The organism is Paludibacterium purpuratum (assembly GCF_004363805.1).
In the GTDB taxonomy this organism is placed as follows: Bacteria; Pseudomonadota; Gammaproteobacteria; order Burkholderiales; family Chromobacteriaceae; genus Paludibacterium; species Paludibacterium purpuratum.
On sequence record NZ_SNZP01000007.1, the window covers coordinates 56,239 to 171,581 of the forward strand.

Annotated in this window: 98 protein-coding genes, 2 tRNA genes and 1 pseudogene (2 of these 101 only partly in view); 53 read left to right on the plus strand and 48 right to left on the minus strand. The window is 60.7% G+C overall.

The genetic code is table 11. The features are described from left to right. The 3 genes from DFP86_RS09705 to DFP86_RS09715 all read left to right on the plus strand — a co-directional run. A protein-coding gene (locus DFP86_RS09705) for a type IV pili methyl-accepting chemotaxis transducer N-terminal domain-containing protein (protein WP_133680626.1) crosses the window boundary here: on the plus strand, positions 1-1,226 show its 3' portion. Its footprint begins 730 nt before the window's first position; only the last 1,226 of its 1,956 coding nucleotides appear in the window; the start codon falls outside the window, past its left edge; it ends in the stop codon at positions 1,224-1,226. Beyond that, positions 1,219-1,869: a response regulator gene (locus DFP86_RS09710; RefSeq protein WP_208108293.1), complete on the plus strand. Its 651-nt coding sequence runs from the start codon at positions 1,219-1,221 to the stop codon at positions 1,867-1,869. Before DFP86_RS09705 ends, DFP86_RS09710 begins: the two co-directional genes overlap by 8 nt. A 125-nt stretch (positions 1,870-1,994) precedes the next feature. Continuing rightward, positions 1,995-2,624 (plus strand): LuxR C-terminal-related transcriptional regulator, encoded by a 630-nt coding sequence (locus tag DFP86_RS09715; protein ID WP_133680628.1) that lies wholly within the window; start codon positions 1,995-1,997, stop codon positions 2,622-2,624. A 3-nt stretch (positions 2,625-2,627) separates the two neighbouring features. Here the strand turns inward: DFP86_RS09715 and DFP86_RS09720 are convergent, their stop codons facing one another. Genes DFP86_RS09720 through DFP86_RS09730 form a run of 3 tightly spaced genes read right to left on the minus strand, consistent with a single transcriptional unit; the run spans position 2,628 to position 9,939 of the window. Beyond that, complete coding sequence (locus tag DFP86_RS09720) at positions 2,628-7,610, minus strand: RHS repeat-associated core domain-containing protein (protein WP_133680630.1); 4,983 nt, start codon at positions 7,608-7,610, stop codon at positions 2,628-2,630. 30 nt (positions 7,611-7,640) lie between these two features. Continuing rightward, the gene (locus DFP86_RS09725; RefSeq protein ID WP_133680632.1) at positions 7,641-8,801 is read right to left on the minus strand and encodes a hypothetical protein; all 1,161 of its coding nucleotides are present in this window, start codon (positions 8,799-8,801) and stop codon (positions 7,641-7,643) included. Positions 8,802-8,841: 40 nt separating this feature from the next. Then, positions 8,842-9,939, minus strand: coding sequence for a hypothetical protein (locus tag DFP86_RS09730; RefSeq protein WP_133680634.1), 1,098 nt, complete (start codon positions 9,937-9,939; stop codon positions 8,842-8,844). Positions 9,940-10,252: 313 nt separating this feature from the next. Between DFP86_RS09730 and DFP86_RS09735 the strand changes: the two genes are divergently transcribed. From DFP86_RS09735 to narI, 7 genes are all read left to right on the plus strand, one after another. Continuing rightward, a complete protein-coding gene (locus DFP86_RS09735) occupies positions 10,253-11,641 on the plus strand; it encodes a NarK family nitrate/nitrite MFS transporter (RefSeq protein ID WP_133680636.1) in 1,389 nt (462 codons plus the stop codon). Between the two features lie 160 nt (positions 11,642-11,801). Next, positions 11,802-14,336, plus strand: coding sequence for a nitrite reductase large subunit NirB (gene nirB / locus DFP86_RS09740; RefSeq protein WP_133680638.1), 2,535 nt, complete (start codon positions 11,802-11,804; stop codon positions 14,334-14,336). Positions 14,337-14,338: 2 nt separating this feature from the next. Further along, entirely contained in the window at positions 14,339-14,671 is a 333-nt protein-coding gene (gene nirD, locus DFP86_RS09745; protein ID WP_133680640.1) for a nitrite reductase small subunit NirD, read from the plus strand. Positions 14,672-14,779: 108 nt separating this feature from the next. Next, positions 14,780-18,469, plus strand: coding sequence for a nitrate reductase subunit alpha (locus DFP86_RS09750; RefSeq protein WP_133680642.1), 3,690 nt, complete (start codon positions 14,780-14,782; stop codon positions 18,467-18,469). A gap of 10 nt (positions 18,470-18,479) precedes the next feature. Beyond that, on the plus strand, positions 18,480-20,027 hold the full coding sequence (gene narH / locus DFP86_RS09755) for a nitrate reductase subunit beta (protein ID WP_133680644.1): 1,548 nt from the start codon (positions 18,480-18,482) through the stop codon (positions 20,025-20,027). Between the two features lie 9 nt (positions 20,028-20,036). Then, positions 20,037-20,684, plus strand: a complete 648-nt coding sequence (gene narJ / locus DFP86_RS09760) for a nitrate reductase molybdenum cofactor assembly chaperone (protein WP_133680646.1) — start codon at positions 20,037-20,039, stop codon at positions 20,682-20,684. A gap of 2 nt (positions 20,685-20,686) precedes the next feature. Further along, positions 20,687-21,370, plus strand: coding sequence for a respiratory nitrate reductase subunit gamma (gene narI / locus DFP86_RS09765; RefSeq protein WP_133680648.1), 684 nt, complete (start codon positions 20,687-20,689; stop codon positions 21,368-21,370). Positions 21,371-21,539: 169 nt separating this feature from the next. On the opposite strand, the gene DFP86_RS09770 is transcribed toward narI, so the two are convergent. Then, positions 21,540-22,721 carry a questin oxidase family protein gene (locus DFP86_RS09770; protein ID WP_166642222.1) on the minus strand — a complete coding sequence of 394 codons (1,182 nt, stop codon included), beginning with the start codon at positions 22,719-22,721 and terminating at the stop codon, positions 21,540-21,542. A gap of 85 nt (positions 22,722-22,806) precedes the next feature. Between DFP86_RS09770 and soxR the strand changes: the two genes are divergently transcribed. After that, the gene (soxR, locus tag DFP86_RS09775) at positions 22,807-23,259 is read left to right on the plus strand and encodes a redox-sensitive transcriptional activator SoxR (RefSeq protein WP_243729359.1); all 453 of its coding nucleotides are present in this window, start codon (positions 22,807-22,809) and stop codon (positions 23,257-23,259) included. 172 nt (positions 23,260-23,431) lie between these two features. Next, positions 23,432-24,340, plus strand: coding sequence for a KilA-N domain-containing protein (locus DFP86_RS09780; RefSeq protein WP_133680654.1), 909 nt, complete (start codon positions 23,432-23,434; stop codon positions 24,338-24,340). Positions 24,341-24,373: 33 nt separating this feature from the next. Here DFP86_RS09780 and DFP86_RS09785 read toward each other — a convergent pair whose 3' ends face one another. After that, the gene (locus DFP86_RS09785; RefSeq protein WP_133680656.1) at positions 24,374-25,753 is read right to left on the minus strand and encodes a sensor histidine kinase; all 1,380 of its coding nucleotides are present in this window, start codon (positions 25,751-25,753) and stop codon (positions 24,374-24,376) included. Beyond that, the gene (locus DFP86_RS09790; RefSeq protein WP_133680658.1) at positions 25,750-26,406 is read right to left on the minus strand and encodes a response regulator; all 657 of its coding nucleotides are present in this window, start codon (positions 26,404-26,406) and stop codon (positions 25,750-25,752) included. The genes DFP86_RS09785 and DFP86_RS09790 overlap by 4 nt, the downstream gene beginning before the upstream one ends. Positions 26,407-26,607: 201 nt before the next feature. Here DFP86_RS09790 and DFP86_RS09795 point away from each other — a divergent pair, with 201 nt between their 5' ends. Continuing rightward, entirely contained in the window at positions 26,608-27,438 is an 831-nt protein-coding gene (locus DFP86_RS09795; RefSeq protein ID WP_133680660.1) for a MipA/OmpV family protein, read from the plus strand. A gap of 227 nt (positions 27,439-27,665) precedes the next feature. On the opposite strand, the gene DFP86_RS09800 is transcribed toward DFP86_RS09795, so the two are convergent. The 4 genes from DFP86_RS09800 to DFP86_RS09815 form a co-directional block, all read right to left on the minus strand. Continuing rightward, positions 27,666-28,277: a LysE family translocator gene (locus DFP86_RS09800; protein WP_133680662.1), complete on the minus strand. Its 612-nt coding sequence runs from the start codon at positions 28,275-28,277 to the stop codon at positions 27,666-27,668. A 75-nt stretch (positions 28,278-28,352) separates the two neighbouring features. After that, positions 28,353-29,597: a phospholipase D-like domain-containing protein gene (locus DFP86_RS09805; protein WP_133680664.1), complete on the minus strand. Its 1,245-nt coding sequence runs from the start codon at positions 29,595-29,597 to the stop codon at positions 28,353-28,355. Positions 29,598-29,654: 57 nt separating this feature from the next. Next, a complete protein-coding gene (locus DFP86_RS09810) occupies positions 29,655-30,473 on the minus strand; it encodes a substrate-binding periplasmic protein (RefSeq protein ID WP_133680666.1) in 819 nt (272 codons plus the stop codon). Between the two features lie 296 nt (positions 30,474-30,769). Beyond that, on the minus strand, positions 30,770-31,642 hold the full coding sequence (locus tag DFP86_RS09815) for a tetratricopeptide repeat protein (protein ID WP_133680668.1): 873 nt from the start codon (positions 31,640-31,642) through the stop codon (positions 30,770-30,772). A gap of 345 nt (positions 31,643-31,987) precedes the next feature. On the opposite strand from DFP86_RS09815, the gene DFP86_RS09820 reads away from it, so the two are divergent. The 3 genes from DFP86_RS09820 to DFP86_RS09830 all read left to right on the plus strand — a co-directional run bounded on the left by DFP86_RS09820 (position 31,988) and on the right by DFP86_RS09830 (position 36,236). Then, complete coding sequence (locus DFP86_RS09820) at positions 31,988-33,130, plus strand: FIST N-terminal domain-containing protein (protein WP_133680670.1); 1,143 nt, start codon at positions 31,988-31,990, stop codon at positions 33,128-33,130. Beyond that, entirely contained in the window at positions 33,127-34,533 is a 1,407-nt protein-coding gene (locus tag DFP86_RS09825) for a sensor histidine kinase (protein WP_133680672.1), read from the plus strand. The genes DFP86_RS09820 and DFP86_RS09825 overlap by 4 nt, the downstream gene beginning before the upstream one ends. A gap of 86 nt (positions 34,534-34,619) precedes the next feature. Continuing rightward, complete coding sequence (locus DFP86_RS09830) at positions 34,620-36,236, plus strand: methyl-accepting chemotaxis protein (protein ID WP_133680674.1); 1,617 nt, start codon at positions 34,620-34,622, stop codon at positions 36,234-36,236. A 45-nt stretch (positions 36,237-36,281) separates the two neighbouring features. On the opposite strand, the gene DFP86_RS09835 is transcribed toward DFP86_RS09830, so the two are convergent. Next, entirely contained in the window at positions 36,282-36,539 is a 258-nt protein-coding gene (locus DFP86_RS09835; RefSeq protein WP_133680676.1) for a hypothetical protein, read from the minus strand. 415 nt (positions 36,540-36,954) lie between these two features. On the opposite strand from DFP86_RS09835, the gene DFP86_RS09840 reads away from it, so the two are divergent. Further along, positions 36,955-37,401 (plus strand): helix-turn-helix domain-containing protein, encoded by a 447-nt coding sequence (locus tag DFP86_RS09840; RefSeq protein ID WP_133680678.1) that lies wholly within the window; start codon positions 36,955-36,957, stop codon positions 37,399-37,401. 323 nt (positions 37,402-37,724) lie between these two features. Here the strand turns inward: DFP86_RS09840 and DFP86_RS09850 are convergent, their stop codons facing one another. The 3 genes from DFP86_RS09850 to DFP86_RS09860 form a co-directional block, all read right to left on the minus strand. Beyond that, positions 37,725-37,973 (minus strand): DUF1272 domain-containing protein, encoded by a 249-nt coding sequence (locus DFP86_RS09850; RefSeq protein WP_133680680.1) that lies wholly within the window; start codon positions 37,971-37,973, stop codon positions 37,725-37,727. A gap of 133 nt (positions 37,974-38,106) precedes the next feature. Then, entirely contained in the window at positions 38,107-38,841 is a 735-nt protein-coding gene (locus DFP86_RS09855; protein ID WP_133680682.1) for a peptidylprolyl isomerase, read from the minus strand. 162 nt (positions 38,842-39,003) lie between these two features. Further along, the gene (locus tag DFP86_RS09860; protein ID WP_133680684.1) at positions 39,004-39,360 is read right to left on the minus strand and encodes a helix-turn-helix domain-containing protein; all 357 of its coding nucleotides are present in this window, start codon (positions 39,358-39,360) and stop codon (positions 39,004-39,006) included. Positions 39,361-39,646: 286 nt separating this feature from the next. On the opposite strand from DFP86_RS09860, the gene DFP86_RS09865 reads away from it, so the two are divergent. The 9 genes from DFP86_RS09865 to DFP86_RS09910 all read left to right on the plus strand — a co-directional run bounded on the left by DFP86_RS09865 (position 39,647) and on the right by DFP86_RS09910 (position 49,704). Continuing rightward, the gene (locus tag DFP86_RS09865) at positions 39,647-40,042 is read left to right on the plus strand and encodes a DUF3224 domain-containing protein (RefSeq protein ID WP_133680686.1); all 396 of its coding nucleotides are present in this window, start codon (positions 39,647-39,649) and stop codon (positions 40,040-40,042) included. A 242-nt stretch (positions 40,043-40,284) separates the two neighbouring features. Continuing rightward, positions 40,285-40,881 carry a TetR/AcrR family transcriptional regulator gene (locus tag DFP86_RS09870; RefSeq protein ID WP_133680688.1) on the plus strand — a complete coding sequence of 199 codons (597 nt, stop codon included), beginning with the start codon at positions 40,285-40,287 and terminating at the stop codon, positions 40,879-40,881. Continuing rightward, positions 40,878-43,388 (plus strand): PEP/pyruvate-binding domain-containing protein, encoded by a 2,511-nt coding sequence (locus DFP86_RS09875; protein ID WP_133680690.1) that lies wholly within the window; start codon positions 40,878-40,880, stop codon positions 43,386-43,388. Before DFP86_RS09870 ends, DFP86_RS09875 begins: the two co-directional genes overlap by 4 nt. Positions 43,389-43,463: 75 nt before the next feature. Then, positions 43,464-43,979: a DUF2867 domain-containing protein gene (locus DFP86_RS09880; RefSeq protein WP_133680930.1), complete on the plus strand. Its 516-nt coding sequence runs from the start codon at positions 43,464-43,466 to the stop codon at positions 43,977-43,979. Positions 43,980-44,327: 348 nt separating this feature from the next. After that, entirely contained in the window at positions 44,328-46,508 is a 2,181-nt protein-coding gene (gene katG / locus DFP86_RS09890; protein WP_133680694.1) for a catalase/peroxidase HPI, read from the plus strand. A 387-nt stretch (positions 46,509-46,895) separates the two neighbouring features. After that, positions 46,896-47,132: a hypothetical protein gene (locus tag DFP86_RS09895; RefSeq protein WP_133680696.1), complete on the plus strand. Its 237-nt coding sequence runs from the start codon at positions 46,896-46,898 to the stop codon at positions 47,130-47,132. Between the two features lie 54 nt (positions 47,133-47,186). Continuing rightward, positions 47,187-47,981, plus strand: a complete 795-nt coding sequence (locus DFP86_RS09900) for an SAM-dependent methyltransferase (protein WP_166642223.1) — start codon at positions 47,187-47,189, stop codon at positions 47,979-47,981. A gap of 34 nt (positions 47,982-48,015) precedes the next feature. Further along, positions 48,016-48,975: a hypothetical protein gene (locus tag DFP86_RS09905; protein ID WP_133680700.1), complete on the plus strand. Its 960-nt coding sequence runs from the start codon at positions 48,016-48,018 to the stop codon at positions 48,973-48,975. Continuing rightward, entirely contained in the window at positions 48,976-49,704 is a 729-nt protein-coding gene (locus DFP86_RS09910) for a 2OG-Fe(II) oxygenase (protein WP_133680702.1), read from the plus strand. It abuts the gene before it with no gap. 66 nt (positions 49,705-49,770) lie between these two features. Here DFP86_RS09910 and DFP86_RS09915 read toward each other — a convergent pair whose 3' ends face one another. Both DFP86_RS09915 and DFP86_RS09920 read right to left on the minus strand, forming a co-directional pair. After that, the gene (locus tag DFP86_RS09915) at positions 49,771-50,961 is read right to left on the minus strand and encodes an MFS transporter (RefSeq protein WP_133680704.1); all 1,191 of its coding nucleotides are present in this window, start codon (positions 50,959-50,961) and stop codon (positions 49,771-49,773) included. Positions 50,962-51,231: 270 nt separating this feature from the next. Beyond that, positions 51,232-52,011, minus strand: coding sequence for an alpha/beta fold hydrolase (locus DFP86_RS09920; protein WP_133680706.1), 780 nt, complete (start codon positions 52,009-52,011; stop codon positions 51,232-51,234). A 521-nt stretch (positions 52,012-52,532) separates the two neighbouring features. Between DFP86_RS09920 and DFP86_RS09930 the strand changes: the two genes are divergently transcribed. Beyond that, positions 52,533-52,928, plus strand: coding sequence for a hypothetical protein (locus tag DFP86_RS09930; protein WP_133680710.1), 396 nt, complete (start codon positions 52,533-52,535; stop codon positions 52,926-52,928). A gap of 383 nt (positions 52,929-53,311) precedes the next feature. Here the strand turns inward: DFP86_RS09930 and DFP86_RS09935 are convergent, their stop codons facing one another. Then, positions 53,312-53,602, minus strand: a complete 291-nt coding sequence (locus DFP86_RS09935; RefSeq protein WP_133680712.1) for a hypothetical protein — start codon at positions 53,600-53,602, stop codon at positions 53,312-53,314. 68 nt (positions 53,603-53,670) lie between these two features. After that, the gene (locus tag DFP86_RS09940; RefSeq protein WP_133680714.1) at positions 53,671-53,946 is read right to left on the minus strand and encodes a barstar family protein; all 276 of its coding nucleotides are present in this window, start codon (positions 53,944-53,946) and stop codon (positions 53,671-53,673) included. A gap of 315 nt (positions 53,947-54,261) precedes the next feature. Between DFP86_RS09940 and DFP86_RS19840 the strand changes: the two genes are divergently transcribed. Then, entirely contained in the window at positions 54,262-54,537 is a 276-nt protein-coding gene (locus tag DFP86_RS19840) for a barstar family protein (RefSeq protein WP_133680716.1), read from the plus strand. Between the two features lie 126 nt (positions 54,538-54,663). Here the strand turns inward: DFP86_RS19840 and DFP86_RS09950 are convergent, their stop codons facing one another. Together DFP86_RS09950 and DFP86_RS09955 are read right to left on the minus strand one after the other, a co-directional pair. After that, positions 54,664-56,376 carry a sialidase family protein gene (locus tag DFP86_RS09950; RefSeq protein ID WP_133680718.1) on the minus strand — a complete coding sequence of 571 codons (1,713 nt, stop codon included), beginning with the start codon at positions 56,374-56,376 and terminating at the stop codon, positions 54,664-54,666. Between the two features lie 114 nt (positions 56,377-56,490). After that, complete coding sequence (locus DFP86_RS09955; protein WP_133680720.1) at positions 56,491-57,036, minus strand: DUF2628 domain-containing protein; 546 nt, start codon at positions 57,034-57,036, stop codon at positions 56,491-56,493. A 129-nt stretch (positions 57,037-57,165) separates the two neighbouring features. On the opposite strand from DFP86_RS09955, the gene DFP86_RS09960 reads away from it, so the two are divergent. The 5 genes from DFP86_RS09960 to DFP86_RS09985 all read left to right on the plus strand — a co-directional run bounded on the left by DFP86_RS09960 (position 57,166) and on the right by DFP86_RS09985 (position 61,454). Continuing rightward, the gene (locus DFP86_RS09960) at positions 57,166-58,035 is read left to right on the plus strand and encodes a hypothetical protein (RefSeq protein ID WP_208108295.1); all 870 of its coding nucleotides are present in this window, start codon (positions 57,166-57,168) and stop codon (positions 58,033-58,035) included. An 845-nt stretch (positions 58,036-58,880) separates the two neighbouring features. Continuing rightward, positions 58,881-59,675, plus strand: coding sequence for a hypothetical protein (locus DFP86_RS09970; RefSeq protein ID WP_133680726.1), 795 nt, complete (start codon positions 58,881-58,883; stop codon positions 59,673-59,675). Positions 59,676-59,964: 289 nt separating this feature from the next. Beyond that, positions 59,965-60,351 carry a DMP19 family protein gene (locus DFP86_RS09975; RefSeq protein WP_133680728.1) on the plus strand — a complete coding sequence of 129 codons (387 nt, stop codon included), beginning with the start codon at positions 59,965-59,967 and terminating at the stop codon, positions 60,349-60,351. Between the two features lie 122 nt (positions 60,352-60,473). Continuing rightward, positions 60,474-60,794, plus strand: coding sequence for a hypothetical protein (locus DFP86_RS09980; protein ID WP_208108296.1), 321 nt, complete (start codon positions 60,474-60,476; stop codon positions 60,792-60,794). A 90-nt stretch (positions 60,795-60,884) separates the two neighbouring features. Beyond that, the gene (locus DFP86_RS09985; RefSeq protein ID WP_133680730.1) at positions 60,885-61,454 is read left to right on the plus strand and encodes a hypothetical protein; all 570 of its coding nucleotides are present in this window, start codon (positions 60,885-60,887) and stop codon (positions 61,452-61,454) included. Positions 61,455-61,703: 249 nt separating this feature from the next. Here DFP86_RS09985 and DFP86_RS09990 read toward each other — a convergent pair whose 3' ends face one another. The 5 genes and pseudogenes from DFP86_RS09990 to DFP86_RS19850 all read right to left on the minus strand — a co-directional run. Further along, positions 61,704-62,765: a ribonucleotide-diphosphate reductase subunit beta gene (locus DFP86_RS09990; protein ID WP_133680732.1), complete on the minus strand. Its 1,062-nt coding sequence runs from the start codon at positions 62,763-62,765 to the stop codon at positions 61,704-61,706. Positions 62,766-62,868: 103 nt separating this feature from the next. Then, positions 62,869-63,066, minus strand: a complete 198-nt coding sequence (locus DFP86_RS09995) for a hypothetical protein (protein WP_133680734.1) — start codon at positions 63,064-63,066, stop codon at positions 62,869-62,871. A gap of 146 nt (positions 63,067-63,212) precedes the next feature. After that, positions 63,213-66,050 carry a ribonucleoside-diphosphate reductase subunit alpha gene (locus DFP86_RS10000; protein ID WP_133680736.1) on the minus strand — a complete coding sequence of 946 codons (2,838 nt, stop codon included), beginning with the start codon at positions 66,048-66,050 and terminating at the stop codon, positions 63,213-63,215. A gap of 279 nt (positions 66,051-66,329) precedes the next feature. Further along, positions 66,330-66,710 (minus strand): CZB domain-containing protein, encoded by a 381-nt coding sequence (locus DFP86_RS19845; protein ID WP_424991627.1) that lies wholly within the window; start codon positions 66,708-66,710, stop codon positions 66,330-66,332. Between the two features lie 33 nt (positions 66,711-66,743). Next, positions 66,744-67,025: pseudogene (locus DFP86_RS19850) on the minus strand (methyl-accepting chemotaxis protein); the annotation flags it as partial. A gap of 558 nt (positions 67,026-67,583) precedes the next feature. Here DFP86_RS19850 and DFP86_RS10010 point away from each other — a divergent pair. After that, on the plus strand, positions 67,584-68,162 hold the full coding sequence (locus DFP86_RS10010; protein WP_133680740.1) for an HD domain-containing protein: 579 nt from the start codon (positions 67,584-67,586) through the stop codon (positions 68,160-68,162). A 13-nt stretch (positions 68,163-68,175) separates the two neighbouring features. Here the strand turns inward: DFP86_RS10010 and DFP86_RS10015 are convergent, their stop codons facing one another. Continuing rightward, positions 68,176-69,735 (minus strand): GGDEF domain-containing protein, encoded by a 1,560-nt coding sequence (locus tag DFP86_RS10015; RefSeq protein WP_133680742.1) that lies wholly within the window; start codon positions 69,733-69,735, stop codon positions 68,176-68,178. A 190-nt stretch (positions 69,736-69,925) separates the two neighbouring features. Between DFP86_RS10015 and DFP86_RS10020 the strand changes: the two genes are divergently transcribed. Genes DFP86_RS10020 through DFP86_RS10045 form a run of 6 tightly spaced genes read left to right on the plus strand, consistent with a single transcriptional unit; the run spans position 69,926 to position 76,966 of the window. After that, a complete protein-coding gene (locus DFP86_RS10020; protein WP_208108297.1) occupies positions 69,926-70,546 on the plus strand; it encodes a TetR/AcrR family transcriptional regulator in 621 nt (206 codons plus the stop codon). A gap of 14 nt (positions 70,547-70,560) precedes the next feature. Continuing rightward, positions 70,561-71,550 (plus strand): secretion protein HlyD, encoded by a 990-nt coding sequence (gene hlyD / locus DFP86_RS10025; protein ID WP_133680746.1) that lies wholly within the window; start codon positions 70,561-70,563, stop codon positions 71,548-71,550. Between the two features lies 1 nt (position 71,551). Then, on the plus strand, positions 71,552-73,297 hold the full coding sequence (locus DFP86_RS10030) for an ATP-binding cassette domain-containing protein (RefSeq protein ID WP_133680748.1): 1,746 nt from the start codon (positions 71,552-71,554) through the stop codon (positions 73,295-73,297). Continuing rightward, on the plus strand, positions 73,294-74,421 hold the full coding sequence (locus tag DFP86_RS10035) for an ABC transporter permease (RefSeq protein WP_133680750.1): 1,128 nt from the start codon (positions 73,294-73,296) through the stop codon (positions 74,419-74,421). Before DFP86_RS10030 ends, DFP86_RS10035 begins: the two co-directional genes overlap by 4 nt. An 8-nt stretch (positions 74,422-74,429) precedes the next feature. After that, positions 74,430-75,536 carry an ABC transporter permease gene (locus DFP86_RS10040; RefSeq protein ID WP_133680752.1) on the plus strand — a complete coding sequence of 369 codons (1,107 nt, stop codon included), beginning with the start codon at positions 74,430-74,432 and terminating at the stop codon, positions 75,534-75,536. A 23-nt stretch (positions 75,537-75,559) separates the two neighbouring features. Beyond that, positions 75,560-76,966 (plus strand): efflux transporter outer membrane subunit, encoded by a 1,407-nt coding sequence (locus DFP86_RS10045; RefSeq protein WP_133680754.1) that lies wholly within the window; start codon positions 75,560-75,562, stop codon positions 76,964-76,966. On the opposite strand, the gene DFP86_RS10050 is transcribed toward DFP86_RS10045, so the two are convergent. The 3 genes from DFP86_RS10050 to DFP86_RS10060 all read right to left on the minus strand — a co-directional run bounded on the left by DFP86_RS10050 (position 76,949) and on the right by DFP86_RS10060 (position 79,726). Next, positions 76,949-78,058, minus strand: coding sequence for an alpha/beta hydrolase (locus tag DFP86_RS10050; protein ID WP_133680756.1), 1,110 nt, complete (start codon positions 78,056-78,058; stop codon positions 76,949-76,951). The two genes, DFP86_RS10045 and DFP86_RS10050, sit on opposite strands and share 18 nt — an antisense overlap. 107 nt (positions 78,059-78,165) lie before the next feature. Further along, positions 78,166-78,975 (minus strand): aldolase, encoded by an 810-nt coding sequence (locus DFP86_RS10055; RefSeq protein WP_133680758.1) that lies wholly within the window; start codon positions 78,973-78,975, stop codon positions 78,166-78,168. A gap of 46 nt (positions 78,976-79,021) precedes the next feature. Beyond that, complete coding sequence (locus tag DFP86_RS10060) at positions 79,022-79,726, minus strand: iron-containing redox enzyme family protein (RefSeq protein WP_133680760.1); 705 nt, start codon at positions 79,724-79,726, stop codon at positions 79,022-79,024. 354 nt (positions 79,727-80,080) lie between these two features. Between DFP86_RS10060 and DFP86_RS19460 the strand changes: the two genes are divergently transcribed. After that, positions 80,081-80,800, plus strand: coding sequence for an autoinducer binding domain-containing protein (locus DFP86_RS19460; protein ID WP_133680762.1), 720 nt, complete (start codon positions 80,081-80,083; stop codon positions 80,798-80,800). Position 80,801: 1 nt separating this feature from the next. Here the strand turns inward: DFP86_RS19460 and DFP86_RS10070 are convergent, their stop codons facing one another. From DFP86_RS10070 to DFP86_RS10130, 13 genes are all read right to left on the minus strand, one after another. Further along, the gene (locus DFP86_RS10070) at positions 80,802-82,346 is read right to left on the minus strand and encodes an AMP-binding protein (protein ID WP_133680764.1); all 1,545 of its coding nucleotides are present in this window, start codon (positions 82,344-82,346) and stop codon (positions 80,802-80,804) included. Positions 82,347-82,387: 41 nt separating this feature from the next. After that, complete coding sequence (locus DFP86_RS10075) at positions 82,388-83,200, minus strand: class I fructose-bisphosphate aldolase (RefSeq protein ID WP_133680766.1); 813 nt, start codon at positions 83,198-83,200, stop codon at positions 82,388-82,390. A 38-nt stretch (positions 83,201-83,238) separates the two neighbouring features. Beyond that, positions 83,239-84,558: an ABC transporter permease gene (locus DFP86_RS10080; RefSeq protein ID WP_208108299.1), complete on the minus strand. Its 1,320-nt coding sequence runs from the start codon at positions 84,556-84,558 to the stop codon at positions 83,239-83,241. Positions 84,559-84,574: 16 nt separating this feature from the next. After that, positions 84,575-86,557, minus strand: a complete 1,983-nt coding sequence (locus tag DFP86_RS10085) for an outer membrane lipoprotein-sorting protein (protein ID WP_166642224.1) — start codon at positions 86,555-86,557, stop codon at positions 84,575-84,577. An 8-nt stretch (positions 86,558-86,565) separates the two neighbouring features. Then, the gene (locus DFP86_RS10090; RefSeq protein WP_133680770.1) at positions 86,566-87,306 is read right to left on the minus strand and encodes an ABC transporter ATP-binding protein; all 741 of its coding nucleotides are present in this window, start codon (positions 87,304-87,306) and stop codon (positions 86,566-86,568) included. A gap of 30 nt (positions 87,307-87,336) precedes the next feature. After that, on the minus strand, positions 87,337-88,578 hold the full coding sequence (locus DFP86_RS10095; protein ID WP_133680772.1) for a hypothetical protein: 1,242 nt from the start codon (positions 88,576-88,578) through the stop codon (positions 87,337-87,339). Then, positions 88,551-90,308, minus strand: a complete 1,758-nt coding sequence (locus DFP86_RS10100; RefSeq protein WP_133680774.1) for a class I adenylate-forming enzyme family protein — start codon at positions 90,306-90,308, stop codon at positions 88,551-88,553. Before DFP86_RS10100 ends, DFP86_RS10095 begins: the two co-directional genes overlap by 28 nt. 18 nt (positions 90,309-90,326) lie before the next feature. Further along, positions 90,327-91,739 carry a hypothetical protein gene (locus DFP86_RS10105; RefSeq protein ID WP_133680776.1) on the minus strand — a complete coding sequence of 471 codons (1,413 nt, stop codon included), beginning with the start codon at positions 91,737-91,739 and terminating at the stop codon, positions 90,327-90,329. An 11-nt stretch (positions 91,740-91,750) separates the two neighbouring features. Further along, positions 91,751-92,842, minus strand: coding sequence for an SDR family oxidoreductase (locus DFP86_RS10110; protein WP_133680778.1), 1,092 nt, complete (start codon positions 92,840-92,842; stop codon positions 91,751-91,753). Between the two features lie 60 nt (positions 92,843-92,902). Next, the gene (locus tag DFP86_RS10115) at positions 92,903-94,234 is read right to left on the minus strand and encodes a 3-dehydroquinate synthase II domain-containing protein (RefSeq protein WP_133680780.1); all 1,332 of its coding nucleotides are present in this window, start codon (positions 94,232-94,234) and stop codon (positions 92,903-92,905) included. Positions 94,235-94,273: 39 nt separating this feature from the next. Then, positions 94,274-94,909 carry an acyl-homoserine-lactone synthase gene (locus DFP86_RS10120; protein ID WP_133680782.1) on the minus strand — a complete coding sequence of 212 codons (636 nt, stop codon included), beginning with the start codon at positions 94,907-94,909 and terminating at the stop codon, positions 94,274-94,276. Between the two features lie 239 nt (positions 94,910-95,148). Continuing rightward, complete coding sequence (locus DFP86_RS10125) at positions 95,149-96,450, minus strand: Y-family DNA polymerase (RefSeq protein WP_133680784.1); 1,302 nt, start codon at positions 96,448-96,450, stop codon at positions 95,149-95,151. Then, complete coding sequence (locus DFP86_RS10130) at positions 96,432-97,013, minus strand: LexA family protein (protein ID WP_133680786.1); 582 nt, start codon at positions 97,011-97,013, stop codon at positions 96,432-96,434. Before DFP86_RS10130 ends, DFP86_RS10125 begins: the two co-directional genes overlap by 19 nt. Positions 97,014-97,302: 289 nt before the next feature. Here DFP86_RS10130 and tig point away from each other — a divergent pair, with 289 nt between their 5' ends. The 9 genes from tig (at position 97,303) to DFP86_RS10175 (ending at position 107,573) form a co-directional block, all read left to right on the plus strand. Further along, a complete protein-coding gene (tig, locus tag DFP86_RS10135; protein WP_133680788.1) occupies positions 97,303-98,610 on the plus strand; it encodes a trigger factor in 1,308 nt (435 codons plus the stop codon). A 23-nt stretch (positions 98,611-98,633) separates the two neighbouring features. After that, the gene (clpP, locus tag DFP86_RS10140) at positions 98,634-99,263 is read left to right on the plus strand and encodes an ATP-dependent Clp endopeptidase proteolytic subunit ClpP (protein WP_133680790.1); all 630 of its coding nucleotides are present in this window, start codon (positions 98,634-98,636) and stop codon (positions 99,261-99,263) included. Positions 99,264-99,282: 19 nt separating this feature from the next. After that, positions 99,283-100,560 carry an ATP-dependent Clp protease ATP-binding subunit ClpX gene (gene clpX, locus DFP86_RS10145; protein ID WP_133680792.1) on the plus strand — a complete coding sequence of 426 codons (1,278 nt, stop codon included), beginning with the start codon at positions 99,283-99,285 and terminating at the stop codon, positions 100,558-100,560. Between the two features lie 241 nt (positions 100,561-100,801). Continuing rightward, entirely contained in the window at positions 100,802-103,213 is a 2,412-nt protein-coding gene (gene lon / locus DFP86_RS10150; RefSeq protein ID WP_133680794.1) for an endopeptidase La, read from the plus strand. 177 nt (positions 103,214-103,390) lie between these two features. Further along, positions 103,391-103,660 (plus strand): HU family DNA-binding protein, encoded by a 270-nt coding sequence (locus DFP86_RS10155; protein ID WP_133680796.1) that lies wholly within the window; start codon positions 103,391-103,393, stop codon positions 103,658-103,660. A 51-nt stretch (positions 103,661-103,711) separates the two neighbouring features. Continuing rightward, a tRNA-Val gene (locus DFP86_RS10160) sits at positions 103,712-103,787 on the plus strand. A gap of 6 nt (positions 103,788-103,793) precedes the next feature. Further along, positions 103,794-103,870: transfer RNA gene (locus DFP86_RS10165), tRNA-Asp, on the plus strand. A 71-nt stretch (positions 103,871-103,941) separates the two neighbouring features. Beyond that, positions 103,942-105,783: a peptidyl-prolyl cis-trans isomerase gene (locus DFP86_RS10170; protein ID WP_133680799.1), complete on the plus strand. Its 1,842-nt coding sequence runs from the start codon at positions 103,942-103,944 to the stop codon at positions 105,781-105,783. A 215-nt stretch (positions 105,784-105,998) separates the two neighbouring features. Continuing rightward, complete coding sequence (locus tag DFP86_RS10175; RefSeq protein WP_133680801.1) at positions 105,999-107,573, plus strand: glycosyl hydrolase family 18 protein; 1,575 nt, start codon at positions 105,999-106,001, stop codon at positions 107,571-107,573. Between the two features lie 61 nt (positions 107,574-107,634). Here DFP86_RS10175 and sodB read toward each other — a convergent pair whose 3' ends face one another. Beyond that, positions 107,635-108,216, minus strand: coding sequence for a superoxide dismutase [Fe] (sodB, locus tag DFP86_RS10180; RefSeq protein ID WP_133680804.1), 582 nt, complete (start codon positions 108,214-108,216; stop codon positions 107,635-107,637). A gap of 205 nt (positions 108,217-108,421) precedes the next feature. On the opposite strand from sodB, the gene dnaB reads away from it, so the two are divergent. From dnaB to DFP86_RS10195, 3 genes are read left to right on the plus strand one after another with little or no spacing between them, the layout of a single operon-like run. Then, entirely contained in the window at positions 108,422-109,831 is a 1,410-nt protein-coding gene (gene dnaB / locus DFP86_RS10185) for a replicative DNA helicase (protein ID WP_133680936.1), read from the plus strand. Between the two features lie 9 nt (positions 109,832-109,840). Next, positions 109,841-110,149, plus strand: coding sequence for a (2Fe-2S) ferredoxin domain-containing protein (locus tag DFP86_RS10190; protein ID WP_133680806.1), 309 nt, complete (start codon positions 109,841-109,843; stop codon positions 110,147-110,149). Continuing rightward, entirely contained in the window at positions 110,149-110,757 is a 609-nt protein-coding gene (locus DFP86_RS10195) for an alpha/beta hydrolase (protein ID WP_133680807.1), read from the plus strand. The genes DFP86_RS10190 and DFP86_RS10195 overlap by 1 nt, the downstream gene beginning before the upstream one ends. A gap of 89 nt (positions 110,758-110,846) precedes the next feature. On the opposite strand, the gene DFP86_RS10200 is transcribed toward DFP86_RS10195, so the two are convergent. From DFP86_RS10200 to map, 5 genes are all read right to left on the minus strand, one after another. Beyond that, positions 110,847-111,704 carry a flagellin N-terminal helical domain-containing protein gene (locus DFP86_RS10200; RefSeq protein ID WP_133680809.1) on the minus strand — a complete coding sequence of 286 codons (858 nt, stop codon included), beginning with the start codon at positions 111,702-111,704 and terminating at the stop codon, positions 110,847-110,849. 109 nt (positions 111,705-111,813) lie between these two features. Next, positions 111,814-113,091, minus strand: a complete 1,278-nt coding sequence (locus DFP86_RS10205; RefSeq protein ID WP_133680811.1) for a HAMP domain-containing sensor histidine kinase — start codon at positions 113,089-113,091, stop codon at positions 111,814-111,816. A 1-nt stretch (position 113,092) separates the two neighbouring features. Then, positions 113,093-113,779 (minus strand): response regulator transcription factor, encoded by a 687-nt coding sequence (locus tag DFP86_RS10210; RefSeq protein ID WP_133680813.1) that lies wholly within the window; start codon positions 113,777-113,779, stop codon positions 113,093-113,095. Between the two features lie 101 nt (positions 113,780-113,880). Further along, positions 113,881-114,501, minus strand: coding sequence for a hypothetical protein (locus DFP86_RS19465; RefSeq protein WP_208108300.1), 621 nt, complete (start codon positions 114,499-114,501; stop codon positions 113,881-113,883). Between the two features lie 299 nt (positions 114,502-114,800). Next, positions 114,801-115,343, minus strand: partial view of a type I methionyl aminopeptidase gene (gene map / locus DFP86_RS10220; protein ID WP_133680815.1) — the 3' portion only. 252 nt of this gene lie beyond the right edge of the window; 543 of the gene's 795 nt are visible here — the last part of the coding sequence; the start codon falls outside the window, past its right edge; its stop codon occupies positions 114,801-114,803.

Here is a 115,343-nt window from a genome sequence, read left to right on the forward strand (position 1 = left end):
TGGCCGACCGTCTGTCGGACTCCTACGCCACGTTGGAGGCACGCGTTCAGGATAAAACCGCCATCCTCAACGAGCAAAATCGCGAGTTGTCGTTGTTATATGGCATTACGGCTTGGCTAAACGAGAATTTCGATGCCCAGGAATTATGCCAAGGCTTCGTCGAGCATCTGCGCACTTGGTTCGGCGCCGCGGCGGCGAGCGTGCGGGTGACCGATCCCGCCGGGCAGCAGGCGCATCTGCTGGCCGCCGATCGATTGCCGGACGTGTTGATCGATGCACCCGAGTGCCGCCAGATCGACGATTGCCTGTGCGGGCAGGTGGTGCGTAGCAATGGCGCGGTCATCAAGGATTTTCGCATGGGCGTGCCGGAAGGATTTCCGGCCTCCTGTACCCGGCTCGGTTTCGCCCAGGTCTCGGCGTTTCCTGTGCGGGCCCGTCAGCAGCAGACCGGCTTCTTTACCCTCCATTTCCAAACGCCGCACGCCTTCAGTCCGCGCGAAATGCAATTGCTCGACAGCCTGGGCAATCACTTGGGCAATGCGCTGGAAAGCTTGCGGCTTGCCGCCAGCGAACGCGAGCTGGCGGTGACCCAAGAGCGCAATTTGCTGGCGCAGGGATTGCACGACAGCATTGCCCAGGGCTTGTCCTTCCTCAACCTGCAGGTGCAGATGTTGGACGATGCCCTCAAGCGCTCGGCGCTCGACGAGGCACGAACCATCGTTCCGCTTTTGCATACCGGCGTGCAGGAAAGTTATGACGATGTCCGCGATTTACTGCACAATTTCAGGGCTCGGCTGGACGAGAACGATTTGCGTAGCGCGCTGGAAGCCGCCGTCGGCAAGTTCCGCCGCCAGACCGGGTTGCATGTCGACTTTACCGCGACCGGTCACGGACTGCCGCTGCCGACCGATCTGCAGATCCAAGTGCTGTTCATCTTGCAAGAGGCGTTGTCCAATGTGCGTAAACATGCGCAGGGCGCGGATCGGGTCGAAGTGCATTATGCCGAGGGGCCGATGCTGTCGCTCGTCATCCGCGACAATGGCCCGGGGCTGGATCCCGCACGCATGGCCGAACGCAGCGAGCGCCACGTCGGTCTGCGCATCATGCACGAGCGCGCGGCCCGGCTCGGTGCGACGCTGACGATTGAATCCGGGCCGGGTGTCACCGTGAGCCTGTCCCGACCCGAACCTAGCCGTGGCGCGATGCCAAGGAATGATCATGACTGAACCGATTCGCGTGTTGCTGATCGACGACCACACCCTGTTTCGTAGTGGCATCAGCCTGCTGTTGTCCAAACAGCCGGATATCCGAGTGGTCGGCGAGGCCGCCGATGGCGCCGAGGGCATCAAACAAGTGCATGCGCTGACGCCGGATGTGGTGCTGCTCGATTTGAACATGCCCGGCTTGTCCGGTTTGGAAGCGTTGCAATTGATTATGCAGGACGCGCCGGATATGGCGGTGCTGATGCTGACTGTGTCCGAGGATGCCGAGGATCTGGGTGCGGCGTTGAAGAACGGTGCTCGCGGCTATCTGCTGAAAAACATCGATGCCGACTTCCTGGTCGGCGCCATTCGCCGCGCTCACGACGGCGAGGCCGTGATTGCCGACGGCATGACCGCCAAGCTCGTCCAACAGTTTCGCGCCGCAGGCAGCGCGCCGGCGCCTGGTGCCGACAAAGTGCGGCTCACCCCGCGCGAATGCGAGATACTCAGCTGTCTGGCCCGCGGCGACAGCAACAAGGTCATCGCGCGCAAGCTGGATGTGGCCGAGAGCACGGTCAAAATTCATGTGCAGAACATTCTGAAGAAACTGGGCTTATCGAGCCGAGTGCAGGCGGCGGTCTATGCCGTCGAGCACGGCTTGGGTTAATCGCTCGCCCCTCGCGACATTTCTTAACGCTTCTCCCTCCGGCTTCAATGGGCCTGGGCTTGTCAATTGCGAGAGATCGTACTATGACGGACAAATAACCAATCGGTTTGGTTGAGGGTGAGGGCATGATCCGTGTCGTCATTGCCGAAAAGCATGAGATTGTGCGCGAAGGCATCAAACAACTCTTGTTGCTGGCCGGCGATATTGCCATCGCGGGCGATGCCAGCGGGAGCGGGCAGCTTATCGAACTCGCGCGCACGACGTCGCCCGACGTGGTGTTGCTGAACATTGCCCACGCCAATGTGGAGGGTGTGGATGCCATTGCCCGCATCCGATCGCTCGCGCCGGCGCCTGCCATCCTGGTTCTGTCATGCAACGAAGAGCTGCAGCTTGCCGCGCGCGTATTGAAAGCCGGGGTTGCCGGCGTCTGCAGCTTGGACGGCAGCCCGACAGAGTTGCTCGCCGCGATCCGTAAAGTGGCGCGAGGAGGGCGCTATATCGATCCGGCGCTGAGCGACCGCTTGCTGTTCGATGTGGCGTTGAACGACACGCGTTTTCCGCATGCCAGATTATCCGAACGAGAGTTCCAGGTGTTCGAGCGGCTGGTGCGCGGCATCAATGCCAACCAGATCGGGACACAGCTGAACATCAGCGTCAAGACCGTCAGCGCGCATAAACTGCGGCTGATGAAGAAGCTGAGCGCCGCTTCGGTGGCCGACATGGTGCGCTATGCGATCGAACATCGGTTGATCTGAACACTATCCTTGAGGATAAAACGGCCGGGCGGACTGCGTGGCGGCCCATGGGAACGTGTATGGCGAAACTCGGCAATGTACAGCGTCGATCTGCCGGTAATGGAGATTATTTTGTTTTAGCGTTTTTAGCAGTTGGTTGGTATCGACGGGTTTGATGACCGAGCTGACGACGCCTCTGTCACGCACGGCGATGATGTGATAGTCCTTGTCGAAGCTATTGTGAAGCGCCCGGGTGATTTCCAAGGGTGTGTCTGAGTGGTACGGGTAGAGGTTGTAGTTGCCGATTTCGCGCGGACCTGTAATGGTTTCGCGTGGCGTGTATCTCCGTTGGCCGATCCTTTCAAGTCCGGGGTCGAGCAAGTAAGCACCATCATCGGCAGCATATCTAATCGTCGTGCCTCGCGGCAGATGGGTTGTCGAAGGGCGCAGGGGCTTCATGCCATGTGCAGTGAGCACCGCTCTATTCGGCGCGGCGTAGCCTTTATTGGAATAAATCTCAAAGTTTCCATATGTCACTCGTTCCACCGAGGAACTCATCGCCACCGGCTCGCTGCTTGCCGCGCGGGAGCCACCTAGGGTCCTGCGACCGGGGGCTTTGCTCTCCTCGGCGATATCATCCACCAACCCATAAGCCTTCCTAGCGCCTTTAAGTGCCTTATGCTCTGCGCGTGCGCCCTGTACCATACCGCCCGCGGCCGAGGCGAGGCCGCTGCCGAGCGAGATCCAGCCCAGAATGCTGGAGGCTTCCGGATTGCTCTCCTTGGTGGCGATGCTGGCGATGCCGGTGGCGCCCGAGATCAAGCCGGCGGCGATGGTCACGGTCGCCATCACCGGCCCAAGCGCACCGGCGCTCGCCACGGTCAGGGCCATGCCCGCCACGGCCAGGCCGATGCCGGCCCAGCCCTTCCAGCTCAGATGCCCGCTCGGGTCGCTGCGGTTGATTGGGTCGCCGGCGCAGTAGGCGTAGGGGTTGAGGCCGCCGGCGCCGAAGGGGCTGTAGCCGTAGCCGTCCGGGGTGTTGAAGCGCATCAAGATCGGGTTGTAGGCACGGGTGCCGTTGCCCAGGTGGTAGCTGCCGCTGACCGGGTCGAGCAGTTCGCCGTTGAAGCCCAGCACCGTCAGGTCCTGGGTGTCGGACGGGCGGTAGCCGTATGGCGCGTAGCTGTAAGATGCCTGTTGCATCGCGCTCTGGCGCGCCAGTCGCACGCTGCCTTGCGCATCGCTGCCGGTGAGCGCGGTCGTGCCGGCGCGCCGCTCGGCGACGCAGTGGCCGCCGGCGTGGATCAGGCGCGTGTTGGCGCCGCTTTCGCGCGTTACCAGGTTGACCAGCGTGTCGCCATCGTAATAGAGCTCGCGCGTGTCGCCGTTTTGCACCGCCTGGGCGACGAGCCGGTCGGTGCCGTCGTACAGGTAGCGGCCGCCGCCGGCGATCTGGGCGAGCCGCCCCAATGCGTCGTAGCCTAGCGTGCGGCCGGCTTCGTCCCGCACCAGGCGACCGCAGCCGTCGTAGCGCAGTTCGATGCGCGCCGGGTAGGCCTCATGGCTGTGCGTGACGGCGGAGAGCTGGTTCTTGTCGGCGTTGTCGTAATGGAAGGTCGCGGTATCATCGCCGCCCAGGAAGGTGGTGGCGACCTGGGTCACATTGTCCAGCGCGTCGTACTCGAAGGTCTGCGATACGATGGACTGGCCGTAGGCGTCGTGCGGCCGGCCGACGAGGTTGCCGTCCACGCTGTAACGCTGCAGCCGGTTACGCCGGTCGTATTCGAAGGTCTCGCTACACCACTGCGCATTGTTACGGCGCACCTCGCGCCGGCTGACTTGGCCGTTGAGGGCGTAGCTTTGCGAGAAGATCCAGTTGTCGTCGCCGCAGACTAGTGTGCGCTGGTTCTCGCGGTTGAAGTCGTCGTAGCCCAGGGTGGTGGTCATGGCCTGTCCGCTCTGGACGTCGGTGGCGGTCCAATGATCGAGGCGGCCGATGTCGTCATAGACGATGTCGACCGCGACGTCGCCGTCGGCGATGCGCACCACCTGGCCGCGGTCGTTGTACTGGGTGGTTTGCGTCACCCCGGCGATGTCGGTGTAGTCGAGCGGCAAGCCATTGGGTGTGTAGCCGTAGCGGGCTTGGCGGGAGGTGCCGCCCGTCGGTTGGAAGGTCTCGTCTTGCATGAGTCCGAGCGGCGAATAGCTTAGCCGGCGTTGGTGACTGCCGGTTTCCTCGGCACTGAGCAAGGCGCCGGTCTGCTTGTCGTAGTCGAAGGCCTGCGCCACCGTGCCGGCGGCGACGCCGGCCAGCGCATTGTCCAGCTCCTTGACGTATCGATAGCGGATTTCGCTGCCGTCGGGCTGGGTGAGCTTACTCGGTACCGGTGAGGCGGCGTCGGCATATTCGAGGCGGGTGGTGCGGCCGCCGTTGCTGCTGGCGGTCAGGCGTCCCAGGCCGTCGAAGGTTTGCGTGCCTTGCGAGACGCCATTGACCAGGATCTCCGTCACCCAATCCGCACCGCCCGAGTCGGGGGCGTAACGGCGGGTGACGACGGTGCCGTCCGGCAGGGTCTGGGTCGCCACGCGGCCCCAGGCATCGTAATCGTAGCGGGTTTCGCGTCCCAACTCGTCGGTGACGGCAAGCTGCCGGCCGAGACCATCGTAGCGCTGCTGTATTTGGCCTTGTTCGGTGCCATCGTGGGTGTAGCGCGTCACGGTGTCGGGCAGGCGCTGCAGCGTGTAGTGGGTAACCTCCCGACCTTGTCGGCTGCCGGTGAGCTGGGTGGCGACGGTCATCGCCACGGCGTCGGTGGCGGTGTTGAGCTGGTCGCCGACGCTGCCGGTGAGCTGATCGACCTGATCCCAGCCGTCGTAGCGTTGCGTGGTGCGGCTGGTCAGTGGGAGGGGGGCGCCGCGCCGGTTGGGGTTGGGTACGATGTCGAACACGTCGCTACGCAAGGCGCGGCCGCGGGCATCGAAGGTGTTGGTGGCGCTGTCGTGCCAGTCCGCGTCGTCCTGCGCTTTGACCGCCTGGCGCACCGCGCGCCCGAGCCCGTCATACCAGGTGCGGCTTTGATTGCCCTTCGGGTCGGTGACGACGGTTAGCGGCCGATTGCCCTGCGCGGTGTCGATGCTGTAGGCATACTGTACCGTCGCTTGGTAGGCGCCGCCGCGCTGGGCGGTGGCGGTCAGCACGCGCCCCAGCGTGTCGTAGGTATAGTCGACGGTGTTGCCCTGGGCATCGACCGTCGCCAGTTGGCGTCCGCTCAAGCGCGAGAGGGTCATCGCGGAGGTGATGGTCAGCCGATCATGGGTGGTGTCGGTCTCGGTCTGGGTCCACTGGTCGCCGTTGCGGGCGAAGGTGTAGCTGCGGGTATAGCGGAAGCTTTGGGCTTCTTCCGAGGTCGCGCCCTCGGGGTAGCGGTCTTCTTCGATGCGCGTGACTCGGCCGAACTCGGGGTTGGCGGTATCGGTCTGGTAGATCGTGCGGCGGCGGGTGAGCCATTGCGTGCCCGACAGCGTGTCCTCTTGGATCGGCAACGCCGCGTTGGCCGGCATGTGCGCTTGGCTGGTCGACAGGGTGGCCAGCGTGTCGTAGCGGTAGCGGGTGAGCTGCGTCGGCGCGGCCGGCAGGTTGGCGGGCGGGGTGACGGTCTGCGACTTCACCAGGCGCTGGAAACCGTTGGGCTCGGCGGGCGCCGCGCCGGACTCGCCTTCGGGCGGGTAATAGACCCACTCGGTCACGGTGCCGTCCGGCGCGGTCTGCCGGATCAGGTTGCCCCAGTCGTCGTATGCGGCCGAGGAGTCCTCCGATCGCGGGGGAAGGGTCGTCTGGCTGCGATCGTCGTAGACGATGGTGGTGCGGGTCGGCGACTGAAACCACGCCGGCAAGGTGTCGAAGGCGCCCGGGCGGATGCCGTCGTAGCGCATCGAGGTAGTGCGCACGCGTCGTTGGTCGGTGATGCTTTCCTCGATCTGCAGGTGGTAGCAGTTGTAGGTGCGCTGGGTGACGGCGCCGTCGCAGGTCGCGCGGGTCCAGTAGGTGTACGAGGTCGGCCGGCTGTAGAGATAGTCCTCGTTGGCGTTCCAGCTGCCGCTGCCGCTCCCTTCGTAGCCGAGATAGTTGTTACTGTCGTAGCTGTAGGTGGTGACGATGTTCGGTTGGTCGGCGCCCGGTGTCAGGGTGTGGCGAAACACCGCCGGCAGGGCGGGCAGGTTGGACGCCGGGGGAAATTTATGCACGTTCTCCTGATATTCGGCGCGCTCCACCAGCCCGGTGGGGGCGGTCACGGTGGTCAGCCGGTGCGAGGTGTCGTAGCCGAAGCGCCAGAGGAGACCGGCGGCCAGGTGCTGCACGGTGTCCAAATAGCTGCTCTTGAAGGCCAATTGGATCGTATAGCCTTCGTCCGGGCTGTCCGGCCAGACCTGGACGGTGGTGTAGATGGTGGTGGGGTCGGGGTAATGGATCGTCAGCAGGGTTCGACCTGTCATGTCGCGCACCGCGGTGAGGCGCGGCGGTGTCTTGCCGCGATCCCATTCCAGCGTCAGGTAATGCCCTAGCGGGGAAATGAGCTGGATCGGCACGTGGATGGCGTTGGTGGTATCCGGTCCGGCTAGCCACTCGATATGGCCGGACTTGTAGGTGACCTGATAGCCGTTGGCGAACTTCTCGAAGCGGATGCCGCGCACCACGTTCTGCCGCAGCGTGACGGTCGAGCCGCTCTCCTGCACCTTGTAGCGTTCGCCGGAAGCCAGGCTGAGCAGGCGGCTGCCGCGGTCGTACTGGGTCAGGCCGAGCACGCAGCCGATGCCGAAGCCGGCGTTGACCGGACTGAGCGGGGAGTAGTTGAGTGCCAGCGGCAGCTCGGGCCCGAGGGCGTCGTTGCCGGTGAGTTCGGCGAGCGGGAAATTGAGGGTGAAGAGCCCGGTGCGCGGATCGACGTGGCCCTGGGTAGCGCTGGCGAAGTTGTAGGCCTGGCTATAGAAGTCGGACTGGTTCGGCATAACGGGCTCCAGTGTGGGGTATGGGCTGCGTTACCAGTCCTCTGTGACAAGGTTCGAACTTACCTGCGGTTCGCCATCCAGATTGACGGAGGCGAGGGGGGCGTTCGGCAGCCAGGTAAAGCTGAAATACAGGCGATATCGGGTGCCGGCGGTGTCGACGATATGCAGGTAAGCGGGTTGACGCATTTCGGGCGAGATAGCGTCGCCTGTGTGCGCGAAATGCTTGCCGAAGGTTTTGCAGACGGCGACTTGATTGGCCTCGACATGGACTTGATACGGCTGCTTGGTCTCGTATTTGTCGCCGAGAAAGCCCACGTAGGCGCCGCCCGCGCCTTCGCCGACATAGCGGTCATAGGTGCGCGACTGCAGTAAACCAGCGCCATTCTGTTGCGGGGGCAGGACGCAGGCGAAGAATATCCACCGTTTGTTTGCGTTATCGTCCGTGTGCGATTCCATGAAATACGAATTGGTGATCGTCCGGCTGCCGGCCTCCCAAATCCAGTGATGCGCGTTCATGCGCGATGGCACGGTCCAGGTGTACACGTCCACATAATCGGAAACCTGGCCGATTTTGGGGGGGGAGTAGTTGTCGATCGGGCGGGTATGCGCGAGTTGCAGCTCGTTGCCTTCGATGTTGCGCGGCGTTTGCGCCACCAAGGTGACGACGCTTTGTTCGATACCCGGGGAGGTGCCGGTACTGTCGAAATCCGTCGTGCCGCTGTTTATGGCGCTCGGCACGTTGCGTACTTGAACGGCCAAGCCGATGCTACGGCGGGTTTCCGTATAGGGGCACATGACGTAGTAGGTGTAAGTGATCGTGCCGTCGGCGCCGGTTTGGGCGCGCTCAGGCGGCGTTGCTGTGCTGCGCGTGCCGGAGGGGCTGGTGACGTATTCGTTGCGCGTAGCCATGAGGAACCATTCGCGCGGCTGTGTGCCACTGGTGAAGCGAGGGAGTCGATTGGCCAGGTTTCCCCGATCCGCCAGGTACAGGTTGCCGTCTATCGCGTTCACCTCGTTCGGAGTCGGGTTGAACACGATATTGCCCGTCTCGTTCAGCGCTTGCACATGGACATGGAGGGCAATCTGGTTTTTGCCGTTGCCATAAATCGTGCCGGATGCGTTGTGCGGGCTGTCGGCAAACTCGATACCGAGCGTTTTGATGCCTTTGATCCTGCCCCAGTCATAGCTCATGGTGCTCTCCTCGTTCTTGCTGCTCATCGAATGGTTGATGCTAGCTTCGCCCCGGCAGGACTTTGAACGGCTCGTCCAGCAAGGTCGTCGTGGCGGGGTGAAAATCGGCGCCATTGCCGTATTGGTCCCAGGCAGTGAAATACACAGAGGGTTGGTTGGGCGTTTGCATGTCGTTGACCGGCGTGCCGGGATAACCGAAGCCGGGAAGCTCGGTTTGAAATTCGACCACGGTGAAGTATTGTTTTTGCCGGTCTTGATTGATGTCGTCGAGCGGCCACCAATCGGGCGGGTCGTTCGGGCCGGGGCGCAAGCCGAAGACGCGTTGGTTTGCCTCGGCGCCCGCGTCCCATGTGTAGGCGATGCGGAAGTTTCGGTAATAAACGATGCCGCCGTTGTTGTAAGCGGCGTCGGCGTCGAAGATGCGGAAATATTCGCCACCGCCAAAGCCGGTTTTAAGCGCGAATTTGACGAACTCGAAGCCCTCGTCGTCGCAGCCGAACAGGTAGTTGCGCGCCAGGGCGGTGATCCGGGGTGGGTTGTTGAGGGGGTGATGCGCCGCCACATAGGAGGTTAGCGTGGTGTTGTTATCGGTGTAGCGCTTTTTGGGGAGCGAGCTGATGCGGATGCTTTCGTAGGCCGCGTTATCCGTGTTTTCGCCGCCAGAGGTGTCGATGGAGCCATCGGGCATATCGATTTTGGCGAGCAGCGAGATCGCCTGACGGCTTTCTCGTTCCGGGCACATGACATAGAAGACGCAGGAGATGCGAGGGTCCCCCGGGTTGGCGCGTGCTAGGCCTCCCGTTGCGAACGCGTTGCGGTTTGCCGTATAGCACCATACATCCCCCGTACAGGCATCCGTGCCCGGGGGCAACTCTTGGCGCGGCAAGTCGGCGTGCCCGCTGTCGTTGATCAGGTACAAATGCCGGTACAGTTGTTCGGTTAAGCCGGGGGTGTTGGATTCGGTGAGCGGGGTGCCATCGGCAGAGACTTCTGCCGTGATGATCACCCCCACCTGATGCATGCCGTTGCGATAAATCCGGCTTTCTGTTTGGTTTTGGCCGCTGTCTTCGAGTTTGATATGTAGCGCGTCGACGTTGTCCCAGAATAACGATTCGTCCCGTGTCATTTGCTGCGTCATGGCATGCCTTCCTTTTGTCGTCATCCCCGGGGGGAGAGGTGTTGGGCTAAGTACATTATTTGTATATGTGTAATGACGTGGTAATAAGAATTGGCGTCTTTTCGGTTAAATAATGGCTTAGCGCATATAGAAAGCGCTTAACCCGCCTAAGTGAAATGCCTACTCGCCGGTTAGGTCTTTTGGACTAGCTCGCCTGCCGCTCGCTTCTTCCCCAATCGATGAATGGTGCGCCGACGCGCCGCTTTCTATGCTTGCCAGCGATAACCCCGAAACCGTGGATGAACGGCGCGGGGCGTAACCTGGGAGAGCGACGATGGCTTCTGACTCGACAGTATTACCTCGCTGGGAACCCGAAAACCGGGCCTTCTGGCAAAGCACGGGACGCGGCGTGGCGCTGCGCAACCTGTGGATTTCCATTCCCTGCCTGATGCTGGGGTTCATTGTGTCGGTGCTGTGGTCGATGGTGACCTTGAACCTGCCCAATGCCGGTTTTACTTTCAGCAAGGAGCAGTTGTTTCTGTTGACCGCGCTGCCGCAATTGTCCGGCGCCACCTTGCGCATCTTCTATGCCTTCATGCCCGGCCTGTTCGGCGGTCGCCGCTGGACCACCTTTTCCACCTCGCTGTTGTTGATTCCGGCCTTGTGGCTCGGCTTCGCGGTGCAGGATCCGACGACCTCGTATCCGGTCATGCTCTCCATCGCTTTGTTGTGCGGCCTGGGTAGCGGCAACTTCGCCAGCTCCATGGCCAACATCGCCCACTTCTTTCCCGCGCAGGAAAAAGGCAAGGCCAACGGACTCAACGCCGGCTTCGGCAATCTCGGCGTGTCGCTGGCGCAGCTGCTGATTCCGCTGGCGGTGACCATGCCGATGTTCGGCGCGTTCGGCGGCGAGGCGCAGCACTACGTCAAGCTGGGGGTGGAGAAGAGCCTGTGGCTGCAAAACGCCGGCTTCATGTGGGTGCCCTTGATCGCGGCGGCGACGGTGGCGGCCTGGTTCGGCATGAGCGATATGGCCGATGCCAAGTCGTCGTTCTCCGAGCAGGCGGTGATTTTCAAACGCCGCCACAACTGGCTGATGTGCTATCTGTACCTAGGCACCTTCGGCAGCTTCATCGGCTTTGCCGGCGCCTTCGCCCTGTTGACCAAGACGCTGTTCCCGCTGGTGCCGATCACCAAGATCGCCTTCCTGGGGCCGCTGGTCGGCGCGTTGATCCGACCGGTGGGCGGCATGATCGCCGATAAGGTCGGTGGCGCGCGCGTGACGATGTTGGTGTTCTGCTGCATGGTCATCGGTGTGCTGGGCGTTTTGTCCGCCTTGCCGGTGGCGGGCGGCGCCGGCAACTGGCCGTTGTTCTTCGGTAGTTTCATCGCGCTGTTTCTGTTCGCCGGCCTCGGCAACGGCTCGACCTACAAGATGATTCCGACGCTGTTCGTCAATCACTCTCTCAAATGCGCGGCGCCGGACGAGGCTTCGCAACGCCAGGCACGCCAGGACGGCGTCAAGGAGTCGGCCGCGGCGGCCGGTTTCATCAGCGCCATCGGTGCCTACGGCGGCTATTTCATTCCGCAGAGCTTCGGCCTGTCGGTCAAGATGAGCGGCGGCCCGCAATACGCGCTCTACTGCTTCATGGCGTTCTACGTCAGTTGCATCCTGGTGACCTGGTGGTGCTTCGCGCGCCGCAAGGCCGCGCAGCCTTGCTAAGCTCGCCCGCCGACCAAGCCCGCCGAATGGCGGGCTTGGTCGTTCGAAAGGACTAGTTCCGTCGCAGGGGGTGGGCGCGAGGTTTGGGCTGGATCAAACGCATCGGAGTGGCGGGCCGCGACAATCGCGGCAAAACATCGATCCTTTGTGAGAGCAAATCATGACTGCCACACGCCTCATCGTCATCGGCAACGGCATGGTCGGCCAGCGCTTTTTGGAAGAGCTGGTCGAACGCACCTGGCCGGGGGAATACGCCATCACCGTGTTTGGCGCCGAGCCGCGCCCGGCTTACGACCGGGTGCACCTGTCTTCGTACTTCGCGCATCACACCGACGAAGACCTGGCGCTGGCCAAGCCGGATTTCTACGCCCGGCACGGCATTCGCCTGTGCTTGGGCGAGGCGGTCAAACGCATCGACCGCGAGCAACGTTTGGTCGAGACCAATCTCGGCACTGTCCTAGCCTACGACAAACTGGTGCTGGCGACCGGCGCCACCCCGTGGGTGCCGCCGATTGCCGGTAGCGCCCATCCTGCCTGTTTCGTCTACCGCACCATCGACGATCTGAAAGCGATCGAAGCGCGCGCCCGCCTGGCGAAAAGCGGCGCGGTGATCGGCGGCGGCCTCTTGGGGCTGGAAGCCGCCGGCGCGCTCAAGGCGCTCGGTCTGGCCACGCATGTGGTCGAGTACGCGCCGGTGTTGATGGCCGAGCAGCTCGACCGCATGGGCGGCGAGATGCTCAGGCGCAAAATCGACGCGCTCGGGGTGCAGGTGCATACCGCCAAGGATACGCGCGAGATCGTCAGCCACGGCCAGGGTCACCGGCTGCGTTTCGCCGACGGCAGCGAGCTGACCGTCGATCTGTTGGTCTTTTCCACCGGCATTCGGCCGCAAGACACTTTGGCGCGCTACGGCGGCTTGCCGGTGGCCGAGCGCGGCGGCATCGTCATCGACGACCACTGTCAGACCGCCGATCCGGATATCTATGCCATCGGCGAGTGCGCCGCCTGGCACGGTCAGTTCTTCGGCCTGGTGGCGCCGGGCTACAAGATGGCCCAGGTGGCGGCCGATCATCTGATGGGCTGCGACAATGCCTTCGTCGGTGCGGATATGAGCGCCAAGCTCAAATTGCTTGGCGTGTCGGTCGGCAGCATCGGCGATGCGCATGGACGGACCCCGGGCGCGCATAGCTACGTCTATCAAGACGATCACGCCGGCGTGTACAAGAAACTGGTGGTGTCCGCCGACGGCGGCACGCTGTTGGGCGCCGTGCTGGTCGGCGACGTCGAGGACTACGGCAACCTGCTGCAGATGAAGCTCAACGCGCTGCCGATGCCCGAGCATCCCGATACCTTGATCCTGCCCGCCTATGCAGGAGAGCGGCCGGCCTCGGGCATTGCGGCCTTGCCGGGCAGCGCGGTGATCTGCTCCTGTTTCGACGTCAGTCGCGACCGCATCGCCGCCGCGGTGGCCGACGGCTGCCGCAGCGTGGAGGAAATCAAGGCCGCGACCCATGCCGGTACCGGTTGCGGGGGCTGCGTGCCCTTGATCGCCCAGGTGTTGAACCTCGAATTGTCGCGCCAGGGGATCGAAGTCAGCCACCGGCTGTGCGAACACTTTACCCATAGCCGCCAGGCCTTGTTCCACCTGATCAAGGTCAATCGGGTGACCACCTTCGACGAGGCCATCCGCCGTTTTGGCCAAGGTTATGGCTGCGAGGTCTGCAAGCCGACGGTGGCCTCGATTCTCGCCAGCGCCTGGAACGACTATGCGCTGCGCCCCGATCTGGCGGTGCTGCAAGACAGTAACGATGCCTACCTCGGCAATCTGCAGAAGGATGGCTCCTACTCGGTGATCCCGCGGATGTCCGGTGGCGAGGTCACACCGCAAGGGCTGATGGCGCTGGCGCAAGTGGCGAGCGACTTCCAGCTCTACACCAAGGTGACCGGCGCGCAGCGCATCGGCTTGTTCGGCGCGCACAAAGGTGACCTGCCGCGTATTTGGGCGCGGCTGATCGACGCCGGTTTCGAAAGCGGCCAGGCCTACGCCAAGGCGCTACGGATGGTCAAAACCTGCGTCGGCAGCACCTGGTGCCGTTATGGCGTGCAAGACAGCGTCGGCTTCGGCGTCGAATTGGAGCACCGCTACAAGGGCCTGCGCACGCCGCACAAGCTGAAGTTCGGCATCTCCGGCTGTACGCGAGAATGCGCCGAGGCCCAGGGCAAGGATGTCGGCATCATCGCCACCGACGCCGGCTGGAATCTGTACGTCGGCGGCAACGGCGGCATGAAGCCACGGCACGCCGAACTGTTGGCCGCCGATCTGGACCGCGACACATTGCTGCGCTATCTCGACCGTTTCATCATGCTGTACGCCCAAAGCGCCGACAAACTGCAGCGCACGGCGAGCTGGGTGGAAAGCCTGGACGGTGGCATCGGCTACTTGCGTTCGACCATCGTCGACGATGCGCTCGGCCTGGGCGCGCAATTGGAAGCCGATTTGGCGCAATGCTCCGCGGCCTATCGTTGCGAGTGGCAGCGCACGCTGGAAGACCCGGCGCATCCGGCGCGCTTCGCCGATTTCATCAACAGCTCCGCCGCCGACCCCGGTCTGCAGTACGTCGCCGTGCGCGGGCAGCATCGTCCGGCAACGCCCGCGGAACGTCGGACGATCGTCATTCATCCGCTGGAGGATTGAACATGGATTGGATCCGCATTTGCCCGCTCGACGCCATCCTGCCTGGCGGCGGGGCGTGCGCCCTGATCGGCGCGCGCCAAGTGGCGTTGTTTCGGCCCCATGACGACGAGCGTGTTTACGCGCTCGACAACGTCGACCCGTTTGCTCAAGTCAGCGTGCTGTCGCGCGGCCTGCTGGTCGAGCATCAGGGCGAATTGTGGGTGGCGAGCCCGCTGAAGAAGCAGCGTTTCCGCCTGCGTGACGGTCAGTGTTTGGAAGACCCGGATTATTCGGTGTTGTCGTTGCCGGTCGAGGTGCGCGACGGGGTGATCTATCTACCTGTCCAAAAGAACTAGTCGGACTAGTTCTTCCATCCGTCATGGTTGCTGCCTTTGGTGAATGGGGGCGCGGGTGGCGCAGGCGTAGGCTGAGAGCGGTAAACCAATGCCGCTCTCGGAGACGCCATGAGTCACTTTCTCGATCGCTTGAAATTTCTTTCGCGAACCACCGATACCTTTGCCGACGGTCATGGCGCGGTGGTGAGCGAAGACCGCCAGTGGGAGAACGCCTATCGCGCCCGCTGGCAGCAGGACAAGGTGGTGCGCTCCACCCATGGTGTCAATTGCACCGGTTCGTGCAGTTGGCGCGTCTTCGTCAAGAACGGCCTGATCACCTGGGAGCTGCAGCAGACCGACTACCCGCGCACCCGGCCGGATCTGCCCAATCACGAGCCGCGCGGCTGCCCGCGCGGCGCATCGTATTCCTGGTATGTCTACTCGGCGCAGCGGGTCAAGTATCCGATGATCCGCAGCGAACTGATGACCCTGTGGCGCGAGGCGCGCCAGACCATGGCGCCGGTCGAAGCCTGGGCCTCGATCACCGCCGATCCGGCAAAAGCCGCCCGCTATAAGGCCGCGCGCGGCCTGGGCGGCTTTGTGCGCGCCGACTGGGACACCGCCAGCGAAATCATCGCCGCCGCCAATACCCATACCATAGAGGCCTACGGGCCGGACCGCATCATCGGTTTCTCGCCGATTCCCGCCATGTCCATGGTGTCCTACGCCGCCGGTAGCCGTTATCTGAGCCTGATCGGCGGGGTATGCATGTCGTTTTACGACTGGTACTGCGATCTGCCGCCGGCCTCGCCGCAGGTGTGGGGCGAGCAGACTGACGTGCCGGAGTCGGCCGACTGGTACAACTCGACTTACCTGATGGTGTGGGGCTCGAACGTGCCGATGACCCGCACGCCGGATGCGCATTTCTATACCGAGGTGCGCTACAAGGGCACCAAGACCGTGGCGGTGTCGAGCGACTTTGGCGAAATGGCCAAGTTCGGCGACATCTGGCTTGCGCCCAAGCAGGGCACCGATGCCGCGCTGGCGCTGGCCATGGGGCATGTGGTGCTGACCGAGTTCCATCAAACCGGCAAGAGCGCGTACTTCACCGAGTACGGCAAGCAGTACACCGACTTCCCGATGCTGGTGATGCTGGCGGAAGGCGAGCACGGGCTCACCGCCGATCACTACCTGCGCGCCTCGCATCTGTCGGGTCTCGACGAGGCGAATAACCCGGATTGGAAAACGCTGCTGATCGATGCGAAGAGCGGCGACATCGTGGTGCCCAACGGTACCATCGGCCTGCGCTGGGGCGAGCAGGGCGATATGGTCGGCAAGTGGAACCTGGAGATGAAGTCGGACGACGGCCGCGAGGTCGACCCGGTCTTGTCGTTGCGCGACTGCTGCGATGAAGTGGCGCGCGTCAATTTCCCGTATTTCGGCGCCGAGCACCAAGCGGTGCTGACGCGCAACGTACCGGTGCGCCGCCTGACGCTCAAGGACGGCACCAGCGTGCTGGTCGCCACGGTTTACGACCTGATGTTGGCCAATTACGGCGTCGACAACGGCTTGGGCGGCGAGCATGTCGCTCGCAGCTTCGACGACGACGTGCCCTACACGCCGAAATGGCAGGAAAAGCACACCGGCGTGCCGGCGGCCGACGTGGTTACCGTGGCGCGCGAGTTCGCGACGAACGCCGATCAGACGCGCGGCAAGAGCATGGTCATTGTCGGGGCCGCGCTCAATCATTGGTATCACATGGACATGACCTACCGCGGCATCATCAATCTGCTGATGATGTGCGGTTGTATCGGCCAAAGCGGCGGTGGCTGGGCGCACTATGTCGGCCAGGAGAAACTGCGGCCGCAACAGGGCTGGGCGCCGCTGGCCTTCGCCACCGACTGGCAGCGTCCGCCGCGGCAAATGAACGGCACCAGCTTCTTCTACGCCCATACCAGTCAATGGCGTCACGAAAAGCTGGGCGTCAACGAAATTCTCAGCCCGACGGCACCCAAGGGCCGCTACGCCGGCCTGAGCCTGCTCGACTTCAACGTGCGCGCCGAGCGCATGGGCTGGCTGCCGTCGGCGCCGCAATTGGAAACCAACCCGCTCGACCTGACGCGCGATGCGGCGCTGGCCGGCAAGGACCCGGTGGCGTACACGGTGGAAGGGCTGCAATCGGGCAGTCTGAAGATGTCGTGCGACGACCCGGATAATCCGAAGAACTTCCCGCGCAATATGTTCGTCTGGCGTTCGAATATTCTCGGCTCCAGCGGTAAGGGCCACGAGTACTTCCTCAAGTATCTGCTGGGCACGCAAAACGCGTTGTTCGACGATGAAAAGGACTGCATCAAGCCCTCCGAAGTCACGGTGCGCCCGGCGGCCGAGGGCAAGCTCGACCTGCTGACGGTGCTGGACTTCCGGATGAGCACCACCTGTCTGTACGCCGACATCGTGCTGCCGACCGCCACCTGGTACGAGAAGGACGACCTGAACACCTCGGACATGCACCCGTTCATCCACCCGCTGTCCGAAGCGGTGCAGCCGCTGTGGCAGGCCAAGAGCGATTGGGAAATCTACAAGCTGCTGGCGCAGAAGCTATCGGAAATCGGCGGGCCGGTGCTCGGCACGCGGCAAGACCTGGTGCTCACGCCGCTGATGCACGACACCCCGGGAGAATTGGGGCAGCCGCTGACGCCGAAGGATTGGAAGAAGGGCGAGTGCGCGCTGGTGCCGGGCAAGACCGCGCCGCAGATGACCTTGGTCGAACGCGACTACAGCCGCATTCACGAGAAATTCACCACCATCGGCCCCTTGCTTGCCACGGCGGGCAATGGCGGCAAGGGGATCGGCTGGCAGACCGCGCACGAAGTGAAGGAATTGGCGACGCTCAACGGCCGTGCCGCCAACGGCCAGCCGAAACTGGAAACCGCCATCGACGCCGCCGAGATGATTCTGACGCTGGCGCCGGAAACCAACGGCCACGTGGCGGTCAAGGCTTGGGCGGCGTTGTCGAAAATCACCGGTCGCGACCATACCCATCTGGCCGTCGGCCGCGAACACGACAAGATCCGTTTCCGCGACATCCAGGCGCAGCCGAGGAAGATCATCTCCAGCCCGACCTGGTCCGGCCTGGAGAGCGAAGAGGTCAGCTACAACGCCGGCTACACCAACGTGCACGAGCTGATTCCTTGGCGCACGCTCACCGGTCGCCAGCAGTTCTACCAGGATCACCGCTGGATGCTGGACTTCGGCGAGGGACTGACGGTGTACAAGCCGGCGGTCGACCTCAAGACCACCGGCGCCATGCTCGGTCGCGCGCCCAATGGCGAAAAAGAGATCGTGCTCAACTTCATCACGCCGCACCAGAAGTGGGGGATTCACTCGACCTATTCGGACAACATCCGCATGTTGACGTTGAGTCGCGGCGGGCCGCACGTGTGGCTCTCGGAAGAGGATGCGAAAAAAGCCGGCATCGTCGACAACGACTGGGTCGAGGTGTTCAACCTCAACGGTACCTTGACCGCCCGCGTCGTGGTCAGCCAGCGCGTACCGGCCGGCATGACGCTGATGTATCACGCTCAGGAGAAGATCGTGAACGTGCCCGGCGCCGAAACCAGCGGCAAGCGCGGCGGTATCCACAACTCGGTGACGCGCACCGTGACCAAGCCGACCCATATGATCGGCGGCTACGCGCAGCAAGCTTACGGCTTCAACTATTACGGCACGGTCGGCAGCAACCGCGACGAGTTCGTCATCGTGCGCAAGATGAACCGGGTGGACTGGCTCGACGAGCCTAAGAACGGCCAGGACGCCTGAGGAGACAACCATGAAAATTCGTGCGCAAGTGGCGATGGTGCTGAACCTCGACAAATGCATCGGCTGCCATACCTGTTCGGTGACCTGCAAGAACGTCTGGACCAGCCGCGACGGGGTGGAATACGCCTGGTTCAACAACGTGGAGACCAAGCCGGGTGTGGGCTTCCCCAGCGAATGGGAAAACCAGGAAAAGTGGCAGGGCGGCTGGCGCCGCACCGCCGACGGCAAGCTCGAACCGCGCCAGGGCAGCCGGATGAAGATCCTGGCCAATATTTTCGCCAACCCCAATCTGCCGCAGATCGACGACTACTACGAGCCGTTCACCTACGACTACGAGCATCTGCAGAACGCGCCGGCCATGCGTACCCCGCCCACGGCGCGGCCGGTGTCGGTATTGACCGGCAAGAAGATGGACAAGATCGTGGGCGGCCCCAACTGGGAAGACGATCTGGGCGGCGAATTCGCCAAACGCAGCCGCGACCAGCTGTTCAAGGAAGTGGAAAAGGAGATGTATTCCACTTTCGAGAACACCTTCATGATGTATCTGCCGCGGCTGTGCGAACACTGCCTGAACCCGGCCTGCGTCGCTTCCTGCCCGTCGGGCTCGGTGTACAAGCGCGAAGACGACGGCATCGTGCTGGTCGACCAGGACAAGTGCCGCGGCTGGCGCATGTGTATCTCCGGTTGTCCGTACAAGAAGATCTATTTCAACTGGGAGTCGGGCAAGGCCGAGAAATGCACCTTCTGCTACCCGCGCCTGGAGGCCGGTCAGCCGACGGTGTGCTCCGAGTCGTGCGTGGGGCGTATCCGCTACCTGGGCGTGATGCTGTATGACGCCGATCGCATCGCCGACGCGGCGAGCGTGGCCGACGAGCAGGATCTGTATCAGTCGCAACTGGACGTGTTCCTCGACCCGAACGATCCGGCGGTCATCGAAGAGGCGCGTCGCCAGGGTATCGCCGACAGTTGGCTCGACGCGGCCAAGCGTTCACCGGTGTACCGCATGGCGGTCGAATGGCGCGTGGCTTTCCCGCTGCACCCGGAATACCGCACCTTGCCGATGGTCTGGTATATCCCGCCCCTGTCACCGATCCAAAAGGCGGTGCAAAGCGGTGTCATGGGCAAGAACGGCATTCTGCCCGACGTCAGCGAAATGCGTATTCCGCTGCGCTATCTGGCCAATCTGTTGACGGCCGGCGACGAGGCGCCGGTGCGCTCGGCGCTGGATCGTATGTTGGCGATGCGCGCCTATATGCGCGCCCGCCACGTCGAAGCGCGCGAGGCCGACGAAGTGCTCGACCAGGTCGGACTGACGTCCGCTCAGGTGGAGGATATGTACCGCACCATGGCCATCGCCAATTACGAAGATCGCTTCGTGATCCCGTCCAGTCACAAGGAAATGGTGGAAGACAGCTTCAACGAGAAGGGCAGTTGCGGCTTCACCTTCGGCAACGGCTGTTCGGGCGGCGTGTCGGAGGGCACCTTGTTCGGCAAGAAGAAAGAGGGCTCGGTGTTCTTCGCCGACATGCCGAAGTCGCGCAAGAAACTCGGCCAATAGGAGCGCGCCATGAACGCTTTTTCGCTTGTCTCCGTCTTGTTGCAATACCCCGAGGCGGATCTGCTGGCGGCGCTGCCGGAAATCCGCGCCGCGCTCGCGGCCGAGCCCGAGAACCTCGGTGCGCGCTTGGCGCCGCTGCTGGAGTACCTGCAAGAAAACGGGCTGATCGAACTGCAGACGCGTTATGTCGACCAGTTCGACCGCAATCGCAGCCTGAGCCTGCACCTGTTCGAGCATGTCTACGGCGAGAGCCGCGAACGCGGCGAGGCCATGGTCAGCCTGATGGGCACCTACCATGAGCACGGCTTTTTCATCAATGCCGACGAGCTGCCGGATTTCCTGCCGCTCATGTTGGAATTTCTCGGCCAATTGCCGGCCGCCGAGGCTTCGGCGCTGCTAGGTGAGGCGGTACACGTCATCGCCGCCATCGGCGAGCGCCTCGCGGCCGCCCAAAGCCCTTATGCCGTGGCCTTCGCCGCGCTGGTGGCGTTGAGCCCGGTCGAACCGCTGCCGGTCGGCCAGCCGCCGGTGCGCGACATGGACGAGGCGATGGAGCGCTTCGGCAGCGGTCTGGACGGCATGGAGCCGCTGCTCACGCCGCAGGCCACCACCCAGACCATCCGCTTTCACCCGCGCCCGGCGCGGCAAGGAGCCTGATCATGAGTTATCCGCATCTGTTTTTATTCGGTATCTATCCGTATATCGCCCTGGTCGTGTTCCTGTTCGGCAGCCTGGTGCGCTTCGAGCGCGAACAATACACCTGGCGCGCAGAGTCGACGCAGTTTCTGCATCGCGGGCCGTTGCGCCTGGGGTCGAACCTGTTTCATATCGGCGTGATCGGGGTGTTTCTCGGTCACCTGGGCGGCTTGCTGACGCCGATTGCGGTGTGGGAGTGGCTCGGCGTGCCGCTGACCGCCAAGCAACTGCTCGCCATGGGGGCGGGCGGGGTACTCGGCGGCACTGGGCTTGTGGGGCTGCTGATTCTGCTGTGGCGCCGCTTCAGCAACGACCGACTGGCGGCGCGCACGCCGCTGCGCGATAAGATCCTGCTGCCGTGGCTGCTTTTGACGCTGTGCCTGGGGTTGGCAACCATTCCCGAGTCGGCGCAGCATCTGGACGGCCGAGCCATGCTGACTTTCATGTTGTGGGCTCAGCACATCCTGACCCTGCGCGGCGATGCCGCCAGCCTGGTGGTCGATGCGCCGCTGGTATTCAGGTTGCACATCTTCTGCGGGCTGACCTTCTTCATGATCTTCCCGTTCACGCGCATGGTTCATAGCTGGAGCGGCTTCGCCAGCGTCGGCTACCTGACGCGCGCCTGGCAGCTGGTACGTCCGCGCTAAGCACGCGGGATGACGGAAAAAAGCGGCGCCGGATCTGGCGCCGCTTTGTTTTGCCGTGTTGGCGGAGGGGATCGACTAGGATTGATCTGATTTAGCCGAAGCGGGAAATTGGCAATGCTTGCGCCTCAAAATTAGCTTATGTGAAATGACCGATGTGCAAGGCTCTGCTTCATGTTTTGTGCGGACTGGGTGCGCTGTCGCTGGTGGGGATGCCTGCCAGTGCGATGTCCGGCGAATGCAAACCCTCGTCCGACCGACGCGTCATCGCCGGCGCCGGCGTCAATTGGCAACCCGCAGTAATGGTCGGCGATGTTGACGTTGCCGATCGACCGTCATCGGCGCGCGGTGGCGAGGCGCTGAGCGCGTGTCCCGCCAACGCCCGCAGCACCGCTTGCGCGTATAACCCTTGCGTGTCGCGCGCGGCCATTTGTCGGCAGACATAGGTCAACTTGACGACATGATCGTCGGCCGTTTGGATGGCCGCGCTGGTGAGTGTGTGCCAGTCGATCGGCGGCGTTTCCGGGGGCTCGACGGGCGGCAGCGGTGTGCCGGCCGCTACCCAGCCCGCGCAGGCGGCACGCCACATGGCGTCGTCCAACCGGGCTTGCTGTGCCGACGGCAATAGCGGTCGCAGTATCGAGGCGGCATAGCTGCCGGTCATCAAGTGCAAAATCGTGAAATTGCCGCTGGCCGCGTAAGCGGCGGCGGCTGCCCGCATCAACGCCAACGGCAGATCGCCGGTCAACGGCACGGGTGGCAGGGTCCGCGCGAAAGTCGGTTCGGCCGCGACGGTGCGCAGCCGCTGGCTGATCCAATGGCCCTGCGGTCGCGGTACCGACGATAGTCGCGCGAAACCCGCGAAAACATCGATGGGAGGCGACGTATTTTGCATCGGGACGTCGATCGGCGTGTAGCCGCAGACATAGGCGGCCAAGCCGGCGGCAATCTCGGCGTTATGTTGGTACGCCACACCGTAGGCGGTACGGATGAATGCATGGAAAGCGCCGCTGGCCGGCGCCGGCGTCCAGGCATCGAGCACCGTACCGATGAGCTGCCGGCTGCCATGCAGGGCGAGCTCGGCGGCAAAGTAGCGCCGCAGCTGGCCGAAACGCTCGTTTTGGCCGCGCGCCGCTTGCCAATCGCCCCCTGGCAAGTCCCCGTCGGCGCTCTCGTCCGGCAGCGCGTGCCGTTGTGTCCATGTCTCGAAGAAGTGTCGTAGTTGCATGTCGCTGGCACCGAGTTTTGCCAACGCGATCAGCGCCATCGGGCAGTGGTTGCTGGTATCGCGGCAGTGCAGCGCGTAATCGCCGCTCGCGGCGAGCAGGGCAGAGAGGGTGTCGGTGTGCTTCATGGCGGCCATCCGGGATGTTGTCGAGACACCACGATAAAAGTTAAAGTTAACTTTAAGTCAAGGGGGTGGAATGGAAGCGTGTTTCATGAGCATCGGCCAACTGGCCGCGCGTGCCGGTGTCAATGCCAGCGCGCTGCGCTTTTACGAGAAAGAGGGGCTGATCGTCAGTGTGCGTGCGCCGAGCGGCCAACGGCGCTTCCGGCGCGATGCGCTGCGCCGGGTGGCCTTCATTCGTGCCGCCCAGCAGGTCGGATTGAGTCTGGATGAAGTACGGGCTGCCTTGGCATCGCTGCCGGACGGTCGCACGCCTAACGCCGAGGATTGGGCGCGCCTGTCCGCGGCCTGGCGTCCGCAGTTGCAGGCGCGCATCGACGCGCTGTGTGCATTGCGCGACCGCCTGACCTCGTGCATCGGTTGCGGCTGTCTTTCCTTGAGTCAATGCCATCTATACAACCCGCAGGATCAAGCGGCAGCGCATGGTGCCGGTGCGCGCTATCTGCTGGGCGATCGGCCGCTTGGCTCGGGCGACGGTCGCTAGGCTTGCTATCGCGACGCCCGGCGAACACAAACTCTCGCCCGCCCGGCGTGTGATCGCCGGCGCAAGCATCAATTGGTAACCCGGCTTGCAGAAGGGCGATGACCTCTCCAGATGGACAATGTGATAGGTGTTGCCGAGAATCGGTGTTTTCCGACTGTCCTGGAACCGATCCATGAAGAATCGCAGCATCACCGTGCAAGGCACTAGCGTCGGCATCGTCTCGCGGAATGAACAGGACTACATTTCGTTGACCGATATGGTGAGGCATTTTGAGGGCGGCGGTGCATTAATCGAGCAATGGCTGAAGAACAAGGATACGGTGCTGTTCTTGGGTGTGTGGGAACAGCTAAGCAATCCCGACTTCAATTCCCTCGAATTCGAGGGAATTGGCCGCGAGTCCGGGCGCAATAGCTTCTACCTGTCAGTCAAGAAATGGATAGAGGCCACCGGTGCCATCGGTTTGCATGCCAAGGTCGGACGCTATGGCGGCACGTATGCTCACCGCGATATTGCCTTTGAATTTGGCTCCTGGCTCAGTCCGGAATTCAAGCTGTATCTGATCAAGGAATTCCAGCGTCTCAAGGATGAAGAGGCGAGGGCAGCCTCGCTGGAGTGGAGCTTTCAACGCACGTTGGCCAAAGTCAACTACCGTATCCACACTGACGCCATTCAGGAGCAGCTTATTCCTCGGCAGCTTACCCCAGCGCAAACGGCACAGGTTTATGCCAGCGAAGCGGACTTGCTCAATGTCGCGCTATTTGGGTTGACTGCCGCGCAATGGCGGCAGGCCCATCCCGAGCAGACCGGCAACATGCGTGACAGTGCCGCGCTAGAGCAACTGGTTGTGTTGTCCAATTTGGAAAGCCTCAATGCGGTGCTGATTCATCAAGGGCTACCGCCACCATCCCGCCTAATGCAGCTAAATGGTGTTGCTATCAAGCAAATGTGCTCCCTGGTTGAGCTATCGACGATCAAGCAGTTGAACCTACCCACGGAACTCTCTCTTTCTCAAGCGAAGTCACGAGCCGATCTGGCGTGCCCAAGTGATGATGGGCCGCATGATGGCATTTCCCCTGTTTGAGGGGCGCCCCCTATGCGCGGGTTTTCGGGTGGCTTACACCGCACCTTCGGTCGGCGGCAGCGGGAAGCGCACATGAAAGCAACAGCCGCGTCCGTCCAGCCCATCGCCGAGCGCGACCGTGCCGCGCAGCCGATGCGCGGCCTGGCGCACGATGGCCAGCCCCAGGCCGGAGCCCGGGCTGTCGTGGCCCGCGCCGCGATGAAAGCGCTCGAATACCCGCGTGCGGTCGGCGGGCGCGATGCCGGGGCCGTCGTCCCAGACTTCCAGTTCCACCCATTGACGCAGCACGCCAAGGCGCACCTCGATGCGGCCGCCCGCCGGCACATAGGCCAAGGCGTTATGCAGCAGGTTTTGTACGATGGAATGGAAGGCCGCCGGCTCGATGTTCAGCGGAAACTGTTCCGGGCCGTCGAACGACACCTCCTGGTGTTTTGCCAGCGCTTGCGGCAGGGCGCTGGCCATTTCGTCGCGCACCATGGTGGCCAGGTCGCAGCGCTGCGGCCGTATCGGCCGCTGGTCGTCCAGTCGCGCCATTTCCAATAGTTTGTCGATCAACGCCGTGGCGCGCGCCACCGCATGGCGCATGCGCGCGCCCGCGTCGCCGTTGTCGCGGGCGCTGTTGCTGCTTAGTACATGCGCTTCGGCGGCAATGACCGCGATCGGCGTGCGCAGCTCGTGCGCCGCATCTTGAACGAAGGCCCGTTCACGCTCGATTTTTAATTTGAGCTGTGCCAATAGCCGGTCGAGCGCCTCGGTCAGCGGGATCAATTCGGCGTGGCGGGCATTGAACGCCAGTGGGGACAGGTCGTCCGGCTGCCGGGCGGCGATCAGGCGCGACAGGCGTTGCAAGGGCTGCAGGCCGCCCCATACCGCCAGGTAGAGCGCCAGCAGAATGATGGCGCAGGCCAGTAGCACTTGCTGCCAGATATCCTTGCTGGTTTGGACGAATACCCAAAGTGCGCGAAACGTGGGGCTGGCCAAAATCATGACCCAGCCGGGGCCGCGGGTTTGCAGGACGTGATAGTCGAGTTCGCCGAGGCGCACCTTCTCGATGACGTTATCGCGCGGTCGGAGCGGCAACTGTCCGGTCTTGTGCGAGCGAAACAGCAGTGTGCCGTCAGCGGCGTACAGTAATACCAGGTAGGGGTCGGTCACATTGCTGGCGCGGTATTGCTCGTTGATGATGTCGGACACCGCCCGGGTTTCGGCGATCTGATGCGCGCGATCGTCGATGGGGCGCAGCATCATGGCAATGTGCCGGGAGGTGTCGCGCAGATCCTTGTCTGTCTCTAGGTTGAGCTGGATGTATTCCCAGACCACCAGCGCCAGCCAAACCAACATGAAACCGGAGAAGACCGCCAGCACCACGCGGCGCAGCAGGCTGGGTTGTAGCAGGTGTTGTAGTTCTTTCATGATATGAGCATGTAACCGACGCCGCGTACCGTGCGGATGCGCTCGGCGCCGATCTTGCGCCGCAGGTTGGACATATGCACCTCCAGCGCGCCGAAGTCGACTGGCTCTCCCAGCGGTTCCAGACGCTGCGCCAGCGCCGACTTGGCAACGATGCAGCCGGCTTCACGCGCCAGTTCCAACAGTAGATTGAATTCCCTTGGCGACAGGTCGAGCTCGTCGCCGCGCAGCAGCACTTGGTGGCTGCGCGGTTTGATTTGCAGCTCGCCCAGCGCCCAGATCTCGCTGGCCTGCTGCGCGTAGCGGCGCAACACGGCGCGGATGCGCGAAATCAGTTCCGGCATGGCGAAGGGTTTGAGGATGAAATCGTCGGCGCCGCCATCGAGCCCGGCTAGGCGGTCTTCTAGTGCCGAGCGCGCGGTGATGACGATCACCGGGGTAGCGATACCGGCCTTGCGCCAGCGGGCGAGCAGTGTCAGCCCGTCGCCATCGGGTAACGTCAAATCGAGCAGCACGCAGTCGTGCTCGATCTCGGCCGGCACCTGCGGCGCATCTTGCGCGCTGCGTCGCCATTCGCTGCTGATGCCTTCCACTTTCAATGCCTGTTGCAAGGCGAAGCCGAGATCCAGATCGTCCTCGATGAGCAAAATATGCATGACTAGCCGTCCTTCATGACGTGTCGTTATTTGGCCGGATGGTTTATGCGCCAATGAACCGTTAGCCGAATGGTAGCGCAAAGCCGGCGCCACGCCATCGGGGGCGAGGGCGGTGTTAAGCCGATGAAAAGGTTGCCATACCGATAATCGCTGTCAGACCGGAGGGCGTGTGCCCGTCCGGTACCGACAGGAGAAAAATAGATGCATTACCCCCTTGCGCTCATCTTGAGCGGTCTGAGTACGATCGCGTTGGCCGCGGCGCCGGCCGGTCTGGTGGCTGTGCCGAGTAGTGGCGAGCAACGCCCCGACGCAAAGTCGCCCGATGCCGTCCAACCTGACTGGACCGTCTCGGCCGGCGCCGGCGTGGGTTGGCTGCCGGAAGTGATGGGTGGGCGCTACTACCGCGCGCAATGGCAGGGTCAGTTAAGCGTGGTACACCGCAGCGGTTGGTTCTTGGATAGCGAAGAAGGGCTCGGGAAACGCTGGCAGCTCACCCCTGCCTGGTCGGTGGCGCTGTTGCTGGCCGCCAGCGATAAGCGCGCCCAGAGTAGCCGAATCGACCGTAATACCACGCTGGATGGCATGGGCGATATCGGGCAGGCGGCCCAGGCGGGGGTGGCGCTGGGCTTCGAGCAAGGTAACTGGCATGTCAAAGCCAAATACTTGAGCAGCCTGAAGCACGATCAGAAGGGGCAGCAACTGTCGCTGGGCGTCGACTATACGGTGTGGCGCCGGTCCGCGGCGGTGTTGACGCTCAATAGCGGTCTGTCGGCCGGCGATGGCGACACCATGCAGCGTTGGTTTGGCGTGTCGGCCGAGCAGGCGGCACGCACCAGCTTCGCCGCATATCGGGCGAGCGGTGGCTTGAGTCAAGGGCTGCTGGGCGCCACGCTGACGGTGCCGCTCGACAAGCACTGGCAGTTCGAAGGTCGCGCCGCCTATGTGCGCATGCTGGGAGACAGTGCCAACAGTCCGTTGGTCAAGCAGCGCGGCTACGGCGTATTGGGCGGCGCGATGCAGTACAGCTGGTGATCGGAGGTTCAAAAAGAAGAGGCCCCGCACGTGGCGGGGCCTTTCTCTTTTCTTGACTGCTGTCCTGGTAAAGTCGGATGAGACTTTGATGTAGTATTGCTACGTGCAATGACGGCGTCAATACGTGTTTTGCTTTAAATTAATTGGATCGTAAGGACTTTTGATCCATATCAGCTTTTTGGTGTGTGTTGATATTCATGTAGCAAAACTACGTATTGGCAGTTCATTCAACGCTTGGCCGAAGCCATGGCGGCACCGAAAAAGATGAAGGTGGCCGCCGCGCCTTTGTTGAGCAATCTGCCGCCGCGCTCGGAGGTCAACCAGTCGCGGGCGCGCTTGGCGCACAGGGCGTAGCCGCAATGAATAACGATCACCAGCGAGCTGTAAGTCAGCACCAGGGCGGCGAACTGCGGCACATAGGCGCGCTCGGTACTGATGAATTGCGGGAAGACCGACAGGAAGAAAAAAATCGCCTTGGGGTTGGTCAACTGCAATGAAAGCCCTTCGACAAAGCGCTGGCGCAGCCCGGCCTCGTGGGTCGGTTTTGCATCGAAGCGATGCGGCGCTGCGCGCCAAAGTCGGATGCCGAGATAAAACAGGTAGGCGGCGCCAATCCACTTCATGATACTGAATGCCAGCGCCGAAGCCGCCAGCAGGACCCCAAGACTAGTGGCCGAAATGGCGGCGACCGCCAACGCGCCAGCCGAAATGCCGAGAATGCCGCCGAAGGTGCCGCGCAGACCGTAGCGCAAGGCATTGCTCAACGTCATCACTACGCCCGGGCCGGGACTGAATACTGTCGCGGTGGCCATGAGCAAAAACAGTAGGTACAGCTTCATCGTCTTCTCCCGGGAGCGATTGTGTTTTCATGAATATTCTATTTTTTTACCTTTATATCATAAAGTGGCTGTGACTCACTTAGGCGTGGCTTCAGATTTGCCGCCGCAGTCCTTGATTGGCGGCGTGTAATGTTTGTCGATCACGACCGGCGCCGCGTAGGCCGAGTCCCATGTCTGGGCGTGCAGCCGGGCGATGCGTGCCGCCATGATGGGGCTCCTTAGAACGACTTCGATATTGCGCGAGTCGTCCAGATAGCCGCCGCGCCAGTTGCTGGTGCCGACCCAGGCGATCTGGCCGTCGATGGCCATGGTTTTGCTGTGAATGACGCGCGCGAAGGGGATGCAGCCCGACGACGCCGGCGGCAGCGTGACTATCCGTACTTCCATGCCGGGCAACAGCGCCAGGCTTTTCAGATAATCGATGCCTGGCGCCTCGGCGTTCCAGTCCGACACCATCAGCTTGACCTTGACGCCGCGCGCCAGCGCCGCGCGGATGGCATTGTCGAATAGCGGGTAGTACCGGGGCGGCTTGTCGTAGGTCAGCGGCACATAATCCAACAGCTGAATGCGGATCTCCTGTTTTGCCTCGGCCATCAAGGCTGTCAGGCTGGACTCCGAATCGGCGACGCCGGGCGGATCCCAGGCATTGGGGCTCGCCAGCAAGCGTGCCGGTTGTTGCAAATCGACAGGCGGTACGGTCGTGCGCAGCGGGGGGACGGGCTGACCGGCGGCGATCCGTTGCTCGGCACGCCAGTCCTGTTCGAAGATCGCCTGTAATTGCGCGGTCATTGTCGGTTCGTCGATCTTGAGGCCGGTTTCGTGTATGTGCTCCAGCGAGCGCCAGTCGAAATTCTGGCTGCCGACATAGGCGGTGCGGCCATCCACCACGAAATACTTGGCGTGGATGATGCCGTTGCCGCTGACCTTGGCCCAATCCAGGGTGCGGTAATCGAGATTGGGGATTTGCCGCAATCGTGCGACGGTGGTGGGGTCGGTGGCGAAACGGCCTTTGGCCTCCATCAGAAAGCGGATTTTGACGCCGCGCCGACCGGCGGCATCCAAGCGGTCGATCACCGTGTCGAGCCGACTGCCCGCTTTGCTCGCCACGTAGAATTCGTTCAACACGATTTCACGCTGGGCGCTGTCGATCATCTCGCGCCATACCGTCGCCGGGTCGCGCAAGTCCGGGGTGTCGAGTCCCGCGCCGGCCGGCGCGGTATGGACCAGCTCGAAGCCGGGAATGGCGAAATCGGCATGGGCAAAGGGCGCCGCCAGGGCGAGCAACAGGCGCAACGCCGCGCGGCATAGCTGTCGGGACATCGTGGACTCCGGCGAAAAACCTAGAGCGTAGCAGCGATTTATGACACCTGGGAGTGCTCAGGGGTTCAGCATGCCGGTGGCTTCGTCCGGGGCGACATATTTCTCGACGATGCGTCGCAATGTGCCGTCGGCACGCATGGCTTGCAAAGCGGCGGCCACGCGGGTCGCCAGCGCTTCGTTCACCGTGGCGCGCGCCAGCATGACGTTGAGCGACGGGTAGGGGGCGTTGCCGTTCCAGTCCTCGATGCGGTATTGCGCCAGCTCTTCGCGGCTGAGCTGCCGGCGGTAGACTTCGGCGGACGTGATGATGACCTGAACCCGGTTGGCGCGCAGCAAGGTATACAACTGGTCCGTGTCGGCCGCCTCCATGACCCGCCCTTGGCCTCGCATGCGCGTCACCAGATCGTCATAGAGCGCCGTGCCCAAATGCCAACTGGTGCCCGCGCCCAACAACCATTTGGGGTTGTCGACAAAAGCGGCCATGCCGGGAGGCGGGCCGCCTTTGCGCACCAGGGCGACATTGTGTTCGCGCAGATAGGGGGTCAACCAGGCGATGCGGGCGCGATCTTCGGTGACGAACTTGTGCATCGCCATGTCGATTTCACCCAACGCCACCAAGCGCATGATGCGTACCACGGATTCGACCCGGATCTGCGGCCGGCAGTGTAGCCGTCGCGCCAGTTCGTTGGCGATCTCCAGATCGATGCCGGTCATTTGATGGCGCGCGTCGATGAAAAAATAACTGCCGTACTCGTCGAGCGCGATACGCAACACCGGCTGGCATGCCGGTTGCGCGGCTGCTTGCCCGGTCCCTGCCAGCAGTCCAGCGGCCAGCAGGGTGGCGATTAGGTACGACAAGCGACGACTGATCGACATGGCGGCACCGTTCGGGAAGCGTCTGTTTCGATATTAGACGGTTACGCGGGGGATTTTGGGTCGTGGGCGGAGAAATCTGTCATGCGCGCAGGCGGCGGCTTCAGCGCCGAGTGCGCCGCTGATGTGCGATGGCGAGCGGTGAGGGGGCTTCGAGGGGGCGTTCGTCGTGTTGCCGCAGCCGGCCTGAAGTTCTGCCGATGCCGAACGGTCTCGGTCGATAAAAAGCGGACGTTGGCGCGCTATCGCTCAACGTCCGCTCGATGGAAGCGCGGCGCCGAAAACGCGCCGCTCGGGTCTTACCAGCTATTGTTGCTGTCGTCGCTGCCGCCCGCCGAGCTATCGTCCCAGCTGTCGCCGCCGCCGGCAGCCGAGCCGTCGTCCCAGCTGTTGTCGTCATTGCCCATATCGATGGGCTGCTGTTCCAGTTGCTGCTCGGCGTAGTTCGATTCGCTGTCGTCGACCGGCTGCTGATAGGCCGCTTGTTCGTGCAGCGGCGCTTCGCGGTACCCCTCGCCCTCGCGCCGCTCGTCGAGCGCGCGCTCCAGCATCATGCCGGCGGCCACGCCACCCAATCCTGCCGCCACCGTGGAGCCGACACCCGAGCCATAACCGCCGCCCGTGGTGTTGTTGATGATGGTGGTGCCGCCATTGCCGCCGCCGTAGCCCGGGCCGTTGCCGTAAGTCGGACCGTTGGCATAGCCTTGCGCACCGCCGGCCGGATAGCCCGGCGCGGTCGTGATCACAGTGGGACGACGCGCGAACATGCGGCTGATGAAGTAGGCGATCATCACCAGGATCAACACGCCGACCAAAATGGACATCATGCCGATGCCGTGTTGTGCCGGCGCCGGTTGTGCCGGTACCACGACCGTGGATTGCGTCTGGCTGGTTTTTTGAGCGGGGTGGTGAACGGCGACGTCCAGGTAGGCTTCGAACTTGCCGAATTTTTCCGGCGCGGTGAAGGTGATCTTCGGATCCAGCTGCTTGGCCGCGGCGACTTCCTGCTGCGCTTGCTTGAACTGGTTCTGGTGCGCGAGCACCTCGGCGTGGATGTAATGGGCCTTGGCACTGTTCGGGTGCTTCTGGAGAACCTGCTGGATGAGGTTTTCCGCGCGGGCGTAATCGCCTTGTTGCACGGCGGTCTGAATCTGTTGTTGTTCTGCGTTCATGAATACTCTTCTCGCTATAGGTGCCGCTCTGCGGCTTGTACTTTAGTCGGGCGAAGGCGGTGGACGTGCGAATCATCGATTCGCCGAGCGGAAACCGGGCTCGCACGCTCGCCTTCGGCACGCCACGGCGGATATTAATACGACAAAAGTATAATGTCTCGAATTTCATAATTTATTAATGTGAATCGACCCTCGAAGCGTTCGGGACGAGGACGGTCAGGCCACGAGATCCCTGTTCGGAATATTTGTGTTGTTATAAGTAACCGAATATTTATACTGCATACAGTAATGAGTTAGTCGTATCGCAGCACCAACCTCTGACAGCCGGGCAACTTGGAGACCGATATGATCCGGACTGCGCAATCTTGCGCTGCGGAAGCAGGCGCCGCCATCGAAGCGTTCCACCGCGATATCGCGCACCCCGATTTGGCACTAGTGGTTTTTTTCTGCTCCAGCGACTATGCGCTGGATGTCTTGGCGGCCGAGCTGGCCCGGCGCTTTGGCGATACGCCTGTGATCGGCTGCACTACCGCCGGCGCGTTCGGTCCGGAGGGCTTTCACCAGCACACGATCAGCGGCATTGGGTTTTGCTCGCCCGAGTGTCAGGCGGTGGTCGGCCATTTGCCGCTACAGCCGGTGTTCGATACCGAGGGTTGCCAGCAGGTGGTGCAAACCCTGCGCCAGACCCTGACCGCCAAGGGCGACTGGGTGCAGTCGACCAATACTTTCGCCATCCAGTTGATCGACGGACTCTCCATCATGGAGGAGGCCGTGTCCCGCGCCGTGCAGAACGCATTGGGTGCGACTTTCATGGTCGGCGGCTCGGCCGGCGACGGCCTGGCTTTTCGGCAGACTCACGTCTATTACGATGGCGCGTTCCATAGCGGGGAAATGGTGCTGGCGCTGATCGCGACCCAGTTGCCGTTCCATCTATTCATGACCCAGCATTTCGACGTTCTGTCCGAGCGTATGGTGGTCACGCGTGCCGACGAGGCGCAGCGCATCGTCTACGAAATCAATGGCTTGCCGGCTGCGCGAGAATATGCGCGCTGCGCGGGCGTGGCGGAAGCGGCGGTGGATGCCGCGTTGTTTTCCAGAATGCCGGTGGTGGTCAAAGTCGGCGATCATTATTACGTACGCGCGATTCAACAAGCGTTGCCCGATGGCGCATTGAAGTTCTATTGCGCCATTGAAAAAGGCATGGTGCTGCACCTGGCTCAGGGGGGGGATATGGTGCGCAATCTCAATCAGGCTTTCGAGGAAGTCGAAAGCGCGCTGGGCGGTCCGCCGCAGGCGATTTTCGGCTCCGACTGCATTTTACGCCGGCTCGAAATTCAACAGTGCCAGCTCGACGAGCAGATGGACGCGTTATATACCGAGCACAATATGGTGGGCTTCGCCACTTATGGCGAGCAACTGCGCGGGGTGCACATCAATCAAACGTTGACGGGCGTGGCGTTCGGGCGGCAATCGGGGGCATCGTCATGACGCCCGCCGAGGGTTCCTTGCTATCGATCGAGGCCTTGCACGCCGAACTGGCACGCAAGGATGGCATCATTCAAGTACTGATGGATCGTGTGGAGAATAGTGTCAGCCTCGCCGACTCCGACTTCGGCATGTTCCAGTCCACCTTGATGCTCGAAGCGCAGGTCAAGGCGCGCACCGAGGCGCTGAACCAGGCGCTGGCCGCCAACGAAAAAGTCACCCGCCAGTTGCAGCAATCGCAGAGCGATTTGCTGCGGCACCAAGCGCATCTGACCGAGTTGGTGGAGGAGCGCACGCGCGAATTGAATCAGGCCAAGGATCGCGCCGAGGCGGCCAACCGCGCCAAGAGCGAGTTTCTCGCTTCGATCAGCCACGAGCTCAGAACGCCGCTCAATGGCGTCATGGGGATGCTCGATCTGGTGCTGGATACGGCGCTTGATGAAGCACAGCGCGGCCTGTTGGCCGACGTGCAGTATTCGGCTTCCGGGCTATTGAAGATCATCGACGCCATTTTGAGCTTCATCTCGATCGAGGCCGACGATGTGGAGAGCCAACAAAGCCGTATCGACTTGCCGGCGGTCGTGACCGCCACCGTGTCGCAACTGACCTCGAACGCCATGGCCAAAGGGCTGCAATTGGTGCTGACCGTCGATCCGACCTTTCCGCCGTGGATCATCGGCGAGGCGCATCGATGGAAGCAGATTGCCGATATCCTGCTCGACAATGCCATCAAGTTTACCTCGCACGGCGCGGTGCACGTCAGTCTGCAATCCGCGGGCGTGGCCGGCGCGCGCGAAACGATATTGCGCGTCAGCGATACCGGCATCGGCATTGCCCCCGTGCATCATGAGCGAATTTTCGAGCCTTTCTCTCAAGTGGACGCTTCCTCGACGCGCAGCATCGGCGGTGTCGGCATCGGTTTGCCGCTGGCGCGCCGACTGGTGCGGCTGATGAAAGGCGACATCCTGCTGGAAAGCGGCCTAGGGGCGGGCAGTTCGTTCACTGTGCGTGTGCCGCAATACCGCGCCGAAGTCGAACTCGACGGTAGTGCGTCTGCACCGGCGGCCGAGGAGTTCGACTATGTTCGTGCGCTGCAGGAGTTGGAGTATCCGGTGACGCTCGAGCAGATTCATGCGTTCCTGGCCGAAGCGCCACAGTGGCTTGCCGAGCTGCATCAGGTGCTGAGCCGCGACGAGGTGGAGGATGCCCTGGCGCTATCGCGGCAAATCCGCCAGGCGCTATTGGCGTTCAAGGCGACGCCTGCGCTGCAGCAATGCATGATGATCGCCGCCATGGCGCGGGCCGGCTGCCCGGACAAAGCCATCGATCATCTAGCGAAGCTGAATGCCGAATGCGGGGTCCTGTGTCGTGCCTTGCGCGGCATCGGCGAGACGCTGGTCGTTTGAGTTGAATTTAAGGGTGAATAACTAGGAATGGTCATATAAGCTCTTATTTAGTGGTTGATCCAATAATAAAATACCGGGGAGCTTGTATGAAGATCACTAAAAGACTTGCATTGACCCTTGCCGTTTCGCTGGGCGCGTTGCTGCTGATCGGTGGCTATGGCATCTGGCAATTGAATCAGGCGCAGAAGCGCTTCGATTACATCGCAGTGAATACCTTACCCAGCCTGAAGGCCCTGGCTTTAGCGACCCAGGCCGTGAGCGATATCCGCGTGTCGGCGCTGAAAGCCATCGTCGCGCCAAGCGACAGTTTGCGTAGCGGTGCGCGCGAAACGCTTGCGAATGCCGACAAACACTTTGACGCCGCCCTGGCCGATTACTTGGCCAACGATATCTCCAACGACGCCGATCGCCAGATGCTGGAAGCGGACAAGACGGCGATGGCCAATTATCAGCGCATGCTCGACCAGGCGTTCCAAATGGCCGCGCAAGGCGATAAGGATGGCGCGCTGAAGTATTTGATGGTGACCGGTCTGCCGATGGCCCAGGCAATCGTGAAATGTCTCGAGGACCATGCCGAGTTCAACTACGATTTGGCCAGCGATCTGGTGAAGAAAAACCAAAGCGATTATACCCAGGCGCTTGAATGGTCGATGTTATTGATCGCGATAGCCTTCGTCGTGGCTGGATTCATGGGCGTTCAATTATTCCGTCTGATCAGCGCCGGCCTAAACGGTATTCAAGACACGCTGGAGCAAGTGAGCCAAACCTTGGACTTCACCTGTCGCGCCCGTGTCGATCGACAGGATGAGATCGGCCTGACGGCGACGGCATTCAATAAACTATTGGCAACGCAGCAGGAGAGTTTGAAGAGTATCTTGCATGGCGCACGCGATGTCGGGACGACGGCGGAGCAATTGAATCAGGCCGCGGGAGAAGTCTCGACGGCCTCGCATGCGCAAAGCGAGGCCGCCGCCACCATGGCGGCGACGGTCGAACAGATGACCGTCAGCGTGAACCACATCGCCGAACGCGCCAAACAGACGCATGCACTGTCGAAAGAGTCGGAGCGATTGGTGCAGGATGGCTCGTCCATCATCGGCCAGACCATCAAGGATATTCATCAGATTTCGTCTTCCGTATCGTCCGCCTCCGCCAGCATTCGCGAACTGGAAACCTACAGCGGGCAGGTGAGCAGCGTGATCGGCGTGATCGGCGATATCGCCGACCAGACCAATCTGCTGGCCTTGAACGCCGCGATCGAAGCGGCACGGGCCGGCGAGTCGGGCCGGGGCTTCGCGGTGGTGGCCGACGAGGTGCGCAAACTGGCCGAACGCACCACCCGGTCGACGCAAGAAATCTCGACCACGATACAAACCATGGTCGAGCGCGCCGCGCATGCGACAAGGCAGATGCATGAAGCCGAGCAACTGGTGGAAACCGGGGTGAAGCGTGCCGATGAAGCCGATGCCGCCATCCAGAAAATCGGCGCCACGTCGACGCAATCCGGCGTAATGATCGGCGAGATCACCACGGCGATCGGCGAGCAGGGCGTGGCGAGCAATAGCATCGCGGTGGAGGTCGAGCGCACGGCGCAAATGTCCGAGGAATCGAGCGCCGCGGCACAGCACACCGCCAACACGGCACAGCATTTGGATGGCCTGGCCAAGGGGCAAATCGCGACGCTGTCGAAATATAATCTGTAAACGACACCGGCCGGGGAGCTTCGCTCCCCGCCTCCGGGAAAGGCCTTAATCGGCCGTTAGCACCAGGCAACCCGCCAGCTCGCGCACGCGCGCAGCCTTGGGTAGATACATCCACGACGTGCTGCCATCGATCGACTCGAACGCCCACGGCAAGCGGCTATCGACCACCAAACGGCACTCGTCGGAATTTGGACGACTGCCACGCGGCAAGCACAACACGGAAATCAGGGAAAGTAACTGCTGCTGGCGGAAATCCTGGTTTGGAAAAAAGACTTGAGCTGCATTACCATCTTGAGTAGCCATTCTGAACTCCACTGAAGTTTGGTGTGGTTAGCGGGCCCAGCGGTGTTACAGCACCCCGGGCCCGCGCCTCTTCGCGGCCTTGGGCCGCACCGCACACCTTACCCAGCAAGACACAAACAGACAACCAAGCGCGACCGTCAGAAAATGCTGAAAATACACGCCCTTGGCACCCCGTAGGAGCGGCTTAAGCCGCTCCTACCAGGCTTCTACGGCATTATCCGTGCTGTATATGCGGTGTTTCGTTTGTTTCTCTTGTTTCGTTTATTTCGTTTGTGTATAGTGGGTCTCTGGCTTGGCGATGTTGGCGCTGCAGGAAGCAGATAAGTTCAATACTGCATAGAGAAGGTGCTGTCATCTAGCCTGGTCAGACGCATAAGCAACGCACGCAAACTCGCACATTCAAAGAACCTAGATCATGAAAACGACGGTAGTAACTGGCCTTCCTAGCGAGGCCGAAACAACGCTTGCCAAGGAAAGCGCCCGCCAGTTATCCCTGTTCCTCAGTAGCAAGGAAGAGGCTCGGTCGATTCGGGTCATCGACCATGCCGGTGAGCATGAGGTAGTGCAGATTCCAACTGCAGCGTATCGCCTGTTGATTGATATCCTGGCGCAGATGGCACAGGGCAATGCGGTGAGCCTGATTCCGGTCCATGCGGAACTCACCACTCAAGAGGCGGCGGATATGCTCAATGTGTCCCGTCCGCACTTGGTCAAGTTGCTGGATGCCGGGGACATTCCCTTCCATAAAGTGGGTACCCATAGACGTGTGCGCTACCAGGATCTGGTGCAGTACAAAAACCAGAGCTATATGAATCGTTTGAAGGCATTGGAAGAACTGTCGGCCCTGGACATGGGCTATTGAAATGACGAGTTTTGCTGCGGTTTACGACGCATGTGTACTGTACCCGGCGCCATTGCGTGATCTATTACTGCAACTTGCACAAACTGATTTGTTTCGGGCCAAGTGGTCCGATCAGATTCACGATGAATGGACAAGAAACCTGCTGGCGAGGCGGCCAGACCTGTCGGCTGCTCAGTTGCAGCGTACTCGCGTGTTGATGAATCAGGCTGTGCTCGATTGTCTGGTAACTGGCCACAACTCAGCACGTAGGGTGCGATCGCGAAGCATCGCACCAACCGCATCATGGCGGATCTAGCCAAGCTGCACCGACTCCCTAGGTATAACTAGATCACTTTCTCGCAACCGGCGGGATTATGAATACGCTTGCTTGAGGGGGGGTTATTCGCGAGTTTGCCAGCTGGGCGGCGAGGCCGAGTAAGCAATTCACCGCCGCAGTTTGGGCACTTGCCGCGGAGAACTTTATCGGCGCAAGGCCCACAAAAAGTACACTCGAATGAGCAGATACGGGCGTCGGGGGACTCGGGTGGCAAGTCTTTGCCGCAGCATTCACAATTTGGCCTAAGTTCGAGCATATTTCCTCCAGTGAGTGAATCGCCACAGCCGTTCTAGACGAACTGGAACGTCTTTATTGCCGGCATCCTCTGCTTTGCCGAGCCGAGAAATCGTTACCGGTTTCTCGGCTCCGGCAGGGTGTATGTCAATGCATTACAGCGATGGCATGGTGTAGCCTTCGATTTTAGCGGCATTAACCAGGCCGCTCAGGTACTGATGCATCATTTTGCTGCTCGCCATCTGGGTCAGGTATTGCTGCAAACGTGCCTTGACGTCGTCAAAACCGATCTGTTCGCCCGGGTGGCGTTCATTGACCTGGATGATATGGAATCCAAACTGGGTCTGAACCAGGTGCGGGGTGATCTGGCCTGCCTCGGTGCTGAAAACGGCCTGTTCGAATTCCGGAACCATTTGGCCACGGCCAAAGCGGCCAAGGCTGCCGCCCTGTTTGCCCGATGGGCAGGATGAATGCTGTTCAGCCAGCGTGGCGAACAGCGACGGTGCGGCTTGAACTTCGCTCAGCACGCCTTCGGCCTTGGATTTGGTCAGCATGTTGGACAGCTCGTCACCGCCGGTCAGCGGGAACAGGATGTGGCTGGCCTCAACGGATTCGCCGCTGTTGAAGCGTTCCGGATATTGCTCGTAAAACTCGCGGCAGGTGGCTTCATCCACCGGTTCGACTTGAATTTCCTTTTCCATCAGCGCGCCAATGGCTTCGCTGATATTGCTGGTGTCCAGACCTTCGGCACGGGCCTTTTGCAGCAACAGTTCACGCAGAATCAGTTCCTGGATGATGGCCTCGCGCGGCTCGGGTGCATCGGCATGCTGGTTCTGCTCCGTCTGGATCATTTCTTCGGTGATTTCGACGCCGTTAACGAGAATGGACATGTGATTTTCCTGAATGAAAGGTTGGTACGCTGCAAAGGTATACGGCGTGTTGAATAAACGAGGTAGATGAAGCCAATGCGATGAATGTCAAGAGGGTGGGGCGCGATAGCTTGGCCGCAAGCGGCGGAGTAAGCGAAAGCTTGCCCTTTTATCTTGTCTAAATTAATCACCTTTGGCCTGCACAGTTTGAGTTTGCACATATTTTTGGGGCGACTGACCGACCATCCGGGTGAAATCTCGGATGAAGTGTGCCTGATCAAAATACCCCAGAGTAAGTGCGAGTTCAGTCCATTCTGGAGGCTTCCCGTTCTGCATCAGAGCCAACGCTTCATGTAGTCGGTAGCGGGCAAGCACGGCCTTTGGACTGACTCCGATATAGTCGGCAAACAAGCGTTGTAGCTGGCGTTCGCTCCAGCCGCTCCAGCTGCTGAGCTGTGCCGCCGAAGTTAAAGAACTGTTGCGCGCAATTTCTGCAACCAGTTCATTGAGCTGCCGCACCAGAGGGGAGGTCTGCGGCAAGCACTCAAGCTGCCCTGTGAAGTCCCAGCAAACATGCTAATAATACTCAACCCATGCCGATAGTTGCTCGGATGGCGGGGTGCGCAGGTGGGTAAACTTGGCTTCGGACAGATTTAGATTCAACACACCGCGAGCAGGCTCTGCGACCCCCGTCGGGCTTGGTCGTGTTTTTCCAATCATCACGAAACATTACCTGTTTAACTATTACGGCAAGAATAGGTCTGACAATATGGATTTGTCGAACTCGCTTTGTCACATCCGCATTTGATTTCTTCAGGAAAACATCATGCAAGCCAAAGGCCAATTTGACGTCACCTTACCCGTACATCCTGCCGCACCCGGCACGGAGGCTGCGCAATTGAGCCGGCGGGCCATTCACAAAACATTCCAGGGAGACCTGGATGCGGTAAGTCTGGGTGAAATGCTGGCCTGCAACGGCACCCAGCCCGGCTCGGCAGGCTATGTGGCGCTGGAGCGGGTGGAGGGTAGGCTTGCGGGGCTGGCGGGCAGTTTCGCCTTGATGCACTGCGGGGTGATGGCGCGAGGCCAGCGCTCGCTGACTGTCCAGGTTGTGCCGGATTCCGGTACGGGCGAATTGCAGGGCTTAAGCGGCACGATGGAAATCGATATTCGCGATGGGCTGCATTACTACCAGTTTGAATATCAATTCACGCCGTCTTGAGAGGCGGCGCGGCGTGAGCTGACGGACTTCTGGGGGCCGCGGGCTATGCCGACAGGCATGCTTGAATGGCCGCTGGCGCTCCAGCGGTAAGCGCTCGCCCTGAGCCGCGCCCGGCCTGCCATCGCGCACGCCCATCATCCAATAAAGCAACACCTTCGCTTACCTAAATGCATAGCGCTTGCCAATTGCTATGACAAGTGCAATATTGAACGTCGTTCATTTTTATACTTCGTTCATAAATAATGGAAGCCGAAAACAGCCGCCGCGAGCGCAAGCGCCAGCAAACCATGGAACGCCTGGTGGCGTGCGCGTTCGAGCTCTTCTCGCAATACGGCTACGAAGCCGTGACCATGGAACAGATCGCCCAACGCGCCGATCTGGCCAAGGGCACCCTGTATAAGTATTTCCCGGTCAAGGAAGCGCTGGTCACCCATCGAATGCACGCGGATCTTGCCGCCGCGCTGCCAAGCATGCAGCAGCAATTGGCGGATGCGCCCGACTGCGCCACCCGGCTGCGCTTGTTCCTGCGCGCCTCCGCCAGTTATTCCGAAGAAAGACGCGAATACATCGGCCCCTACATCCAGCACCGGCTCTGCCGCCCCATCGCCAGCATGGGCACGGAAAACCGCAGCGGGCTGGACCGCATCTACCTGCAGTTGCTCGCCGCCGGCCAGCAAAGCGGTGAAATCCGCGCGGACATTGCCGCCAGCCACCTGGCGCGCCACCTGGCCTTCCTGCACATGGGCGCGCTGATGTACTGGTTCAAGACGCCGGAAAGCTCGCTGCAGCAGGGCTACGACGAAATCCTGGATCTCTTTTTGCAAGGCGCGCGCACATGAAAACTTATCTGCTCGATCTTGCCGCCGCGGAACACGCCGGCCCCGCCATCGCCGGCGGCAAAGCTTATGGACTCGGCCGCCTGCATCGCTACGGCTTGCCGGTGCCGGACATGCTGGTGCTGACGGCCGCCGCCTGCCGCGACGCGCTGGGCGAAGATTTCCTCGCCCAAGCCATACCGCAGGCCGAACGGCGCTCGCAAGTGGCAAGCCGGCCGCTTCCGCCCGAGCTGGCGGCGCAAATCGAAGCCGCCCTCAGCCCACGCGGTTGGCTGGAGCGGCCGCTGGCGGTGCGCTCCTCCGCCACCCAGGAAGACTCCCGCTCAGCTTCCTTCGCCGGCCTGCATCAAAGCCGGCTGCACGTGCGGGGATTGACGGCGGTGCTGGACGCCATCCCCGCGGTGTGGGCCTCTCAGTGGTCGGACGAGGCCGCCGCCTACCGCGCGCATCGCGGCCTACCGCCAGCCGATGGCGGCATGGCCGTGGTGATCATGCCGATGATAGAAGCGCGCTGCTCCGGCATCGCCTTCAGCTGCCACCCGCTCTCCGGCCGCGACGACCAAGTGGTGATCAGCGCCATCTCCGGCTTGGCGGATCAACTGGTGGCCGGCGCGGTGAATGGCGAGGAGATCGTGCTCACTTTCCCGCGCGACATCACGCAAGCAATCGCCATCCAGCGCGACCGGAGCGCCATTCTCAGCGACGAAGAGGCGCAAACCCTGGCGCGCCTAGTGCGCGACGCCGCGCAAGCACTCGACCTGGCCGAACCCTGGTACGACTTCGAATGGACTTGGGACGGCCGGCATTTTCAGCTGGTACAGGCGCGCCCCATCACCACCCACGTCTGGCCCAGCTACCCCGGCCTCTCAGGCCAAGGCACCATATGGTCCAACGGCAATACCCGCGACGTGGTGCCGGACGTGATGGACGCTTTCGACTGGGGGCCGTCGCGCCAGATGGTCAACTTGATGCTGGAGCAAGGCTGGCGCCGCGCCGGCTACCGGCTGCTGCCGGGCGCGCAACGCGCGGCGCTGATCCAGGGGCGGCTGTATTTGAACGTGTCGCTGCTGCAATGGGAAGGCTATGACGCGCTGGGCATCCAGCCGGCGCTGATCAACCGCATGATGGGCGGTCATCACCCGGACATTGTCGTGCCGCCGGCCACCCTGCGCCAGAAGCTGCGCCGGCTGGGCCACATGTTGCGCTATGCCTGGCAGGACAAGGGGGCGCGCCGCAACGGCAGGGCTCAGGTTGCCGACACCCACGCGCGGGCTGCGCAATGGCGTCGGGAAGACCTTTCCCGGCTGGACGGCCCGGCGTTGGCCGAGCGCATGCTGGCCCAGGCCGGCCACGTGTATGCCCAGTTGGATTTGCTTTACCTGCAAGGCTCCAGCGGCGGCAGCCTATCCATGTTGATGGAACTGCTGGAGCGTCATCTGCCAGGAGAGGCGGCCGCGTTGAGCGCCGCGCTGCTGGCCGGCGGCCCACCCAGCGTCACCGCGCAGCAAAGCCTGGACCTGCTGGCGTTGTCGGCGCTGGCGCGCCAGGACCAAGCCGCCTCATCCATGCTACGCGCGGGCGCGGATTGGCGGACGCTGCCCGCCGAGCACCCGTTCCGGCTGGCATTTGCCGCCTTCCTGGAGCGTTACGGCCATCGCGGGATCTACGAAACCTATGTCCGCTCACCGCGTTGGCGCGAGCAGCCGGGCTATCTACTAGAACAAATAACCGCACTGATGCAGCAAGACCCGGACGCGCTGCGACAGCGCCAGCAAGCCGCACAACAGGCAGCCTGGCAACGCCTGAACAGCGCGCTGCCCTGGGGCGCGCGCATTCAGGCGCGCCTGTTCCTGCGCAAGACCCAAGTGGAGTGCAATGACCGCGAAGCCGCCCGCAGCGCTTTTTCCGCCTTTGGCGAAGCCATGCGCCTGCTGGCGCTGGAAATCGGCCAACGCTTGACGAACAGCGGCCACTTGGGCGCCGCCGCCCAGACCTTCCAGTTGTTGCCCGAGGAGATGATTGCCGCGCTGCACGGCCAGCTGCCGACGCACGCAACGCGTCATCGCGTGCAGGATCGCCTGCGCCAGGCCAAACATTGGCAGGAAAACCCGGCGGCGGAAGTGGTGCTCGACGGTAAATCCATCGCGCCGCCGCCCATCTTGGCGTCAGATGCCAGCTGGCGCGGCCTGGCCATAGGCGTGGGCCAAGCGCAAGGCGCGGCGCGGCTGATCCGTCACCCGTCGGAAAGCGCGCGCCTGGCGCCCGGGGATGTGCTGGTGGCGCCCTCCACCGACCCGGCCTGGACGCCGCTGCTCCTGAAAGCCGGCGCGCTGGTGATGGAAACCGGCGGCTACTTGTCGCACGGGGCCATCGTCGCTCGCGAGCTGTGCATCCCGGCCGTGGCCAACCTGCCGGGCATCCTCGCGCAATTGCAGGATGGCCAACCGCTGGCGGTGGACGGCTGGTGCGGCACGGTCAGCATTGTAAACACAGCGCCCTCCCAAAGATGAGTTGCGGCCTGATGGCGCAGAGAAAAATGTCTAGCGCAGGCTCGCGCTAAACCCAAACCATGGAGAAACCGCTTGATGATCAAAGCCCATAAAGCGCATGAGATACCCGTGCCATCCGACAGTATCTTGGCGCCGCTGTATAAACGCGCGGACCTGCTGGATGCTTTTGCGATTCAATTGCCGGCGGGCGCCAGCGACGATCTTGAAGTGCTGGCGCGTGCTGGATTCGAGCGGCAGGCATGGTGGATTCGTGCGCTGACGCGTGTGCGGGACATGATTATGGCGACAGTCGGCGTCAAATCCTCTCGTGCGGTCGGTATTGCTGCGGCGGCGCGAGGGGTGGTGATCGGTTTCTTTCCACTGCTGTCAAAGCGTGCGGGCGAGCTTGTGATGGGCGCGGACGATAGTCATCTCGATTTCCGGCTCGCGATCCAGCTGCGCACGGGCGCGGCAGGCGGTAGGGAGCTTGTCGTGGTGTCCGTGGTGCATTGCCATAACTTGCTGGGACGGACGTACCTCGCGGTAATCAAGCCGTTCCACCGTGTCATCGCGCGGGCTAGTCTGGAACAGGTGGCAAGCCGCTCTGTCTGAACCCGTCTGCGTCTGCCATGCCCGAAATGGAAATGTTCAATGTGGCGTAAAAGCGGGTTGGCCGGGGTGTGGCTTGTCTACGTATGTGAGATATAACAATCCTGCAATTGCTCGGTTACTTCTTGGCGCCGGGGGTATGCGTTCCGAAGCCCCGACCCTCGCCTTTCACCCGAATCTCTCGGTCGCCGATGTGGCACACAATCCTCCGGCACGCTGCACAGCTTATTCAAAGAAAAATAGTTCTCAGCTATCGTTTGTATTCAATCAATTGATTTTATGTTTTTGTGAGTATTCTCTAAGATGATGTCGTAGCCCTTCTAATTCTTTGATACGCAGGGAGAGAGCACTATGGCAACGAATGAAAATGTCACGAAAACAAGCGGTCAATGTCCGGTCATGCACGGTGGTGCCACCGCTGCCGGCACGCAGACCATGGCGTGGTGGCCCAAGGCCCTGAACCTGGACATCCTGCACCAGCACGACAGCAAAACCAATCCGCTCGGCGCGGATTTCAACTACCGCGAAGCGGTCAAGACGCTGGATGTCGCAGCCTTGAAGAACGATCTCAAGGCCTTGATGACCGACAGCCAGGACTGGTGGCCCGCCGACTGGGGGCATTACGGCGGCTTGATGATCCGCATGGCCTGGCACTCTGCCGGCACTTACCGCATCGCAGATGGCCGGGGCGGTGGCGGTAGCGGCAATCAGCGTTTCGCCCCGCTCAATTCCTGGCCCGACAATGCCAATCTCGACAAGGCGCGTCGCCTGCTGTGGCCGATCAAGAAAAAGTACGGCAACAAACTGAGCTGGGCCGATCTGATGATTCTTGCCGGAAACATGGCCTACGAATCGATGGGCCTGAAGACCTTCGGCTTCGGTTTCGGCCGCGAAGATATTTGGCATCCCGAAAAGGATATTTATTGGGGCTCGGAAAGAGAATGGCTGGCGCCGACAGGCAGCGCGGGTAGCCGCTACTCCGGAGAACGCGATCTGGAAAACCCGTTGGCCGCCGTGATGATGGGCCTGATCTACGTCAATCCGGAAGGCGTGGACGGCAAGCCCGATCCGCAGAAGACCGCCAAGGACATGCGCGTGACCTTCGCTCGCATGGCGATGAACGACGAGGAAACCGTGGCTTTGACCGCGGGCGGACACACTGTCGGCAAAGCACACGGTAATGGCAACGCGGCCGATTTGGGGCCGGCTCCCGAAGCGGCCGAAGTGGCGGAACAAGGCCTGGGTTGGAACAATCATAAGCGCCGCGGCATTGGCCGCGACACCGTGACCAGCGGCATCGAAGGCGCCTGGACGACGCATCCGACGCAATGGGACAACGGATATTTCGATCTGCTGTTCAAGTACGACTGGTGGCTGCAAAAGTCGCCGGCCGGGGCGCATCAATGGGAGCCGATCAACATCGCCGAAGAGGATATGCCGGTCGATGTCGAAGACCCATCCATTCGCCGCAAGCCGATCATGACCGATGCCGACATGGCGCTCAAATTCGACCCCGAATACCGCAAGATCGCCGAGCGTTTCCATAAGGATCCGGCGTACTTCTCGGAAACCTTCGCACGCGCCTGGTTCAAGCTGACCCACCGCGACATGGGGCCGAAGTCCCGTTACATCGGCCCGGATGTGCCGCAGGAAGATCTGATCTGGCAAGACCCGGTGCCGGCAGGCCGCAAGGACTACGATGTGGCGGCCGTCAAGGCGAAGATTGCCGCTGCCGGCCTCTCGATTAGCGACATGGTCGCCACCGCCTGGGACAGCGCCCGGACCTTCCGGGGCTCGGACAAGCGTGGCGGTGCCAACGGTGCGCGTATCCGCTTGATGCCGCAAAAGGACTGGGAAGGCAATGAGCCGGCGCGTCTGGCGAGAGTGCTCGCCGTCCTGGAGGCGATCGCCAACGAGTCCGGTGTCAGCCTGGCCGATGCGATCGTGCTGGCGGGCAATGTCGGCGTCGAGCAAGCGGCGAAAGCGGCCGGCGTGAACGTGACCGTGCCCTTTGCGCCTGGCCGGGGTGATGCCGTGGAAGCGCAGACCGACGTCGAATCGTTCGACGTGCTGGAGCCTTTGGCCGATGGCTTCCGTAACTGGCAGAAGGAGAACTATGCGGTCATGCCGGAGGAATTGCTGCTAGACCGCGCCCAGTTGATGCGTCTGACCGCCAGCGAAATGACGGTGCTGGTCGGCGGGATGCGCGTACTCGGCACCAATCACGGCGGCGGCCGGCACGGGGTGTTCACCGATCGCGTCGGGACGTTGACCAACGACTTCTTCGTCAACCTGACCGACATGGCTTATAGCTGGCAGCCGACCGGCCGCAACAGCTACGCCATCGTGGATCGCCAGACAGGCAGCACCAAGTGGACCGCTACCCGGGTCGATCTGGTCTTCGGCTCCAACTCGGTGCTGCGTGCCTACGCCGAGGTCTATGCCCAGGACGACAACCAGGAGAAGTTCGTCCATGACTTCGTGGCTGCCTGGACCAAGGTCATGAACGCCGACAGGTTCGATTTGGTTTGATCGTCTAAACCTCCCCGGTCGTTGAGCTGTGGCCAGGGCAGCAAAGCACCAATGGCCGGTTCTGATTTCAGACCGGCCATTTGGTTGCAGAGAGTGTATCTCGCGGCTCAAGCCGCTCCTGCAGTCTCGGTGGCACACCTTGTGCTGCTTTGGCTGAGACCATCAAATATGTCGTTTAGCGCATATCTCTTTGCTCATGCCACGACGATCCTCCTTGTCCTCTCTGCACATGTAGGTGGCCCGTATTTGCGATCTATGCAATCGTCATGGGTTTACAAAAAATTTGCCGCGAATTAATATAATATCGCAATGTCATACGACATTGGCAATTTGTAGTGCAATGTGCCCAATGATGGGTATTTACTAAAACACAATTAAGGATTGCAAATGCAAGCAAATAAAGTAATGAGCCCGCGTCTCCAAGCGGCTGCCCCGATGAATCTGGCTAAAGTCATCGGCGACTTCGATACCAATACCATGGTGATGAGCCCGCGCCTGCAAGCGGCTGCCCCGATGAATCTGGCTAAAGTCATCGGTGACTTCGACACCAACACCATGGTGATGAGCCCACGCCTGCAAGCCGCAGCACCGATGAATCTGGCAAAAGTTATCGGCAATTTCTAAATAGCATGCCGAATGCCTCGGCTTTTGCCGGGGCATTTTAATATCGAGAGAAAAATGCCAACGGTAAAAATAATTGGAAGTGGAATGCTCGGTGCATGCCAGATAACGCAAGAAGGGATTGATGCGATCAAGTCATCAAGCCAAGTATTTTGGCTAGGGAAAATTGATGGCCTGGAAGCGTTGCTGGAATCGATAAATGTGAAAGCAAAAGACCTGTCCAGTCTATATTTCAATAATGCCATCGATAAAGATAATTATACAAGAATATTAAACGCATTACTTGTGGGATCTGGTGCGGAAAGCACTATTTCATTGATCATTTCAGGCCATCCAAGAGTTGGCGTCACTATTGTGCAGCAGTTGCAACAAATTTCAGACAGTGGACGACTTGATTTAAAATGCATGCCGGGAATATCTAGTTTTGATGGCATGATTAACGACTTGGCGTTGGATCCACTAGAGGAAGGATCCTGCATTGTGGATGCCAATAGATTGATTTTGTACAACTACAAGATGGAAGCATCCATCAATTACTTTATATATCACGTATGTTCAATAGGGAATTCAAAAACGAACTTCATTGAACCTACAGAAAATAACAACATTGCATTTTTGAAAAATAAACTTCTAGAACACTATGACAAAGATCACACCGTATATCTGGTAAGTACATCAAGCTCGCAAGGCGTGCCTTTTGAAAAAATTGCGGGAACACTGGGTGCGTTAGAGGTTTTGATGGGTAGCGTGAGTTATATGCATTCCCTATTCGTTCCGTCCATCATTCCAGACAAGAGTAGAGTAAATTGGGATTTTTTGAAAAGAATTCAAACTATTGAAGAAGTAAACTAATTTTGTCACTATATGGCGCCGTCCTGGGAACGATATGGAATTAATAGCAAAAAGCAAGAGCGATTTGATAAGGCATTACAAAAATATTTGTGGAAATAAAAATTATAAATATGACATAGGCGACTTGTGGCCTCCGGCATGCGCGGAAATCAGAGATCCAGCTCTCTTCGAGAAGATCCCATTTTCAATAAGTCACGAAAGCATCAGATGCTTTGATATTGGTTGCTTGAAACTCAACTGGCTTGACGCAGAAGATGGTAAAAGTATCATTAAAGCAATTGGGATGGATGATCTTCAAGTCGAGCCCATATCATATAGCGAGAGCAGGGCAGCGTTTATTGAAGCAGGCGTAAAGCAATTTGAAGATGTATGCCGCAATGAGCTGGAATTCATATCGGAATTTACTTCGTCAATTGTATGGCTAACGCCAAAGAGCGCAACCTCTAGCTTTGGCAATGCATCATTTTACATGGTTCCACATACGACGCTTTTGTCTGACGGTTCTTTATTTTTCATTCCGCCTTTCAAACAGATACCTCGCGAGTTTGGTGGTTTTGGATTTATAGAAAATCTCTATCACGAAGCCTTGCATCACCAGGTGCACGCGCACTGCGCTTTTACCAAAACAAACTATTGCATCGATGGCATCGATGCGTTTTCACACATCCTGTCTTTCCCCAAAAGAAGCGATCGCACATTCACATTTTTTCAAGCCATCAATGCATGTCATGTGTATAGAGAGCTGACCAATTTCAGACAAAGAGTTTTAGTAAGTTTAGAAAAAAACGCAAGCAAGAGCAGCGAGTCGCTTTCTTGGTTGCATGAGGCCAAGAACGAGGCATTCTTGATGTGGAAAGAATTTGCGTCTGAACTATTTAAAGAAAGGGATAAATTCATTCAGCCATGGCAAGACTTCATTGTTGCCTGGAAACAGGAGGCGGAAGTCCTTTCGGCGAAGAGTTCATATCCTATGACTGATCTTGCAGGTAACTAAATGTCTAATATCGTGCATGGCCCAGGTTTTCTGATGCTGGATAATTTGTTGGCACCGGAAGAGTTGTGTGCCGTACAGTTGTACATGCAATTCGAGAATTACACGCCTGTTCATGCGAATGGTTGGTCCAAGGCGTGGAGGGTTAATGATGGGCAGCCCTTGTCAAGCGGAAGTTATCTATGTGGGCGAGGAGGCAAAAAAATAGCACCTAGCCAGCAGAATGCAATAAACATTGTTGCCGAAAGAATTTTGTCGCTAGAGTCTGAAATCGATTCGTTTCTAGAAAAATTTCTGGAATGGGATTTTATTTCATTAACTACTTTTTTGTATCCAAACGGTGCAGGGCTGGGCTGGCACGAAGACGACTGTCAATACAAAGGTGCTTTCATCTTTTACGCTCACCCGGAATGGAAGCCTAGCTGGGGAGGGGAATTGTGTATCGCCGGTGAAGTGAGCGAGAATTCGGGGCTTCCGGAAAAAATCTACCAGTACGATGCTGATATTTTTGAAATGTCGGGTGTCGGCAGTGGAAGTATTGGCCCGGAATTTGGTTGGACCAGGCGGGAGCGGTCTATTTCCGATAATGGTATTGGAACTTGGATTTACCCAAAGCCAAACAGGTTGGTGATTATCAAGCCAGGATATTCTCATTGTATAAAAAAGGTAGAGGCGGATGCCGGCGAAAACATGCGTTGTTCCGTCACTGGATTTTTTCAAAAGTCCAACTAGTTCCTAAAGAAAGATGGCTAGGTCGCGCAGACCTAGCCAACGCTGTCCAGGATGAAGCCCACAATATTATTGATAGCTTGCTTTGTTGCCTTTGTTCATGCGAATCAATAATGATGAGACAATGATCAGCCCGATTCCCGAGCAGACAAATAGCGAGAGTTGGCCGCCGATTTTGTCAGCCAGTAGCCCCGCAATGCCGCCAACAATCACGCCGACGACGACCTGCTTCCGATAACTGCGTGCACTGGCTGCAGCCACATGCTTCGCATTGAAATTTCGTAACAAGCCATACCAACCCAGACTAAATACGATATTGGAAAGTACGTGCGCCAGAAAAACCAGTACTAGCGCAACGGCCAGAATGGTCGATATCGCGATGAGCTGGTAGCAGACCAGAAATCCAACCATGCAAAAAATGATCAAGTACAAGTTCTGTACTTCGAGTTGCTTCTCTTTTACCAGCATGGGGCCGCACAGTTGCCCAAGGCTGCGAGCAAAAAGCAGGGCTAGGACAATTTGAGAGCGATCGCCGGTGCCGGGAACGAGTACGGGAAGTAGAGCCATCGCTGGCGTGCCCACCAGGGACAAGGCGGGTAGCAGCGCCAGGCTGGCCTTTTGAATGGGCGATAGCGACTTAGGTAATGCCTCAACATTTTGAGCCGACTCGAATGCTTTTTTCAGTCTTGGTAATAATATCAACGCCGCGATCGATACGATGTAGCAGCAGCAATTCACCAGCAGCAAAGCTTGGCCATCCAGAAAGTGACTCAAAATCACGCCGAGCCCAACGCCAAACAGCACGTAGCAAGAGAAAGCCAAAGTATCTATCAAAGCGGCGGCCGCCAGATCCTCATCCGGTAGCATGTACTTTGCATAATGACTGATTGAAGGAAGTGTTATTCCCGCCGCAAACGATGAAGCCAACTCGGTCATTTGCAGTAATGTGATGGAGTGTAGAGTCACCCCAAGCCAAGGAAAGATCAGACCACAGAACCCGATCATTTCGGCCAGAATTAGGCAGTTGACCGCGTCGGTGCGTTTTAATGAGTATTCGCCAATCATACTGCCCAGTAAACCGGGGGCCGTGGAAAAAACGAATGCAAGCGCGAAGGAGGACGGAGAGGCATTGAGCTTGGTTAGCTCTGAAAAGACAACGACAAAAGTCAGGCCTGCACCCATCGAGCTAAATGCCAATGCTGCACATAGACGACGCAACCAGCCATAACGCCGCATGGCACGTAGTAAAATCATAAACATGTGGTTTCTCCAAATGAAACGTTTCCCATTTCAGGGGGGGGCGGGTTTCTGTTCTGGAAAAATCACATGGGCTTTGGCTTTCTGAATTTCTACCATCCTGCCGTTTTGCGCTCGCTATGTCAACTGGATATACTGAGCAAGCGGGAATCTAACCGTCATCATTAAGTGCGGAGCTGTCGGTAATCGCAGCGCAAGTCGCTACGGACGTTTCAGCGGTAATGTGTCGACCGTCCCCATCGAAGCGGTTTGAACCGAGAAAAGCGAAAGCGCTTAATCCAGACAGAACCGTCGCACGATGGCGACGAGTTCGTCCGGCTTCTCGACGAAAGCGGCATGGCCGCTATCGATCTCGACATACTGACTGCCGGCAATACCTTGCTGCAGTTGGCGCGTTTGATACGCCGGCACTAGGTAGTCCTGGCGGCATTGAACCACCAGGGTGGGGGCCGTGATGTGCGCCAGCGCCGCTTTCAGATCGATGCGTAATCCCAATTCCACCCGGCGGTGGGTGTCCGGCGGCGGCGATTGTTCAAGCAGTGCGGCGAGGGTGTCGGCGCCGAGGGCGGTCAGGAATGCCGGGCTGACCGCCAGGGCGAACGCATAGCGGTTGCATAGCGCGACGTCGCCATCCAGCAATTGTCGCCAGGTGCTAAAGACCATCTGGTGTCGCGTGTCGGCGCTGTCGGCCCAACCCGCTACCAGCACCAGACGGCGTACCAGTTCGGGGTGGCGTGCCGCGGTGGCCGCCGCCACGACGGCGCCGAGCGAGTCGCCCAGCAGGTCGACCGGCTCGGTCGATGCATGGCGAATCGTCGCAGCGATCTGTTCAACCAAGGTATCCAGTGCCAGTGGGCCGTCGGGGATGGTAGAGCCACCGGTGCCGCCGTAATTCGGGATGACCACCGTGCGCCGGTCGGCGAACTGCTGGGCGACATGACCGAAATTGCCTTGGCCGTCGATGCTGGTGCCGTGCACCAACACAAGCGCCGGGCCGGTGCCGATGGCAGTGTAGTTGATCGACGTGCCAGCGACCGCAACATGGATAGACATTGAAATTTCCTTGTGATGCAAAAATTTATTTTTTTATTCTAAATGACTTAGATTGATTTTTAGCTGAAGTATGTGAAATTAATTACGGAATTGATTGGAATTATGGGATTACGGCCGAAAGCTTTAGGCAGTGATGCGCTTTGTTGAAGCCTTTCCCGAGGAGGAAATTGTCAAGACACTGTCGGGACAATTGTCGTGGAGTCACTTTCTGCTTCAGGATCGCAACCAGGCAAAGAATCTGGTAGACGGTTCTACAATCGCAAATTGTGTCGCCTTGACTACCGCCGGCAAGGCTGCAAATCGGCCATAGCCGTCTTTCGACAGGTTGAAAAGCAAGGACTGGTTTACACGGAATTCCGGACAGGCCCACTTCTGACTACACTGGGTCAAGCATGGAGGCAGTATGTGGGAGATTTTGTCCAAAAGGACAGGGGCAGTATATTCGACAGTGGCTATAGTTGTCACGGCAAGAGTTGTTAAATGCCGTTTGCATTTATATTGCTACTTTTGAGGAAAATAATATGGCCGATACTTACCAAACCTTTGGTGGTGGGGGAGGAAATTTCTCAACACCCATCAATATGGCTGGTGCCCAAGTCACTTTCTATTGGGGCGATGCCCTAGTCGCCATTATGATCAACAACACTAAATATGGCGGCAATACTGGCAGCTTGCAGTCTGTAACAGTACAAATGCCCACTGATGGCAAGGTTGTACTAAAAAAAATGCAAGCAAAAAACGATCAGGGTTATATGGTCGTCAGTTATTTAGAGTTTGAAATTCTTGGCGCTTCTACGAAGGTGGGTAAACTCTCGACAAATGCTGCCACTCTTACGACTGACTGTGTAATTATGTTCACGGGAATTAACTGTGGCGGCTTGATTGATCAGTTGAAATACCAGATCATTCCAAGTTAGTCTTACATAATCGTAAGACCTAAAGAAGCCCCGCTGATGCGAGGCTCTTCCATTTTATGGCGAATTACAATACTACGCCATACTTAACGGTAAAGTGACAAGGTGACCGTTAGTGAACGGAGAGAGTAAGGCCCGCTATCGATTTCTTCATGGGATATTAGGCTTATGAGAGTCTGATGACCGGCAGAAACCGGCCATCCATCCCCCGCATCCACGAAACCCAAGCGGGTTTCGATAAAAGACCGCAGTTCGGCCTTAGCGGCCAGTCGCGTGGCCGTCTCAAAGAGTCCGCTCAGAAGCCAAAACCGGACAGCCACCCTTGTTGTTGGGTGAATGCCCGGTTTTATCCTTAGGCAAAGGCAGGAATCGACCTGAATGCGTGGCTAGAAGCGAGCAGAGCCACTTACAGCCACCATGATTTGATTTTCAACATCCACATATTCTTCAATCCAATTTCTTGGGTCGCCCAAGTAGGTGTAGCGAAGCGAAGGATAGTCGGCAGCATAATCCTTGTGAAATCGCTGAGCCAACCAAACATTCGCCTGTTTCATCGGCCACGGCACAGCAACCTCTTGAACAGAATTTCCCGCTTTCAGCTCCAATTCCAAAATTTCTCGCAAGGGGCCGACAACTCGGGGAAGAATGATTTCCAGGTCATAGGTGTAAACCGTCATGGCTTCTAATTCGCAATTAACCGGAGAATAAAGGAATAACGGGGGGCTGACCGCGTTATTCGAGGTGATTAATCAAACGAGATCTTTACGAAGGTTGACGGGCTTGCAATGTCATGTAGCGCTTTGAGAAAACAGCCATTGCGAAACGCCTGCATGTGCTTTGTGTTGATAAATTGAATTTCACAATCACCTGGCCATCCAGGACCACCATTCAGGCCATCCCAGAATGCATCGAGGTTACGTCCAAAGCAGCTCGCACCGTCAGGTTCGATAGATGCCACGTACGTCTCCCAGAAATCCGATTCGGACTCAACAGAGAGACAATCAACAACGATGATCCGCATATTTTCCAGTCCAGCTTAAAACCGTCCTTCATCGACGACCGCTCTTGGCCGATAGTAGACCTTCGCGACATCTAGAGGCAATGTCGGCAATGGCTCAGAAGCGGTCATGAAGCCCAAGATCATCGGCGGTGTCAGGTTGTCGGCCAAATTGGTCTGTCGGCACTTGGTTGAAGGTGCTCTGGTTCGCCGAGTTAAATGACCAATGGATTCACTAGCCGCCGCTTTACCGAAAGATTGTGCAACAGCAGGTGCGAGATAGGCTGATGGCTCGGCCCCACTACGCGCAACCGGTGGCTTTCAGGTAGACTAGAAGGTATGCGAACCATTGTTGTGGATTGCCTCTCTGTTCAGTCCGAAGCCGACTTCTGGGCGACGTATGTGGCAACGGCCGAGCCTAACGGTGCAGGCTACTTTGGATGCAACCTCGATGCATTCTGGGATAGCCTGTATGGTGGCCCAGGATGGCCTGGCGAGTGCGAACTTCAATTCATCAATACAAGGCACTTGCAGGTGTTTCGCAGTGGTTGTTTTCTCAAGGCGTTACATGACATTGCAAGCCGGTCAACCGTCATAAAAGTCACTTTTGATTAATCGCCGCGGGCGTGCGTGCGTGTGAATTTTTCGAGGCTTATGGTTCGATAAAACCAGTCAGGTCACCCGGTCTGTTGTTAGGTTAACCGAACAGTATTGAGACCTGGCCCCATAACCCAAAGCCGGTTACCTCATCGGTGAAAAGCGCCATGTCTTGCCGTCGTCACTGCTGAGGTACAAATCGCCTACCTGTGTCTTGACTGCGAGCCATCCCATTCTGGGCAAGACATACAGATCCGTCATGAATTTGGGCAACTCGCCCTGTGGCGACCAGGAATTGCCACCATCATCCGATTTCATGAGTGACACGGTGGAATCCTTTTCGAATAGGCCGATATGATCGATACGCGGCACATATATGGTTTGCAAATTCCTCGGAATAACGGTCGTCATCCAATTCTCGATCGGCGTGGATTTCCAGCTTTTTCCGAAATCGGCTGATCGGTGCAGTTTTCTGGTGAATGCAGTTCCCGATGATGTCAGAAGTGTTCCGTCACCCAGGATGCTGAACGTCGGAACGACGAGAGAAGTGAGGTCAGTGGGATTGTCGACCCAAGTGTGCGAACCCAGTTCCATGCTGTGAATCGTTGTCGAGGCAGTAAAGCCCAGTGCGCCAACGATCAGGACCAGCCGATCGTTCGCAATGCCTGTTTGCACGGATGAATGCAGGCTGTTGCCGTATTCCAACTCAAAGCGCTTCAGTTCATGCCAGTTGGCGGGAGCAAGGCCCCTTGAGCCGGATATGGTTATTACCTGCTTATTGCGCAATACAACAAGATACTCGTCGTCCTTTCCCTGGCCCGCAAAGAGAACAGTCCCCTCTGCCGGAGGTGTGATCGGCCGGACTTCGCCATTCTTGCCTACGTTAAAAACAAGCCCGTGTTCGCATCCGACCAATAGAGTGCCGTCCCTCAGAAGGCTCACGCTGCGCACATTGAAGCTTGATCCGGTATCCAGGGTCTTCCATTGCTGAGTGTCCGGGCTCCAAAGGCTGACAATGCCGAGCGCTCGTCCGAAAGCGACGGTCTGCCCTTCGACCGGCTGCGATTGAACAATGACCGCGGATCTTCTCTTTGCAAGGGAAAGCTCATGCTGGTTGCTGACCGGATCAAGTGAAATGTCTCTTTGCTCCGGGTGCGTATCGGAAAGATTGGTCAGCACGTTCGAAGGAATCATTTTAAGAATGACCTTTGTGTCATTCTCGTTCGATATGACCGAGATACGATATGAGCCGCTTCGCGGCCCAACCGAATCAAAGGCCATTACTAGCGCGCCGATATCGGTAACATGCCCGGCTGTTATGTCGAAGCCCTTCGTTAGCTCGTCGAGTGGCGCCGTGATCGTATTGCCACCTTGTGGCGCGACGAGATGGGTCAGCTGATAATGTCCGGATGGTAGCGCCGCGAAGAACAGGGCTTCGGCATCTCCCGCCGTTGTCTTGCTCGACATCTCAAACTTTTCTCCCGTCTGACTTTCCTTCAAGGATAGGGTTGAATGACTGAAGTCTATCGGCACAACAGGATTGTTGGTGAGTATTCGCGCTACCAATAACCCGTGTCCTGCTGGAACGGCAGCATTGGTCGGGTCAATGGCAGTAGTGGCAGCACAGCCACTCAACAGAATCATCCAAAATGCCGCAAAAAATACATGGAATGAGATTTTGCGGTAGATGGTGCAACTTTGATGGGAGACGTTTTGAAATCGGGGCATAAAATTTGCAGTTGAAGTAGTGAGCTGATCAGAATTTGTAAGTCGAGAAAATCCGTGGCGCGGAATAGTTATAAGGGCACCGAGGGCCGTATAAATATTTATATTGCTGACAACAATTTTAACATTCAATTATCATTATTTTAAGCGTTTTTCATCGTTGGTAGAATCAAGTCATTCTGGTTTTTGATGACAAAAGGCTTGTTGAGTCGGCAATAAAAATGATCTGTTCCCGCTACGCGACCTTCACACCAACGCCGCCATTAGGTTTAGCGCCATATGCAGGATCATGCCCAGCGCCAAGGCCGGCATGCTGACTCCTCCTTTGAGGAAAAGCTGGCTATTGAGGTCTTCCGGATTACTGACGCGTGTTTGCAGTTTCCGAATAGTGGCACTGGCTTGCCGCAAGTACAGTCGATAGGCAAAGCCGCCCAACAGTAGGCGCATCGTCAGGCCAGCCAGCAGTGTCGCCTGCCAAGAAAACTGGGGGGCGTGCTCCTGTACCGGCTCTGCCAGAAACTGTAGGGGCGGCAAGATGGCCAACAGGCCCAGCAGTAGCGCGTAGGTCACCAGGTAAATCACCCAGTACATCAGTGCCAGTCGATATTGCTTGCGATAGAGCAACCACAGATCGCTGAACACAAAAGCGTACCAGTGAAAGCGCGGCCGGCGCCCCTTTGGTCCAGAAGCCTGGGGCCAGCAGTCGACGTAGTGTTTGGAGTGGCTGTAAGAAAACAGATAGTTGCACCAGTCGGCGTCTTCCGGCGGCAAAGCTTGAGTCGGGGTATCCATGATTTATTGGCTCACTGTGCGAAGGTGGTGGCTGACGACTGTTACGCATATCAGCCTTATGTGATTTTCATATATGTTATCATGTCCAATGGATTATAGGTATTCGCATTCTTGCGTAAGGCTCAGACAATGTTTGGTCCCTGGACGGATCCCCAGTCTGTTGTGTTGCCGATACATAAAATTATCCCTGGAGCTATTATGAAGTCTGGTTGGGTTGTTCTAAAACGATTTTGTCTCGCATCTTTTGCATTGATTTTAGTGTTGAGCTGTTCGGGATGTATGTTCACCCGGTATGTTATAAGTAGCCCAGATACTGGACCTGTATATGATCATACCGAGACGAAAAAGATAGAGGATCTGGGTACTGATGTGATGCTTGGCTTTGGCAAGCCAGATAATGCGCAGCTCCAAAAGCAATATCCAAATGCCTTGATCGTTGTGGGGCAGAAGCACAACTACGTAGTGACGCGTGGTGGTGAAGAAATAATGGCGCTATTAGCGCGCCTTGATACTAAATTAATCATGTTAAATGCTGTCACGGCAACAAGTGAAAGCCCAATTTACCTTCGTTTTGATAAGGCGGCGCCAGAAGGGATTTTCCAGGCCAATCTGTTCGTTTCGTATCGGAAGAGTTTTGATCAGCTCACGCCGGCAGAGCAAGAGGTTTTCCAAAGAAGTCGCGACAATGAATTTAATCCATTAAACTCGGATGATGAGTATTTTCCAGCCAAGTTCATTGAGCTTGATGGTTTTGTGGCGCCGCCAGCAAAAAATCTCTCGGATTTACGGCAGCGCTTCAAGCAACAACGAGTACTGAGCCTAATCAGGGTTGAGTATAAAGATGTGATGCGTGGCTCTCCTTATGATAAATATAACGCCGTGCCGTTTACTTTGATAATCGATGCATTGACGTTGCCTATGCAAGTTGGCATGTTATTCGATACGCCTGCCAATGACAAAACCACGACCGCAGTAAAAACACCGCAGCCAACGAAGTAGCCGCGTTAATAGATTCGGGGGTGGGGCTTTCTTGTTGTGGGTAAATCCAAAGCTTCACCCACAAGAGGACCTCGCCGCCGAATTGCCGTCAAAATAAGTCAAACATCCTTTCTGTCCATCACTGAGTATGCCAGCATCAAATATTGGTGGCAGCGCTTCGGCCTGATCGGTTCTCCATCCGGTCTGCCCCGAACGTGCGCATCAAGTCTGCAACCAGCCGTCTTGCCTCGGTCTCGTCGCGGATATTGGTGAAACCCCGACGTGCCATAGGTGACGAAAAAGCCTTCAATCGCAGCAAGAATCCGCGTCAAGCTTTGACCGCCAGATTTATTTGTCATGAGGCAGCCTTTCCACTGAAATAGGTACCAAACGACTCGTAGTTGACATTGGCTCTTACATCTCTGCGTCGTGAATTTCTCGACCTAACGCTAAAGATAATTTGGCGCACAAGACGCTTGTCCAGCCAACCCAGAGTCCATATTCGATGTTGCCTTGAAAAACAAGACCGCTTGGTTCTGATGAGACGAAAATGTATCTAGAATCATCTTCACGCCCATACCAGCAAGGCCATTCTGCACCATCTATCCATCCGTCTAGTTGTGGATATATTTTGCTTATTATTTTCCAGTCTTTCGGCGGAGAGTCAAAAGGTATATTTAGCGTAATTGATTGTTGCATATGGAGATTCAATATCCTTGTTACGACTGCTTCTGGCCGAGAGTAGACGTTGCCGAATTCTACCAAAAACACCAGTTCTCTTCTATTTATGGCTGGTATTTGTTATCTTTTCAAAATTAATGCAGTAAAATGATATTGTCATCATCGAATTAGCGAAAGTCCTGAACGTGATTGGTATCTGCGCTCTTTGCCAGAAAAATGCTGATCTGCAGAACAGCCACCTGATCCCGAAGTGGGCTTACAGAAGAGTTTGCAACATTGTGGAGGACACGAAAGCACCAGTTTGTATTGCTGATGGCAACGCCGCCCTTTCCAATAAACAGACTACCAGTTACCTCCTCTGTACGGACTGCGAACAACGATTTTCCACGCGTGAGGATTATGTGGCAGAGCTTACAAAGCCGGACAATGTGCAAATCAGGCTTCTCAGTAAAGTCACGCGACTCAACATGCCGAGGAAAGTAATAGCGTCCCTAAATATGGATGTGGACAGTGAACAGATCGTGTATTTCGCGGCTAGCGTATTGTGGCGCGGATGCGTGATGGCTGGGGGCTGCAAACTCGGACCTTATGAAGCGAAGTTTCGACAATACCTGCTTGGAGCGGCACAATTCCCTCCCGAGGCAGCTATTTCTATTGGGATCTTCGAGCACTCGACCAGCTTTGATGCCCGAGGCTGGGTTTCTGAGCCAGCTTCGACGAAGACGAACAAGGGCTGGTTACATGGATTTTTGCTTGCTGGCATCGCGTTTCGGTGCTGGGTTGGGAGAGAGATCCCGCTAGCGTGGCAGCAGGCTTCACTAGCAGGTACTAATTCAACTAAGTACGTATCAATCATCAAGCCTGAAGAATGCGTGGATTTCCTTGCTGCAGTTGAAATGGCTGGAAGTGCAAAGCCTAGAGGCAAGCTGGGAACGGACGTTCAGGGCAGGCGGGGTGATAGACCGCTCCGGCCGAATTGATGGTAGAGACTTTTCTAGGGTCGATTCTCGGCCAAAGTAGATCATCATTCTCTTGTACTAACATGACAGTTATCGGCCAGGAGCGGCTCTGGGGAAATTGCCACAAAGCGGCCGTAGGTAAGAGATGCTCTCAGAATGACGGTCAAGAGTGCGGCTGGCGCAACTCCTAAATTATTGGGCTGCTCCACGCATGGCAGCCATTTACTCTTACTATTCCTGTAAATAGCCCCTTCATCCAGGGGGCCTGCCTTCGGCAGGCGCTTTACGTCGAACGTTAGAGCACAACCATATGCTGTCAATGCACCTTGAAGATTGGCTTACCGAAGCTGGGGCCGTCGTTGTTGCCAAGCGTCAAGTTGACGCTGCATCACTATCACCATCAGAGCAAATCATTTATGAAATCTGGCTCTTGGACACAGAGACAAGGAATGGTGGTCTTTCGCAATATTTTGGTAACCGAGGCCCAGCTCAATGGCAACGTTGCGTAGCAGCTGCAAACTTCGCCAATCTTTCCTCCTTCCGGTTGTTCGCTGCCGAAGTAGGCGCGTTTATCGACAGTAGTGAAGACGCATACCAAGCCTTCGTCCAGCAAGGTGCAGACGCAGAGAATCTCTGGTACAAGTACCAATTGCCAGTCGTCACGGAACTTTATGCACTATGCAATCATGCGCTCTAACATGGCGTTCAACCTCGCTCCCTTCGGTCGCTGGACACTACGTGATAAGGCCACACAGCACTGGTTAGTGCTGCATTAGGACGTACACGAGCATTCCACTATTACGAGAGATCATTCACACAATGTCACTCCTCTCCAGGCTTTTCGGCAAAACGTCTCCCCCGGAGGATGCTCGGGCTTCTTCACCTGCCAATGATGACCCCTTGATTCCTGTTCCCATTCCAGCACTCGGTGTTTTGCTGCTCAATTTGGAAAAGCAAAAGGGGTCACCGCTTTCCGAGTCCGAGGTGATTGAGATCCGAGACAAGGCGGTTTGCATCATGCTTCCGCTCACAGCCAAGGTGGAAATGGATGAGAAGCGTGGCTATCGGGATATTGATCCTGAAAATGTTTGGGTGGAATGGTTGGCCTTCAAAGCCGAGGCACAAGGCAGTGCGCTCTAACAACTCCGTCGAGAGCGACGTCCGCAAGCTATGCTTGCGGTTCCCTTCGCCTTTGGCTCCAGCCGCCCCTCACGTCAAACGTTAGGCATCATGGAAGAAACATTACGGTGTATCACCGAACAACCACACATTGTTGAAATTTTGGCCAATTCATTCGGCATTGAATTTTCCCGCCCTTGCGATGTGCATCTTTGGTTTAGGGTGCAGGCTGAAGAAAAATTCTCCCCGTTCGCAGGCGATGGTGCGGGCGGTGTATTTCTGTTTGGTAATGCTAGCGGTTTGATCCTCTATGTGACTTCTGAAGGACAAGCCGGAGTAGTCGCTGCGTCACTGACAGAGTTTCTTCAGCTTGTCATCGCCTATCCCAGTTGGCCCGATCTGCTCAAATTCTCCGGAGGTGGTCGCCTCGATGAAATGGAACGATCAGCTTCATATATTAAGCAAGAGGGAGCCGATGACATCGCCAATATCGAGGCATCGCGAAGCACAGTGGTTGAGGGACTTTCTTTACCACCGGCTTTGTCCCCAGTTTCAGCACTTCACCATGCCGTCGCAGTCTTAGGACAGGGGGTCGCCGTGCTCGCACCGGACGGTTGGGTGTGTGAGGGCCTATTCGGCTCATTCGTCGTTGAAAACAATCGGATGTGGAGCACTGCCTAACTCGGGAGTGTCCGAAATTCGGTGTGAACCAGCCACACAATAGCAATGTAACGACTGTCAGCTTCGGCCGATGAGCCGCCACTCCGGCGCTAGCCCCGAGTCCATTGAACCGGTCTCAGTGTGAGTGTCCGAAGTGTCAACAGCTCTCGAAACAGTTCACGCCTGTTCGTTATGCAATGAGAAGGGCCCTGCAAAAGCAGGGCCTTTCTCATGTTGCCAAGCAAGATTTCATGCGTTGGCCTCGCCACCTCAATCCCAGCTCAACGCCCCGCCGGTCTGATACTCGGTGACCCGTGTTTCGAAGAAGTTCTTCTCTTTTTTCAGATCGACCATTTCGCTCATCCACGGGAACGGGTTGTCGGCGCCGGGGAATAGCGGATCCAGGCCGATTTGCGTCATGCGGCGGTTGGCGATGAAGCGCAGGTATTCCTTGAACATGGCGGCGTTGAGGCCGAGTACGCCGCGCGGCATGGTGTCTTCGGCGTAGGCGTATTCCAGGTCGACCGCGCGATAGAACAGCTCGTTCAGCTCGGCCTTGAACGACTCGGTCCACAGTTGCGGGTTTTCCAGCTTGATGGTGTTGATCAGGTCGATGCCGAAATTGCAGTGCATCGACTCGTCGCGCAGGATGTATTGGTATTGCTCGGCGGCGCCGGGCATTTTGTTTTGTCGGCCGAGCGCCAGGATCTGCACGAAGCCGACATAGAAGAACAGCCCTTCCATGATGCAGGCGAAGACGATCAGCGACTTGAGCAGCTTCTGGTCGTTGGCGGTGGTGCCGGTTTTGAATTGCGGGTCGGTCAGCACGTCGATGAACGGAATCAGGAAGTCGTCCTTGGCGCTGATCGACGAGATTTCGTGGTAGGCATTGAAGACTTCGCCTTCGTCCAGTCCCAGGCTTTCGACGATGTATTGGTAGGCGTGGGTATGGATGGCTTCGTCGAATGCCTGGCGCAGCAGGAATTGGCGGCATTCCGGCGCGGTGATCTGGCGGTAGGTGCCGAGCACGATGTTATTGGCGGCCAGGCTGTCCGCGGTCACGAAAAAGCCCAGGTTGCGCTTGACGATGCGCATTTCGTCATCCGACAGTTGGCCGGTTTTCCACTGCTCGATGTCGCGCTGCATATTGATTTCCTGCGGCATCCAGTGGTTGGCGCACTGCGACAGATACTTTTCCCAGGCCCATTTGTATTTGAACGGTACCAGTTGGTTGACGTCGGTGGTGCCGTTGATGATGCGCTTGTCGACCACGTTGACGCGGCTGGCGGCGGGCGCACTCGGTGTTTCGACGGTGTCGTTGAAGTTCAGCATGGGTTTCTCGTTGATGTTATTGGTGTTTTAGGGTGACACCGCCCCGGGCGAGCCGTGGAAGGGCTCGCCCAGTCGGGGGAGTGCTTTTGCCGGACCGATTGGGTCAGGCGGGTGTGCCGACGTCTTCCGGCTCCTGCTGCCGGATGGCGTAAAGCGGCACGCTGGTCTTGCCGAGAATCAGAATGCCGCCATCCAAGGCGCGCGGCGTGTCGGGGCCGGGGGCGTCGAACGTCAAGCGCGCCGTGTTGTTGGCGACACCACGGGTGGCGTTGTGGCACGCCAGATAGACGGATGCACTCATCTTGATTCCTTTCTCAAAATGGCCGGGCACGCAAAGCACCGGGCCGGCAAGTTCACTTACTGGCAGGCTTCGCTGACCCTGCGGGTCTTGGGCCTTTCGGCCCATCTGGGTTGTTGCTTCGCATCAACCCAACCTGCTACGCCTGCCTACTGGCAGGCTTCGCAGTCTGGGTTGTCAATCGAGCAGAACTTGGCGTCGGTTGCCGGTTCCGCCATGGCGGTGACCGCCTGTTGCACCCCGCCCGCCACCGGTACGGCGTTGAGTTCGCCGCCGCGTCCGGTGGATTTTTCGCCGGAGGAGGCCGCCAGGGTGCGCAGGTAATAGGTGGTCTTCAGTCCGCGCAGCCAGGCCAGGCGGTAGAGTTCGTCCAGTTTCTTGCCCGATGCGCCGGCCATGTACAGGTTGAGCGACTGCGCCTGGTCGATCCATTTCTGCCGACGCGCCGCGGCTTCGACCAGCCATTTCGGGTCGATCTCGAAAGCGGTGGCGTAGAGCTCGCGCAATGCTTGCGGTACGCGGTCGATGCGGCCCAGGCTGCCGTCGAAGTACTTCAGGTCGGAGACCATGACTTCGTCCCACAGGTCGTGCTGTTTCAGGTCGCGCACCAGGTATTCGTTGGTGACGGTGAATTCGCCGGACAAGTTGGATTTGACGAACAGGTTCTGGTAGGTCGGTTCGATCGAGGCCGATACGCCGATGATGTTGGCGATGGTCGCGGTCGGGGCGATGGCCAGGCAGTTGGCGTTGCGCATGCCGTGCTGCTTGATGCGCTGGCGCAGCGGGGTCCAGTCGAGGGCGGCGCTTTGGTCCATTTCCAGGTGGCCGCCGCGTTCCTCGGCCAGTAGTCGGATGCTGTCTTGCGGCAGGATGCCTTGGTCCCACAGGCTGCCGCTGTACGAGGGGTAGCGGCCGCGTTCTTCGGCCAGCTCGCTCGACGCCCAATAGGCGTGGTAGGCGATCAGCTCCATGGCGCGGTCGGCGAAGTCGACGGCGGTTTGCGAGGCGTAGGGGACGCGCATCATGTGCAGGCAGTCTTGGAAGCCCATGATGCCCATGCCGACCGGGCGGTGTTTGAGATTCGAGTTGGCCGCCTTCTTCACCGGGTAGAAGTTGATGTCGATGACGTTGTCGAGCATGCGCATGGCCACCGAGATGGTGCGCTTGAGCTTGTCGCTATCCAGCTCGCCGTCTTTCATGTGGCGCGCCAGGTTGACCGAACCCAGGTTGCACACGGCGATTTCTTCGTCGTTGGTGTTCAGCGTGATCTCGGTGCACAGGTTGGAGCTGTGCACCACGCCGATGTGGCGCTGCGGGCTGCGGATATTGCACGGGTCTTTGAAGGTGATCCACGGGTGCCCGGTTTCGAACAGCATGGTCAGCATCTTGCGCCATAGCGACAGCGCCGGTGCGCGCTTGAACACTTTCAGCAGACCTTGGTCGGCCATGGCTTCGTATTCGCGGTAGCGCTTGTCGAACGCGGTGCCGTACAGATCGTGCAGGTCGATGCATTCGGACGGCGAGAACAGCGTCCAATCGCCGCCCTCGTGCACGCGCTTCATGAACAGGTCTGGAATCCAGTTGGCGGTGTTCATGTCGTGGGTGCGGCGGCGGTCGTCGCCGGTGTTCTTGCGCAGTTCGAGGAATTCCTCGATGTCGGCGTGCCAGGTTTCCAGGTAGGCGCACACCGCGCCCTTGCGCTTGCCGCCCTGGTTGACGGCCACGGCGGTGTCGTTGACCACCTTGAGGAAGGGGACCACGCCTTGCGACTTGCCGTTGGTACCCTTGATGTGCGAGCCCATGGCGCGTACCGGGGTCCAGTCGTTGCCGAGTCCGCCGGCGAATTTGGACAACAGGGCGTTTTCCTTGATCGCTTCGTAAATGCCGTCCAGGTCGTCGGCCACCGTGGTCAGGTAGCAACTGGAGAGCTGGCTTCTACGCGTGCCGGCGTTGAACAAGGTCGGCGTGGAGGACATGAAGTCGAAGCTCGACAGCACGTTATAGAAGTCGATGGCACGGGCTTCGCGTTCCGGCTCGTTGATCGCCAGTCCCATGGCGACGCGCATGAAGAAGGCCTGCGGCATTTCGATGCGACGACCGTCGATGTGTAGGAAGTAGCGGTCGAATAGGGTTTGCAGACCGAGGTAGCCGAACTGCAGGTCGCGCTCGGCGTCAAGCGCCGCGGCCAGGCGCGGCAAGTCGAATTCGCCCAGCCGGGCGTCGAGCAATTCGGCCTGGATGCCCTGGGCGATGAAGCGGGCGAAGTAGCTCGGATAGCAGGCGGCCATGTCTTGTTGCGCCACGGCCTCGCCGACGATTTCCTGGCGGATGGTGCCCAACAGCAGGCGAGCGGTGACCAGGTCGTAACATGGGTCGCGCTCGATCAAGGCGCGCGCGGCCAGGATCGACGATTTGCCGACTTCGTCTTCGCCGACGCCGTCGTACAGGTTCTTCAGGGTTTCGGCCAGGATCGCCTCGACGTCGGCCAGCGGCAGGCCCTTGCAGGCCGCGCCGATGGTGACGCGCAGTGCCGTCAGGTTGAGCGGCTGGCGTTGTCCGTGCCGATCGACGACGCGGATGTCGTGGTGGTGCTCTTCGGCGCGCGCGGCGCGTTCGCGCGCACGCTCTTCGCGATAGAGCACGTAGGCGCGGGCGACGTCGTGTTCGCCGGCGCGCATCAGCGACAGCTCGACCTGATCCTGGATTTCCTCGATGTGGATGGCGCCGCCATCGGGTTTGCGGCGCATGAGGGCGCCGACCACGGCGTCGGTGTGCGCGGCGACCTTGTCGCGCAGGCTGGCCGAGCCGGCGGCGTGCTGGCCAAGCGCGGCCAGGAAGGCCTTGCTCATGGCCACGGAGATCTTGACGGGTTCGAACGGTACGACGTCGCCATTGCGGCGGATGGTTTGCCAGGCACTGTAGTCCGGCGTGCCGAAGGCGGGTGCGCGCGCCTCGGCGTTGGGGGCTTCATTCGGGGTCGATGACATGTTGTCCTCGTCGATTCTGATGGTTTCTGCTTTGTTGCGCGGGCCGAACGGAAAGCCAATCGGTGGCGCACCGAGTTTGCAACACAAGATGTATTGTTATGTGCCTTGTGTGACGCAAATTCTAGTGGTTGCAATCGGTGGATTCAAGTCTTGACAATGGGTTTTTTGTTTGTGTGCGACACAAGCCCTTGTGGTAAGGCTTTGCCGGGTGGGTAGATATGGTGGCGAGGCGGGGTATGCGAGCGGGCGCCGGCGTGGCCGGCGCCCTGAGGGGAGGGGTCAGGTGCCGACTTTGGATTCGAAGCTGTCCAGGATGTCCGCGACGCGGCCGGATGCCTGTTCCATGACGCCGAGTTCGGTGCGCACCGCGGCGAAGTCTTCGCGCGCGAAGGCCTCCACCACCTTGCGGCCGGCTTCGTGAACTAAGCTGTGCGGCAGCTCCAGGTCCTTGTAGCGCGGGTGGTTGCGGTAGGTGCTGGCGCCGCGCCCTTCGGCGTGCCACTTGCCGAGGCGGCAGTCGGTATGGCCGGCGATCTGGTTCGGGCTCAGGGTCTGCAAGCCGAGCAGCGCCTTGTAGATGTCGAGCTTGAATACCAAGTGGTCGAACTTGACGGTTTCGATGAAGCTCATGTGGGCGCTGTTGCCGATGGTATTGGCCATTTCCTCGGCGTTGTCGGCCAACTGACGGATTTCCTTCGAGGTGCGCTGGGCTTCGTCGAGAAAGTGCGTGGCGTTCTCGGCCGAGGCGTTGACTTGGTCCTTGGTGCTTTTCGAGGCGCTCTCGATGCCGCCAACCAGGGTGGCGATTTCGCCGGTCGCCTGGGCGGTGCGCTCGGCCAGCTTGCGCACTTCGTCGGCGACGACGGCGAAGCCGCGGCCCTGTTCGCCGGCGCGTGCCGCCTCGATGGCGGCATTGAGCGCCAGCAGATTGGTCTGGTCGGCGATTTCGCGGATCAGCTTGACGAAGCCGACGATCTCGCCGCTCTTTTGCGCCAGCACATCCATGGAGCTGGCGGTGGTTTGCTGGTGCTGGGTCACTTGGCTGAAGGCGGACAGCATCGATTCGATGGCTTGACGCACATGGGAGAGCTGGGTCAGGGAATCGCTGGCGGTGTGGTATTCCTTGTCGAGCGTGGCGGCGAGCCGGGCCACCGAGTCACGCAGGATTTCCGCCGAATGCAGCGATTGATCGAAGGTGCCGACATAGCTCTCGCGGCGTTCGCTGAAAAAGGTCAGTTCCTTGCGCAGTGCCGCGAATTCGGCGCTCTTGTCGGCGGCGGCCAGTTGCTGGCGCAGCGCCTGGTTATTGTTTTCCAGCTCGGCAATGCGCGTTTGCAATGCCTCGATTTGCCTTCCCTTGCCAAACATGCCTGATTCCTTTTTTGGTTGTTGTCCGCCGGGCGTGAAGCCGGGGTAGTGCGGGCGTTGCCGCTATTATGTGGAAATCCCTTTTTTAAAGAAAGGGTATTTTAAATGCTAACTGAATCAAATAGGTCGTTGTGTTAGCATTATGTTTTTGTCGTAGGAGCCATGATGCAGCAAATCATTGATTTTATTCTTGAGCTCGACAAGTTGAAGGGCGTGACGCGCAAGACACGTCCGCTCGGGCTGACGCGCCTGGAGAATTCGGCCGAGCACAGCTGGCAGATCGCACTCTTGGCTTGGTCCTTGGCCGATTACGCGGCCGAGCCGGTCGAGATCGACCATGTGATCATGCTGTTGCTGGTGCACGATATCGGCGAAATCGACACCGGCGACACCATTGTGTATGCCGAGGGCGGCTGGGAAGAGCGCAAGGCGGAGGAGCTAAAGGCGGTGCGGCGTATTTTCGGCTTGTTGCCGGCGCATCGGGCCGAGGCGCTTTTGGCGCTGTGGCAAGAATTCGAAGCCGGCGAGACCGCCGAGGCCAAGTTCGCCAACGCCGCCGACCGGGCGATGCCTTGCCTACTCAATTTGGCCAATAACGGTCAAAGCTGGCGCGAAAACGGCATTCGCTACGAACAGGTGATCAATCGCTTGTCGGCGCCGATCAACGAAGGCTGCCCGGCGCTGTGGGCATATATGAAGGAAAAGTTGGATGCGGCGCGCGAGCAAGGGTTGTTCGGCGCGTAGCGCCCGGCACGGCTCAGAAGAAGCGCGGCATGCTCATGTTGAGCTTCGATTGGTACATGGCGCTATCGGCATCTTGCAGTAGCGCCTCCGGCGTTTCCCGCGTGCCGTTGAACACGCGGATGCCGATGCTGGCCGATGCGCGGTAGTCGACGCCGTCCAGCCGGTAGTCGCGGTTGATGGCCTGGTGAATGACCGTGGCCATATCCTGTGCGTGCGACAAGGCCTGTTCGACACTCGCCCCCAGGTTCTCCAGCATGACCACGAATTCGTCGCCGCCCAGGCGCGCGACGGTGTCGCTCTTGCGTACGGCCTGACTCAGGCTTTGCGCCAGAGCGACCAATAGTTTGTCGCCGATGCCATGTCCATGGCAGTCGTTCAATTGCTTGAATTTATCCAGATCGATGAACAACAGCGCGGCGTGGTTCGATTGTCGCTCGCTGCCGTGTTGCGCCTGCAAGATACGGTCCATCAACAGTCGCCGGTTGGGCAGCATGGTCAGCGGGTCGTGGAAGGCCATCTGGCGCAGTTGGTCTTCCAGCCGCTTGCGTTCGGTCAGGTCGTTGAACTGCAGCAGCAGGTGGGTTGTACCGAGGATCGATGAGGGGTGGATGCGGCAGTCGAGCCAAATTTGGTGGCCGGATGGCGTGGTGGTGTGAAATTCGCATCGACCGCTTTGTCGGCTATTCAGCGCCTGGGTGCAGGCGGCGAACAGTCCGGCGTCGCGCCAGTGGGCCAGGTGGTGGAAGTTTTGTTGCAGCAGTTCGGCGCGCGGTGTTTCTACCAATTGGGCATAGGCATCGTTGACCAGCGCGCACTGGCCGTCGGCGCGGTAGACGGCGGTGGCCAGCGGCGAGTTGGCCAGGATTTCGCGGTTGAAGCCCAGGGTCTCGACCACGCGGTCGTGCATGCGCGAAGTGATGACCAGGATCATGGTTAGCGACATCCAGATATTGAACAGCAGGCCGTAGTAGCCCGGTGCGGCGATCAATAGGCTTGAAGTTTTGCTGTAGTCCGGGCTGACCAGCGCCGTCGGCGCGACCCAGGCGCGTGCGAGAAAGAGCGCCAGGCCGCCTAACTGGATGGCGATGGTCAGGCGCAGCCAACCGGCGAGTTGCCGGTCGTGGTGTTGCGCCAAGGTCCAGGCATAGGCGACGTACCAGATGCCCATGACCAACGATACCCAGATCAGGCGCGCGTTGAGCGAGGGCTGGATGTCGGTGTACCACCAGCACGGCACGGCGACCAGCGCAAAGGCGGCCAGCGGTAGCCAGCGCTCGTCGTGTCGCCGTGGCAGGCGCATCAGACGGCGCAGTGCCATCAGCTTCCAGCTATCGCCGATCGCGAACAGTCCATTGCCGAGCGGAATCGTCCATGCGGCGCTGGCGGGCGTGCGCAAGAACAGCTCTAAGGCGCCCAGGAACAGAAAGGCCAGCCCGATGCCCCAGTCGCGTAGACAGGGTTCTTCCGGCATGTGGCGCCAGGCGCCGAACGAGCAGGCGGAAAAGACCAGGCTGCCGACCACCGCGAGGGAGGCAATGGTTGGAATGTCGAATACCAGCAAGGGAGAGCTCACTTGATTGTTTGCAAATTTATATATTATTCAGTGGATTATATCCCATGGGCATGGATTTTTTAGCCGGTATTTGCATTTTTGTTCGGGTCTCAAGGTGGCGATTGCAAATGGCGGTCAAAGCGGTGGAATCCTGATTTAAAATCCCCCTTGCGCAATTTATACGAGCGTATAAACTATGGGTATGACAAACGTGAATCGCACATCGTCGACTCGACAGCTACTGCTGGGCGTCGGCATGCAAATGGCGCGCGAAGGGGGCTTGCGCGGTTTGACCGTGCGCGGCTTGGCGGCGCGCGCCGGTGTCAATCCCGGTGGGTTCGTCTACCACTTCGGCAGTCGCGATGCCTTTTTGTCCGAGCTGATCGAGACTTGGTACCAGCCCTTGTTTGCGCAACTGCAGTGGCATCAGGAGGAGGGCGAACCGCCGCTCTCGCGACTGAGAGCCATGTTGCTGCAGTTGGTGGGGTTCATGGTCGAGCACCGGGCGTTCGTGGCGCATCTCTTGCAGGATGTGGCGGCCGGCGAGCCGGCGGCGATTGCGTTCGTGCATACGATGGAAGCCCGTCACCCGCTGTTATTGCTGCAGGTGATTCGCGAGGCGCAGGCGGCGGGCGTGTTGGTGCGGGCCGATCCGCTGCATCAAATGATGTTCATCATGGCCACGCTGGGCGGGCCGCTGCTATTGGCGCAGATGCTCGCCGGCATGCCGGCGTTGCCCGAGGCGTGGGTGCGTATCGAGGCGCAGTTCGCGCTGGATGGCGCGGCCATCGAGCAGCGTCTCGATTGGGCATTGAAGGGTTTGCAGCCATAAGGGGGCAAAACGAGATGGAAAAAAAGGTGCGCAAGCTGGCGGTGGGGGCGGTGGCGCTGTTGGCGGCGGGAACGTTATGGGCGGTATGGGCGGCGAGCCGGCCGCCCGAGCCGTTGGTGTTATACGGCAACGTCGATATCCGCCAGGTGAACCTGGGCTTCCGCGTGGCAGGCCGGCTGCAATCGCTGGCCTTCGACGAAGGCGATGCGGTGCCGGCCGGCGCGGTGTTGGCTCGGCTGGACGAGGAGCCGTATCGGCATGCCGAGGCCGAGGCCGAGGCCAATGTGGCGGCGGCGCAGGCGCGCGTGGCGCAGATGAAGGCCGGTTATCGGCAGGAGGAAGTGGCGCAAGCGGCGGCGGCGGTGACGCAGCGCCAAGCGGCATGGCAGGACGCCGAAGCGGCGCTCGCTCGGCAACAGGCCTTGCGCGGCACGGGGGCAGCAGCGGCGCGCAATTACGATGACGCGCTGTCCGCGCGCGATCAGGCGCGGGCGCAATTGGCGGCGGCGCAGGCCCAGTATGCGCAATACCGGCGCGGCTATCGGCAGGAGGATCGCGATGCGGCTCAGGCCGCGCTCAAGCAGGCCGAGGCGTTGTTGGCCAGTGCGCGGCTGCAGCGCAGCGATACCCAGCTCAAGGCCCCGCAAGGCGGCGTGGTGCTGACGCGTGCGGCCGAGCCCGGTACGATCCTGGCGGCCGGTTCGACCTTGTTCACCTTGTCGCTGGGCCACCCGGTCTGGGTGCGTGCCTACGTGGCGGAACCGGATCTAGGGCGCGTGGCGCCGGGTACGGCGGTCAAGGTGGTGACCGATGGCCGGGCGGATCGTCCCTACCGCGGGGTGATCGGCTACGTGTCTCCGAGCGCCGAATTCACGCCGAAGAACGTGGAAACGCCGGATCTGCGCACCGGCCTGGTGTATCGGCTGCGCGTGGTGGTGAGCGATCCGGATACCGGTTTACGCCAGGGCATGCCGGTGACCGTGCGCTTGGCCGATGGCCGCTGAGATGGACGACATGATTGTGGCCGAAGGCCTGGAGAAGCGCTTCGCCGGCTTGGCCGAGCCGGCGGTGTCGGCTTTGTCGACCGTGCTGCGCGCGGGACGTATCACCGGTCTGGTGGGGCCGGACGGTGCCGGCAAGACCACGCTGATGCGGATGTTCGCCGGTCTGTTGGCGCCCACGGCCGGCAGCTTGCGCGTGGCCGGTTTCGATCCGGTGCGCTCGGCGCGCGATTTGCACCAGGTGGTCGGCTACATGCCGCAGAAGTTTGGTTTGTACGAGGATTTGACGGTACTGGAGAACCTGGTGCTGTACGCCGATCTGCGCGACGTGACCGGGGCGGCGCGCACGGCGAGTTTCGAGCAGTTGCTGGCCTTTACCGATTTGGCGCGCTTTACCGGCCGGCCGGCCGGCAAGTTGTCGGGCGGCATGAAACAGAAGCTGGGCTTGGCCTGCGCCCTGTTGGGGCAGCCGAAGGTGTTGCTGCTGGACGAGCCGAGCGTCGGCGTGGACCCGATTTCGCGCCGCGAACTGTGGCGCATGGTCAATACGCTGGCGGACGACGGCATGGCGGTGGTGTGGAGCACCTCGTACCTGGACGAGGCCGAGTTGTGCCACGAAGTGCGGCTGATGAATGGCGGTCGGATGGCTTACGACGGCACGCCGGCGGAGCTGGCGCGGCGTATGGCCGGTCGAAGCGTGCAGTTGCGCGCGATCGAGGGTAACCGGCGCCAGGTGCTGACGCGCGCTTTGCGCGACAGCCAGGTGATCGATGGCGTGATCCAGGGGCGCAACGTTCGGCTGGTATTGCGCGAGGCGGGGCAGTGGCCGGACTTGGCCAGCCTCATGGCGGGGGCCGAGGCGCAGTTGGTCGAGGTGACGCCGCGGCTGGAGGATGCCTTTATCGATTTACTCGGCGGCGGCCCGGGCGGCGAGTCGGTGCTGGCGCAGGTCATGCCTTCGATCCGGCTGCCGGACGGCGTGTCGGCCGATGCGATCATCGAGGCGCGCGGACTGACGCGTACCTTCGGCGATTTCACCGCGACCGACCATGTGACGTTCCAGGTTGCGCGCGGCGAGATCTTTGGCTTGCTCGGCCCCAACGGCGCCGGTAAATCCACCACCTTTAAGATGATGTGCGGTTTGCTGACGCCGTCGGCGGGCGATGCGCGGGTGATGGGCATCGACCTAAAACGCAGCGCGAGCCAGGCCCGGCAGCAGTTGGGCTATATGGCGCAGAAGTTCTCGCTGTACGGCAAGCTTTCGGTGGCGGCCAATCTGCGCTTTTTCTCGGGGGTGTACGGTCTGCGCGGCGAAGTGCAGCGCGCCAAGATCGACGAGATGGTGCGGGTGTTTGCGCTCGGGCCGTATTTGGATACCGTGCCCAACGATTTGCCGTTGGGATTCAAGCAGCGCCTGGCGCTGGCCTGCGCGCTGATGCACGAGCCGGCGATCCTGTTTCTCGACGAGCCGACCTCGGGGGTCGACCCGGTGACCCGTCGCGAATTCTGGACCCACATCAACGGGCTGGTGGAAAAGGGGGTGACGGTGATGGTGACCACGCACTTCATGGACGAGGCCGAGTATTGCGACCGTATCGCGCTGGTCTATCGCGGGCAGATGATCGCCGCGGGCTCGCCGGATGAATTGAAGGCGCGCGCGGCTAGCGCCGAACTGCCGGACCCGACCATGGAGGATGCCTTCATCAAACTGGTGGCCGAGAGCGACGCGGCGCGCGAGGGGGCGTTATGAGCGGATTGTCCTGGCGTAGGCTGTGGGCGCTGTGCCGCAAGGAAAGCTACCAGATCGTGCGCGATCCGAGTAGCGTGCTGATCGCCTTCATCCTGCCGGTGCTGTTGTTGTTCATCTTCGGCTTTGGCGTCAGTCTCGATGCCAGCCGTATGCGCATCGGCATCGTCAACGAGGATGCCAACGCCGAGTCGCAGGCTTTCGCCGAGGCGCTGTACGGCTCGCCGTATATCGACGCGGTGCATGGCCATTCGCGGCGCGAAATGATCGAGTGGCTGCGTGCCGGCAAGGTGCGCGGCGTGGTGGTGCTGGCGCCGGATTTCGCCCGCCGGCTGGCGGCCGGCAACGCGACCGCGCCGGTGTCGCTGTTGACCGATGGCGCCGAGCCGAATACCGCCAACTTCGTCGCCGCTTATGTGCAGGGGGCCTGGCTGGTGTGGCAAAACGAGCGGGCGCGGGCGACGGGGGGCGCGGTGGCGACGCCGATCGAACTGACGCCGCGCTACTGGTTCAACCCATCCACGGTCAGCCGCAATTACCTGGTGCCTGGCTCGATCGCGGTGATCATGACCATCATCGGTGCGTTGCTGACGTCGCTGGTGGTGGCGCGCGAGTGGGAGCGCGGCACGATGGAGGCCTTGCTGTCGACGCCGGTGACCAAGGCCGAACTGCTGTTGTCGAAAATCTTGCCGTATTACCTGCTGGGCGTGGTGTCGATGCTGATTTGCCTGGCGGTGACGGTGTGGGTGCTGGGTGTGCCGTTTCACGGTTCGCTGGCGGTGTTGTTGGCGGTGACCAGCCTGTTTCTCGGTAGCGCGCTGGGGTTGGGGCTATTGATTTCGACGCTGACGCGCAATCAGTTCAACGCGGCGCAGGCGGCGCTCAATGCCGCTTTTCTGCCGGCGACCATGCTGTCGGGCTTCGCCTTCGAGATCGCCAGCATGCCGGCGCCGGTGCGCGCCGTGACCTATCTGATTCCCGCGCGTTATTTCGTCAGTGCATTGCAAACCTTGTTCCAGGCGGGGCAGATCTGGCCGGTGCTGTGGCGCCAGATGGCGTTTTTGTTGGTCTCGGCGTTGTTCTGGCTCGGGCTGACGGCGCTGAAAACCTCGCGGCGCTTGGACTAGGAGCGGACATGGCTTATCGCTTGTGGACCTTGATCGTTAAAGAGTTGCAAAGCCTGCTGCGCGACCGGCAGGGGCGCTTGCTGCTGATCATGCCGGTGCTGGTGCAGGTGTTGGTGTTTCCGTTTTCTTCCACCTTGGAGGTCAAGAACAGCACGCTGGCGGTGTTCAATCAGGATAGCGGCGCCGCGTCGGTGGAGGTGTTGCAGCGCCTGGCCAGTACCGAAGCGTTTCCGCATGTGCTGATGGTACATGGCGACGATGAGTTGCGCGCGGCGATCGACGAGCAGCGGGCCTTGTTGGCGATCCGCTTTCCCGAGGATTTCTCGCGCAAGTTGGCGCGCGGCCAGAGCGCGCCCTTGCAGGCGCTGATCGACGGTCGGCGTTCCAATAGCGCGCAGATCGCCTTCAGCTACGCCCAGGCGGTCGTCAACGGCTATGTGGCCGACCAGCTTGCGGCGCGCGGGGTCGCGCCGCCGTCGACGCTGGCGGTACAGAACCTATACAACCCGAATCTGGTGTACCGCTGGTTTGTGCTGCCGAGCCTGGTGGCGATCATTACCACCATCGGCGCGCTGATCGTGACGGCCTTGTCGCTGGCGCGCGAGCGTGAGGAGGGGACGTTCGAACAGTTGCTGGTGTCGCCGTTGACGCCGGGGCTGATCATGGTGGGCAAGGCGGTGCCGGCGATGATCGTGGCGACGATCCAGGGCAGTATCATCGCCGCCGTGGCGGTATGGGCCTACGGGGTGCCGTTTACCGGTTCGCTGTTGCTGTTCTACGGCGCGATCCTGTGCTACGGCTTGTCGCTGGTGGGGTTCGGCTTGTTGATCTCGTCGGTGTGCGCCACGCAGCAGCAGGCGTTTCTCGGCGTGTTCAGCTTCACGGTGCCCGCGGTGGTGCTGTCGGGGTATCTGGCGCCGGTGGAGAACATGCCGGCGGTGCTGCGCTACCTCAGCTTCATCGATCCGTTGCGGCACTTCATCGTGATCGTCAAGGGGCTGTTCTTGAAGCAGTTCGATATTGGGTTGGTGTGGCCGCATCTATGGCCGTTATTGCTGATCGCCGTGCTGACGCTGACGGCGGCGTATACGGTGTTTCGGCGCAAAGTGGCGTGATCGGAAAGTAGGGGGGCGGGAGTATGGCGAAGCCATGGTGGTGGGCGATGTTGGCGGCGGCGGGGCTGGCCGGCTGCGCGGTCGGTCCGGATTATCAGCGACCGCAGATGGCGCTGCCGGCACATTTCGGGGTGGCGGGTACGGTGCTGACCGAGGCCGTGCCGGCCCAAGGCTGGTGGCGCGCGTTCGACGAGCCGGTGTTGAACGATCTTGTCGCCCGGGCGCTACGGCAAAACCTGGACGTGCAGGCGGCCTGGGCGCGCGTGCGCCAGGCCCGCGCGTTGGCGTCTGCCGCCGGCGGGGCGGATTGGCCGCAGTTGTCGTTGTCGGCGCAACAGACGCGCGACCGGTTGAGCCTGCGCGGCGAACAGTTCGCCAATATTCCATTCGCCAATCCGCAAAACCAGTTTACCGATACCCGCGCTGGCCTATCCGCCTCCTGGGAGTTGGATTTGTTCGGCTATAACGCGCGTTCGGTCGAAGCGGCCACGGCGCGCGCCGGGAGCGCCGAGGCGATGGCGCAGGCGACTGCGCTTGCGACGGCGGCGGATGTGGCGCGCAATTATCTGGATCTGCGCGCTCTGCAGCAGCGTGCGCAGCTGGCGGCCCGCTCGGCCGAGTTGGCGGCCGAGACGCTACGACTGACACGGTTGCAGCAGCAGGCCGGCGAGGTCGGACAGTTGGCGGTGAATCAGGCCGAGGCCGCGGCGCGCAATGCCGCTGCGGCTTTGCCGCCGTTGCAAGCGGGGCTGCGCGCCGATCTGGATGCGCTGGCGGTGTTGACTGGCGTCGCGCCGCACGATTTGGACGCGCAGTTGGCGCCGGCGGCGCCGCTATCCGATCCGCGCGGGGTGATCGGGGTCGGTCTGCCTTCCGAGTTGCTGTTGCGGCGGCCGGACGTGCGGCGCGCCGAGCGGGACTTGGCGGCGGCCAGTGCCGACGTGGGGGTGGCCACGGCGGCGCAATACCCGCGCTTTTCGCTGGTCGGTTCGTTCGGGGTGGATGCGGTGCATCAGGGGCAGTTGACCGAGCAGGCGAGCCGTTTCTGGAGCGTGGGCCCGGCGCTGTCGCTGCCGCTGTTCACCGGTGGCGCGCTGAGCAATCAGCTCAAGGCGCGCCAGGCCGCCTACGACGCGGCGCTGGCCAGTTACCGCAAGACCGTGTTGCAGGCGCTGGCGGATACCGAGACCGCATTGATGCGTTTCGACCGCGATAGCGCGCGACTCGATGAAGTGGCCGGGGTGCGCCGGGCGGCGGAGAGTACGCTGGATCTGACCCGGCGCCGGGTGGCGGTGGGCGAGGCGTCGCAGTTGGAGGCGCTACAGGCCGACAGTCAGTTGCTGCAGGCGTCCGACGCCTGGGTGCAGGCATGCGCGGCGCGCTCGGCGACACTGGTCGGCCTATATCAGTCGCTAGGCGGCGGTTGGTGAGGCGATGACCGACGGCGCACGGACGCTCGCCGCGTCGTCTTGCACGTTCCAATGTCGACGCAAGGCGGCGATGGCGTCGGCAAACGCCGCGTCCGCCGCATCGATGTGCCCCGCCATATTCAAAAAGCCGTGAATCAGCCCGGGTTGCCGCGCGCACTGCGTCGGCACGCCGGCCTCGGCCAGCATAACGGCGAAGGCCTCGCCCTCATCGCGCAAGGGGTCGAAGCCGGCGGTTTGAATGTAGGCGGGGGGTGCGCCGGTCAGGTCGGCAAACAGTGGCGATACTTGCGGATGACGCAGCTGTGCGTCGTCGGTGTAATGCGCTAGGCACCATTGCATGCTGTCCAGTTCGAGATAGAACCCTTTGCCGAAGCGCCGAATGGAAGGGAAGCTGCCGCTGTTCTCGACCGCCGGATACCAAAGCAGTTGAAAGCCGGGGCGCACGGCATCGTGGCGCGTCGCCAGCGAGACCACGGCGGAGAGGTTGCCGCCGGCGCTGTCGCCGCCCACCGCGATCTTCCGCGGGTCCATGCCCCACTGTCCGGCATTGCCCGCCAAGACGCGGAAAGCGTGGATGGCGTCTTCGACGCCGGCCGGAAACGGATGCTCCGGCGCCAGTCGGTAATCGACGGAGATCACCTGGCAGGGGGTTTGGGCGGCGAGCGCGCGACAGGGCAGATCATGCGATTCGATCGATCCGAGCACAAAGCCGCCGCCGTGGTAAAACACCAGTGTCGGCGCCGACTGGGCGAGTCCCGTCGGCCGATAGCGGCGGATGCGGATGGCGCCGGCCGGGCCGGGTAGCGTCTCGTCGCTGACGGCGACATGTTGCGGCGACGACTGGGCGAGCAGTCCGCCTTCCCAGTCCATTGCGCGCCGTGCCGCCGGCACGCCCAATTGGTGCCAGGCGCGTTTGCCGGTCAATCGGCGCAAGCGCAATGCCAATTGCGTCTGGCGGTCGAGCATTGCGCCGTCCATATGGATCGGCGGGCCGGCCAGCAAGTTGATCAGCGGCGCGGGTAGCCGCATGGCGCGTCGAGCCAAGGCCCGTTCCAGTCGCTGAGTCAGGGCGATTGCGCGGCGGATCAGCATGACATGTCTCCCATTTTTAGTTGCGATAAAGCCGGCCGCGTATAACGCGGCCGGCTGTTTTGTGCGCTGAGCGGCATTCGCGCCGATGTTGTCCGCCGGCGGGCCGGTCAGATGTCGGGGCGCATGTCCAGCGGATGGCCGAGGTCGGCGGGCACGTCACGCAGTATGCGTCTTGCATAATGCGCGAAACCGGCCTGGGAGCGCTTGTCCTGCAAAATCCAGTCATGCGCTTCCCGGGCCAGCGCCGGTGCCACGTCGACGATGTCGCCGGCCGATTCGGCCAAGAGCTGCAGTCTGGCGGCGCGTTCGCATTGCATCGCCATCATGCAGGCTTCCTCGATCGTCGCACAGGCAATCACCAGGCCGTGGTGAGCCAAGAGCGCCGCGCGTTTATCGCCCAGTACGGCACTGATCAGTTCCCCTTCGCCATTGCCGACCGGTACGCCGGGCCACTGGGGCAGAAAGGCGACATCCTCGTAGAGCATGCACGCGTCCATGTGCGCGACCTTCAGCGGCCTGCCTAGCATGGAGAGGGCCGAAACATGGATCGGGTGGGTGTGGATAATGCAGCGCACGTCGGGCCGCGCGCGGTAGATCCAACTGTGGAAGCGGTTGGCCGGATTGGGCATGCCGGCGCCCTCTTGCACATTCAGGTCGTCGTCGACCCGCAAGAGGTTGCCGGCGGTGATTTCGTCGAAGCCCAGACCCAACCGCTGGGTGTAGTACGCACCGGACTGTTCGGCGCGCGCGGTGATTTGCCCCGCGAGGCCGGAATCGTGCCCTTGCGCGAACAAGATGCGGCAGGTTAGCGCCACTTTCTCGCGCAGCGACCAGTCCGGCGCGCCGAGATGGCGCTGCATCTGTTCTTTCGCCCGCTCGATCAGCGCCGGCTTGTCCATCGTCATGGTGTCGACCATGGGTTCTCCTTGTTTTGAATCGTGCCGTGTCCCTTCGTCGAGCGTGTCAGGCGATGGCGGGTTGCGCGCGCTGGCGCTCTTGGTGCGCGGCCTCGATGGCGCTGAAGAATGCCAGGCGCGCCTCGACCAGCTCGGTGCCTGCGCGAATCATCACGTCGATCTGCTCCGGCGCGGTGCTGGCGATGTCCAGCATGATGTCGCGGATCGTCTCGGCGTGGCCGTCGTCGCACGCCACATGGATATGGAAAAAGGCGATGTCGTGCTGTGACGCGCCATGGGATTCGAAGCCGCAAATGATGTCGCTGTATATCGACGGCACCAGCGCCTCGGCCCCCAGGCACAGCGCGCCTAGGCCGCTTGCCGGATTAGGGTCGCGGCAATGCTGGTACATGCTCTCGATCAGCCGCTGGGTGCCGGACAGCGGTTGCGCGTCGTCCAGCGTCAATGCGTAGTGATCCAACATTTCCCGATAGATCAAATGATGCGGTTGCGGGCTGTCCGGCGCCAAACCAAGCTCCTCGAACAGGTTTTCCGCCAGCTCCAGCACTTCATTGTTGCTGGGCAGGTTGGCCATCATCGCGCACAGGTAGCGGGTGAAATGCGCGCTATAGAGCCCTTGTTGCACCAAAAGAATTTTCAACTCGTCGAGCGTGACGTTGCCGGCCCGGCAGCGTGCCAGCAGCGAGTGAGAGCGGATTTGTTCGATCAATTGCGCTTTGGCCGATTCCAGGCGCATCAAATATTTGTCCATGCGATGGCTCCATAAAAAAGTAGAGAAAAGGCCCAATCGGACCGATGTGTGTTGCGTTGCAGCAGCGGCACAGTTGCCGTGAATAGCGGCCGGTTCTCGCGCGATGCGAGGCGGTGGCCTTTTGTTTTTCTTCTGCAAAATTTCACTAATTTCTTCTAATCTCTGTTAATTGCCGCTAAATGTGATATTTGTTTGTTTCAACTGTTTGAGCATTAAATATCACCAGGTATATCGGACAGGGGTCTAGTCGTGGCATTTCCAATAGATTTTTGTCTGCAATACATTTTCCGTTTTGCTATTGGGATGGCGGAACGGTGAGCGTCCACGTTGAAATCCACAGAAAATTCGCTGCCTATGCAAGAACAAGTCATCCACGCTTTGCCCGATCTGCTGTCGGCGACCTCCATCGAACAACTGCGGCAGCGTTGCCATCAGTTGATCGCCAAGATGGGTCTGGATTTTTTCCTGATCGGCATCGAGGCGCAGTCCCCCGGCGGGTCGCCGCCGCGGGTCGAAACCAACTACCCGTCGGCCTGGATGGAGCGCTACAGCCAGCAGCAGCTGGCGATCCAGGATCCGGTGGTGAGCCATTGCCGCCAGTCGCCGCTGCCGCTGATCTGGCACCGCGACCGCTTCGAGGGTGAAACGGCGCAACAGTTGTTCGAGGAGGCATCGGCCCATGGCTTGTCCGTCGGCGTGGCGACCTCGCTGTGCGGCGTTCGCCGCAATCACTCGATGATGATGAGCGTGGCTTGCGATGCGCGCACCGATGCGCGCACTGACCAATGGCTGCAGACGCTGACCCCGGTCGTGCATCTGTTGTGCTCGTATGCCTACGAGGCGATCTGCCGGATCGAGGAGGTCAGCCAGGCCGCCGTCAACCTGACGCTGCGCGAGCATGAATGCTTGCGCTGGGCCGCGGCCGGGAAGACCTCGTGGGAGACTTCCCGCATCCTGCGCTGTTCCGAGTCCACGGTGAATTTTCATATCCGTAACATCATCAACAAGTTAGATGTGTCCAACCGGCGTCAGGCGGTGGCCCGCGCGCTGGCCTGGGGGCTGATCGCGGTTTGATTCAGCGGGCCAGCACGGCGCCGGCGAGCGGCATCGGTTGCTGAACCAGGCCTTGCAGCTCTTGGCGCTTGAGCTTGCCGCTGGGTGTGGTGGCGATGTCGGTCACCAACTCGATGCGATCCGGGCGCAAGGCCTTGGGCCGCAGCTCGTTTTGGATGCGCTTCATCAGATCTTCCACCAGCACCGCGCCGGCATGGCCCTTGGCGTCGGTGACCACATAGGCGCGCAACCGAGTCAACCCTTCCTCGGTGGCGACCGGCAAAGCGGCCGCCTTAAGCACGCGCTTGTCGGCGAGCAAGAACGCCTCCAATTCCTGCGGACTGACCCAGTAGCCGGCGACCTTGATGCGCTCGCTGTCGCGCGAGACGAAGCACAGGCTATCGCCGTCGCGGACAAACAAGTCGCGGGTCGGGAAGGCCGCCGGCGCCGGTTCGATGGTGCCGGCACCGCCGGGGCGCAGATAGCCGAGCATCAGGCAGCCGCCGGAGAGCGCGAGCGTGAAGGCGTCGCTCTGGCTGTTTGCGCTGTCCGCGTGCGGGGTTTCGGTGTAGTGAAAGCCTTCGACGCGGCGCAGACCGGGCATCCCCGCGGCGGTTTCCGAGAGATAGGGGGCGAAGGTTTCGGTGGCGCCGATCGAGTCCAACATCTGCGAGCCGGTCCAGGCTTCCCAGCGCTGCCGGATCGTTGCCGGCAGACGTTCGCCGGCGGAGAGGGACAGGCGCAAAGCGCTAAGGTCGTAGTCGCGTTCCGCGCGGGCCATCAACAGGTGATAGAGCGTGGGCACGGCCAGGAAAACGCTGACCGACTCGGCCTCGATGACGTCGAGAAACGCGGTGTGGCGCTGCCATTGCGGCAACAGCACTGCCGTGGCGCCGACGCTCAGCGGCGCATGCAGGCCTTGCAGGCCGAAGGAGAAAAATGGCCCGGTGCTGGCCAGTACGCGATCATTGGCGGTGAATCCCCACATCGGCCGGGTGACGGTCCGCTCGAACTCCCAAAACGACCGGTGGGCGTGCGCACACAACTTGGGCCGGCCGGTGGAGCCGGAGGTGGCCAACACCAGCGCCGGACTCAGGTCGAAGCTGGCTTCGATGTCGCCGACCGCGTGCGCGTCGGTTCGCGCGACATGCCGAGTGGCCAGGGTTTCCACCGACGTCATGGTCTCGGCGCGGGGGTGGGGTGTCGCTGGGTCGGCCAGAATCAGTTCTGGATCGTAGCTCTGCCACAAGCCCTCGTAGTGCTCGCGGGGCAGGTCCGGATGCACCATGAAGGCAAGCCGTTGCGAGCGCATGGCCGCGAGCCAATAGACGATATTTTCCAGGGTCGCCGCGCCGATCAGCGCCACGCGTTGACCCGGGCGGCGGCCGGCGAGCGAAATATCCAGCTCGCGTGCCGCCGTCAGGCTCAAGGACTGCAACTGGCGGTAGCTGAGCGTGCGCCGGCCGTGCGCGCCGTGCTCGATCAGGGCGATGCATTCGCCGCGTCCCGCGCGCACGTGACGATCCACCAATAGGTCGACGCAGCCGGGACTGGTGTCAATAGACATAGCTAAAACCTCGTAAGTGTTATGGGGCGTTCGGCCCGCGATCAGTTTTCCAGCGCCGCGGCTCTCGTCGGTGTCGGGCGACTGAAATCCATGGCTTGTGCGCTGTCACGGAATAGATCGCGCAGGCGTGTCATCGTCGCCAAGGGGTCGGCGCGCTGGAACACGTTTCGGCCCACGCAGATACCGCCGGTGCCGTTCAGACAGACCGCCGTGGCCAGTTCCAACAACGCCATTTCATCCGCCAACGCGCCGCCGGCGAACAGTACGGGGGTGTGTTCCTGAATGCCGTCCACCAACGATGGGATATCGTTGAGGTTTTCCGGCGCGGCCACCTTGAGCGCATCCACGCCGAGCTCGACCGCCGCGCGCATGAAGTGGCGCAGAGGGATCATGTCTTTACCGGACATCGGGCCTTTGTCGTACACCATGCAGAGAATCGGCAGGCCGTAGGCGTGGGCTTGGTCCACCGCCTGGCCGATCATGCGCAGATTGTGACCGGCGGTGACGGCGGAAAAGTTGGCCTGGATCGATACCGCATCGGCCCCTAGCCGAATCGCGGCCTCGACGCTGGTGAGCATTTCCTTGAAGTCGGGCGTCTCGCCGATATTGAGCGAGCCATTGAGGTGGATCATCAACCCGCAGCCGGGTGCGCCGCCCAGGCGCTCGGCGAACCCTTTGTGCGCGACGATGCCGGAGACGACGTCCGGGTCTAGCCAGCGTTGTACCTCCTCCACCCGGTTCAACCCTTCCAACGGCCCCAGGGTCAGGCCGTGGTCGATGGGGACGATCAGTGCTTTGCCGGATTGCCGGTCGACGAAGCGCGACCAGCGGCGTTTGCGTGCCATTTCAGTCATTTCGAGCCTCCTTATGTGACGGTATGAGTGAACAGGGGTTAAGCGTCGCTGAGCACGGAGCGGATCGGCCGGCGCAGGATCTTGCGCGTGGGGATCGCACTGGCGAGCGCGGCCAGAATGACGACGACGAACAGGGTCAGCGCATAGACCGGTACGACCCAGGCGACACCCACCGGCACGGCATTGCTGGAGCCGGGCGGCGTCCACATGATTTTGGCCACCTGCACCGCCCAAGTGATGCCTAGCGCGCCGAGAATGCCGGTCAAGGCCGCCGCCGCCGCGAGCCAGCTGTTTTCCAGTGCGGTCAGGGCCATGACGAAGCGGCGCGTGAAGCCGAGGCTGCGCAGCGTGGCGAATTCACGGGCGCGTTGGGCGAAATTCATGTAGCTGGCGTTGAGCAGGCTGGTGAAGCCGACCACACCGGCCACGATGGCGATGAAGTTGAGGAAGCCGCTCAGCACGGTCTTGAACTGCTGATAGAAGGCGGCACGGTCGGACCAGCGGAAGACGGTGACGTCGAGACCCGCCGCTTTGAATTGCGCGGACAGCCGGTCGCGTTCGGCATCGAGGTCGGCGCCGTCGGCGAGCAATACGTGGTATTCGCTGATTTCGGCGGTGTTGAGCAGCGCCTGGGCATCGGCCATCGGCATGACCACCAGCCGGTCGTTGATTTCCTTGATGCCCCAGTCCATGATCCCGGTCGCCTGCGCCTGGGTGGCGTTGATGCGCGCCGTGCCGCGGGTGGAGACCGTCAGTTCGAGCGGCTCGGGCGGGCAGTGCATCGGCCGTGCCGTCGGCGTTTGACCGGGTTGCACCGGCGCGAAGCCGACCTTGGGCACGTCGCAGCCCAAAATGGCGGCCAAGCCTTGGCCCAGCACCAGCGGGTGCGGACGGGTTTCCTGCCACAGCGGGGTGCCGGCCACCACGTCGTACTCATAGGCCGGACCCTTGATGCGGCGTATCTCCTGCACGTCTTGGCCGATGCCGGCGAAGATGGTGCTGACCCGGGCGTTGGCCATCATGCCGGAAATTCTCAGAATGCGGGCGCGGGCGAGTACCGCATGATCGGCGGCCAGAATGGTATCGATACGGCTTTGCATGGCCCCGGTGATCGGGTTCTGGCCGGCGCCTTCCACCTCGCGCGCCAAGCCCGAGGCGGGCCGTTCGATCACCAGATGGCCGCGCGCGCCCCAGCGCATGAAGGCGTTCTGGATCAGCTCGACATTGGACTTCATGTAGCCGGCCAGCAGGCACAGCGCCAGAATGGACACGGCCATCACCACCAGCGTGCCGATGGACTTGCGCCCCTGCCGCCGCACGTTGCACAGCGACATACTCAGTAAAAGTCGGGTATTCATTGTGGTCATGCCTTTCTTACATGGTCATCAGCGTGTCGAGCGCGAACAGACTGTCCGGCGGGTTGCTGGGCGCGACCTGGACGTATTGCAACTGGCTGTAGCGGTCGGGGAAGTTGGCGTTGACGATCTTCATGCTGGAGACGAACGGTTGTTCGCGGCCGTTCACCTTGACCTTGTTGCCGTACTCGAAGGTGGCGATTTTGAACACCATGCCGCTGGCGGTAAGAAAGTCCGCCTTCACGCCCATCAGGCTGCGCTTGTCCAGGTAGTAGACGATGCCTTCATAGGTGGCGCCCGGCGTGGCCGCGTTCAGCTTGAGCTTGTAGCAATCCACACCGTTGACTTGCGTGCTGCCGACAAAGAGCGGGGTGTAGTCGCGCGCGTACTGCGTGGCGGCGATGTCGCCGTTGGCGGCTTCGCCCACCAGGCGTTGTTGCGGACTGATGCTGACCGGTTTGCGCAAGCCGGGTTTGATGTACCACATGGCGCGCGAGGCGATCAGGATCTTCTCGCCCTGGTAGCGCTTGGGCTCGACGGTGCGCGCCAGTGCCTTGCCGTCGCGTACCGCGATGTCGTAGGTGGTGGTGGTGGCGCCGGCCGGGTCTTCGGTGTGGATGCTGAGCGCCCACTTGTAGCTGCCCCAGCCGCCGCGCGCGAGGTCGGCCTTGCGCAGCCAGTCGCGCATGACGGTCTCGCTCGGCGCGTCTTCGGCGTGGGCGTGGCCGATGGTGAGCAGCGTGGTCAGCACCAGGCAGGCGGTGGTGGTCAATAGCCGGGTCAGCGGCACCGACTTGCCGTCGGCCAGCACCTTGCCGCCGATGCGCTTACGTGCGGTGACGGTTGCGCCCAGTGCGATGCCCAATGTGGCGACGACGATGGTGGCCAGCGCCCAGCTCAACGGGAGATCCAGCGCCAGTTGCACCGGTTCGGCGATACGCGGCAGTTGGGTTTGCATGTGCGTGAGCAGAATGCCGTACATGACCAGGTAGGCCAGTCCCAGCGCCACGCAGGCCGCAATGAGCGTGGTGAGCACGCTTTCTCGCACGAATAGGCCGGCGATCTTGCGACGGCTGAAGCCCATCGCGCGCAGCATGCCGATTTCGCGTGTGCGGTCGGCGACGTTCATGGCGACCGTGTGTTGAATGGTGGTGAGGGAGATGACGAACACCACGGTCCCGGTGAAGGCGAATACCATATTGAAGAATCCCATGAAGCTGACATAAAGTTGGCCGATTTGCGGATGGTTCCAGGTGGTCACCTCATAGCGGCCAGGCGCTTGGCGTTCCAGGCGAGCGGCGAGTGCGTCGCGGTAGGCGGCGGCGTTGCCGCGGTCATCCAGTTGCACCACCACGCGCGAGACGGCGTCGGTGTCGTACAACGATTGCAGCAAGGTGAGCGGTGCCTTCAGGCCCTTATCCTCGATCGCTTCGATGCCGGTGGAGAACGAGCCGGTCAACGGCGCCTCGATGGCGTTGAGCCGGTTGACGTAGGACGCGCCAAACAGTTGCACGTCGCTACCCTTGGCCGGCGCACCCAATAGATCCTGCAACTGTCGTGTCAGCAACAGGCCGTCCCGGCTGAGCGGGGCGGGCGGCGCGGCTAGCCGGCTGTCGGCTTGCAGCTCGGCCTCGAACGCCGGGTCGATGCCACGAGCGAGAAAAACCGCGTTGTGGCCGCCGGCATTGACCATGCCGACCCCGACCAGTTGGTCCGAGACCCGCCGGAAATGCGGCAGCGACTGCGCCAGCTCATGCACGGTCCGTTGCTCTTGCCGGTCGAGCGAGTATTGGGCGGGCGTGGCGGCCAATTGCTCCGGTCCATCTTTGCGGTACACCTGCACGTGCGCATTGGCGTCGCGGTAAATCACCACCGAGGCCAGCGAGCCTTCGACGAAGCGGATGTAGCCGAAGAACAGCAGCACCGCGAGCAGCCCGGCACCGACCGCCACGACCGTGGCCAGCGTGCGCCGTTGGTCGCGGTACAAATTGCGAAATGCCATGGCCCACATCACATCACCTCATAGCGGTTGGTTTGAGAACTGGGGCTGCCATGCTCCGTGCGCTTGGTTTGCTCATGGGTGACCGTGAGCTTGCCGTCGCGCAGCTCGACGATGCGGCTGACATGGCGCAACAGGCGGTCGTCGTGGGTGGAGAACACGAAGGTCACGCCTTGCTCGCTATTGAGCCGCTTCATCAGTTCGACCAGCGAGAGCGCATTGGCGGTGTCCAGGCTGGCGGTGGGCTCGTCGGCCAGAATCAGTTGCGGCCGGGTCACCAGCGCGCGCGCGATCGCCACGCGCTGGCGTTGGCCGCCGGAGAGCTGGTCCGGGCGGAAGGTGGCGAAGCGTTCCAGATCGACCGCGCGTAGCGCCTCGGTGGCGCGCTGGCGCATGTCTTGGCGCGACAGATTGTGCAGATGGAGCGGCAGCGCCACGTTTTCCTCGGCGGTCAGCACCGGAATCAAGTTGAAGTTCTGGAAAATCATGCCGAAGGTGCGGCTACGCAGCTGATCCAGCGCCTGCTCGCCCAAGGCTTCGATGGTTTTGCCCATGACCCGCAATTCGCCGGCCGAGGGTGCGTCCAGGCAGCCGATCAAATTGAGCATGGTCGTTTTGCCGCTGCCGCTGGGGCCGGTGATGGCGACGAAGTCGCCGGGCTGGATCTGAAAATCGACGCCATTGAGCGCCACCACTTCGACATCGCCAAGCTGGTAGCGCTTGGTGACGGATGCAAATTCAACTAAGTTCACGGCATTCCTCCGTTCGATTCACGGTCAGGGTTAGAAATGGATTTCCAGCGCCAGGTAGGCATTGCGTGGGACGGCTCTGGTTTGTGTCAGGTCGTCCGGCACCCGGCTGTGGGAAACGCCCAGATATACGGTGGTGTCATCGCGTGGGCTGAAAGAGAGCTCGGCGAACAGATCGGTGCTCGGCCGGTCCAGCCCTTGCTGCCAACGCGTGGTCAGCCCCCAGCGTCGGTCGCCGAACAGCTTGGGCCAGGTGGTTTGCAGCAGCGCATAGCGGTTTTGCACAAAGGGATGCAGCGGCCGGTTGTGCGAGGGGCTGCTGCCGCTGGACGGCGAGGCGGCGAGTAGGGGGTTGGCTTGCTCGGCCCGCGTCATGGCGTAGCCGTTGTAAATCAGCTCCAAGCCGATCTCCGCGCCGGAGGGCAGCCCATAACGCACGCTCAGCGTGCCGTCCCAGCGCCAGCGGTTGTCGTCTTGCGTCAACCACGGCCCGGTGTCGTCGCGCCGCGCATAGCCGCGCGAGGCGGCGAACTCGCCGCCAAGGGTCCATGCGTCGCCCAAGCCGTATTGGGCATAGCCGCCGACATAAGGCTGGAAACCGCCGCCGCCCGCCACGACAGCGCCGACGGTGGCTGACGGGTCGGTGACCCAGTTCCACTCGCTGCGCGCCAGTACGAAGGCACCGCCTTCGCGAATGCCCGGCACCGGATCGAGGTTGGGTTCGGCGACCAACAGGTTGAGCCGGCCCCGCTCGGAGATGGGGAGGCTGGCGAACGCCATGGGTTTGCCGGAGATCTCGCGCCGGGGCGTGACCGCGCCGTTATCGGGAAATAGCCGGTTGGTCGGGCTGTAGAGCATGGATGGCCCCCAGCCGAGCAAATGCTTGCCGGCGCCCACTTCGCCGCTGCCCACCGGCACGATGGCATAGCCTTCCGGCAGGTGCTCCGGCTGTTGCGAGGGCAGCCCATCCGGCTTCGATTCGCTGTCTAGCCAGACGCGTGGTTTCAGCACCACCCGGATGCCGTCGCAGGCGCCGCCCTCGCACTTGATTTTCAAGTCGGGCCGCAGTTCGGCGGCGTCATAGGTCGTCGTGCCGCCGCCGAGCGGCGGATAGAGATGACCGCGTTGATGCAGCAACTGCAAGGTGACGTCGTGCTCCAGCCGCCAACCGCCGGCCGTCGCGCCGTCGACATCGTCGGCGCGGCTCGCACCGGCGCCAAGCAGCAGCACGCCGCTCAGGATGGCCGTCATTCGGTAGCGAGGGCTGTGTTGCATGCGGCATGCTCTGTGGTGGAAAACGAGGCTTGCAGGTGCGCGTTATAGCGCTCGCGCAGGTGGCGTTTCAGCGTTTTGCCCGTCGCGCCGATCGGGAATTCCTCCCAGGGAATGATCCATAGATGGCTCAAGTGCTGCTCCGGCGCCATCTGGCGGTTGATCGCCTGCAGCAAGGTATACGGCGCTACCGGGGCGGCACCCTTGTTCAAGGCGACCACCGCCGCGGGTTCTTCCTGCGCGTCCGGCTGTTGGCGCACGCCGAACACCGAGACGTCCAACACCCCAGTGCATTTGAGCAGACGCTCTTCCAGCGGCAGCGTGTAAACCGGCCCATTGCGGGTGTGGATCACATCCACTTCGCGATCCAGGTGGATCATCTCGCCATCCTCGCCTTGGCGGACGACGTCGCCGGTGAACCACCAGCCGTCGCGCGATGCGGCGTAGAGCACGTCATGCGCGTTCCAGTAGCCGCCGAACATGCTCCTGCCCTTGATCATCAATAGGCCGGGTCGGCCTTTGACGACGGGCCGTCCCGTGCTGTCGGCCACTTTGATTTGCGGACCTAGCGGCGTTTTGCGGCCGACACGGCGATCGAAATGGCGTGTCCATGGCGTGGTGATGCGCAGCAGCGCGGCGATGCCCACTTCGCTGGAACCGAGTCCGTCGATGAATAGGGAGCCGTCGACCGGTAGGCCGAGCCGGCGGAAAAAGGAACCCTTGGGCAGGAAGGCGCGCTGCTGGACTTCGTGACTGGCGTCGGCGGTGGTGCCCCAGATGCGCACGCTGGCGAGCGCACGCTTGGTGGCGCCGGCGATCATCAGCCGGGTATAGGTGATGGGGAAGCCGAAGAATACGCTTGGCTGGCGCTGTTCCAGTTGCCACAGCAAGCCCTGTGCATCCAGGTCGCCGTTGACGATGCAGCGCATGCCCATCAGCAGGGTGCCGTGCAGATAAAGCTGAGACACCTGATGGTTCAGCGGCAAGGCGAAGCATGCCAGGTCTCGCGGCGACACCAGGTTGAACAGCACGATCGAGCGTAGCGATTGGGCGATGCCCTCGCTCTTGAGGATGACGCCTTTGGGCACGCCGGTCGTGCCGGAGGTATGGACGATGTACAGCGGGTCCGCGGAGCCGCGAGCCACGCGCGGCGCGGAACGGGGAGCCTGCCGCAGTAGTTCGGTCAGCGGGTAAACTCGCTCCTCGGTCGTCGGCGCGGGGCCGTCGGCCAGTACGGCTTGATGGACGCAGGCCGGTATGTACGGACGCACGCGCGCCCAGTTGGCGCAATCGGTGATCAACAGGCTCGCGCCCACGCGGGACAGATACAGGCCGGCGGTCTCGGGCGGTACGTTGGCGTTCATCGGCACGGCAATGGCGCCGAGGCGGATGGCGGCGGCAGAGAACAGGAAATAGTCGAAGTCGTTGGCTTTGTAGATGGCCACCCGGTCGCCGGGCTCCACGCCCAGGCTGTGCCAGCAAGCGGACAACGCATCCACGGTGTCGAGCAATTGGCCGGCGGTCCAGACGCGGCGGTCGATCCAGTGCATCGGCCGGGCCAGCTCGATCAACTCGCGTAGGCCGTGACGCCGTACGGCGGTTTCGAGCACGGTGTCGATGCGGTCGTCCCAGCGAGCCAGGAGCGTCAGCCGGCCGGGAAACCCCAAATGGATGAAAGCGAAGATCAGGTAGCCAAGTGCGGCGAACGCGAGGGTGGCAAAGAAATAGCTCATGGCGGCATCTGTCCGGGGTTAGAGAGTAGGTTCGAGTTCGTCGAGTAATTGCCGCAGCCGATCCAGCAGTGGCATGGCGAATTGCTGGCCGATGTCGCCGAAGGCGGCGCGGCGGTAGACCACGTCCAACTGCATCTGTCCATTGACCGTGGGGGTATAGAGAATGAAGTCGTACGGTGGCACCAGGCAGCCAAAGCCGATGAACTGCCGGGTGGGGTGCCGCGCCGAGCCGAAGCTCGAGAAGTCCTCCTCGATGCGCCCGGGGTTGGAGTAGCAGGCGTTAGTGCCTTGGCAATGGTTGAGCAACTTGCGGGCGAGGCCATGCAGCGATCGAATGCGTAGCGCCAATACCAGCGATTCCAGCCGGCCGAGCTCGTCGCTCACTTGCCGATCCGCCCGCGCCGTGCCGATGGCCCGGTGCACGGCGCGGACCAGTGCGTTCGCCTTGAGCCCCTGGCGGATGCGGATCTTGCTGGGCACCAGGTAATTGCGGAAGCTTTGGTCGTAATGGTCGTCGATCAGCCGGCGCAGACTGACGGCGCAGGTGATTCGCAACATGCCTCGCTTCTGCGCGCTTTGGTGTTCGAGCTGCCGCGCCAGCGCTGCGCACAGCAGCGTATTGAGGGTGACGCCGTTGGCGCGCGCGCTGCGCGCCAGCCGGGCGGATAGCGCCTCGGGGATGACACTGTGAAAGAAATCCAGCTCGCCGATATCCGGTTGCGCGGCGCGGCCCTCCCAGCGCGAGCCGGTCAACGGCACGCGCAAGCCGACATCGCGGAGTACCAAGTCGGCGGCCACGCTGCAAAACCCGCGTAGCCAGCGCATGGTCCGAGTCAGCGGGCGGTACCAGTCCGGCCGGATCTCGGGCAGGGTCTCGAAAGGCAGCGGTTTCATAGCGGGCGGCATGGCCGTCGCACCGCTCAAATGGGCGTAGTGGTCGATGATGCGTCGAAACAGCAGGCTATCGCTGCGTGCGTCGGCCACACCGTGGTGCGTGCTCAAATAGACGCAGCTGCTGCCGCCATCCGCCGCGGTGACCAGCAGCAGTTGGATAGGCGGGCGCTCGCGCCAGTCGAGCCGGTTGTGGAAACTGAAATCCATCAGTAGCCGGCGCAAGGTGGCGTCGCCGAGATCGCAGGCCCCATCGAGTTCGCTGTGCGTGACCAGGCGGTGCGGCTTAACGAAGACGTCGGTGCGTAGCTCGGCGCCGCCGGGGCGTGGTTGTGCCCGTAACAGCGGTATGCCGGCCATGGCCAGATGCGCGCTGCGTTCCAGTAGCGATGCATCCAGGCAGCCTTCGACGACGAGGATTTGGTTGGTATTGACGTTGGTCAGCTCGCCCAAATGGACGAAGAGCTCCGACAGGGCATCGAGTTGCCGTGCCCCCGCGACGGTCGCGCGGACAGGTAGCGTGGCGGTCTGAGAGGTCACGGCATTCCTCCTCAGTTCGCTTCCGCCACCGCGGCCTGTTCGGCTGCGGCGTCGTCGGCATACCAAACGCACATCGCGCGCAGCTCCTCAAGCGACAGCGGTGCCAGCGGCGTGCTGCGTTCGGTGGCGGCGTCGAGGCGGCTGCGGTCGAACAACCATACCTGGTTGGCGAACGGGCGGTTCGGCTCCACGGCGCGGTCGAACTTCAGCTCCAACTCCGAGGTCGGCGTGCCCAGCGCGGCGCGCAGCCCCGCCACCTCGCCCCACATGTGCACCAGCTCCTCCAGTCGCGTGGTGCAACCGCCTGAGCAATGGAATACTTCGAAGTCGCCACCCTGCTGCTGACGCAGTGTCAGCGTACAAGCGTCTGCCGCCAGTTGGTCGATGGCGATGCAGTCGAGACGGCTGTCGGCCACGACATCGACCGCCAATTCCTTGAGACCGGACTGGGCCGCGGCCACCATGGCGTTGGGGAACATGTAAAAACCGAAGCCGTTGCGCAGCGCCCAGCCGGTACGGCGGTGGCCGACCACGATGCTGGGACGGAACAGGGTGACCGGCAGGCCATGACGGTGGAAGAGCAGGTGCAACGATTGCTCGGCGCTCCATTTGGTCATCTGGTAGGTGTTGATCATATGGCTGCGGGCGTGCAGCTCTTCCTTGACGAAGCCGCCGTCCATGCCCGCCACGTAGGCGGTGGAGACGTAATAGAAACGACGGCAGGCAGGCGCGTTGCGGCACAGCGTTTCGTACAGCCGGCTGGTGTTGCCGACGTTGGTGGCGAAGGATTGCGACAGCTTGCGGGCGGAGTAGCTCATTTCCGCCGCCACGTGCCACACCTCGGTGACGCCGGCAAGTCTTGCGTCGTCCAATACGTCTTCCAAATGCGCGAAGTCGACATTGACGACGTCCAGGTGGTCCGCCAGCGCGCCGTGGATGTCGAGTCCGAAGCCTTGCGCCGCGGCTACCACCGCGTTGATGGTGCGCATGCCGTCGGGGTCGTTGCGCGATACGGCCAGTACACGGGTGCCGCGTGCCAGGAAGTTTGCCGCCAGGGCGCTGCCGACAAAGCCGGTGGCGCCGGTAATCAGAATCTGATGCACTTTCTGCTCCTTATTGCTTGCTGTCCGCGAAAGGCGCCCGCGTGGGGCGCGCTTGGCGAATCACAGTTCGATGATGTGCTCGTCCACTTTCACGCCGACGTGGCGTCCCGGCTCGGTGGCGTAGCCCAGCACGCGGTCGCCGGCCTTAAGCTCGGTGACGTTGCGCGGCTTGACTTCGTCGGAGAACACGCGCACATGCCAGTCGTCCTGCATGATGATGTTGACCTTGCGGTTTTCCGGGAACGTCGCCTCGATCAGCAGCAGCGGACGGATTTCGGTCTTGGTGCGGCCAACGAAAATCTGGCGGGTTTCGCCGCGGGCATTGACCGTGGTCAGCGAACTGCCGGCGCGCAGCTCGCTGATGTAGCTGGTGCGGTCGTTGGCTTGGAACACGTAGCTGTGTACCGATGCGGCATTGATGCGGAACGGACGCAACTCCATGTAGGGCAGGTGAAACACTTCGGGGCAGCACAGGATGCCGCCGGTGGAAGTGGAGCCGACCAGAATGCCTTCGTCCGGGTTGAACATGTGCGTGGTGTCGATGCAGGCGCGGTAACCGAGGCCCAGGTGGGTGATGCGGTCGATCACGCCGATCTGGATGTCGATGCGCGGGGTGGCTTGCGCATCCATCTTGCGGGCGAAGCGGTCGAACTGCTCCATCGTGTTGAAGGACGCCAGTACGCCGTCGCTGCCCAGTTCGAGCACGCCCAGCGCGATCACCGCGTCGTCCACGTCCTGGTTCACTTCCTTGAGCAGCACGGTATTGGTCTTGTGCAACTCGGCGATCACCAGTTCCAGCGGAATGTTGGTCGGATCCTTGAACGACACCATCAAGAAGTCGTAATGCATGCCGTCGTGGAAGGAGGCATGCAAGGAGGCGGCATTATCGACGTGGGCGCGCCAAGCGGTGCGGTAGCCTGCGGCGCGGGCGGCCGTGAGTAGGGCCGGCTGGGTGCTGGAGATCACGGCGACTTGGATCAAGTCCTTGCCGGGCGTCGGCGAGATCTGGGTCGACAGTTCGGCCCATTGTTCGGCCGAGTCGATGTGCAGCACGCGCATCAGGCGCGGCGAGACGGATTGGCCGAGCGCCTTGAAGTTGTGGGCGTAGAGCACGATGCCGTTATAACGGCCTTGGCCCAGGCGCTGGATGATGGCGCGGCTCGATTCTTCGCTCAGCGTGGCCAGCACCTTCGAGTCGTACCACAAGACATGGTCGTCGTTGCGGCGCACGTCGGTGGTGAATGGGCTCAGGGCGGCGTTGCTGGGCGGTACCGGCTCGCGCGGCGTGGTGGGGGCGCGCTTTTCGGTCTGTTTTTCGGCGAGGGCGGTTTTGTCGGCCTCGTTCGGTTTTTCCGCTTGCGCGGCGGGGCGTTTGTTGAGCGTTTGTTCCATAGTGATCCCAGGTAGTTGTGAAACAGCGGTTGCGAAAAACTAGGCCCGAACCGGGTACGCCTCCGACACGGGGGTAAGGGGAATGGCGATGGGGGCCACGGCGCGTCGATTGGCGGCCGTCAGCGGCACGTCCAGCACCACGGCGTTATCGATGCCGAAACGGGTCGACAAACAGAGCGGCAGCGCCCGGATGCCGAGCTGGTCGAGCAGGTGCTGCACGGCCGGCGTGGTGACCATGACGAAGTGGCGAATGTCGCGCGCTTGGGCGAAACAGGACAATTGGTGCAAAGCGGCGCGGATCTGCGCCAGCCGGCTCGGATGATCTTCTGCCGTTCCGCTGCGGGCGAACACGAAGCGAGATAGCTCCCAGGTGTGGGCGTCGGCCGGTATGGGCTGGCCGCGCAAGAGGGAGGGGAACACGTCGCGCAGCATGTTCGGCCCCAGTGTGGGCAACAGCCGCATACAGCCCTGTACGCTGCCGTCGTGGCGTTTCATCAGCAAGTAGTGAGGATCGAGTTCGTCGTAGCTGTCCCGCTCCATGCCGTTTTCGACGTGCACGTCCCAACCCATCTGGTAGTAAAAAATCTCGGCGCGCAGCCGCCACATGTTTTCCAGGTCGGAAACCGGCCATGCCGTGCGCCGGGCAATTTGAATATCCAAAGCCGAACTATTCATTCAACGCATCGCCTTTCAAGTCGAGAGTCAGTTGCGCTGCCGCCCAGTCGAAAAACGGATGGGCGTCATCGGCGGTCACGGAAATTTCTGTTTTATTTCAATGGGATTTCAGCAAATTGGCTGGTCCGATCTGGCGTAAATCTTAGGGATCGGCGCGGGCGGCGGTAAGCTAGCAGAACTGATAGGGTGTGGCGGCGGGCAGGCGGGTGGGGGGTATGAAGAGGTGGCGCGTTTAAACGTCAGTGCGCCACCGGCAGTTGCAGCCAATTGGTGGTGTAGCACGGCGACAGGAAGGCCCGGCGCATGCGCCAATCCGGACTCAGGTCTTCGGCGGCCAGCCGCAGGGTGCCGTGGCCGTGGCGGCGATTGATGCTGTCGATGGTTTGCATCAGTTGCTGCCGTTTGACGTTGGGCGCCGGCGCGAACAAGTCGTACTGCACCCGGTCGGCGGGGCGGATTTCCAATAAGATCACGCCGGCTTTTTGGTAGGCGTAGCCTTCCTGGTAGATGGCCGTCAGCGCCTGCATGGCGACCTGCGTCATCTGTAAGGTGTCGTCGCTGGGTTGCGGTAGTGGCAGGCAGCAGTAGTTGCGGTATTGCGGTAGATCTTGGCGATGCGGGTTGGTGCGCAGGCTGACGCCGACGAGTGCCGCCACGCTGTGCTGCGCACGCAGTTTTTCCGCGGCGCGCGTGACGTGATAGGCCACGCTGGCGCGTAGGGCGTCCGGATCGCTGGTCAGCCGCGAAAAGGAACGACTCGACAGGATCGACTGCTTGGCTGTCTCCAGGTGTTCCTGCGGCAAGGCGGGGCGTCCGGCCAGTTCTTGCGCGATGCGCTCGATGACGACGCCGAAGCGTCGTCGCAGCCAGGCTGGATCGCATTCGCGTAGCGCGCGCGGGGTGGCGATGCCGTTGCGGGTCAACTGCTCGGCGAGTTGCCGCCCGATGCCCCATATGTCGGTGAGGGCGATCCGTTCCAGTTGGCGATCCGCGCCGCTCGTGCCTAGCCAATCCCAATCGAAGACGCCATGGTAGCTACGCTCCTGCTTTGCCAGGTGGTTGGCGAGCTTGGCCAGGGTTTTGCTCGGCGCAATGCCGACGGCGCTGGGGATGCCGACACGGCGCCAGACGGCGTGGCGAATGGCCTGTCCTTGTGCCTGGCTGTCGAATTGGCCGGTGAGGTGCAAGAAACACTCGTCTATGCTGTAGATTTCCTGCTCCGCGCCGAATTCGCCGACGACTTGCATCATGCGCCGGCTGATGTCCCCATAGAGGGCGTAATTGGCGCTGAATGCCGTGACGCCCAGACGGCGCAGCCAGCCGCGTTGCGCGTGAAAAGGCATGCCCATCGGCAGGTTGAGCGCGACGGCCTCGCGCGAGCGGGCCACGACGCAGCCGTCGTTGTTGGAGAGTACGACGATCGGACGGCCGACCAAGTCGGGGCGGAAGATGCGTTCGCAGCTGCAGAAGAAGCTGTTGCCGTCGATCAGCGCGTAGCGGGCCGGCTGCACGGCGCCGGCGTTTAGAATTTCTTCACGCATGCGGTCACCACGCCCCAGACGGTCAACTCCCTGCCGTTGTGGATTTCAAGCGGCGCATAGGCCGGGTTCTCCGGCAGCAGGGCTAGCCTGCCGTCGCGCCGGAACAAACGTTTGACGGTGAATTCGCCGTCGACGATGGCGATGACGATCTGGTTGTGTTGTGCCGCGCGGCCTTTCTCCACCACCAGGATGTCGCCGTCGGCAATGCCGGCGCCGATCATCGATTCGCCCTTGACGCGCACCATAAAGGTGGCCGGTGCGTCCTGGATCAGATAACGGTTGAGATCCAGGGTGTTTTCCAGGTAGTCGTCGGCTGGCGAGGGGAAGCCGGCGGGCACTTTGCTGCCGTATAGCGGAAGCGCTTGCTCGACGCTCTGTTCCGGCCGCCAGGCCTGGATGTCGCGCAGTGCGCGCCGGGTGGCGATCAGGCCGAGCACCGCGTCCTTGTCGGCGAGTGGAATGCGCAGTTGGGTCAGAGGTAGATCGGTATCGCAGCGGCCGCTGCCTTTCGGTCGCCCGGCGCCGCGCCGCGCGCCGCCGTGCGTTTTGTCGGTCTGGCTCATTTGGATTGAATCGTTGCGAAATGTGTGATTTGATTATTGCATCAAAAATCAAAATTGGCAGCTAAATTTCATGATGCGATGTCATGGGGGTGGTGGCGCTGGCTTGCGAGGGGTGTGCTGCTTTCCTGTCGCTAGCCATGGTATACTGCCGGTTTTCGTGGTAGCTGCCGCAATTGTTTGTGGCTGGCGAGATTTGAGCGCAGTGCCCGCCGGTGAACGTGTCCATGCCGTTCGACCCGGTGCGGCTTGTGTCTCGGTTGACTAAACTCGTACACAGTTAGGATTTGACATGCAAGTACAGTTGGAAACGTTGGGCAGCCTCGAGCGCCGTATGAATATCGCGCTGCCGATGGATGCCATCGACGCGCAAGTGACCGAGCGCCTGAAGCGTGCGGCACGCAACGCCAAGATCCAGGGTTTCCGCCCGGGTAAGGCGCCGATGAAGATCGTCGAAATGAACTACGGCCCGCAAATCCGCGAAGAGGTGCTGGGCGAACAGGTTCAGCAGGGTTTCTACCGCGCCGTGAGCGAGCAGAAGCTGCGCGTGGCCGGCTATCCGCGTTTCGAACCGCAACTGGATCAGTCCGAGCCGGGTAGCTTCAAGTTCGCCGCCACGTTCGAGATCTATCCGGAAGTGGCGCTGGGCGAACTGGCCGGCAAGGAAGTCGAAAAGCCGGTTACCCCGGTGACCGACGCCGAAATCGACAAGACCGTCGATATCCTGCGCAAGCAACGCACCCGCTACGTGCGCGTCGAACGCGAAGCCCGCGACGGCGATCGCGTGATCATCGATTTCAAGGGCTCGATCGACGGCGTGCTGTTCGATGGCGGTTCGTCCGAGAACTTCCCGTTCGTGCTGGGCCAAGGCCAGATGCTGGCCGACTTCGAAACCGGCGTGCGCGGCATGAAGGAAGACGAAGTCAAGACCGTCGAAGTCAAGTTCCCCGAGGACTATCACGGCAAGGACGTGGCCGGTAAGACCGCTTCGTTCGAACTGACGCTGAAGAACGTGGCCGAAGCCGTGCTGCCGGAAGTGGATGCCGAATTCGCCAAGCTCCTGGGCGTGGCCGATGGCGACGTGACCAAGATGCGCGACGAGATCAAGAAGAACGTCGAGCGCGAAGTGAAGCGTCGTCTGCAAGCCCGCGCCAAGGAAAACGTCATGCAGGCGCTGCTGGACGTGACCTCGGTCGAACTGCCGAAGGCACTGGTCGAGCTCGAAGTCGGCCGCCTGCAAGACAAGGCTCGCCAGGATCTGGAAGCGCGCGGCATGAAGGTCAAGGATCTGCCGTTCCCGGCCGAACTGTTCGACGAACAGGCGCGTCGTCGCGTATCGCTGGGTCTGATCATCTCCGAGTTGGTGGCAGTCAACAAGCTCGACGCCAAGCCGGAACAGGTCAAGGCGCTGGTGGCCGAGTTCGCCGAAAGCTACGAGGATCCGGAAGAAGTGATCAATTGGTACTTCGCCAGCCCGGAACGTCTGGACGGCCCGACTTCGATGGTTATCGAAGACAACGTGGTTGAATTTGTCCTGGGTCGTGCCAATGTTGTGGAGAAGGCGCTGGCTTTCGACGAACTAATGGGTAGCCAAGCCTGATAATCAATAACCGGAGATGGCCGATGATGTCGATGATGGAACCGAAGGGGTTGGGCTTGGTGCCCATGGTGGTCGAGCAGAGTGGTCGTGGCGAGCGCGCCTACGATATCTACTCGCGCCTTTTGAAGGAACGGATCGTGTTCCTGGTGGGTCCGGTCACCGACGAATCGGCCAATCTGGTCGTGGCACAGTTGTTGTTCCTCGAGTCGGAAAATCCTGATAAGGATATTTCCCTGTACATCAACTCGCCGGGCGGGTCGATTACCGCCGGTATGTCGATTTACGACACGATGAATTTCATCAAGCCAGACGTGTCGACGCTATGTGTCGGCCAAGCGGCCAGTATGGGGGCGTTCCTGCTCGCAGCGGGCGCCGAGGGCAAGCGGTTTGCACTGCCTAATAGCCGCGTCATGATTCATCAGCCGCTGATCGGCGGTCTGAGCGGTCAGGCGACCGATATCGAAATCCATGCACGCGAGCTGTTGAAGGTGAAGGCGCGCATGAACGAGCTGATGGCCAAGCATGCTGGTCAGACGGTGGAGAAGGTGCAGCACGATACCGAACGCGACAATTTCATGTCGGCCGACGAGGCTCAGGCCTATGGTCTGATCGACAAGGTTTTGTCCACGCGTCGTGAGAGCATCAGGGTTTAACCGGTACGGACACGTTTAGATGGCTGACAAGAATAGCAACGAAAAACTGCTGTATTGCTCTTTCTGCGGAAAGAGCCAGCACGAGGTCCAGCGACTGATCGCCGGACCGCAGGTATTCATCTGCAACGAGTGCGTCGAACTGTGCAACGACATCATCCGCGAGGAGCTTGCTCAGGGCGCGCAGGTGGGGGCCGCGCCGGGCGACGAGCACAAGTTGCCGACGCCGCAGGAAATTCGCGAAAGCCTCGACCAGTACATCATCGGTCAGGATCTGGCCAAGAAGACCTTGTCGGTGGCGGTGTACAACCACTATAAGCGTCTGTACACCCAGACCGCCGGCGCCGAGGATGTCGAGCTCTCCAAGAGCAATATTCTGCTGATCGGTCCGACCGGTTCGGGCAAGACGCTGCTGGCGCAGTCGCTGGCTCGTCTACTCGACGTGCCGTTCGTGATTGCCGACGCCACCACGCTGACCGAGGCCGGTTACGTGGGCGAGGATGTCGAGCACATCATCCAGAAGCTGCTGCAGAAATGCGATTACGACGTCGAAAAGGCGCAGCGCGGCATCGTGTACATCGACGAAATCGACAAGATTTCCCGCAAGTCGGAGAACCCGTCGATTACGCGCGACGTGTCGGGCGAGGGTGTGCAACAGGCCTTGCTCAAGTTGATCGAGGGCACGGTGGCTTCGATTCCGCCGCAAGGCGGTCGCAAGCATCCGAACCAGGAGTTCATCCAGGTCGACACCACCAATATCCTGTTTATCTGCGGCGGCGCGTTCGACGGGCTGGAAAAGATCATCCGTCGCCGTTCGGAAAAGGGTGGCATCGGCTTCGGCGCCGAACTGAAGTCGACCGACGATAACCGCGACGTTTCCTCGCTGTTCAAGGAAGTCGAGCCGGAAGATCTGATCAAATTCGGCTTGATTCCGGAGTTGATCGGCCGTCTGCCGGTGGCCGCGACGCTGGAAGAGCTGGACGAAGAAGCGCTGGTCACGATTCTGACCATGCCGAAGAACGCGCTGGTCAAGCAATACCAGAAGCTGTTCTCGATGGAAGGCGTGGAGCTGGAAGTGCGCCCGTCGGCGTTGCGCGTTACCGCCAAACAGGCGCTGGCTCGCAAGACCGGTGCCCGAGGTCTGCGCTCCATCCTGGAGCGTGCCTTGCTCGATACCATGTACGATCTGCCGTCGATGACCGATGTCGAGAAGGTCGTGGTGGACGAGAAGGTGATCGAAAAAGGCGAGCGTCCGCTGTTCATCTATCGCGAAGCGGACGACACGGCTCAATCGGCTTGAGTTTTCGCCAACGCCGGCTCCGCCGATGAAGTATGGCGGGCGGTTTTATCTCTATAGCCCAGTAGGTGTCAAACCTGCTGGGCTGTTCTCTTTCGGGCTTGACGAGAATGCCCGTGCCGGTCGGTTACTCAACGATTTTTTTTATTCTCTGTGTCAAGAAACTGATTTAGTATGGGGTGGTTGATATTTAGTCTCCTTGCCCCATCTTTCCTGCAAGAATATCAGAACAAGGTCTGGTGATATGTCACAAGCCACAGAACTCCTGGAAGAAGCCGTGTTGCCGCTATTGCCGTTGCGCGACGTGGTGGTCTCTCCACATATGGTCATCCCCTTGTTTGTAGGTCGCAGCAAATCGATCTGCGCCCTGGAAACCGCCATGGATGAAGGCAAACACATCCTGCTGGTCGCGCAACGTTCGGCCTCGAAGGACGAGCCTTCGCCCGAGGATCTCTACAGTGTCGGTACGGTGGCGACCGTGCTGCAGATGCTCAAGTTGCCGGACGGCACCGTCAAAGTGCTGGTGGAAGGCCGGCAACGCGCCCGCATCAAGGATGTGCGCGAAGACGGCGGATGTTACGTCTGCACGGTGATGCCGCTGCCGATCGAAGATGACGACGGCACCGAAACCGAAGCCATGCGCCGAGCGCTGCTCGCTCAATTCGAGCAATACGTCAAGCTGAACAAAAAGATTCCGCCGGAAATCCTGTCTTCGCTGGCGGGCATCGAGAAGGCCGGCCGCCTGGCCGATACCATCGTCGCGCACCTGCCGCTCAAGCTGGAGCAGAAGCAGGAAGTGCTGGAGATGTTCGACGTCAAGGCGCGGCTGGAGCACCTGCTGTCGCAGTTGGAAAGCGAAATCGACATTCTGCAGGTCGAGCGTCGCATCCGTGGCCGCGTCAAGCGGCAGATGGAGAAGAGCCAGCGCGAGTACTACCTGAACGAGCAGGTCAAGGCCATCCAGAAAGAGCTGGGCGAGATGGATGAGGCCGGCGACTTCGAGGAGCTGGAGAAGAAAATCCGCGCCGCCGGCATGAGCAAGGAAGGGCGCGAGAAGGCGCTGTCCGAACTGAAGAAGCTCGGCATGATGTCGCCGATGTCGGCCGAGGCGACGGTGGTGCGTAATTACATCGATACGCTGCTGGATCTGCCCTGGAAGAAAAAGACCAAGATCAACAAGGATGTCGCCAATGCCGAGTCGGTGTTGGACGAAGATCACTTTGGCTTGGAAAAGGTCAAGGAACGCATTCTCGAGTATTTGTCGGTGCAACAGCGCGTCGATAAGCTCAAGGCGCCGATCCTGTGCTTGGTTGGGCCGCCCGGGGTGGGTAAGACCTCGCTTGGGCAGTCGCTGGCCCGCGCGACCGGTCGCAAATTCGTGCGCATGGCGCTGGGTGGCGTGCATGACGAGTCGGAAATCCGCGGTCATCGCCGCACTTATATCGGCTCGATGCCGGGCAAGGTGCTGCAGAACATGACCAAGGTCGGCGTGAAGAACCCGCTATTCCTGCTTGATGAAGTCGATAAGCTGGGGGCGGACTTCCGCGGCGACCCGGCCTCTGCCTTGTTGGAGGTGCTGGATCCCGAGCAAAACCACTCGTTCGTCGATCACTATGCCGAGGTCGAATACGATCTGTCGGATGTGATGTTCGTAGCGACCGCCAATTCGCTGAATATTCCGCCGGCCTTGCTCGACCGTATGGAAATCATCCGTTTGGCGGGGTATACCGAGGACGAGAAGGTCAATATCGCCCAGCGCTATCTGGTGCCCAAGCAGGTCAAGGCGAATGGCGTGCAGGACGACGAACTGGTGATCCAGGAGTCGGCGCTGCGAGATATCGTGCGCTATTACACTCGCGAAGCGGGGGTGCGGAGCCTGGATCGCGAAGTGGCGCGCATCTGCCGCAAGGTGGTCACCGGCCACTTGCTCAAGAAGGGCGGCGACAAGGTGACGGTCAGCGCCCGTAATCTGGGTAAATACCTGGGCGTGCGGCGCTTCGATTTCGGCCTGGCCGAAGAAGAAAATCGTATCGGTCAGGTGACCGGCCTCGCCTGGACCGAGGTGGGTGGCGAACTCCTGACCATCGAGGCGGTGGCGTTGCCGGGCAAGGGCAACATCATTCGCACCGGGCAATTGGGCGAGGTCATGCAGGAGTCGATCACCGCCGCCATGAGCGTGGTGCGTAGCCGCGCGGCGAGCCTGGGCATCAAGCGCGACTTCTACGAGAAGTTGGACATGCACATTCACGTGCCGGAAGGCGCGACACCCAAGGACGGTCCGAGTGCCGGCGGCGCGATGACCACGGCGATCGTTTCGGTGTTGACCGGCATCCCGGTGCGCGCGGATGTTGCGATGACCGGGGAAATCACCCTGCGCGGCGAGGTGTTGCCGATCGGTGGTTTGAAGGAAAAACTACTGGCCGCTTTGCGTGGTGGCATCAAGCATGTTTTGATCCCGCAGGGAAATGTCAAAGACATGGCGGAAATCCCTGCTAACATCAAGAGCAAGCTCGAAATCCATCCGGTGAAGTGGATCGATGAGGTGCTGACTCTGGCACTTGAGCGGCAGCCTGAGCCGCTGTCGGAGGAAGAAAAGTCCGAGGAAGTCCTTTCTACGGGCGATTCTGGCAAAAGTGTGTCGGTTATGACGCATTAAAAAACAGGTGTTTAGCAAATCCTTGTAAAAGCAAGGGGGAAAGGGCTTCCTTCGCGTTGTGCTAAATGGCAGAATGCTCCGAAAGCCGCTTGACACAAGGATTTGCGACTTGTTATAAAGCTTGCGGTTTTTATTTAAACTACCTACGTAGACCGAGAATGACGAAAGGGGACTTACGTGAACAAGTCTGAATTGATTGATGCTATCGCCGATAAAGCCGAGATTTCGAAAGCTGCGGCAGCCAAAGCGCTCGACGGTATGATTGCTTCCGTGACCGATGCGATGAAGAAGGGTGACACCGTAACGTTGGTTGGTTTTGGTACCTTCTACGTTGGCGAGCGTGCTGAACGCAGTGGCCGTAATCCGAAGACCGGCGCAACCATCAAGATCGCTGCTGCTCGTTCCCCGAAGTTCCGTGCTGGCAAGGCACTGAAAGACGCGCTATAATCTGAACCCTTTGTACAAGGGTGGTGTCTCGCCCCGTGGGGCGGGAACACCGGGCGTTTAGCTCAGTTGGTAGAGCGTCTGCCTTACAAGCAGAATGTCGGCGGTTCGACTCCGTCAACGCCCACCAGAATCCGGAGCGGTAGTTCAGTTGGTTAGAATACCGGCCTGTCACGCCGGGGGTCGCGGGTTCGAGTCCCGTCCGCTCCGCCAGAAGACACAAAAGGTGAACGCGCTCCAACGTTCACCTTTTTCTTTTTCTAACGCTAACTAGTTAGGTCGCCATGTTCAAGTTCGTCGAGAACAATAAAGTCGTTATCCAGGTCATTCTCGGCCTGGTCGCCCTGACGTTCGTCGGGTTCGGCGTCAGCAGCTACAGCTCTGTGGCGGAAGATCCTTACCTGGTCAAGGTCGGCAAAATCAATATTGCCTTGCGCGACATCGATCGCGAACTGGACGGCCAGCCGGTCGACGCCGCCGCCAAGCAGCGCGCCCTCGAAGGGTTGATTCAGCGAAATTTGATCCTGAACGAAACCGAATCGAATGGCCTGCATGTGGCGCCGATGCAATTGCAGCAGGCAATTGCCTCGATTCCGGCCTTTCAGGATAACGGACAGTTCAGTCTCGACAAATACAAAGCCTTCCTCGACAAGCGCCAGATGACCGGCCCGCAGTTCGAGGAACGCATCGGTCGCGATCTTCTGGTGCAAAGCCAGATGGGGCCGTTCGCCGCCGGGCAGATCTCCTCGCGCGCGCTGGTCGATCGGCTTGGCCAGATGCTCGGCGAGAGCCGGGTGGTCAGCGCGATGGTACTGACGCCGCCGGCTTTTGCTTCGCAAGTGAAACTCGACGATGCCACTATCGCGGCGTATTACAAGGCCAACGCCGACAAGTTCAAGGCGCCGGAGGCGGTTAAGCTGTCCTACGTCGTGCTGTCGCAAGCGCAATTGGCGCAAAACCTCAGCGTCGGCGACGACGAGCTGCGCAAGTTTTATCAGCAGCATCTAGCCGATTTCGGTCAAGAGCAGCGCCGTGCGTCGCATATCCTGCTGACCGTGCCGCAAGGTGCCGCGCCGGCGGAGGTTGCGCGCATCAAGACCGAGGCCGCCGCCATTCTCAAGCAGGTTCGCGCCAATCCGTCGAGCTTCGATCAAGTGGCGCGTACGCGCTCGCAGGATCCGGGCTCCGCGACCAAGGGCGGCGATCTGGGCTTCTTTGCTCGCGGCACCATGGTCAAGGCATTCGACGACGTGGTGTTCCAGATGAAGCCGGGCCAGATCAGCGAAGTGGTGCGTAGCGAGTTCGGTTTCCATATCATCCGGCTCGACGAGGTCAAACAACCCGGCTTCGATGCGGTCAAGGATCAGGTGGCGCAGCAAGTGAGGCTGCAGAAGGCCGGCGCGCTGTACCGTTCGCAAAGCGATACCTTGACGGAAGTGGCGTATCAGCAGGGCGATTCGCTCAAGGGCGTACAAGATGCGCTCAAGCTGGTGCCGCAACAGTCCGGCTGGGTGGCACGCACGGCCACGGGCAACGATCCTATCCTGTCGAACCCGAAGGTGCTCGCCGCCGCGTTCAGCAACGATGTGTTGGTCAAGAAGCACAATAGCGAGCCGATCGATCTGGGCAACAATGCCACTGCCGTGATCCGCGTGACCGATCATCAGCCGGCGCATCAGTTGAAGCTCGACGAAGTGCGCGATGCCATCAAGATGCAATTGATCGCCACCGATGGCGCCAAGCTGGCTACGGCCAAGGGCCAGGCGCTGTTGGCCGACCTGAAGGCCGGCAAACCGGCTGCGGGACAGTGGACCCAGCCGCGCGAATTGTCGCGTCAGCAGAACCTCGGGCTGCCGCTGGCGGATCTGCAGGCGATCTTCGCCCTGGGCACCGCCAAGCTGCCGACCTATGCCGGCCTGAAACGCGCAACCGGCGAATATGTGATCTACCGTGTCGAGTCGATCAAGCCGGCTCCGGCCTTGACGCCCGAACAGCACGCGCAACTGTCCGGCATTGTCGATAACATGAACGCCAATGCCCAAATCACGGGCTATCTGCAGTGGCTGCGAACCAAGTACCCGGTTCTCGGCGGCAAGCAAAAGCTCAATCAGACGTCCGACGAGTAAATCGCTTTAGGCAAGGTCTTTAGGCCTTGCTCCTTGCCATTCAGCCGCCAGTGTCTCGCCTGACCGAATTGTCAGCGCGAGGCACTGGCGGCTTGCATTTCTGCCTGGGTGTTCAATTCTGATACCAATGTAATACCACATGACAAGGTCATTGATGGTGTTGCATCGGCTATCCGGTCGGTACCGGATGGTATTCCCGTTCAGGAGAACACAATATGCGTCTAGCAAAGTATGGTGCCATCGGCGCCATGGTCGGGCTATTTTGGCTCAGTCAGGCTGCCTGGGCCCTGCCGACTTGCAATCCCTGGCAGAGTGCGCAAGCGTACAACGGCGGCGATTACGCCACTTATGGCGGCAAAGCCTGGCGCGCCGACTGGTGGACACAGGGCGAAGCGCCCGGAGCCTCGCAATGGGGGCCGTGGAAAGTGCAGCCGGCATCGTCGTGTCAGCCGGACGACCCCGATCACCACGGCGGCGTGCCGCCCGAGCCAACGCCCACGGTCGGCCGCCATGTCGGCAGCTATTTCGCGCAATGGGGCATCTACCAGCGCAATTACAAGGTTTCGGACCTGGTCCACGCCGGCGGCGATAAGGCGCTGACTTTTCTGAATTACGCATTTGGCAATGTATACGCCGACGGCAAATGCGGTATGGTGACGCGAGCCGAAAACGGCAATGGCGATGGCGGCGATGCCTGGGCGGACTACCAGCGCCCCTTTGCGGCCTCCGAGTCGGTCGACGGCCAGGGCGATGCCTGGAACGACCCGCTGCGCGGCAACTTCAACCAACTGCGTAAGCTCAAGTTGGCCAACTCCGGGCTGAAAGTGCTGATCTCGCTCGGCGGCTGGACCTGGTCGAAGAATTTCGGCAAATTTGCCGCCACCGATGCCGGCCGGCAGGCGCTGGTGAGCTCGTGTATCGATCTCTATCTGCGCGGCAATCTGCCGAAGGGTGAAGATGCGGGCGGTTCGGGGGTGGCGCTTGGCGTCTTCGACGGGATCGATATCGACTGGGAATATCCTGGCGGCGGTGGCTTGCCGACGAATACCGTCGACCCGAACGACCGGCAAAACTTCACCTTGTTGCTGGCAGAGTTCCGCCGGCAGTTGGATGGGCTCAGCAGCCAGAACAAGCGCCGCTACTATCTGACGGCCGCCATCGGATCGGGAGTCGATAAAATTCGCAATACCGAGCCGGGCGCCTATAGCCGCTATCTCGATTGGGTCAATGTCATGACGTATGATTTCCATGGCGGCTGGGAAAGTAGCGGCCCGACCAATTGGCATAGCAACCTCTATCGCGACCCTGCCGCACCGGTCACCGGCGATGCGCAGTACTACAACGTGGCGGATGCGGTGCAAACACTGGTGAATGCCGGCATGCCGCGCGCCAAGATCAACGTCGGTCTGCCGTTCTATGGCCGAGGCTGGACTGGCGTGGCGGCCGGTGCGCGCGGCGATGGCCTGTTCCAAGTGGCCACCGGCCCGGCAAAGGGTACCTACGAGGACGGCGTGGAGGATTACCGGGTGCTCAGCACACGTGCCGCCAAGCACTACTTCAGTACGGTGGCCAAGCAGATGTGGACCTACGACGGTAGCGAGTTTTGGAGCTACGACGATCAGGCGACGATGCGCGGCAAATTGGACTTCGTGCGCCAGCAGCAGCTGGGCGGCGTGTTCAGCTGGTCGCTCGATGGCGACGACGCGCAGGCCACGTTGTTGAAGACCAGTGCAGAGGTGCGTGCCGATTCGACGCGCAAGTTGAAACACAAGCCGGTGTCTCGGCCCTGAGCGAGGCCAGCAAGCAAAAAACGCCACGAGTCGTGGCGTTTTTTGTGGGGCGGAGCCGGGATCAGGCGCCGAAATTCTTGGCGGCGAAGTCCCAGTTCACCAACTTCCAGAACGCGTCCAGGTAGTTCGGGCGGCTGTTGCGGTAGTCGATGTAGTAAGCATGCTCCCAGACGTCACAGGTCAGCACCGGCTTCTTGTCGGTGGTCAGCGGCGTGGCGGCGTTGCTGGTGGAAACCAGATCGAGCGAACCGTCCGGATTCTTGACGAGCCAGGCCCAGCCGGAACCGAAGGTGCCGATGGCGGTTTGGGTGAAAGCCTTCTTGAACTCTTCGAACGAGCCCCACTTGGCCTTGATGGCATCGGCCAGTGCGCCGCTCGGCTCGCCGCCGCCATTGGGCGACAGGCCGAACCAGTAGAAGGTGTGGTTCCAAACTTGGGCCGCGTTGTTGAAGATGCCGCCGGACGACTTCTTGACGATTTCTTCCAGCGAGGCCTGCTCGAATTCGGTGCCCTTGACGAGATTGTTCAAATTGGTGATGTAGGTCTGATGATGCTTGCCATAATGAAACTCGAGGGTTTCTTTGGAAATGGCGGGAGCCAGGGCGTCCAGTGCATACGGCAGATCCGGCAATTTGTGTTCCATCGTGTTCTCCTATTTGTTGCAATTAGCCAACCTTTTACTTGTGCCACAAGTTTACTGTAAGCGGCGATGACATGCCAATAGTTGACTAATATCGTTGGGATTTGTTTCTGCTATCGAAAGATCTGTCGATCATGAGCGGCATCTGCGGTGGCAGGTCATAAAGCTGATAGAATTGGCGTTTAGTCCGAAAATGCATCAAGCACAGATGAGCGAGCAGAACGAATCGTATGAAGAGGCGGCGCTAAGCATTCGCACGCCGCCGCATTCCATGGAAGCCGAGCAGTCGGTGCTGGGCGGCCTGTTGTTGGACAATTCGGCCTGGGACAAGATCGCCGACATTGTCTCGGATGCCGACTTCTACCGACACAATCATCGCCTGATCTACCAGCACGTCGCGCGGCTGGTCGAACAGTCGCGCCCGGCCGACGTGGTGACCGTGGCCGAGAGCTTGGACAAGAGTGCCGAGCTGGGCGACGTGGGCGGACTGGCCTATATCGCCTCGCTGGCACAGAACACGCCGTCGGCCGCCAACATTCGTCGCTATGCCGAGATCGTGCGCGAACGCTCGGTCATGCGCCAACTGGCGGCTGTCGGCGCCGAGATCGCCGAGTCGGCCTATAACCCGCAGGGCCGCGACGTGGCGCAGCTGCTCGACGAGGCCGAGGGCAAGGTATTCAAAATCGCCGAGAGTACGGCCAAGTCCAAGCAGGGCTTCCTGGAGATGCCGGGGCTTCTGAAGGAAGTGGTCGAACGCATCGATATGCTCTATAGCCGGGATAACCCGGATGAAGTCACGGGCGTGCCGACCGGCTTCGTCGACCTGGATGCCCGCACCTCCGGCTTGCAGCCCGGCGACTTGGTGATCGTCGCCGGCCGTCCGTCGATGGGGAAGACCGCGTTCTCGATGAACATCGCCGAGCATGTGGCCGTGGAAGTGCGTAAACCCGTGGCGGTGTTCTCCATGGAAATGGGCGGCACCCAACTGGTGATGCGTATGTTGGGGTCGGTCGGTCGATTGGATCAGCATATCCTGCGAACCGGCCGCCTGGGCGACGAAGACTGGCAGAAACTGACCTTCGCCATCGGCAAGTTGTCCGAGGCGCCGATGTATATCGACGAAACACCGGCGTTGACCGCGCTGGAGGTGCGTGCGCGTGCGCGGCGCCTGGCGCGGCAACATGGCGGCGAGTTGGGCTTGATCGTTATCGACTACCTGCAGTTGATGAGCGGCTCGGGTCGTAACGGCGAAAACCGCGCATCGGAGTTGGGGGAAATCTCGCGCAGCATGAAGGGCCTGGCCAAGGAGCTCAAAGTGCCGCTGATTGCCCTGTCGCAGTTGTCGCGTAGCGTCGAGCAGCGGCCGAACAAGCGGCCAATGATGTCCGACTTGCGCGAATCCGGCGCCATCGAGCAGGATGCCGACATCATTCTCTTTATGTACCGAGACGAGTACTACAATCCGGATTCGCCGGACAAGGGGCTGGCCGAAGCTATCATCGGCAAGCACCGTAACGGCCCGACCGGCACGGTGCGGCTGGCCTTTGTCGGCCAGTACGCGAAATTCGAGAACGCCGCCCTGCATGGCGCTTCCGGCTGGGCGGATAGCGACGGGTAAGCAATCGACATGAGTTACTATCAACAGCACGTATTCATCTGCTGCAACCAGCGCGAAGGCGGCGAGATCTGCTGCAACAGCCATGGCGCAAGCCGGTTGCTCGGCTATATGAAAGACCAAGTGAAGGCGCTCGGTTTATCCGGCGAGGGGCAGGTGCGGGTTAATAAGGCCGGTTGCCTGGGACGCTGCGCTCATGGCCCGGTGATGGTGGTCTACCCGCAAGAAACTTGGTACACCTTTGTTGACGAGCAGGATATCGATGAGATCGTCGAGTCCCACTTGGTGGCCGGAAAGCCGGTGGAAAGGCTGAAAATCTAATGGCTAAGGCGACGCAACCCCTCACGGTGGACGGCCCGGTCGGCGAGCTCGACACTTTGTTTCTTCAGGCCGAGGGCGAATGCCGCGGCGTCGCGGTGATCTGCCACCCCAATCCGTTACAGGGCGGCACGAACACCAATAAAGTGGTACAGACCGCCGCCAAGGCGCTGTCGCAACTGGGCTATGCCTGCTATTGCCCGAATTTGCGCGGCGTGGGTGCCAGCCAAGGCACGCACGATCATGGCGCGGGCGAAGTCGACGATGTTTTGGCGGTGGTGGAGCGGGCGCGTGCCGACCATGGCGACTTGCCGCTGGTGCTGGCGGGTTTCTCGTTCGGCGGCTTCGTCGCCGCCCGGACGCGCCAACGCATCGATGCCGAGAAGCTGCTGCTCATCGGCGTTGCCGTCGGCAAGTACCGGGAGCCGACGCCAGAGGTGCCGGCCGGCACGCTGGTGATCCATGGCGAGCAGGATGAAGTGGTGCCGCTCGCCGATGTACTGGAGTGGGCGCGACCGCAGAATCTGCCGGTGACGGTGTTCCCCGGCGTGGGGCATTTCTTCCACGGGCGGCTGGTCGAATTGGCCAATTTCATCCGGCAGCGGTTCTAAGTACATCGCGGCTTCAGCCGAGAATCCCCGCCATTCCCACAAAAAAACGCCCGGTCGACGCCCGGGCGTTTTTGTTTATCGATAGCGCATCAGCGTAGCAAGGTGAGCGCCGCGCTTTGCGAGACATTGGCTTGCGACAGCGTGGCGATATTGGCGCCGGCCAGAATCTGATTCTGTGCCAGCGCAGCCGTGGCGGCGGCGAAATCGGTGTCGCTGATGCGGCTCCTGGCTTCCTGGGTGTTGAGCGAGGTATTGGCCAGGTTGTTGATCGTGGCGGAAAAACTGTTCTGCGTCGCGCCGACCGTCGCCTGGGTGTTGCTGAGCGTGTTCAGATCCTGCGTCAACTGACTGGTGGCATTGAGGGCGTTGGCCTGAGTGCTGATGTCGATGGTGTGCGTTGCGGCCAGATTGGCGTTATAGCCGTTGAGTCCGCCACTGGCCGGCGCATTGTCCAGTCCGGAGGCGTTGAGGCTGATCTGATTGTTGGCGGTGCCGTTCGGGCCGACCTGGAAGGTCGTGGCATTGTTGCCGGACAGCAACGCGGTACCGTTGAATTGCGTGGTCTGGACGATCTGCGAATTCGCCTGGGTCAACTGATCCACTTGCTGCTGCAGCGCCTGGCGATCCGAATTCGACAGGATGCCGTTGCTGGCCTGGAGGGCCAATTGCTGGATTTGTTGGGTGTTCTGTTGAATTTGGCCCAAGGCGGCGCTGGCGGTTTGTGTCAACGAAATACCGTCGTTGGCATTGGTCAAGGCTTGTTGGTCGCCATTGACTTGCGTGGTGAGCCCCTGGGTAATCGCAAGCCCGGCCGGGTCGTCGGCGGCGCTATTGATGCGGGATCCCGAAGCGAGCTGCGCCAGCACTTGGTTGACCGCTTGCTGGTTGCGGGAATGGGCGCGCTGCGCATCGAGCGAAGCGGTATTGGTGTTGACGGTCAAGGCCATGTTCCAACTCCTGGGCGGTGTAACGGGTGCTGCGGGCTTTAAGTCTAGGGGCCGAGTAGGGTGAAATCAAGCCGGCCTTTTGTTTAAACTCATGAATAAATAGAAAAATTCAGGCGCCGCCCGGGAGGGATAGCTCGATGAGCAAACCGCCGTCGTCGGGTAGTCGCGCAGCGATTTGGCCGCCATGCGATTCGATGGCGCGACGCGCGATCGCCAGTCCGAGCCCGTAACCATCCTCGGTGCGCGCGCTGGTGCGGTAAAACGGTTCGAAAATGGCGGCCAGATCGTCGCGGGTGACGCCTGGGCCGTGGTCGCGTACGCTGACGTGCAATCCGCCATCCGCCCGCCATGCCGAGACCTCGATGGTGGCGCCCGCGGGCGAGAACTTCACTGCGTTGCGAATGACATTCTCGAAACAGCGATACAGCAAGGTCGCTTGGCAGGTCAGCACAAATTCTCCGGGCGCGTCGAGCCGGATGGTGCAGCCGGTTGCCTGTGCTTCGAACTCGGCGTCGTCGACGATCTGCGTCAGTAGTTCGATCAAGTCGACGGTGGTGGCGGGCTGCCGGACTCGTCCCTCCAGGCGCGCCAGCGTCAACACCTCGTCGACCAGCACGTCCAGCCGTTGCGTTTCGCGCTCGATCCGCGCCAGCGTGTCTGTCAGCCGCGCCGGGTTCTGGCGGATCAGACCAATGGCGGCTTGCAGCCTGGCCAGCGGCGAGCGCAGCTCGTGCGATACGTCGTGCAATAGACGTTGCTGTGCCGACATCTGTCTTTCCAATTGCGTGGCCATCGCGTCGAAATCGGCGGCCAAATCGGCCAACTCGTCGCGCCGTCGTCCCATGCGGTCGCCGATGCGCGTATCGAGCTGGCCGCTCGATACCGCGCGCAACGCCTGGCGCAGTACGCGTACCGGGCCGACCATGTACCAAGCCAGGCCCGCGCTAAAGCTCAGGCTGGCGAGCAGTGCGATCACGATCATCAGCCAGGGGGCGGGCGGCGGGCCGGGCGGATGGGGCTCGCCGTTGTCGACGGGGGCGAGCCATTGCAGCCGGTAGCGATGGCCCTGCCGGTCGGTCACGCTTTGCTCGCGTCTCACCGTCCGCTCGCCGCTTGGGCCGGCCAGTAACATGCCGCGTTGGTCGAGCACGCGCCAGTGCGGGCCTCGGTGCGACGACTGCGCGCTCAGCAGAATGCGCACACTGTCTAATTGGCCGGCTTCGATCAATGCGGCGATCGGTTCTCCGATTGGCGGCGGTGGCCGAGAGGCCTCCAACCATTGAGCATGTTCGTGGCGGATGAGCCAGGCGGTGCCGGCCACGGTCAGTGAAATGGCGGCGAAGGCCAGCCAGAAGGCGAGGATGAATTTGCCGAACAGCCGTCGCATCTCAATCCTTGAGTAGCTGGTAGCCCATGCCGCGGATCGTCAGAATCCGCGACTGGCCATCCGCCTGTCTGGGCAGCTTCTGGCGGATGCTGCTGATGTGCACGTCGATGCTGCGGTCGAAGCGTTCCAGATCCCGCCCCAGTGCTTGTTCCGATAGCTGGCGCTTGCTCACCACTCGACCGGCATGGCGCGCCAAAACCTCCAGCAGGTTGTACTCGATGCCGGTCAACGATAGCGGCTGATCCAGCCAGCGCGCCTCGCGTCGCTCCGGCTGTAGCGTGAGCGAGCCGACCACCATGGCAGCGGGCGGCGATCCGACTTGCAACACGGCGGTGCGACGCAGAATGGCCTTGATGCGTGCCGACAATTCGCGCGGCGGGCAGGGTTTGGCCACATAGTCGTCGGCACCGAGCTCCAGGCCTAGAATGCGGTCGACCGCATCGCCGCGCGCACTCAGCATCAGCACCGGTACCGTGCCCTGGGCGCGCAGTTCGCGCAGCACGGCGATGCCGTCCATGCCGGGCATCATGATGTCCAGCACCACAATGTCCACCTGCTGACGTAGCGCCAGTTCGCAACCGCTGGCGCCATCGTGCCGACAGCTCACGCGAAAGCCTTCCTGGCGCAGAAAATCGGCAAATAGGGCTGTCAGCGGCTGGTCGTCGTCAATCAGTAATACGTGGTGCATGGTTTGCGCAGAAGGGGTGGAATGATTGCATTATTCGGTATTTCGTTGTGTTCGTCAGCATGTGTTCCGGCGCATGCGAGCATGCGCCGGGGGGAGGCGAGTCAACTGCTGGTGCCGACCAGGCCGCCGACCGATGGCGGAGTCTGGTTCGCCAGATTGGCTTGCAGGTTTTTCAGGAAATTGACCAGCGTCTGGCTGCTGCTAGCGCTGGTGGAAGTGGTCGAACTACCGCTTTGCGCTTGGATGGCGCTCAGCAGATTGCTGAAGTCGGTGTTCAGTTGCGAATCGGTTCCGCTGCTATCCGAGCCGCTGCCCAATTGATTGATCAGCGACTGCAGACCGTTGGAGAAATCGCTGTAGCGCGAATTGTCGGTGCTGCTACTGCTGCTTGAAGAAGACGACGATTGTTGCTGAATCGCACTGAACAGATCGTGCATCATTTCGCCCATCGCCTGCCGCACGTTGTTGGTATTGCTGGCGGTCGTGCTGCTGCTGTCGCTATTTTGGCTATCGCTGCTTTGGCTGTCGCTGCCGGGTTGCGGCAGGTTGATGCCCATCTGGCTCAGCGCTTGTGCCACGCTTTGCATCAGTCCGCCGCCTTGGCCGCCGTCCGGCGGCGGGCTGCCGCTCGGCTTGCCGCCATGGTGCATATGCCGAGTCTGTGTGGTGCTGGTCGTGCTCTGGGTCGCCAAACTGCTGCTGATACCTGAAATCGTGGTCATGACAAACTCCCATCTCTTGTGAACGATATCTACGCGCCGGTGTTTTCGCTTGTTCGGTCCGGGCGCCCGATCCTGTCAGCAATTTATCGGCCAGGGGCAGGTCAAAATACGTATTGGCGAGGTAAAGAAAAGTAAAGAAGCGGCAAGAACAATGAACTTATTTCGGCTGCCGCCCGTCTGCGCGTGTTTTTTGAAGAGAAATGAGCGCGTTCGCCAGCTGATTACTGCCTGGGCGGCAAGATTTGCCGCTCCGGAAATGAAAAAAGCGGCAATTTGCCGCTTTTGTTGTTGCCGTATGCTCAGAACACCGGCTTGGGCGGTGCGCCGTCGGATAGCGTCAACACTTCGCAGCCGGTTGCCGTGACCAGCACGGTGTGCTCCCACTGCGCCGACAGGCTGCGATCCTTGGTGACCACGGTCCAGCCGTCCGCCAGGACGCGCAGGTGGCGCTTGCCCTGGTTGATCATCGGCTCGATGGTGAAAATCATGCCGGGCGCCAGCAGCAGACCGGTGCCGGGGCGGCCGTAATGCAGAACCTGCGGCTCTTCGTGGAATTGCTTGCCGATGCCGTGGCCGCAGAATTCCTGCACCACGCTATAGCCGCTAGATTCGGCATGGCGTTGGATGACGCTGCCGATATCGCCGAGATGGGCGCCGGGACGAACCTTGTCGATGCCCAGCCACATGCATTCATAGGTGATCTTGGCGAGCCGGCGTGCCTGCGGGCTGACTTCGCCGACGTAGAACATACGGCTGGTATCGCCGTGGTAGCCGTCCTTGATGACCGTGATGTCGATATTCAGCATCTCGCCGTTCTTCAACGGCTTGTCGTTGGGGATGCC

Bases quoted from the DNA above. Each gene is read 5' to 3' on its own strand.
- DFP86_RS09710 (WP_208108293.1), top strand. From the start codon at position 1,219: ATGACTGAACCGATTCGCGTGTTGCTGATCGACGACCACACCCTGTTT.
- DFP86_RS09715 (WP_133680628.1), top strand. From the start codon at position 1,995: ATGATCCGTGTCGTCATTGCCGAAAAGCATGAGATTGTGCGCGAAGGC.
- DFP86_RS09720 (WP_133680630.1), bottom strand. From the start codon at position 7,610: ATGCCGAACCAGTCCGACTTCTATAGCCAGGCCTACAACTTCGCCAGC.
- DFP86_RS09725 (WP_133680632.1), bottom strand. From the start codon at position 8,801: ATGAGCTATGACTGGGGCAGGATCAAAGGCATCAAAACGCTCGGTATC.
- DFP86_RS09730 (WP_133680634.1), bottom strand. From the start codon at position 9,939: ATGACGCAGCAAATGACACGGGACGAATCGTTATTCTGGGACAACGTC.
- DFP86_RS09735 (WP_133680636.1), top strand. From the start codon at position 10,253: ATGGCTTCTGACTCGACAGTATTACCTCGCTGGGAACCCGAAAACCGG.
- nirB (WP_133680638.1), top strand. From the start codon at position 11,802: ATGACTGCCACACGCCTCATCGTCATCGGCAACGGCATGGTCGGCCAG.
- nirD (WP_133680640.1), top strand. From the start codon at position 14,339: ATGGATTGGATCCGCATTTGCCCGCTCGACGCCATCCTGCCTGGCGGC.
- DFP86_RS09750 (WP_133680642.1), top strand. From the start codon at position 14,780: ATGAGTCACTTTCTCGATCGCTTGAAATTTCTTTCGCGAACCACCGAT.
- narH (WP_133680644.1), top strand. From the start codon at position 18,480: ATGAAAATTCGTGCGCAAGTGGCGATGGTGCTGAACCTCGACAAATGC.
- narJ (WP_133680646.1), top strand. From the start codon at position 20,037: ATGAACGCTTTTTCGCTTGTCTCCGTCTTGTTGCAATACCCCGAGGCG.
- narI (WP_133680648.1), top strand. From the start codon at position 20,687: ATGAGTTATCCGCATCTGTTTTTATTCGGTATCTATCCGTATATCGCC.
- DFP86_RS09770 (WP_166642222.1), bottom strand. From the start codon at position 22,721: ATGAAGCACACCGACACCCTCTCTGCCCTGCTCGCCGCGAGCGGCGAT.
- soxR (WP_243729359.1), top strand. From the start codon at position 22,807: ATGAGCATCGGCCAACTGGCCGCGCGTGCCGGTGTCAATGCCAGCGCG.
- DFP86_RS09780 (WP_133680654.1), top strand. From the start codon at position 23,432: ATGAAGAATCGCAGCATCACCGTGCAAGGCACTAGCGTCGGCATCGTC.
- DFP86_RS09785 (WP_133680656.1), bottom strand. From the start codon at position 25,753: ATGAAAGAACTACAACACCTGCTACAACCCAGCCTGCTGCGCCGCGTG.
- DFP86_RS09790 (WP_133680658.1), bottom strand. From the start codon at position 26,406: ATGCATATTTTGCTCATCGAGGACGATCTGGATCTCGGCTTCGCCTTG.
- DFP86_RS09795 (WP_133680660.1), top strand. From the start codon at position 26,608: ATGCATTACCCCCTTGCGCTCATCTTGAGCGGTCTGAGTACGATCGCG.
- DFP86_RS09800 (WP_133680662.1), bottom strand. From the start codon at position 28,277: ATGAAGCTGTACCTACTGTTTTTGCTCATGGCCACCGCGACAGTATTC.
- DFP86_RS09805 (WP_133680664.1), bottom strand. From the start codon at position 29,597: ATGTCCCGACAGCTATGCCGCGCGGCGTTGCGCCTGTTGCTCGCCCTG.
- DFP86_RS09810 (WP_133680666.1), bottom strand. From the start codon at position 30,473: ATGTCGATCAGTCGTCGCTTGTCGTACCTAATCGCCACCCTGCTGGCC.
- DFP86_RS09815 (WP_133680668.1), bottom strand. From the start codon at position 31,642: ATGAACGCAGAACAACAACAGATTCAGACCGCCGTGCAACAAGGCGAT.
- DFP86_RS09820 (WP_133680670.1), top strand. From the start codon at position 31,988: ATGATCCGGACTGCGCAATCTTGCGCTGCGGAAGCAGGCGCCGCCATC.
- DFP86_RS09825 (WP_133680672.1), top strand. From the start codon at position 33,127: ATGACGCCCGCCGAGGGTTCCTTGCTATCGATCGAGGCCTTGCACGCC.
- DFP86_RS09830 (WP_133680674.1), top strand. From the start codon at position 34,620: ATGAAGATCACTAAAAGACTTGCATTGACCCTTGCCGTTTCGCTGGGC.
- DFP86_RS09835 (WP_133680676.1), bottom strand. From the start codon at position 36,539: ATGGCTACTCAAGATGGTAATGCAGCTCAAGTCTTTTTTCCAAACCAG.
- DFP86_RS09840 (WP_133680678.1), top strand. From the start codon at position 36,955: ATGAAAACGACGGTAGTAACTGGCCTTCCTAGCGAGGCCGAAACAACG.
- DFP86_RS09850 (WP_133680680.1), bottom strand. From the start codon at position 37,973: ATGCTCGAACTTAGGCCAAATTGTGAATGCTGCGGCAAAGACTTGCCA.
- DFP86_RS09855 (WP_133680682.1), bottom strand. From the start codon at position 38,841: ATGTCCATTCTCGTTAACGGCGTCGAAATCACCGAAGAAATGATCCAG.
- DFP86_RS09865 (WP_133680686.1), top strand. From the start codon at position 39,647: ATGCAAGCCAAAGGCCAATTTGACGTCACCTTACCCGTACATCCTGCC.
- DFP86_RS09870 (WP_133680688.1), top strand. From the start codon at position 40,285: ATGGAAGCCGAAAACAGCCGCCGCGAGCGCAAGCGCCAGCAAACCATG.
- DFP86_RS09875 (WP_133680690.1), top strand. From the start codon at position 40,878: ATGAAAACTTATCTGCTCGATCTTGCCGCCGCGGAACACGCCGGCCCC.
- DFP86_RS09880 (WP_133680930.1), top strand. From the start codon at position 43,464: ATGATCAAAGCCCATAAAGCGCATGAGATACCCGTGCCATCCGACAGT.
- katG (WP_133680694.1), top strand. From the start codon at position 44,328: ATGGCAACGAATGAAAATGTCACGAAAACAAGCGGTCAATGTCCGGTC.
- DFP86_RS09895 (WP_133680696.1), top strand. From the start codon at position 46,896: ATGCAAGCAAATAAAGTAATGAGCCCGCGTCTCCAAGCGGCTGCCCCG.
- DFP86_RS09900 (WP_166642223.1), top strand. From the start codon at position 47,187: ATGCCAACGGTAAAAATAATTGGAAGTGGAATGCTCGGTGCATGCCAG.
- DFP86_RS09905 (WP_133680700.1), top strand. From the start codon at position 48,016: ATGGAATTAATAGCAAAAAGCAAGAGCGATTTGATAAGGCATTACAAA.
- DFP86_RS09910 (WP_133680702.1), top strand. From the start codon at position 48,976: ATGTCTAATATCGTGCATGGCCCAGGTTTTCTGATGCTGGATAATTTG.
- DFP86_RS09915 (WP_133680704.1), bottom strand. From the start codon at position 50,961: ATGTTTATGATTTTACTACGTGCCATGCGGCGTTATGGCTGGTTGCGT.
- DFP86_RS09920 (WP_133680706.1), bottom strand. From the start codon at position 52,011: ATGTCTATCCATGTTGCGGTCGCTGGCACGTCGATCAACTACACTGCC.
- DFP86_RS09930 (WP_133680710.1), top strand. From the start codon at position 52,533: ATGGCCGATACTTACCAAACCTTTGGTGGTGGGGGAGGAAATTTCTCA.
- DFP86_RS09935 (WP_133680712.1), bottom strand. From the start codon at position 53,602: ATGACGGTTTACACCTATGACCTGGAAATCATTCTTCCCCGAGTTGTC.
- DFP86_RS09940 (WP_133680714.1), bottom strand. From the start codon at position 53,946: ATGCGGATCATCGTTGTTGATTGTCTCTCTGTTGAGTCCGAATCGGAT.
- DFP86_RS19840 (WP_133680716.1), top strand. From the start codon at position 54,262: ATGCGAACCATTGTTGTGGATTGCCTCTCTGTTCAGTCCGAAGCCGAC.
- DFP86_RS09955 (WP_133680720.1), bottom strand. From the start codon at position 57,036: ATGGATACCCCGACTCAAGCTTTGCCGCCGGAAGACGCCGACTGGTGC.
- DFP86_RS09960 (WP_208108295.1), top strand. From the start codon at position 57,166: ATGTTTGGTCCCTGGACGGATCCCCAGTCTGTTGTGTTGCCGATACAT.
- DFP86_RS09975 (WP_133680728.1), top strand. From the start codon at position 59,965: ATGCTGTCAATGCACCTTGAAGATTGGCTTACCGAAGCTGGGGCCGTC.
- DFP86_RS09980 (WP_208108296.1), top strand. From the start codon at position 60,474: ATGTCACTCCTCTCCAGGCTTTTCGGCAAAACGTCTCCCCCGGAGGAT.
- DFP86_RS09985 (WP_133680730.1), top strand. From the start codon at position 60,885: ATGGAAGAAACATTACGGTGTATCACCGAACAACCACACATTGTTGAA.
- DFP86_RS09990 (WP_133680732.1), bottom strand. From the start codon at position 62,765: ATGCTGAACTTCAACGACACCGTCGAAACACCGAGTGCGCCCGCCGCC.
- DFP86_RS09995 (WP_133680734.1), bottom strand. From the start codon at position 63,066: ATGAGTGCATCCGTCTATCTGGCGTGCCACAACGCCACCCGTGGTGTC.
- DFP86_RS10000 (WP_133680736.1), bottom strand. From the start codon at position 66,050: ATGTCATCGACCCCGAATGAAGCCCCCAACGCCGAGGCGCGCGCACCC.
- DFP86_RS19845 (WP_424991627.1), bottom strand. From the start codon at position 66,710: ATGGCCAATACCATCGGCAACAGCGCCCACATGAGCTTCATCGAAACC.
- DFP86_RS10010 (WP_133680740.1), top strand. From the start codon at position 67,584: ATGCAGCAAATCATTGATTTTATTCTTGAGCTCGACAAGTTGAAGGGC.
- hlyD (WP_133680746.1), top strand. From the start codon at position 70,561: ATGGAAAAAAAGGTGCGCAAGCTGGCGGTGGGGGCGGTGGCGCTGTTG.
- DFP86_RS10030 (WP_133680748.1), top strand. From the start codon at position 71,552: ATGGACGACATGATTGTGGCCGAAGGCCTGGAGAAGCGCTTCGCCGGC.
- DFP86_RS10035 (WP_133680750.1), top strand. From the start codon at position 73,294: ATGAGCGGATTGTCCTGGCGTAGGCTGTGGGCGCTGTGCCGCAAGGAA.
- DFP86_RS10040 (WP_133680752.1), top strand. From the start codon at position 74,430: ATGGCTTATCGCTTGTGGACCTTGATCGTTAAAGAGTTGCAAAGCCTG.
- DFP86_RS10045 (WP_133680754.1), top strand. From the start codon at position 75,560: ATGGCGAAGCCATGGTGGTGGGCGATGTTGGCGGCGGCGGGGCTGGCC.
- DFP86_RS10050 (WP_133680756.1), bottom strand. From the start codon at position 78,058: ATGCTGATCCGCCGCGCAATCGCCCTGACTCAGCGACTGGAACGGGCC.
- DFP86_RS10055 (WP_133680758.1), bottom strand. From the start codon at position 78,975: ATGGTCGACACCATGACGATGGACAAGCCGGCGCTGATCGAGCGGGCG.
- DFP86_RS10060 (WP_133680760.1), bottom strand. From the start codon at position 79,726: ATGGACAAATATTTGATGCGCCTGGAATCGGCCAAAGCGCAATTGATC.
- DFP86_RS19460 (WP_133680762.1), top strand. From the start codon at position 80,081: ATGCAAGAACAAGTCATCCACGCTTTGCCCGATCTGCTGTCGGCGACC.
- DFP86_RS10070 (WP_133680764.1), bottom strand. From the start codon at position 82,346: ATGTCTATTGACACCAGTCCCGGCTGCGTCGACCTATTGGTGGATCGT.
- DFP86_RS10075 (WP_133680766.1), bottom strand. From the start codon at position 83,200: ATGACTGAAATGGCACGCAAACGCCGCTGGTCGCGCTTCGTCGACCGG.
- DFP86_RS10080 (WP_208108299.1), bottom strand. From the start codon at position 84,558: ATGAATACCCGACTTTTACTGAGTATGTCGCTGTGCAACGTGCGGCGG.
- DFP86_RS10085 (WP_166642224.1), bottom strand. From the start codon at position 86,557: ATGGCATTTCGCAATTTGTACCGCGACCAACGGCGCACGCTGGCCACG.
- DFP86_RS10095 (WP_133680772.1), bottom strand. From the start codon at position 88,578: ATGCAACACAGCCCTCGCTACCGAATGACGGCCATCCTGAGCGGCGTG.
- DFP86_RS10100 (WP_133680774.1), bottom strand. From the start codon at position 90,308: ATGAGCTATTTCTTTGCCACCCTCGCGTTCGCCGCACTTGGCTACCTG.
- DFP86_RS10115 (WP_133680780.1), bottom strand. From the start codon at position 94,234: ATGGAACAAACGCTCAACAAACGCCCCGCCGCGCAAGCGGAAAAACCG.
- DFP86_RS10120 (WP_133680782.1), bottom strand. From the start codon at position 94,909: ATGAATAGTTCGGCTTTGGATATTCAAATTGCCCGGCGCACGGCATGG.
- DFP86_RS10125 (WP_133680784.1), bottom strand. From the start codon at position 96,450: ATGCGTGAAGAAATTCTAAACGCCGGCGCCGTGCAGCCGGCCCGCTAC.
- DFP86_RS10130 (WP_133680786.1), bottom strand. From the start codon at position 97,013: ATGAGCCAGACCGACAAAACGCACGGCGGCGCGCGGCGCGGCGCCGGG.
- tig (WP_133680788.1), top strand. From the start codon at position 97,303: ATGCAAGTACAGTTGGAAACGTTGGGCAGCCTCGAGCGCCGTATGAAT.
- clpP (WP_133680790.1), top strand. From the start codon at position 98,634: ATGATGTCGATGATGGAACCGAAGGGGTTGGGCTTGGTGCCCATGGTG.
- clpX (WP_133680792.1), top strand. From the start codon at position 99,283: ATGGCTGACAAGAATAGCAACGAAAAACTGCTGTATTGCTCTTTCTGC.
- lon (WP_133680794.1), top strand. From the start codon at position 100,802: ATGTCACAAGCCACAGAACTCCTGGAAGAAGCCGTGTTGCCGCTATTG.
- DFP86_RS10170 (WP_133680799.1), top strand. From the start codon at position 103,942: ATGTTCAAGTTCGTCGAGAACAATAAAGTCGTTATCCAGGTCATTCTC.
- DFP86_RS10175 (WP_133680801.1), top strand. From the start codon at position 105,999: ATGCGTCTAGCAAAGTATGGTGCCATCGGCGCCATGGTCGGGCTATTT.
- sodB (WP_133680804.1), bottom strand. From the start codon at position 108,216: ATGGAACACAAATTGCCGGATCTGCCGTATGCACTGGACGCCCTGGCT.
- dnaB (WP_133680936.1), top strand. From the start codon at position 108,422: ATGAGCGAGCAGAACGAATCGTATGAAGAGGCGGCGCTAAGCATTCGC.
- DFP86_RS10190 (WP_133680806.1), top strand. From the start codon at position 109,841: ATGAGTTACTATCAACAGCACGTATTCATCTGCTGCAACCAGCGCGAA.
- DFP86_RS10195 (WP_133680807.1), top strand. From the start codon at position 110,149: ATGGCTAAGGCGACGCAACCCCTCACGGTGGACGGCCCGGTCGGCGAG.
- DFP86_RS10200 (WP_133680809.1), bottom strand. From the start codon at position 111,704: ATGGCCTTGACCGTCAACACCAATACCGCTTCGCTCGATGCGCAGCGC.
- DFP86_RS10205 (WP_133680811.1), bottom strand. From the start codon at position 113,091: ATGCGACGGCTGTTCGGCAAATTCATCCTCGCCTTCTGGCTGGCCTTC.
- DFP86_RS10210 (WP_133680813.1), bottom strand. From the start codon at position 113,779: ATGCACCACGTATTACTGATTGACGACGACCAGCCGCTGACAGCCCTA.
- DFP86_RS19465 (WP_208108300.1), bottom strand. From the start codon at position 114,501: ATGACCACGATTTCAGGTATCAGCAGCAGTTTGGCGACCCAGAGCACG.